Consider the following 112765-nt stretch of genomic DNA (forward strand, 5'->3'; position numbering starts at 1 on the left):
CGCCCGGTCGGTTCGAGCATCGCGATCAGGCAGGAGCCGATCAGCCGGTCGGTCGCGTCGCCCGGCGAGAGGCGGAGCTGTTCGGCCATGTGCGCGCGCAAGGACCGGCGCTCCACCGCGTGGTCCTCGATGCCGCGATCATCGGCCTCGAAATCGCTCCGCCCGCCCGCGCCGATCCGGGCGCCGTCGAGCGGCGTCGTCTCCGCGCCGTCGGCGCTGCCGCCCGGGTCGTAGACATTGCTGAAATCGGCATCGAGCGGCGCCTCGCCGGGGGCGGCGAGGGTGTCGCCGGCATCGTCGAGAGCGGGCGCGGGCGCTTCCGCCTCGCGTTCGACGGGTGCGGGCTCGGGCCCGCCCTCGTCGCGCTCAAGCAGCGGGTTGCGCTCGAGCTCGGCCTCGAGGAAGGCTGCCACCTCAAGGTTGGAGAACTGCAGCAGCTTGATGGCCTGCCGCAGCTGCGGCGTCATCACCAGCGCCTGGCCGAGGCGGAGATCGAGGCGTGGACCGATCGCCATGCTGCGCCCCGAGGCCTAGAGGCTGAAACGGTCGCCGAGATAGACGCGCCGCACGCCCTCGTGCGCGACGATGTCGCGGGGGCTGCCCTCCATCAGCACCTGGCCGTCGTGGAGGATGTAGGCGCGATCGATGATCTCGAGCGTCTCGCGCACGTTGTGGTCGGTGATCAGGACGCCGATGCCGCGGTCCTTCAGGTGCGCGACGAGGTCGCGGATCTCGCCGACCGCGATCGGGTCGATCCCGGCGAGCGGCTCGTCGAGCAGGATGAAGCTCGGCTGTGTGGCAAGCGCGCGGGCGATCTCGACGCGGCGTCGCTCCCCGCCCGACAGCGCGAGCGCCGGCGTGCGGCGGAGATGGCTGATCGAGAACTCGGCGAGCAGGGCGTCGAGAGCGCACTCGCGCGCATCCCGATCCGGCTCGGCCACCTCGAGGGTGGCGCGGATGTTCTGCTCGACGGTCAGCCCGCGGAAGATCGACGCCTCCTGCGGCAGGTAGCCGAGGCCGAGCCGGGCGCGGCGATACATCGGCAGGGTCGTGATGTCGGCGCCATCCAGCGTGATCGTTCCGGTGTCGGGCGCAACCAGCCCGACGATCAGGTAGAAGCAGGTGGTCTTGCCCGCACCGTTCGGGCCGAGCAGCCCGACCGCCTCGCCACGCTGCACCGAAAGCGAAACGTTCCGCACCACGGGTCGCTTTCGGTAGCGCTTGCCGAGGCCGCGGGCGACCAGCCCGCCCCCGCCCGAGAGCACCTCGAGCGGCGGGCGGGAGGGCGCCGCTGCGGCGCGCGCGCTGTCGCCCCCGCTCACGGTACGAGGCTCCGTGCCGGGCGTGGTGCGGGGTCGGGCGCCGGCGCGAGCGCCGGTTGCTCGGGCCGGTTGCGCTCCTCCGGAACGAGCAGGCCGGCCACGCGTCCGCCGGGGGCGGGGATGAGGCGCGACACGCCGGTTCGGAGGTTCACCTCCGCCACCGCCCCGGAGAGATGGTTCCGCCCCCGTGTGATCCCGACATTGCCGGCAACCTGGGCGATGCCCGTCTCTGGCGTGTAGATGCCGCGATCGCCGCGCACGCTCTCCGTGGGGGTTCGGATCAGGACATTGCCGAAGGCCTCGACACGGTCGAGCCGCCCGGTGCCAGGGGCGAGCAGGATGGAGGGGGCGGCGTCGCGCGCCGCGCCCTGTTCCCGCAACGCTGGGGTTGCCGACGCCTGCCGGCCTCTCCCCTCCGCAGCGTCGCGGAAGAAGGCGACGAGGGTGTCGGCGTCGAGCTGTCGGTCGGCCGAGGTGACGGTGGCGGCACCGCGCGCCACCGCCATGCGGCGATCGACCCAGTATTCGACGGCATCGCGCGCGGTCACGACGTCGCGCCCGTTGGTGAGGCGGAGCGCGCGCCCCGTGAGCACCAGAACCCGCCGGTCGAGATCATAGACAGCGCGATCGGCCTCGGCCCGGTTTTCGCCCGAGACGATCCGCACCCGCCCATCCGCCTCGAGCCGCCAGATCTCGGCGCTACCCGAGCCGAAGGCCGCCTCGGCCGAGCCGCCGCCCTGGCGTTCCGGCGCCGCGCCCTCCGCGCCGCTCCGGGGTCGGTAGCGGGCGATCAGCCGATCGGCGAACACGGTCGTGCCGGCGCGGATCGCCCGAGCGTTTCCGGAGGCGATCACCACCTGTTCGGTGCGCCGCCACTCGATCGCCCCATCGGCGAGAACCTCGATCGGCCCCTCGCCGGAGAGCGCGAGCTCCTGCGCCGTTGCCTGCTGGCCGGCGAGCAGGAGCGCGGCGGCGAGAGCGCGCCAGTGCCTCATCGGTCGGCGGGCTCTGCCGCAGGCCGCGCGGAAGGCGTGAGCACGAGCCGTGCCGGGCCACCGAACACGATCACGTCTCCGCGGTCGATGATCTCGAAGCCGAGCGACTCGAGGGTGCCTGCAGGTCCCTGAGCGGAGACGGGACGGTCGCCACGCGCCGTGCCGGAGCCGAGGTCGATCTCGGCCGCGTCCGTTCTCACCTCGAAGCCGCTGTCGTGGAACAGCGCCACGTCGCCCGTGAGGGTGAGCAGGCGGCTCGCCCGACGGAAACTGCCAGAGGCCGACTCGAGCAGCACCCAGGCCCCGTGATCGAGCATGATGTCGCCGCGCGGCTTCGCGAGGTGGATCACGTCGCTGCCCGGCGGCTGAACCGCACTCTCGGCCGAGAGGGTGTAGGGGCGTCCGCGCTCGTCGGTTCCCCGGAAGCGGGGCTCGAGAACGCTCGCGGCGCCAGCGGGAACATCGAGCAGCGGCTTGCGGTAGGCGACGCGCACGCCCTCCTCGAAGCCGGCGATCTGCGGCCAGAGGGCGACCAGGGCGAGGGCGGCGAAGGCGGCGAGTGGCAGCAGCCGCTTCGCGAGCTGAACCGCGCGCCGGCGGCGGGCGAGACGGGCCGGGTCGGGCGTCTCGCGCGTTGGGCGGGCAAGGCCGAGGCGCGCGCGCCCCTCGCGCTGGCCCGCGGCCAGAGGCAGGCGTATCGGCTGCGTCTCCGCCATGCTCAGGCCACCCCGGCGCGAAGCAGGTCGTGCACGTGGATGATGCCGACGGGGCGCCCCGCCTCGGTCACGAACAGAGCCGTGATCCGGCGCTGGTTCATCTCCCGCAGCGCCTCAGCCGCCAGAGCCTCGGCGCCGATGGTGCGGGGAGAGGCGGTCATGACCTCGGCGGCGGTCCGCGACAAAAGGTCGGGCGACATGGCGCGTCGGAGGTCCCCGTCGGTGATGATGCCGACCAGCAGGCCCGCGCCATCGACGAGGCCGAGGCAGCCGAAGCGCCCGGCGGTCATGGCGATGATCGCGCGATCCATCGGTGTCCCGGCCGGGGCGAGCGGCACCTCGGCGCCGGTGTGCATCAGGTCGCGCACGCGCAGGAGCTTCCGGCCGAGCCGGCCGCCCGGGTGGAACAGTCGGAAATCGGCCGCCGTGAAGCCCTTCCGCGCGAGCAGAGCGACCGCGAGCGCATCGCCGAGAGCGAGCATCTGCGTCGTCGAGGTGGTCGGCGCGAGGCCCATCGGGCAGGCCTCAGGGGCTTCGGCGAGCAGGAGTGCCACATCCGCCTCGCGGGCGAGCGTGCTCTCCGCCCGACCGGTGATGGCGACGAGCGGGATCGCGAAGCGCCGCGTGTAGTCGACGAGGTCGGCAAGCTCCGGCGTCTCGCCGCTGTTGGAGAGCGCGAGCACGGCATCGGACGCGGTGATCATGCCGAGATCGCCGTGGCTCGCCTCGGCCGGATGGACGAACAGGGCGGGCGTGCCGGTGGAGGCGAAGGTGGCGGCGATCTTGCGGGCGACGTGCCCCGACTTGCCCATGCCGGTGACCACCACGCGCCCCGAGGCGCTGCCGATCAAGTCGAGAGCGGTCACGAAGCGACCGTCGAGCCGCTCGGCGAGAGCAGCAAGCGCCGCGGCCTCGGTCGCAAGCACGGCGCGCGCCGCAGCGAGATCGGCCGCGCCGGCGGGTGCGCCAGCGGCGGTCTCGGTCTTTATATCGCCAGCCTCTCCGGCGGCTCCGGCGGCGGGTGGGGGTGTCATGCGGTCTGCATCCGGTTCCGGACCACGCATGTAGGGCGTGGCCAGGAGCCGGGTCAACGGAACGTCGCGCTTGATACGCAAAAGATATGCCATGGCCCGCGAAGGTGTAGGCGCAGGCCTTGCGAAAGCGTCAACGCGCTCGCGGCGGTCAGTGGGCGAAGATGTCGGGGTCGTCGAAGCCGAGAAGGTCGAGCGCGGCCCGGGCCGGCAGGAAGGCAAAGCAGGCCTCGGCAAGCGCGGTGCGCCCCTCGCGTGCGAGTAGCCCCTCGAGCCGCGCCTTGAGCGCGTGCAGGTGAAGCACGTCCGCTGCGGCGTAGGCGAGTTGATCGGGGCTGAGGTCTGGAGCGCCCCAATCGCTCGACTGCTGCTGTTTCGAGACCTCGATGCCCAGCAGGTCCCTGCAGAGGTCCTTGAGCCCGTGGCGGTCGGTGAAGGTGCGGGTGAGCTTCGAGGCGATCTTCGTGCACCAGACGGGCCGCGTCTCGACGCCGAGGACGTGGCGCAACACGGCGATGTCAAACCTCGCGAAATGGAACAGCTTGAGAGTGGCCGGATCTGCCAGCAGGGCCTTGAGGTTTGGGCAGTCCTGACCCCGCCCGCCGAGCGAGGGCGGGGCGATCTGGACGAGGTGGGCGATGCCATCGCCAGAGGAAAGCTGGACAAGGCAGAGCCTGTCGCGACGCGGATCGAGTCCCATCGTCTCGGTGTCGACCGCGACGACCGGCCCGAGCGACAGCCCATCGGGCAGATCGTTGCGGTGGAGATGAATGGTGGCGCCGTGGGCGAAGAGGGTGGTCATCGCGGACTGGCTTGTAGCCGGGACGTCGGCCCCCGCCAACGCCCCTCGCTCCGGTACGTGCGATCCTGCCTCGGGCCGCTCGGGGCGGGGGCGGAAGCGAGCGTCGGCACGGGCATACGGCAGCGGCGAAGGGGAGCCGGGCGGCGTCGCCCCTCACCCACGAGGGCGGCTCCATCGGAGCAGAGGCGAGGACCGGACGACGCGTTCCAGCAGGTTTGCGGTTGGCGCAGGGGGGAGGTGCAAGACTCGCGGATGTACCGTCCGCCCCGGCTCTGAGAACGCGACCCTCACCATGCCATCGTATTTCGATCCATCTTCGCGGATACCAGCGCGGACGTGGCTGCACCTCATCCGTGCCGTCCTGCAAATGTCGCGTGCTTGACGAGGAGGCCTCGATTCGCCAACGAGATGGTGCGCGCGATGGCAGCCGTTTCGTGACGTGTCGGGTGTCGTCTCGCCTACAGTAACGTTCGGTTTTGGCAAGGATGCGGAGGATGACTGACGGAATGTGGAGAGGAAACGGCCAGGGGAGCGGCGCTGCCGTTTGAACCGCGCCGCGGCCGCAGGTGGCGCGCCGTTTTGGTCGGTCATGGCTGCGCGCCTCGGGGGCGGCAGTAGCGATGGCTGTGTGTGCGGCTCAGCCCGGCGCGACGGCCTGGGCGGCGCCGATCATCTCGCCGTTCGCGGCCGACCTGCCGTCGTCCAGCTACAGCGCGAGCGCCCAGATCGTTCACCCAACTCTCGGGCCAACTTCGGCCCAGAACGCGTTCAACGGCGGCTACTCGAACGCCGGCGGCCAGGGGCCGCATTGGATCCAGGCCGACATGGGCACGACGCAAACCCTCTCCCGCGTGAAGGTCCAGTGCGCCGGCTCGGCGCCGACCCCGATCAGCGGGCCGAGCGTCTACATCCGGGTCTATCTGTCGAACTCGCCGATCGGCAACGCCTGGACGAGCCTCACCCCCGTCGTCTCCGCTCCGACCCCGATCGTCCCCGGGCCGCTGCAGCTCGACTTCAGCCCCACCTCGGGGCGGTGTCTGCAGGTGGTGGTGAACGACGGGGGGTCTCCTGGGTCGCCCTGGGGAACGCTCAGGGACGGCAGAACTGGGTCGATCCGATCAGCGCCCAGGGAGGCGATCAGGGTGGCGGTCCGGGAGGCGGCCAGGGTGGTAATCCGGTCGTCTCGGTTCCGGAACCGGGGACCGGGGCGTTGATGCTTGCCGGTCTCGGTCTTCTCGGCCTCGCCCGCCGCCGTTCCGAGGGCGATCGCTAGGTTCCGCCCGGAGCGCGGGGACACGAGCGGCTCCTCGCGCGCCGGCGCCGGCCTTATGGAGCGGGGCCGAGGGTGGCGGCGGACGTCGGGAGCCGCCTCTCCTGGGGCGACCGGGTTTTGCCGGAAGAGCCACGAGCGCCTCCCGACGCTCGTGGCTCCGCTGCTCGAGAGGACGCGCCGCCACAGCCGGCGTGCGACCGTCGCCGCCAGAGCGCCTGTTACGAGTCCGTTCGCTCTCCGAGTAGGGTGTGCTGTCTCTGCCGCGCCACGGGGACAACGCGGCGCCGCCCCTCGGCATCCTCGTGGTCGTGGAAAGACACGTTGCCTGCCGAGCGCCGCACCCGCTGGCCGGCCGTGCTCGTGGTGCCCAGGAGAAGACTCGAACTTCCACGGCCTCGCGGCCACAGGTACCTGAAACCTGCGCGTCTACCAGTTCCGCCACCTGGGCACAGGCGGGCGAGGCAGGAGGAGTAGCGCCGGGCCTCGGGCGCGTCAACGCCGCCTGCGGTGGGGCGTTGGCCCTCGCTTGAGCCGCAGCGACGCACCGCCACATCCTCGACGTCGCAAGAGGAGAGGGGGATGGCCATGGCGACGGCGGCGGGCAGTGTCGCGACGGTGTTCGGGGGCTCGGGCTTCATCGGCCGCTACATCGTCAAGCGCCTCGCAGCGCACGGCCATACCGTCCGCATCGCAGGGCGTGACCCCGAGCGCGCGCTCTCGCTCAAGCCGATGGGTTTTCCGGGACAGATCGTTCCCGTGCGCGCCGCCGTGACCGATCCGCGCGCTGTCGCCGCCGCCGTCTCCGGGGCGGCGATCGTGGTCAACTGCGTCGGCATCCTGTTCGAGACGCGACGGTCCAGCTTCGCGGCGTTGCAGGGAGAGGCGCCCGGGATCATCGGCCGCGCCGCCGCCGAGGCGGGAGCGGGGCGGGTCGTCCACCTCTCGGCGATCGGCGCCGATGCCTCGAGCCCGTCGGTCTATGCCCGCACCAAGGCGCAAGGAGAGGCCGCGATCCGATCCGCCTTCCCGGCGGCGACGATCCTCCGGCCATCGATCGTGTTCGGCCCGGAGGACGGGTTCTTCAACCGCTTCGGCGCGCTCGCGCGCCTGTTGCCCGCCCTGCCCGTCTATGGCGGCGGCAGGACGCGCTTCCAGCCCGTCTATGTCGGCGATGTGGCGGATGCCGCGATCGCGGCCATCGAGCGGCCGGACGCCGCCGGGCGCACCTACGAGCTCGGCGGTCCGCGGATCTACACCTTCCGCGAGCTCATCGAGTACATCCTCGCCGAGACTGGCCGACGCCGCCTCGTGATCGACCTGCCGTTCTCGGTCGGCGAGCTTCAGGCGCGCCTTTTCGAACTCCTCCCCTCGCCGCCGCTGACCCGTGACCAGCTCCTGCTCCTGCGGCGCGACAATGTCGTGTCCGAGGGGGCGCTGACGCTTGCCGATCTCGGGATCACGCCGAAGGCGATCGAAGCGATCGTCCCGTCCTATCTCGCTCGCTTCCGTCCCTGGAGCCGTCGCGCCGCCTAGAACGGTCCGAACCGGACGTTTGGGGCCTGGTTTCTCCCCTTCTCGGCGGCGGATTAGCCTGTATCGCCGGCGAACATGGTCCGGACCAGCGGACAGAAAGGTCCGACTCGGACATGATTGTACGATTCCGTCTCGTCAGAGGCGTTGACCTACTGTAAAGCGTCGCCCTGCCCGCGGGGGGAAGAGATCCATGCCGGGCGCGAGAGACGGTCGGCCGCACGGCAGCGAGCCCCCGTCTCCTTGAGGGAACGGACCGGGGTCACATGGCCGAGCGGATGTTGAAGTTCGTCGCCACGCCGCAGCGCGCGCCCGAGAAGCGCTCGGCCGCCGAGCGGGCGCGTGACTGGGGCGAGATCTACCGCGAATTCTCCGCCGAGCGCGCCGCCGAGCAGGCGAGCCGCTGCTCGCAGTGCGGCGTGCCGTTCTGCCAGGTTCACTGCCCGCTCGGGAACAACATCCCCGATTGGCTCAAGCTCACCGCCGAGGGAAGGCTCGAGGAGGCCTATGAGGTCGCCTCCGCCACCAACACCTTTCCCGAGATCTGCGGCCGAATCTGCCCGCAGGACCGCCTCTGCGAAGGCAATTGCGTGATCGAGAAGGGGTTCGAGAGCGTCACCATCGGCGCCGTCGAGAAATACATCACCGACACCGCCTTCGAGCGCGGCTGGGTGCGCCCGCCCCTGCCGGTGCGCGAGCGGCCCGAGAGCGTGGGCATCATCGGCGCCGGCCCTGCCGGGCTCGCCGCCGCCGAGCGCCTGCGCCGGCAGGGCTATGCCGTCGATGTCTATGACCGGCATGACCGCCCGGGTGGTCTGATGATCTATGGCATCCCGAACTTCAAGCTCGAGAAGCCGGTGGTGCTGCGCCGCTGGGACCTGTTCCGCGCGGCGGGCATACGCTTCCATCTCGGCTGCGCGGTCGGGCGGGACGTGTCGCTCGCCGAACTCCGAAGCCGCCATCACGCCGTCCTGATCTGCACCGGTGTCTACAAGGCGCGGGAGCTCGGCGGCCCGGGCTCGGGGCTCGAGGGCATCGTGCCGGCGCTCGACTATCTCACCGCCTCGAACCGCAAGGGCCTCGGCGACCACGTTCGCGCCTTCGACGACGGCACGCTGAACGCGGCCGGGCGGCGTGTCGTCGTCATCGGCGGCGGCGACACGGCGATGGACTGTGTCCGCACCGCGATCCGCCAGGGAGCGCTCAGCGTCACATGCCTCTATCGTCGCGACCGGGCAAACATGCCGGGCTCGATGCGTGAGGTGAAGCACGCCGAGGAGGAGGGCGTGCGGTTCGAGTGGCTCGCCGCGCCGGAGGCCTTCCTGGGCGATGGTCGGGTCACGGCCGTGCGTGCGGTGCGGATGCATCTCGGCCTGCCCGACGCGACGGGGCGCCAGCAGGTCGAGCCAATCCCGGGCTCCTCGTTTACCCTCGAGGCCGATCTCGTCATCAAGGCGCTCGGCTTCGACCCGGAGGACATGGCGGCGATGTTCGGCGAGCCGGGGCTTGCGGTCACGCGCTGGGGCACGCTGAAGGTCGATCACCGCACGATGATGACCTCTCTGCCGGGCGTGTTCGCGGCCGGCGACATCGTGCGCGGCGCCTCGCTCGTCGTCTGGGCGATCCGCGACGGGCGCGACGCGGCGGCGGCGATGCACCGCTACATCCAGTCGAGGGCACAGGAGAGGGCAGCGGCGCTCGCCGTTGCGGCGGAGTGACGCGCATGGACGGGATGATCCACGAGACCGGGGCCGAGTTCGTCGCGGCGCATGCCGCGAATGCTGAGGTGCTGCGCGGAGCCGGCATCGATCTCACCGAGCATGACTCCTGCGGTGTCGGTGTCGTTGTCGCACTCGACGGCAAGCCCTCCCGGCGCGTGGTGCAGGCGGCGATCGACGCGCTCAAGAGCGTGTGGCACCGCGGCGCGGTGGACGCCGACGGCAAGACCGGCGACGGCGCCGGCATCCATGTCGAGATCCCGCGCGACTTCTTCGCCGAAGCGGTGACTCGCGGCGGCGACACGGTTCGCCCAGGGCGGATCATCGTCGGCCAGATCTTCCTGCCGAAGACCGATCTCGGCGCGCAGGAGCGCTGCCGCCAGATCGTCGAGACCGAGGTGCTCGCCTTCGGCTACGGAATCTATGGCTGGCGCCAAGTGCCGATCGACGTCACGGTGATCGGCGAGAAGGCGAACGCCACCCGGCCCGAGATCGAGCAGATCCTGCTCTACGACCAGGAGCTGCGCGACGAGGCGACGGTCGAGCGCGACCTCTATGTGATCCGCAGGCGTATCGAGAAGGCGGCGATCGCGGCTCAGGTGGCCGATCTCTACATCTGCTCGCTCTCCTGCCGCTCGATCATCTACAAGGGGATGTTCCTCGCCGAGGCGCTGACCCAGTTCTACCCAGACCTGCTCGACGAGCGCTTCGCCTCGCGGTTCGCGATCTACCACCAGCGCTACTCGACCAACACCTTCCCCACCTGGAGGCTCGCGCAGCCGTTCCGGATGATCGCCCACAACGGCGAGATCAACACGCTTACCGGAAACGTGAACTGGATGAAGAGCCACGAGACGCGGCTCGCCTCGCCGCTGCTCGACCCCTACATGGACGACATCAAGCCGGTGATCCAGTCGGGCGGCTCCGACACCGCCATCCTCGACAACGTGTTCGAGCTTCTCGTGCGTGCGGGCCGCGACGCGCCGATGGTCAAGGCGCTGATGATCCCCGAAAGCATCGGCAGCAATGCCACCATGCCCGAGGCGCACCGCGCCCTGTTCCTCTACTGCAACGCCGTGATGGAGCCGTGGGACGGTCCGGCCGCGATCTGCGGCACCGACGGCCGCTGGGTGATCGCGGGCATGGACCGCAACGGGCTCAGACCGATGCGCTACACGATCACGAGCGACGGGCTGCTCGTCGTCGGCTCCGAGACCGGTATGGTGAAGCTGCGCGAGGACGAGATCGTCGCCAAGGGCCGCGTCGGCCCGGGCCAGTGCATCGCCGTCGATCTCGACGCGCCCCGCTTCTATACCGACGGCGAGCTCAAGGACCTGCTCGCGAGCCGCGAGGACTTCAGCGCCTGGACCAAGCGGACGCTGCATCTCGACGCCCTGATCCGCACCGACAGCGCCGAGGTCTCGCGGCTCTCGGGCGAGGCGCTGCGGCGCCGCCAGCTCGCCGCGGGCTTCACCCTCGAGGAGCTCGAGATGATCCTCCACCCGATGGTGGAGGAGGCGAACGAGGCCGTCGGGTCGATGGGCGACGACACGCCGCTTGCGGTGCTCTCCGACAAGTATCGGCCGCTGTCGCACTATTTCCGCCAGGCCTTCAGCCAGGTGACGAATCCGCCGATCGACAGCTTGCGCGAGACGCGCGTCATGACGCTCAAAACGCGGCTCGGCAATCTCGGCAACGTGCTCGACCAGGAGCCGGGCCAGTGCGACCTGCTCCAGCTCGAGAGCCCGGTCCTGACCACCGCTGAGTTCGAGGCGATGCGGGCGCACATGGGCGCCTCCGCCGTCGAGATCGACTGCACCTTTCCCGCGGCCGAGGGCGAGGCGGGGCTGCGGCGCGCGATCGACCGGATCCGGCGCGAGGCCGAGGAGGGCGTGCGCGCCGGGGCGGCCCATGTGATCCTCTCCGACGAGCGTATCTCGGCGGAGCGCTGCGCCATCCCGATGATCCTCGCCACGGGTGGCGTGCACACGCATCTCGTCAAGCAGTCACTCCGCACCTTCACCTCGCTCAACGTGCGCTGCGCCGAGGCGCTCGACGTTCATTACGTCGCCGTTCTCATCGGTGTGGGCGCGACCACGGTCAATCCCTGGCTCGCCCAGGAATGCATCGCCGACCGTCAGCGTCGCGGCCTGTTCGGCGACATGACCCTGACGACGGCCGTGCAGCGCTACCGCAAGGCGCTGGACAAGGGCCTGCTCAAGATCATGTCGAAGATGGGCATCAGCGTTCTCTCGTCCTATCGCGGCGGGCTCAACTTCGAGGCGATCGGCCTGTCGCGCTCGCTGGTGGCCGAGTTCTTCCCCGGCATGCAGAGCCGAATCTCCGGAATCGGCCTGTCGGGCATCGCGCGCAAGGTGCTCGCGCTGCACGCGCGCGCCTGGGACCCGGACGTCGTGACGCTGCCCGTCGGCGGCCTCTACAAGCTCCGACGCGAGGGCGAGGTGCATGCCTTCGCCGGGCCCTTGATCCACCTCCTGCAGACCGCGGTGGCGACCGACAGCTACCAGACCTACAAGAAGTATTCCGAGGCGGTGCGGAAGCTTCCGCCGATCGCGCTGCGCGACCTGCTCGACTTCAAGACCGAGGGGCGCAAGCCCGTGCCGGTCGAGGAGGTCGAGAGTGTCACCGAGATCCGCAAGCGCCTCGTCTCGCCGGGGATCAGTTTCGGTGCCCTTTCGCCCGAGGCGCACGAGACGCTCTCGATCGCGATGAACCGGATCGGCGCGAAATCCGACAGCGGCGAGGGTGGCGAGGACCCCGCTCGGGCGCGGCCTCGCCCGAACGGCGACAACGCCAACTCAGCGATCAAGCAGGTCGCCTCCGGCCGGTTCGGCGTCACCGCCGAGTACCTAAACAACTGCCGCGAGATCGAGATCAAGATGGCGCAGGGCGCGAAGCCCGGCGAGGGCGGCCAGCTGCCCGGGTTCAAGGTGTCCGAGATCATCGCGAAGCTCAGGCACTCCACACCCGGAATCGCGCTCATCTCCCCCCCACCCCACCATGACATCTACTCGATCGAGGACCTCGCGCAGCTGATCTACGACCTCAAGCAGATCAACCCCGATGCGACGGTGTGCGTGAAGCTCGTTGCGCGTTCCGGCATCGGCACGATCGCCGCCGGCGTGGCCAAGGCCAAGGCAGACGTGATCCTGATCTCCGGTCATGCCGGCGGTACCGGCGCGTCGCCGCAGACCTCGATCAAGTATGCCGGCCTGCCGTGGGAGATGGGCCTCTCGGAGGCGCACCAGGTGCTGATGCTGAACCGGCTGAGACACCGCGTTCGGCTTCGCACCGACGGCGGCATCAAGACCGGGCGCGACGTGGTGATGGCCGCGATGCTGGGCGCGGAGGAGTTCGGCATCGGCACGGCGAGCCTCGTCGCCATGGGCTGCATCATGGTGCGGCAGTGCCACTCCAACACCTGCCCGGTCGGCGTCTGCACCCAGGACGAGGCGCTGCGGGCGAAGTTCGACGGCACGCCCGAGAAGGTGATCAACCTCTTCAGCTTCATCGCCGAGGAGGTGCGCGAGATCCTGGCAAGCCTCGGCTTCCGCAGGCTCGAGGACGTGATCGGGCGGACTGACCTGTTGCAGCAAATCAGCCGCGGCGGCGAGCATCTCGACGACCTCGACCTCAACCCGATCCTCGCCCAGGCCGACCCGGGCCCCTATGCGCGGTTCTGCACGCTCGAGGGGCGGAACGAGGTTCCCGAGACGCTCGATGCGCAGATGATCGCCGACGCCGCTCCGCTCTTCCGCGACGGCGAGAAGATGCAGCTGCAGTACAATATTCGGTCCACCTACCGCACGATCGGCACCAAGCTCTCCTCGCGGATCGTTCGCCAGTTCGGCATGAAGGGGCTCGCGCCCGGGCATGTGACGGTTCGCCTGCGCGGCTCTGCCGGGCAGAGCCTCGGCGCCTTTGCCGTGCAGGGGCTGAAGCTCGAAGTGTTCGGCGATGCCAACGACTATGTCGGTAAGGGGCTCTCGGGGGGCACGATCGTGGTGCGCCAGGCGCCGTCCTCGACGCTCCGGTCGAACGAGAACACGATCATCGGCAATACCGTGCTCTATGGCGCGACCTCTGGCTATCTCTTCGCTGCCGGCCAGGCGGGCGAGCGCTTCGCGGTGCGCAACTCCGGCGCGATCGCCGTGGTCGAGGGCTGCGGCTCGAACGGCTGCGAGTACATGACGGGCGGGATCGCGGTGATCCTCGGCCCCGTCGGCGACAACTTCGCCGCCGGAATGACGGGCGGCCAAGCCTTCGTCTATGACCGGGAGGGGCTGCTGCCGGTGCGGATCAACCCCGAGCACGTTCTATGGCAGCGTCTTGCCCACCCGCACTGGGAGAACGTGCTGCGCGATCTCGTGATGCGCCATGTCGCGGAGACGAACAGCCGTTTCGCCGCGATGCTTCTCAACGACTGGTCGCGCGAGCGGGTGCATTTCTGGCAGGTCGTGCCGAGGGATTTCGTCCGCTACCTTCCTGTGCCGCTCGCGGCCGGCGAGGCGAAGGCTCTGGCGGGGGACTGACGCCGCGGGCGAGGGTGGCAGGCGCGCCGCGCTCGTGCCATAAGCACGCCCGCGCATGCGCCTGCTCTTCCACCTCCCGCTCTCGCCCTATTCGCGAAAGGTCCGGCTCGCGCTGGCTGAGAAGGGCCTGCCCTTCGAGCTGAAGCTCGAGAAGGTGTGGGAACGTCGGCCCGAGTTTCTCGCCCTGAACCCGGCCGCGCAGGTTCCCGTGCTCCTCGAGGAGAACGGGCTTGCCATCCCCGACAGCTACGCGATCTGCGAGTATCTCGAGGAGGCCTACCCGGACACGCCGACCTTGATCGGCCGCACGCTTGCCGAACGCGCGGAGTGCCGTCGTCTGGTCGCGTGGTTCGACGGCAAGTTCGCCCGCGAAGTGGACGACAACCTTCTGTTCGAGAAGGTGATGCGCCCGCTGCTCGGGCGCGGCGAGCCGGAGGCGGCGGCGATCCGTGCCGGGTTCGCCAATCTCCGCCACCATCTCGTCTATCTCGGCTGGCTTGCCGAACAGCGCCGGTGGCTTGCGGGCGATGTGCTCACGCTTGCCGATCTTGCCGCCGCCGCGCACCTCTCCGCGCTCGACTTCCTCGGCGACGTCGACTGGTCGGTGAGCCCCGCTGCCAAGGCGTGGTATGCGCGGGTGAAGTCACGCCCCTCCTTCCGCGCACTTCTGAACGATCGTGTCGGCGGGCTGACGCCGCCGCCCCACTACGCCGATCTCGACTTCTGATCGCGGCGCGTTGACCCTGAAGCCCGCCCCTTTCGGCTTGCCCGGCCGTGGTGGACCCTTCCGCGTTCTGGGAGTGCCAGTCCGCCTCCTGCGGCTTGGTGGCGTGTGTCTTTGCCGACGCACCCGTCGGGTCGTCTTTGCTCCCTGCGATCGGCCTGTGTCTTGCCCTCCGCGCGGTCGAGCAGGCCGTCATCGGCGCGGCGCCTCCCCGGGTGCCGGCGGAGCTGGCGCTGTTGGCGCCGCTCCCGCCGGCGATCCCGGGCCCTCCGAAGGCTGAGACGCGGCGCGCGGCGCCTCCGCGGGCGAGCCGAGGCGCGAGATGTTCTCGGCCGCGAGCGCCGCCGTGGTCGTCTCCGGCGCGATCCTGATCGCCTGCTCCCAGTCCTGCCGCGCGCCGCGCGCGTCCCCGCCGGCACGGCGGAGATTGCCGCTCTCGAGCCAGGCTTCCTGGTTCACCGGGTTCCGGGCGAGCGCACGCGCGATGTCGTCGCGCGCAAGCGCCGGCTGGCCGAGCTGGCGCCAGGCCGTGGCGCGCAGGACATAGGGCTCGGCGAGGAAGGGGCGGAGGTCGATCACCCGCGTCAGATCGTCGATCGCCTCCTGGAACCGGCCGGCTGAGGCGGCGATCACCGCCCGGTCGGTCAGCAGCTCGGGGTCGTCAGGGCGAAGGGCGAGCGCGAGCGTCACCGCAGCGTAGGCGCGGGTGAGGTCCCCCACCTCGAGCCAGATCTGCGCGGCCTGCGCGAACAGGGCGGCGCGCACGTCGGCAGGCGCCAGGGCATCCCGCCCGAGCTCCTCGAGCAGGCCGGCGGCGCCGCTGCCGTCGCCCGAGCGCAACCGTGCCATCGCCTCGCAGTGCCTCGCCGCATCGCCCCCGCCCGCGGCGCGCCAGGCGCGCGCCTCCCGCACGGCGCTTTCCGGGTTTGCGATCGCGAGCGCCATGCAGCGGTCATAGGCCTCGTCGCGCTCGGCAGAGGCGGAGGCAGGCGGAGCCGAAGGCACTGGAGGATCGGGAGCGATGAGCGGGGAGCCCGCCTCCGCCGGGCCGGTGGGGCTTGGTGCCATCTCGGCCACCTCCCCCGGCGCTGGCGTCGCGTCGTCCTCGGCGGTCAGCCAAAGCCCGAAGCCGGCCACGACGAGGGCCAGCAGCACGCCCAGCACGGTGGCGGACCTCGACACGCCTCCTCCTCCCATTGATCCTGCCCGTCAGTCTAGCCGACAAGGTTGGCCGGAAAGAGGGCAGGGATGACGCGGCACCTCCTCGTGTTCGGGCTCGGCTACACCGGCGCGGCGATCGCACGCGAGGCGGCTCTGCGCGGCCTTTCGGTCACGGTCGTGACGCGACACCCCTCGGCTGCCCCGCCCTCTCTCGAACAGGCCGGGATCGGCGTCGCGCCGTTCGCGTCGCCGCCGCTTGCCTCCGCCACCCATCTCGTCGCCACCGCTCCACCCGGAGAGGACGGCGACCCGGTTCTCGCGGCGCATGCGGCGGCCATCGTCGCCGCGCGCCCGGCATGGATCGGCTATCTCTCGACGACGGGGGTCTACGGCGATCGCGGCGGCGCCTGGGTGGACGAGGCGGCGGTCCCGGCTCCGTCGCAGCCGCGCAGCCTCCGGCGCCTCGCTGCCGAGGAGGCGTGGCGTCGTGTCGCGGCGTCGGCCGGCGCGCGGCTCGACCTCATCCGCCTCGCCGGCATCTACGGCCCAGGTCGGAGCGCGTTCGACGAGCTCCGCGCCGGAACGGCACGGCGCGTGGTCAAGCCCGGCCACGCCTTCTCGCGGATCCATGTCGCCGACATCGCCGCTCTCGTGCTTGCCGCGATCGAGCACCCGCCTCAGGACCACGTGCGGGTTTTGCACGGCGCCGATGACGAACCCGCGCCATCGGCCGAGGTGGTGGCCGAAGCGGCGCGTCTTGCGGGGCTCGCCCCGCCGCCCGAGCTGCCCTTCGAGGCGGCAAAAGGCTCGATGTCGCCGATGGCGCTCAGCTTCTGGAGCGAGAACCGGAAGGTGGCGAACGCCGCCACCAAGGCGGCGACCGGCTGGGCGCCGCGCTACCCGACCTATCGCGAGGGGCTCGCCGCCATTCTTGCGGCCGAACGCTCAGGCGCCGAGGCCTGAAATCGTCTCGGCGAGCAGGGCGAGGTCGGGCTCGCGCGAGAGCCGATGATCTCCGTCCTTGATCAGCGTCACCCGGACATCCTCGGAGGCGAGGCGTTCGGCGAGCCGGAGCGCCGTCCGCCACGGCACCTCGGCGTCGCGCTGCCCGTGCAGGAGCCGCACCGGAGCCGTGATCGGAATCGGGCCCGGCAGCCTCAGACGGGTGCGTCCCTCCTCGATCAGCGCGCGGCCGATCCGGTAGCCGGCGGGGTCGTACGGGTTCGGAAGTGTCACCACGCCGTCGCGCAGCAAGGCCTCTCGCTGCGCCTCCGTGAATGACTCCCACATCAGCTCTTCGGTGAAGTCGGGGGCGGCGGCAATCCCGACGAGTGCTGCCATCCGATCGGGGATCGCGAGCGCGACCTCGAGCATGATCCACCCCCCCATCGAGGAGCCGACGAGCACGAGCGGCCCTGCCGTTGCGGCCCCGATCACCGAGAGCGCGTCCGCGGTCCAGGCGCCGATCGTCCCGTCCTCGAAGCGCCCTGCCGAGGCGCCATGGCCCGTGTAGTCGAACCTCAGGAACGCCCGGGCCCTGCGGGCGCACCAGTCGCGCAGGAAGCTCGCCTTGGTGCCGGTCATGTCGCTCTTGAGCCCGCCCAGGAAGACGATGGCCGGCCCCGAGCCCGGCAAGGCCTCGTAGGCGATCGCCCCGTTGGGGCCCTGATGCATCAGCGGTGTCATCCGTCGCACGCTCCCACCCGTCGCGAGGCAGTGCTATAGCGCGCCGCCCATGCCCGCCCCAGGCCCCGCCGTTCTGCAGGTTCTTCCCGCGCTCGACACGGGCGGGGTGGAGCGGGGCACGGTCGAGGTTGCCGCCGCACTGGTCGCGGCCGGGTTCCGCGCCGTCGTCGCCTCCGCGGGCGGGCGCATGGTGCCGGACCTCGTGCGCAGCGGCGCGGTCCATGTCACGCTGCCGCTCGCGTCGAAGGACCCTCTCGTCATCTGGCGCAACGCGTCGCGGCTGGCCGCTCTCATACGCGCGCACGGCATCGCGATCGTGCACGCGAGGAGCCGCGGGCCGGCGTGGAGCGCGCGCCTCGCCGCACGGCGAACGGGCGCCGCGTTCGTCACCACCTATCATGGCACCTACACCGAGGGCCTGCCGTTCAAGCGCGCCTACAACGCGGTGATGGCCTCGGGCGACCGGGTGATCGCGATCAGCCGCTTCATCGCCGAGCATCTGATGCAACGCCACGGCACGGACGCCGTGCGCGTGCGCGTGATCCCGCGCGGTGTGGACCCTGTCCGCTTCGATCCCAGTGCCGTCGGCGGTGATCGGATGCGCCGCCTCGCCGAGGCGTGGCGCCTGCCCGATGGCGCGCCGGTTGTGCTGCTTCCGGGCCGGCTGACGCGCTGGAAGGGGCAGGCGGTGCTGATCGAGGCGCTTGCCCGCCTTGCGCGTCGTGACGCGGTCGCGGTACTCGCGGGCGACGACCAGGGTCGCGCTGGCTACCGCGAAGAGCTCGAGGCGCTCGCCCGGGCGCGTGGCGTGGCCGCGCGGCTGCGCCTGCCGGGCGAGGTCGGCGACATGCCGGCGGCCCTGATGCTCGCCGATGCCGTCGTCTCCGCCTCGATCGAGCCGGAGGCCTTCGGCCGCGTCGTGGTCGAGGGCCTCGCCATGGGCCGCCCGGTGGTGGCGACGGCGCATGGCGGTGCGGCCGAGACGGTTGCGCACGGTGTGACCGGCTGGCTCGTTCCGCCCGGCGATCCGGCGGCGCTCGCCGAGCGGCTCGATGCCGTGCTCGCGCTCTCGCCTGCGGAGCGGGCGGCGCTGGCCGAACGGGCGCGGTCAGCGGTGCTCTCCCGCTACACCACGGCGCGGATGTGCGACGCCACGCTTGACGTCTATCGCGAGCTCCTCAAGGAGCGCGGCGCGTGAGCCGGATCCTCGTCATCAAGCACGGCGCTCTCGGCGACCTCGTCCAGGCCTTCGGGCCCTTCGCCGCGATCCGCGCGCATCATCCGAGCGCGACGATCACGCTTCTGACCACCCCGCCTTTCGCCCCCTTGATGGCGAAGGCACCCTGGTTCGACCGCATCGAGGTGGACCATCGCCCGCCGTCGTGGAACCTGTTCGCCTGGCGCCGGCTCGGCCGACGCCTCGCCGCGGCAGGCTACCGGCGGGTCTACGACCTCCAGACCTCCGACCGCTCGGCCCGGATCTTCCTCGCGATGCGTCTCTACGGGGCGCGGCCCGAATGGAGCGGCATTGCCCCGGCGGCCTCGCACCCGCATGACAACCCGAACCGCACTGCCATGCACACGCTCGACCGTCAGCGCGAGCAGCTCGAGATGGCGGGGATCACCGACTTCCCGCCGCCCGAGCTCGGCTGGCTCGTGGGCGATGCCGGCCGGTTCGGCCTGCCGCGGCCGTTCGCTCTTCTCGTCCCTGGCGCGTCGCCGCACCGTCCGGGAAAGCGCTGGCCGGCGGACGGCTACGGCGCTTTGGCCGCTCACCTCGTTCGCGTCGGACTGACGCCGGTAATCCTCGGCACGGCCGCCGAGGCAGAGATCGCGGCGTCGATCCGCCGCCTCTGCCGGCACGCGATCGACCTCACCGGCAGGACCGGGCTCGACGACATCGCCGCTCTCGCTGCCGCCGCGACGCTTGCCGTCGGCAACGATACCGGCCCGATGCACCTGATCGCGGTGATGGGTACGCCCTCGCTCGTTCTGTTCTCCGCCGACAGCGACCCTGCCCTCTGCGCCCCGCGCGGGCCGCGCGACACCGTGCGCATCCTGCGGGTCCCTGACCTGCGCACGCTCGCCCCCGAAACCGTCATCGCCTCCCTGCCCGCGCCTTGACGCCGGGCGGCGCTGGGCCGCATAGGCTCCGCTTCCGCTCCTCCCCAGAGGACGTGCCGGAGGTCTCCCAATGCCCGCGCTCACCCTGCCTGACGGTTCGGTCCGCTCCTTCGAGGGCCCCGTCACGGGCGCGACACTCGCGGCGTCGATCGGGCCGGGCCTCGCCAAGGCCGCGATCGCCATCATGGTCGATGGCGAGCTGTGGGACCTCTCCCGCCCGATCGAGCACGACGCCACCGTCCGGCTGATCACCCGGAAGGACCCCGAGGCGCTCGAGCTGATCCGGCATGACTGCGCCCACGTTCTCGCCGAAGCCGTGCAGGCCCTGTTCCCCGGCACGCAGGTGACGATCGGCCCGCCGATCGAGAACGGCTTCTACTATGACTTCGCGCGCGACACGCCGTTCACGCCCGAGGACTTCCCCGCGATCGAGGCGAAGATGGCCGAGATCATCGCCCGCGGCGCCCCGTTCGAGCGGATCGTCACCACCCGCCACGAGGCGATCGCCCTCTTCGCCGCCAAAGGCGAGAAGTACAAGGTCGAGCTGATCCAGGACCTGCCGCGCGGCGAGACCATCACGCTTTACCGCCAAGGCGAGTGGATCGACCTCTGCCGCGGCCCGCACATGCCGACGGTGGGCCATGTGGGCGATGCGTTCAAGCTGATGAAGGTCGCCGGCGCCTACTGGCGTGGCGACCATCGCAACGCGATGCTGACGCGGATCTACGGCACGGCCTGGCGCGACCGGGGCGAACTCGAGGCATACTTGCGCCAGCTCGAGGAGGCGGAGCGGCGTGACCATCGGCGCATCGGCCGCGCGATGGGCCTGTTCCATCTCCAGGAGGAGGCGGTCGGGTCGGTGTTCTGGCACCCGAAGGGCTGGCGGCTCTGGCGCACGGCTGAGGCCTATCTGCGCCGCCGGCTCGAGGCCGCCGGCTACCAGGAGGTGCGGACACCGCAGCTCGTCGACCGGGCGCTGTGGGAGGCCTCGGGACACTGGGAGAAGTATCGTGAGCACATGTTCGTCGCCGAGGTGGAGGACGAGCGGGAGAAGGGCCGCGTTCTCGCACTGAAGCCGATGAACTGCCCCTGCCACGTGCAGATCTTCAACACCACCGTCCGCTCCTACCGCGATCTGCCGCTCAGGCTTGCCGAGTTTGGCGCCTGCCACCGCTACGAACCCTCGGGCGCTCTGCACGGCATCATGCGCGTTCGCGCCTTCACGCAGGACGATGCGCACATCTTCTGCGAGGAGAGCCAGATCGCCGAGGAGACGGTTCGGTTCGTCGAGCTGCTTGCAACCGTCTACCGCGACTTCGGTTTCCCGAGCTTCCGCGTGAAGTTCGCCGACCGCCCCGCCGTTCGTGCCGGAAGCGACGCGACCTGGGACCGTGCCGAAGCGGCGCTGAAGGAAGCCTGCCGGATCGCCGGGGTCGGCTACGAGCTCAATCCGGGCGAGGGGGCGTTTTACGGGCCGAAGCTCGAGTTCGTGCTGCGCGATGCGATCGGTCGCGACTGGCAGTGCGGCACGCTTCAGGTCGATTTCGTTCTGCCCGAGCGGCTCGATGCCGTCTATGTCGCGCCCGACGGCTCGCGCCGGCGGCCGGTGATGCTGCACCGGGCGATCCTCGGCAGTTTCGAGCGTTTCCTCGGGATCCTGATCGAGCAGTATGCGGGGCGTTTCCCGCTCTGGCTCGCGCCGCTTCAGGTCGTGGTCGCGCCCATCACCTCGGAGTTCGACGGCTATGCAAAGGAGGTCGCGGCCGCCTTCGCCGCCGCCGGGCTTGCGGTCGAGACCGACCTCTCGACGACGAAGATCACCGCCAAGATCCGCGAGCATTCAGTGGCGCATGTGCCGGTGATCGCGGTGGTCGGGAGGAGGGAGGCGGAGTCGCGCTCCGTGGCGCTGAGGCGGCTCGGCGGCGAGGCGCAGACGGTGCTTCCCCTGGCGGAGGCGGTCTCGACGCTCGCCGCGGAGGCGACGCCGCCCGACCTGCGGGCACCGATGCCGGTTGAAGCCGCCGCCTGATGTGCCCATTCTCAACGTCGTGTGACAACGGCAAGGAGGCCTGAGCCATCGCCCGTCCGACCATGGTGGCGCCGCCGACCCGCGAGGGCCCGCGCGTCAACGAGGAGATCCGAATCCCCCTGGTGCGCCTGATCGGCAGCAACGGGGAGATGATCGGCATCATGCCCACCCGCGAGGCGCTTCATCGCGCAATGCAGGAGGGGCTCGATCTCGTCGAGATCTCCCCCGGGGCCGACCCGCCCGTGTGCAAGATCCTCGATTTTGGCAAGTTCAAATACGAGCAGCAGAAAAAGAAGAGCGAGGCCCGGAAGAAGCAGAAGATCGTCGAGATCAAGGAGATCAAGGTCCGCCCCAACATCGACGATCACGACTATGACGTGAAGCTTCGGCAGATGAAGAACTTCATCGCCGAGGGCGACAAGGTGAAGGTGACGCTCCGGTTCCGCGGCCGCGAGATGGCGCATCTCGACCTCGGCATGAAGGTGCTCGAGCGCGTGAAGGCCGAGCTCGAGCCGGTGGCGAAGGTCGAGCAGATGCCGCGGATGGAGAACCGGCAGATGGTGATGGTGCTGACGCCGCGCTGACCGCGGGGTCGGGCCTCGCCCCCGGCGGCGGCGCCGCGATGTATCCGTGAGGTCTTCCGGCGTAGGGTGCCGCTCGCGAGGTGTGGCGGGCGAACGCACGGTCGCTGGGGTGTCGGTCTCTTTTCCAGGGTCCTGGAAACAGCGGAGCCGGGCACGGGCCTTGTGGCCCGTCACTTGCGCCCTGATCATTCCGCCGCATCCAGGCGCGGGCGAGGCTCATTCCGGTCGGTTCCGAAACAGGTAGCTGGCGCTGACAGCACTAGAGCGGTTTCCAGATGAGTGGAAACCGCTCTGGCCTTGTCTTGCGAGCATCTTCACGCATACGGCTGTTTCCAGCCGTATGCGATCTGCTCTAGGCGCGAGCAGGGGACACCCTGCCCGCTAGCGTGGCAGGCGGCGAAGCCAGGCGATGTCACGATCCTGCTCGCCCTTGTGCGATAGCAGCGCTTCCCAGCCGCCGCCTGCAAGCGCGCGCGCATAGAGACGACCGGCATCATCTTCGCCTGTGCTGACGTGCCGCTCCCACCACCCCTCGGTGCCGCGGAGCTTCGTCCAGGACGGAGGAGGGCGAGCCGCGCTCTCCGCAAGCTCGCGCAGCGCGCGATAGAAGCTCGCGCGGTCGCGGAACTCGCCGCTCGCCACCACGATGCTGTCGCGGAGCAGCCGGACCCGAGGCAGTAGGCTCTCAAGCACGGTCGCGATCTCTTCCTGCAATCGGCGGGCGAGGCGGGGCGAAGCCGGGGCCGGGGCCGGTGCCGATGCATCGTCTGGGGCGCGCGGAAGCGATCCGTGCCCTTGCCGTGTCAGTTCCTCTCGCGCTCGGGCAAGGTCCGCCTCCAGTCCGGCGAGTCGTTCCGCCAAGTTGGCGGCCGTGCTCGCGTCCTCCTTGAGCCGGGCGACCTCTTCCCGAAGTGCCGCCGCTTCCGCTCGCGCCCGATCGAGTTCCGCTCGCACCAGGCGAGCGCGCAGGTCCTCTCGCGCCTCGTCAGAAGGACCGGCTGCCGAGGGATGCGCCCCAAGGCTTCCCTCGACCAGTGCGGCAAGGGGGCGTCCGGTTGGCGGACGGACGACGCGCACGAACCAGTCGGCGTCGAGCCCATCGACAGGTTCGCCGAGCCAGGGGCCGCTGCGCAGCACCTCGAGACCGGCCCTCCGCAGACGCGTCTCGGCGGCGTCCCGGTCGGCGACCGAGCCGGCGATCAGCACCCAAGCCTCTTCGACACCCTCGATGATCGCCCACCGGCGCGCAGGTCCTGCCGGCGCGAGCGAGCCGTCGGCCGGGAGGCACTCGGATGGCGCCACGCCGGGGGCGCTGACATCGATCGTGTCGCCTGGTCCGACCGGAAAGGCGAGCCCGCGCCAGACAGCAGCCGGGCGGCCATCGCGCAAGCGCACCATCCTGCACCTGCGTTCCTCCAGAGCCTCGCCTCCGGCAAAAACGCGGATCAGTCGTGCTGGCAGGAGGTGTCGTGCACGAGCGTTCGGTTCTTCACCTTTAACACTATGTTGCAATATGACCTCCATCACGTAGAACCCATGCAGACGTTAGCGAGCATTATCACCAAGCCGTGGGTTATTGCCTCCCTCATCGGCATCCTGGTGATGTGGGCGGGGGGGTCGGCAGCGAAACTTTATCTCGGCACGCGGAGGCTGTCGCGGGAGCTGACGGACGCACGACGGCAGATCGAGGCGGCCGGGGACATCTTGGGCTTCGCCGCCAACTTCGAGCAACTTTCGGCGGAGCTCGAAAACAAGCCCTTCCTCGGCCCGCGCTGGCGCGAGTATCGCGAAGCGCTCCTTGTCCCGGCGCAGGTGAATCGACCGGTCCGCTCGACCGCGCAGGCCAGTCTCTGGTTCGACAGCGCCCAGCTCCTCCGCGCGGCAGGCGTTGATTCGCGCTACCACGCCGCGCTGCCGAACCTCCTCGTCGGTACTGGGCTTCTCTTCACCTTCCTCGGGCTCGCAGCGGCGCTCAGCACCGCAAGCGGCATCGTCGAGGCGGGCGCCTCGCAGGAACAGCGCAACGCCGCGCTCGAGCAGCTGCTCGCGACCGCCTCGTTCAAGTTCATCACCTCGCTCGTGGGACTGGGGCTCTCCATCGCCTACGCACTCCTGCGCAAGAACCGCCTGAAGCGGATCGACATCGAACTCGACCGGTTCCTCGCCGCGCTGGAGAAGCGGCTGCCCCTGATCACCCCGGCGCAGCTGCAGGAGGAGGCCAACCGGCTGCTTGAGAAGCAGAACGACCGGCTCGAGACCTTCTCGACCGAGCTTGCCGTCAACATCGGCACGGCTTTCGACAAGGCGTTCGACCAGCGCCTCGGCGAGCATATCGGCCCCCTTACCGAGGCGATGCAGAAGCTCGCGGGCAATGTGTCCGAGCGCAGCGAGAGCGCGATCGAGACGATGCTGACTGCCTTCCTCGAACGCCTGCAGGGCGGCACGGGCGATCGGATGCAGCAAGTCGCCGAGAACCTCGGCGCTCTGGGGGCGCGTCTCGAGGGCCTGCAGGCGGGTCTCGGCGAGGCTGCGGTCCGCATGGCCCAGTCGGCCGACGCGATGGCGGCACGGATGGGCGAGGGGGCGGAGCAGGCCCTAAGCCGCATCACCGACCAGATGGGCGGTCTTGCCGAGGTGCTTCGCTCTATCGCGGAGCAGACGAAAGGTGCTGCGGCCGACGCCGGGGCCAATTTGTCGGCGCGCATCGAAAGCGCTGCGGAAGAGTTCCAAAGGTCAGCCCGTGAGGTTGCTGACACCATGGCCCAGGCGATGGACGCGATGCGGCGCCGGATGGGCGACGAGGCGGAGGCCGCCACGGCGCGCCTGTCGAAACAGCTCGAGGCGATGGTCGGCGAGCTACGGTCGCTTGCGGAAGCGAGCCGCTCGGCAGGGGCGGAGGCGTTCGAAGCGCTCGCGAACCGGATCGCCGCCGCCGCCTCGGGGTTCGAAGCGACCGCCGCGAACGTCGCGAGGGTGATGGAGCAGGCTGGGGAGGCATCCGGTGGTGCCCTCGGGCGAGGGGCGGAGGACGCGGTCAGGCGCATCGCCGAGGCGACGGAAGGCATGCGCGCGGAGCTTCGGGCCATGCTCGAGGAGCTGCGCCAGAGTGTGAGCGCTGCCGGGGAGACCGTCCGCACGAGCGCTGCCGCCGGGGGCGAGGTCCTGCGCGGGTCCCTGGCGGAGGCTGCAGCGACGCTCGCGCGGGCAGCTGAGCAGGTCGAAGCGTCCGGGATCGCAGCCGGCAGGGCGGTGCGGGAGGGCGGCGAGGCAGCGGCTGGCCGGTTCGAGCAGGCATCGATTGCCCTCGCCGGACGGATCGAGGGGCTCGGCGCCGAGGCAAGGCGTCTCGGCGAGACGGTCCATCGCGTGGCGGACAAGGTCGCGGAGCTTGAACGTGCTGCCCAGGCCGCCGCTTCGCCGTTGGTTGCGACGGCGAGCGACCTCAAGTCGGCCGGAGCCTCCGTCGCGGAGGCGCTGCAGCCGCTGCGTACGGTCGCGCAGGGCTTACGCGACCTGACCGAGCAGGTTGCCGGCGCCGTGTCGCGGCTTGAAGCAACCCAGACAGCGGGCGCGCGCCTGATGGAAGCCATGACACAAGCCGCCGCGCGCTTCGATGGCGTGGACCGCGACCTTGCGCGCACGCTCGACCGGCTTCAGACCGGCCTCCGAGGCTTCACCCAGGAGGTCGGGAATTTCGTCGAGAAGACCGACACCAACCTCGCGAAGGCCGCGACTCATCTCAGCAGTTCGGTGAAGGCGCTCGAGGATACGCTCGCCGATTTCCTTAGTGAGATGAGGACGCCTCGATGACGCCGCGCACCACATCCGAGCCTAACGAGGAGGGAGGAGAAGGCTATTTCGCCTCCGTCAGCGATCTGATGGTCGGGGTCCTGTTCGTCTTTCTCCTTATGCTGACCGTCTTTGCCCTGAATTTCCGGGCTGCGGAGCAGGAACAGATGGTTGCGCTCGAGCGCTACCAGCGGCTTCGCGTCGAGGCCGACGAGATGCGGCGCCGCGCCGAGGAACAGGAGGCCGAGGCACGCCGGCTTGCTGACGTCGTTCGGCTCGCGCTCGCGGACGCCGAGCGCGCGCGTGACGAGGCGGAGCGGCAGGCGGCTCTGGCGCGACTTGCGGAGGCGGAAGCACGACGGCAGGAGGAGCTCGCGCGCGAGCGTTCTGCCGAGGCGGAGGCCCTGCGTGCGCGGAACGAGCGCCTGCGGCTTGCGCTCGATGCGGCGATCGCGAGGCTGCAGCGCGAGATCCGCGAACGGGAGGAGGCGCGCAGCGAGCTCCTCGTTCGCCTTGCGGAGTCGCTCGCCGCGGAGGGGGTGAGCTTCCGGATCGATCAGCAATCGGGGGTGCTGCGCCTGTCGGAGGACGTGCCCTTCGCTGTCGGTCGGTCTGATCTCACCGACCGTGCGCGTCGTACCGTCCGCGTCCTCGCCGAGGTCCTCGCCCGCATCCTGCCCTGCTTTGCCGCTGGAGCAGAACGTTTCGGATGCGGCCCGCGCGACGCACCGATCCTCGAGACGGTCCTCATCGAGGGCCACACAGATCAGCAGGGCTTCGCCACCCTCACCGCGCAGCAATCCGTTCTCGAGAACGATCGCCTCTCCGCCGCACGCGCGCTCAGCGTCTTCGCCGAGCTTCGGCGTCTGCAACCTTCCCTGGACGATCTGCGCAACAGCGAGGGCATTCCGCTGCTCGGCCTCTCCGGCTATGGCGAGCGCCGCCCTGTCGCGCCGGGCCTGACGGAGGAAGCCTTCGCCCAGAACCGGCGGATCGATCTGCGGTTCGTTCTCTCCTCACGGACCTCGGAGGATGTGCGGCGCCTGATCGAGGAGATCGACGCCGTGCGCCGCGTTGCGCCATGAGCCACACTCGCGAGGCGCTCAGGCGGCTCGACGCCAGCCTGGCGCGACTGACGCGCGTTTCAGCGTTTCAGATCAAGGCGGAGAGCGCGCGCCTCGTCGAGAAGCTGCAGGCCACCGACCTCGACCGCAAGGCGCCGACGGAACAGGCCCTCGAGGCGCTGCGTCGTCGCCTCGCAGCGTTCTATGCCGGAGAGGACCCTCACCCGCCGGCACGGTGGGAGCTGCGGCAGGCGGTATGGCTGCTGTGGAATGGCTCGCCGCAGGGCGCGGAGATCGAGGGCTTGATGCAGGCCGTCGCCGCCGCCGCGAATGGTTCCGCGAGGCTGGCGCTCTCGCTCATTGAGGCGTGGCTGCGCGACTTCGTTGCCGCGAGCAGGACGGTCGCTGCCGGCGGCGTTGCGATCAAAGAGCTGCTTGCCGCCGCGGGGGACCCCCGTCTGCAGGCTTGGCGCGACGGGCAGCACCGGTTTGCGCTGTTCGACGCGGCCGAGGGCCCGGGGCGGGTCGCGCGGGCGCTGCTGTCAGGGCCGCAGTCCGTGGCCGAGGTGCTTAACGCTGCCGGGCTCGATCATCCGTTCCGTGAATCCGGCGGCTACATGCGCGCGGTGCTTCGGGAGCTTCTCGTCAAACTACCCTCTGGCCTGCGCAGCGCGGCGGCGGAAGCGACGCTCGTTCGCGCTCTCGAGGTTCTGGCGCCCGGCGGCACTCTCCGCTTCGGCTCCGAGCTGCGCGGCGAGATCGCACGCAGCCTGCTCGCCGCGTGGCTTGACGGCGGGCCTGAGCCTGCCCCGGCCATGCGCGACCGCGTGCGTGACTTCCTCCTCCGCCATCTCGGCGACCCGCGGACGCGCGAACCCGACTGGATGCCGGTCGGCGAGGCGGCAACCGCGCTGATGCGACGATGGCTCGCCCGGCTCTCGCTCGATGCCTTCTTCGACCTGATCGCCGAGCATGCGCTCGACCGTCAGTGGCGGTATCGCCGCGCGTTCTGGTCGGCCTGCCTCAAGCGCGGTGCGATCGCGGATGCCTGGATCGCACTCGGGCCGGCTTTGGTGTCTTCCGCACGCAGCATGCGTGATCTTGCGGGGAGCTACGGGCGGCTCGTCGGCGCCAACGTTGACCGAAACCACGCCGTCCTCCTGATGCGCATCGGCCCGCTCGTGCTGTGCGAGTGGAGCCATAACGGCAAGCTCCGGGCCTGGCCGGCGGAGTGGAGGAACGCACCCGCTTTGCACAAGGCGGAATATTCCCGCGACGATCTGACCGGGCTGGGGCTTCCCTTCCCGTCCAATCCGGCGACGGGATCGGGCGGATCCACTGACGGCTCGGGGCTTGTCCATAGCGGGTCCGAGCGCGGCATCTGGCAGGGGAGCGTGGCAGAACTGCTCGCCCGCAGGGCGCGTTTCACGATCACCCCGGCGGAGTGGACGCCATGACCTCGCTGGCCTTCACCCATGTCGTTTCTCCGGCCTGGACGGAGGTGCGGCTGGAGCGTCGGGGCACGCCTGTGCCATTCGAGGCTTGGGCGACGGAGGCGCCGCGCAACCTGCTGCCGGGGGTCGACCTCGCGCATCGGCTCATCGCCGCCGAAAGCGCGATCGCGGACGCTGAGGTCCTGCTCATCGAGCACCGCGCGATCGCCGGGCTGACGGCGCGCGAGGCGGCCGCGCTCGGCCTGCCGCCGGCGACCGACCTGCGCGCCGTGATTGAGGGAGACGGAAACATCGCCCTCCCGGGTTTCCGGCTGTCCCTGACCTGGCAGCGCGTGACCGGGCAGCCCGTGCTCGGAGCCGGGCGTGTTGGTGCTTGGCTTCGCGTTGGCGGAGCGTGGCGGCGTCTGCCGTCGACCTTGTTCGAGGTCGCCGAAGCCGTTGACCGCCTTGCCGCCGTGCCAGCAGACGACATGGCTGGCCGGTATGCGGCGATCGCCGCTCTGCGCGAGGTCCTGCCCGAGGCCGAGCGTGGCGGCGAGGCCTCGGCGCGGGGACTGCTTGGGCGCATCACGATCGTCCAGGCGGACGCGTTTTCCCTCGATCTCAAGGGGGAGGGCGAGTCGCTCACGCTCGTTCCGATTCTCCATCGAAGCGGGGGTCCGGCGGGGGAACCACTTCTGCCCCCCGACAAGCAGCATGCCTTCGGCGAGGACCAGTTCCAGCGCTTCAGTACGGCCCGTTCTGTCTACACCCTAGGGGACGGCTGGTTCGTCGTGCTCGCGCCGCCGCTACGACGCGCTCTGTCCGAGCTGCGCCGCGTCGCGTCCGCGCCCGCCGCCACGCGACGCGCCTTCGCTGCCGCGCCGCGTGCATTCCTGCGCGAAGCCCTCGGCGACGAAACGGACGCGACGGTGGTCGAGCAGGTCTTCCAGGAAACCGAGGCGTGGTCTGACCGAGTGATCGGGCTCGGGCTCTGGACCAAGCGCGTCGTGCCGTGGGTTCCGCTCGCGCCGACCGATTGGTTCGGCCCCGAAACCGGCGCCGCAGGCACGCCAACGCGACCAGCTTCCCCCGGTGTCGGGATCGAGGTCGACGGGCGGCCGATCCCGCTCGGACAAGACGAGATCCTGGAGCTTCAGTCTCGGATCGAGGCGGCGATCGGAGCGGGGGAGGAGAGCGTCTCTTTCTGCCGAGATGGCGAACGAATCGCCATTCCCGCCACCCACGAAACGCTCGCCGCACTGACCAGGGCGGAAGCCGCTCTGGTTCGATCGCGGGCCGACCGGGCGGTTGCCGCGACCGCGCCCGAGGCACTGATCATCAAGCCGAACGAACAGGAGGTCGAGCTCGAAGAGGAGGTCGCGCCACCCCGCCCCGCGCCGGCTCCCGGCCCCCCCGCGACGCTCGTCACGATGCCGAAGCCGCATCAGGCCGAAGGCATCGCCTGGCTGCAGCGAGCCTGGTCCAGGGGCTTGCCCGGCGTCCTGCTCGCCGACGACATGGGGCTGGGCAAGACGCTGCAGGGCCTCGCCTTCCTCGCCTGGCTGCGGGACGGAATGCGAGCAGGGATCGTCCCGCGCGCCCCGGTGATGATCGTCGCCCCGACCGGCCTGCTCGAGAACTGGCGCGCCGAACATGACCGTCATCTGGCAACACCCGGCCTGGGCCGCTGCCTCGCTGCCTACGGCCAGGGCCTTGCAGCGATCCGGCACCGCGAGGGCGACGGGCGGCCGGCGCTCGATGTGCACACGCTGAGCGAGGCGGACTGGGTTCTGACCACCTACGAGACGCTGCGGGACTATGACCGCGACTTCGGCCGCGTGCGCTTCGCCGCTCTGCTCTTCGACGAGGCTCAGAAGATCAAGAGCCCCGGTGTGAGGCTGACGGACGCCGCTAAGGCAATGCAGGCTGAGTTCCGCGTCGCGCTGACCGGAACCCCGGTGGAAAACCGGCTTGCCGACCTCTGGTGCATTGTCGACACCGTTCACCCGGGCTGCCTTGGCGACCTCAAGTCGTTCAGCGCCCGCTATGAGCGCGTGACGGACACCGAGGCGCTGCGGTGCCTGCGCCGCAGCCTCGACAGCGACATCGCGGGGCTGCCGCCTCTGATGCTGCGCCGGATCAAGGAGGATCGCCTTCCCGAGTTGCCGCCGCGGGAAGAGCGCATCCGCGCCGAGCCGATGCAGGGCGCCCAGCTTGCGAAATACGAAGACGCGCTCAAGGAGGCGCGCGCGTCGGCGAGGCGTGGCGGGGCGCTCGAGGCGCTGCAGCGGCTTCGGACCATCTGCCTGCATCCGGAGCCGGACGCGTCGGTCGACGACGAGGCATTCATCTCCGCTTCCGCCCGGCTTCGCATGGCGATCGCTGCGCTCGACGAGATCGCCGCGAAAGGCGAGCGTGCGCTCCTCTTCCTCGACGATCTCGACCTTCAGGCGCGGCTCGTTGGCCTGTTGCAACGGCGCTACCGACTCCCGTCGCCACCGATGGTGATCAACGGCTCGGTCGACGGGGCGAGCCGCCAGGCGCGGGTTGACCGCTTCCAGGCCGCCGATCGCGGCTTCGACGTGATGCTGCTCTCACCGCGCGCCGGAGGTGTTGGGCTGACGCTCACGCGTGCGAACCACGTGATCCATCTCTCGCGCTGGTGGAACCCCGCGGTCGAGGACCAATGCACAGGGCGTGTGCTCAGAATCGGCCAAACCCGCCCCGTCACCATCCACATCCCGATGGCGGTTCTGCCGGACGGCAGGCGATCGTTCGACGAGAACCTGCATGCGCTGCTGGAACGAAAGCGGCGCCTGATGCGGGAGGCTCTGTTGCCCCCGGCCGCGACCGAGGCGGAGCGGGCGGAACTCCTCGAGCAGACGCTCAGCGGGTCGACAGGCTAAGTCGTCGAGGCTGGGGAAACATCCGGCTGCCCTGCGTCCAGGCTACGGCACCTCGAGATCGAGCAGCGGAGCGTATTGCTGGCTGCCGAACACGTCCCGCTCGCCCGGCGATCCGGAGGGGCGCTCGCGGCGGATCGTGAACTTGATCGCGTTCGCCGGTTCGAACACGACGAAGTCGGTGAGCCGGTCCGGCGTGACGCGCAACAGCCGGCACACCACCTCGGGCGTGATCACCTTCGCGTCGCGCACGCGCTCGAAGCTTTCGCGCTCCCGGAAGATGATGTCGAAGGTGATATGGTCCACGCCCGCATTCTTGCTTCGGACGGTGGAGGCGAAGTCGCGCAGGGTGGCGATGTTGCGCATAGTCAGGCGGCCTTCCGGGTGGTGCCGTCGATGGTGAGCAAGCGCGTCCGGAACAGCTCCGTGGCGCTCGCCACCGGAATGACGTGATTGAGGGTCCATTCGTAGCCCGGCTTGCCGGCCAAAACCTCGTCGCCCATCAGGGCGGCGGCACCTGCCGTGCCCTTCACCTCTGGCAGACGGGCGTAGAACAGGTTGCGGGCGGCGAGTGCGCAGATCTCCTCGGCGCGCTTGGCGTCGCTGCAAAGGGCCTCGACGACGATGCCGAGCTCGTGCGGGTTCGCGGGCGGGGAGGGGTCCATCGGGCCCATCACGCCGTCACGCCCGTAGAGATGGTAGAACACCTGCCAGCCGCCTTCCTCCGGCGTGCCAAAGCGTTCGGCGAGCCGCGCGCGCGCCCAGGCGATCGCCTTGTCGATGTTGGCGATCATGTAGGGATCGCGCATGCCGACGATGGCAAGCCGACGCTCGCCGACCTTGCCCGCGCCTTCGAGCTTCGCCATCGGCTGCGCTGCCGGTACCCAGCGCGCGCCGCTTGCGCGCGTGGTCTTCGCGTCGAGCTGCTCGTAACGACACTGTGACATGTCGACGTAGCCGGAGAGGACATGCTCGCGGAACGGATCACGACGCTCGTACATCGCGTGGCTCGCGAGCGAAGCCGGGGTGCAGCGCTGGCCGGGGTGAAGCGCGGTGATGCGGATGTCGTCCTCGGCGACCCGGCCGAAGATGCTCTCCTTGCCCATGAAGGGCTCGCAGCAGAAGGAGGCGCACTCCATCAGCTTGCCGGCGTAATAGGCGGTCGCTTCGGAGATGCCGGCGTTCAGGATCGGGGCGGCGAAGAGCGCGCAATCCGAGGCGCGCCCGGCAATTACCACCTCCGCACCGGCGCGCAGGGCGGCGGCGATCGGCTGCGCATCCATCACCGCAACGATCCGGTCGGTGCGCTCGATGAGCGCGCGATCCGCGTCAGCCCGGCCATCGAGGCCTCTCACCCTCGCCCCCGCGGCCATGCGCGACAGAACCTCCTCGCGCGACAGCTCCGAATAGATCGCCGCGAGGCTGAACGGCGCGAGCCCGTGCTGTGCCGCGATGTCGCGGATCAGCCGGACATACTGCTCGACGCCCCGGTCCGTGCCTGTGTCGGAGGCTGAGCCCACGATCATCGGCACGCCGAGGCGACGCGCGGCCAGGAGCATGATCTCGAGATCGTGCCGCTGCCAGGCCTCAGGGCTTGCCTGGCTGTCGGCGCCGAGCGGATAGGGGCCGATGTCGCAGGAGCCCGAGTCGGCGACGATCACGTCGGGCTTGAGCTCGACGCCGGCGAGGAAGCTCGCCTTCTCGAGGGGCGTGAAGCCCAGGTGCCCGGTCGGGCAGAGGATGGTGATCTCGGCCATGAGTGGGGTTGACCCTTCCGATCGCTGTGCTGGCGCGGGCGCCGTTGCATGCTTTGTGCCAGCAAGCGCTCGGGCGGGCGCGGCCCACCCCGTCAGGCAGCGGGGACCATGCCGAGCTTCTGCATCTGGTGGCGAAGGGCGTGGCGCGAGAGGCCGAGGCGCGCCGCCGCCCGGCCGTGCCGGAAGCCGGTCTCCTTCAGCGCCGCTTCGATCAGGGCGCGCTGGAACGCCTCTGTCGCCTTGTGGAAGCCCTGCTGCGGCAGCCGAGCGTTCTCGACCGAGGAGACAGCCGGCGGAGAGCGCCCCTCCACCTCGCGCAGGATCCGGTCGGGCAGGTGGCGCACGCGCACCCAGGGGTCGGTCTCGAGGATGGCGATCCGCTCGATCAGGTTCTCGAGCTCGCGCACATTTCCTGGCCAGGAATAGCGGCGGAAGATGTCGGCGACCGCCGGCTCGAGCCCCTTGATAGCGCGGCCGCAGCGCGCGCCGTGTTGCTCGAGGAAGGCCGAGGCGAGGAGCAGCACATCGTCGCCGCGCTCGCGCAAGGGCGGGATGTTCACCGGCACCACCTGCAGCCGCCAGTAGAGGTCGTCGCGGAAGCGCCCGGCCCTGACCTCCGACAGCAGCACCTTGTTTGTCGAGGCGACGAAGCGCACATCCACGCTCGTTTGCCGCACCGCGCCGAGCCGGCGGAAGGCGCGTGTGTCCATCAGCGTCAGCAGTTTGGCCTGAAGCTGCAGGTCCATCTCGCGGATCTCGTCGAGGAACAGCGTGCCGCCGTCGGCCGCCTCGATCAGCCCCTGCTTCGCTCGGGCGGCACCGGTGAAGGCACCGCGCTCATGGCCGAACAGCTCCGATTCCATCAGGCTCGCCGGGATCGCGGCGCAGTTGACGTCCACGAACGGCTTCTGCGCGCGTGGCGAGAGGCGGTGGATCATCCGCGCCACCAGCCCCTTGCCCGTCCCGGTCTCGCCGTAGAGCAGAACCGTCCGCGCGGGGCTTGTCGCGATCCGCGCGATCAGGTCGCGCAGCGCACGGATGCTCTCGTGCTCACCGAGCAGCTCGGCATAGGCCATCGCCAGGCACCTCCCGGCGTGGAGATTACGCCGAGGCGTGCACTTCGCGCCATCCTCGGCCGTCAGCGACGCAACGTGCCCAGCGGGTGGAGCAGGGTGGGCCGTCGGCGATCCAGGCGGAGCGGTCGCGGCAGTTCCACACCGCGCCGGCAAGGGTCGGCGAGGGGTCGGGGGCGTGGCGGCACAGCGGCTGTGTGGCGAGCAGGGCGCGCGGATCGCACGCAGGGTCGGCGGCCAGAGCGGCCTCAAGCACGGCAAGCCGTGCGGTCGAATGGGAGGGGGGAGGGAGCGGATCGGGAGCCGCGGTGAAGTGGTTGGTCTGCGCCACCCAGGCGCCGCGCCGGATGTCGACGCGCCGATGCCGTAGCTCCACCGCCGCCGCAGCGCCAGAGGCATCGCCTAGGACCAGCGCCCCGCCACCCGCATGCGGCAGGGCGGCGATCTCGGCGAGCGCCTGCTCGACGGAGGTGCAGCGCGCGAGCAGCCGGGACATCAGGAAGTAGCGGAGGATGCCCGGTCCATGGTCGGCGGTCGCGATCTGCGTGTCGGCCACGGCGAGACCGTCGCTGTTGATCCCCGAGGAGAAGGCGCCAGGAGCGCCCAGCGAGCCGAGGCAGAGCACGGCGCCCCCTCCCCAGGCCGGGTCACGATGCAGGAACAGGCGCTGCAACGCCCTGTGCTCGGGCCGGAAGTCGCGGTTCTTCGCCACCACCCCGAGCGAGGAGAAGGCAGAGCAGCCATCCCGATCGGCGGGCGTTCGGGCGAGATCGGCGAGGCAGCCGAGATGCAGGAACGCGAACACCTCCTCCGGGTCGAGGCCGAACCCGTCGGCGATGCCTTCGATCTCGGCCAGCGCCTCGGGGGCGAGCCGCGACGTCGCCTCGCGCTGCGCGTCGAGGAAGCGCCGTGCTCGCGCGTCCGGCGCCAGCCCCTCCGCGAGCCGCCCGCGGATCGCCTCGCGCACGGCCCCTGCCATGTCGGGGCAGGCCTCCGCCTGGCCGCGGCCGCGGGCATAGGCGTCGCCGCTGAGGGGTACGAGAAGCGCGCTCACCCGACACCGCCAGCGTGCACGTGGCAGGCGGCGCGGTGGCCGTCACCGAGGTCGGCGAGCGCGGGCGCCTCGATCAGGCAGCGCGGCCCGGCGAGCGGGCAGCGCGGGTGGAAGGCGCAGCCGGGGGGCGGGGCGAGCGGCGAGGGCAGTTCCCCGGCAAGGGCGCGCTGCCTCGCCTCGCTCGGGGCCGTCATACGCGGCACGGCGGCGAGCAGGGCGCGGGTGTAGGGATGAGCGGGGCGGGAAATCACCGCATCGCGCGGCCCCTCCTCGACCACGCCGCCGAGATACATCACCGCGATCCGCCGCGCGAGATGCGCCACCACAGCAAGATCGTGGCTGATGAAGAGCAGCGTCAGCCCGAGCTCGTCCCGAAGCTCCCGCAAGAGCGCGAGCACCTGCGCCTGAACCGAGACGTCGAGCGCCGAGACGGGTTCGTCGCACACCACGAACTCGGGCTTGAGGATGAGCGCGCGGGCGATGCCGATGCGCTGCCGCTGCCCGCCCGAGAACTGGTGCGGATAGCGGTCAAGATGCGCGCGCGCGAGCCCGACACGGTCGAGCATCGCGAGGATCCGCGCCTCCGCCGCCGCCCCTGTCCCGCCGCCATGCAGCGCGAGCGGCAGGGAGAGGATCTCGCGCACCGTCCGCCGCGGGTTCAGCGAAGCGTAGGGGTCCTGGAAGATGATCTGCATCCGCCGCCGCAGCGGCCGAAGCGCGTGCTCAGGCAGGCTGCCGATCTCCTCGCCCGCGAAACGGATCGAGCCGGCCGAGAGCGGCTGAAGCCGGATCAGCACGCGCCCGAGGGTGGATTTGCCGCAGCCCGACTCGCCGATCAGCCCGAGCGTTTCGCCGCGCGCGATCGAGAGATCAACCCCGGCGACCGCGCGCAGGGTTCGGCCGGGGCGGCCGCGCAGCCGCTCGAGGAGCGGGGCGGGAAGGTGGAAGCGGCGTTCGACGCCGCGTGCCTCGACGAGCGGCGCGTTCATGCGAGCTCCGCGGCGCGGATACAGCGCGCGAGCCGCCCTGGGGCGGCCGGGGCGAGCGGAACCGGTCGCGCGCAGTCGGGGGTCGCGAGCGCGCAGCGGTTGCGGAAGCGGCAGCCCGTGTCGACGCGCGCGAGGTCCGGCACCTGGCCAGTGATCGGGTGCAGCGGCCGGTCAGGGTCCTCAAGCCTCGGCAGGCTCTCGAGCAGGCCGCGCGTATAAGGGTGCCGCGGTGCGGCGATCACCTCGCGCGTCGGCCCGGTCTCAACCACCTGGCCCGCGTACATCACCATCACGCGCGCGCAACGCTCCGCCACAAGCGCGAGATCATGGGTGATCAGCGCCATCGCAAGCCCGCCCTCGCGACGCAGATCGTCGAGCAGGTCGAGCACCTGCGCGCGCAGCGTCACGTCGAGCGCCGTGGTCGGCTCGTCCGCCACGAGCAGGCGCGGCCTGCCGGCGAGAGCGATCGCGATCATCGCCCGCTGCCGCATCCCGCCGGAGAACTGGTGCGGATAGTCGTCGAGCCGCTCTGCCGCCGCCGGAATGCCGACCTTCTCGAGCAGCGCCACGGCTTGCGTTCGAGCGGCGCGCTCGCTCCGCGCAAGCCCGTGCGCGACCAGGGTCTCGCAGAGCTGCTGGCCGATGGTAAAGGCGGGGTTGAGGGCAGAGAGCGCGTCCTGCATCGCAAGCGCCATCTCCCGCCCGCGCAGGGCCCGCAGCTCGGCATGAGAGAGGCGACGGAGGTCGCGCCCGTCGAACCGGATCTCGCCCTCGACGACTCTCCCGGGCGGCCGGATCAGGCCGAGGATGGAGAGGAAGGTCACGCTCTTGCCCGACCCGCTCTCGCCGACGACGCCGAGCGCCTCGCCTGCGTCGATCGAGAGATCGACCCCGTCGGCGGCCGCGACCGGACCGCGTCGTGTCGGAAACACGGTGCGCAAGCCCCGCACCTCGAGCAGCACGCTCATGCCTGGTGCAGCCTCGGGTCGAAGGCGTCGCGCAGGCCCTGGCTTGCGAGGTTGATGGCAAGAACGAGGGTAAGGATCGCAAGCCCGGGCAGCGTCGAGACCCACCACGCATCGACCAGGAAATCGCGCCCATCCGCGACCATGTTGCCCCAGGACGGCGTGGGCGGCTGGACGCCAAGGCCAAGGAACGAGAGCGACGCCTCGAGGATGATCACGTAGGCCATCCGGAAGGTCGCGACGACGAGCACGGGCGAGAGCACGTTCGGAAGGATCTCGCGCAGCATGATGTGGGCGGAGCCGCAGCCGAGCGCCCGCGCCGCCTCCACATAGTCCTGCTCACGCGCGGCGAGCGTCTCGCCGCGCACAACGCGGCAGGCGAACACCCATTCCTTGTAGACGAGCACGAGGACGATGTTGTGGAAGCCGGGGCCCATCATCGCCATCAGCCCGATCGCGAAGATCAGGTAGGGAAAGCCGAGCAGCGTATCGACGAGCCGCGAGATCACGACATCGGCCCAGCCGCGCAGATAGCCGGCGGCGAGGCCGAGCAGTGTTCCCAGCACTGCGGCGATGCCGATCACCAGGGCCGCCACCGTGAGCGAGACGCGGGCGCCGTAGAGGAGCCGAGACAGGATGTCCCGGCCGAGACTGTCGCAGCCGAGCGGAAAGGCCCACTCCCCCCCCTCCTGCCAGACGGGTGGCTGCAGCCGGCGGAACAGGTCGGCGTCAGCGGGATCGTGCGGAGCGATCAGAGGCGCAAGCAGAGCCACAAGAACGAACAGCACGATCACGACCGCCGCAGCGAGCGCCGTGCCGTTGCGCGCGAAGCGCTCGAGCCCGAGCGCGAGCGGCGAGAGGGGCCGCTCCTCCGCCACCGCCACCGTCACAGCCGAACCTTCGGGTTGAGCGCCGTATAGGCGAGATCGGCGAGGAAGTTCAGAAGCACATAGGTGACGGCGTAGAGCAGCACCGCCGCCTGAACGAGCGGGTAGTTGCGCGCGAAGATGCTCTCGACGACGAGCCGCCCGAGCCCCGGCCAGCCGAACACCGTCTCGACGATCATGTTGCCGCCCAAGAGCGATCCGGTCTCGATCGCCGCCACCGTCACCACCGGGATGAGCGCGTTCTTGAGCGCGTGCCGCCACAGCACGCGGCGGCGGGAGATGCCCTTCGCCTCGGCGAACATGATGTAGTCGCTCGTCAGGACCTCTGCCATCGAGCTGCGCACCACGCGGGCGAGCAGGGCCGCCGTCGGCAGGCCGAGCGTGACCGCTGGCAGGACGAGATGCCGCAGCGCCGCGGCGAAGGCATCGGGCCTGCCGGCGAGCAGCGTGTCGACGAGCAGGAAGCCGCTGACGCGCGGGACCTCGAGGTCGAACGGCGTCCGCCCGCCCACGGGGAACAGCCCCAGAGTGACGGAGAAGAGCAGGATCAGGAGGATGCCGAACCAGAAGCCGGGCAGCGACACGCCGAACAGCGAGGCCGCCGACAAGGCGCGGTCGAGCCAGGTGTCCCGCTTCACCGCCGCCGCGACCCCGAGCGGGATCGCGATTGCGATCGCAAGCAGCATCGCCGCAAGCGTCAGTTCGATCGTCGCCGGCAGGCGTTCGAGGATCACCTCGATGACCGGCCGGCGGTGGAAGAACGAGATGCCGAAATCGCCGACGAGCGCATTGCCGAGAAAGACGAGGAACCGCTCCGGCAAAGGCCGATCGAGGCCGAGGTCGCGTCGGAGCTGGTCTGCCTGTTCCGGTGTCGCGCGCGAATCGGCGAGCATGATCTCGACCGGGTCGCCCGGCGTCAGCGTGATCATCAGGAACACGATCACGCTGATGCCGAACAGAACGGGAAGCGTCTGCAGCAGACGCTCGACGACGCGCGACGCCGTCATCGCACGCTGTTCAGCCGACGATTCGCACCCGGTGCAGGTTGATGCGGGAGTCGGCCTGGGGCCGCCAGTTGGCGATCCGGCGGGAGACGCCGTAGATGTCCTGCGGCAGCCACAGGAAGATCCACGGCGCCTGCTCGCTCACGATCCGCTGCGCCTCGCGGTACATCCGCGCGCGCTCGGCGCTGTCGGTCTCGGTTTCGGCCGCATCGAGCAGCCGGTCAACCTCCGGATTGGAGAAGCCCGCCGAATTGCCGCGCCCGCCGGTGCGCAGCGTCGGCACCATGATGTCGGAGGGGTCGAGCGCGCCGTTGCCCCAGGAGGTGAGGAACATGTCGCGCTCGCGTCGTCGCTCCGGGTTCTGCCACATCGGCGTCAACACCGCGCCTTCCCAGACCTGGGCGCGCACCCTGAGCCCGGTGCGGGAAAGGAGAGCGGCGATCGCTTCGGCGATCTCGCGCAGCGCCGCCACCGTGTCGATCACCATCTCCGTACCCTCCGCCACACCGGCTTCCGCGAGCAGGGCGCGGGCGCGCGCGAGGTCATGCTTGTATTCGGGCAGATCGGGGTTGAAGGCGAAGGCGTCGGGGCTCATCACGCCGCGAAGCGGTGTCGCGGTGTTGCTGAGGATGCGGCTGATGATCGCGTCCTTGTCGAGGGCGTGGTTGAGCGCCCGGCGCACCCGAACGTCGGTGAAGGGCGGCTTGGCGTTGTTCATCGCCACGAAGAAGGTGCGCGTGCCGTTCACCTTCATCACCTGGGCGTTGCGGGAGGCGTCGACCTGTCGCATGGCCGAGGCCGGGAGTTCGGCGATGATGTCCACCTCCCCCGCGAGCAGGGCGGCGACGCGCGCCGCGTTCTCCGGGATCACGCGGAAGATCGCCCGGTCGACCTGCGCCGGGCCGGCGGGCGGGATCTCGGGGCTGCCGCCATAGTAGTCAGCGAAGCGTTCGAGGATCACCGCCTCGCCCCGCCGCCATTCCGCAAGCCGGAACGGGCCGCAGCCGTCGGGGCGGCTCTGCATCCCCTCCTGGCCCACCCGCTCGACATGGCGCCGGTTCACCACCTCCTGGAAGGGCAGCATGGCGGGCAGGATCGGCCAGGGCGCGCGCAGGATCATCCGCACGGTGTGTTCGTCCACCACAACCGTGTCCTCGAGCGGGCCGAGCAGCCCCTGGCGCGGGCTCGTCTGCCCGCCCATCGCGTTCGGCTTCGACAGCCGGTCGAAGGTGAACTTGACGTCCTCGGCCGTGAGCGGATCGCCCGAGTGGAAGCGGATCCCCTGTCGGATCCGGAACTCGTAGGTGCGCGCATCCACCTGCCGCCACGACTCGGCGATCTCGTTGCGGATCCGCATCTCCGCGTCGCGCGTCAGAAGCCCGTCGTGGATGTTGCGGATCACGTTCTGCGTTTCGCGGTTGCGGTGGTTGGCGGGGTCGAGCGTGAGCACATCCGTCGCCACCCCGACGCGCACTTCGCGCGGGCGAGGTTGGGCGAACGCGGCGGGCGAGGTTCCGGCTGCTGCTGCGGCGGCCCCGATCCCTGACAGAAGTGCGGTGCGTCGTGTGATCATCTTCATCCTCTCCCTTCCGGCCCTAATCGGGCCGCCAGTGCTGCCCGGGCGCATGGCGCGGCGGCCGCGCAGCGGGATTGCCACCCTTCGACCACGCCAGCGCACGCAAGCATTGTGCCATGCCTTGAACCGTCTGCCGCAGGGGCGGTTTGCGCCCCTGCCGCGACGGCCGAGCGCCCGGCCGGTGCGATTCGGCGTGAGAATGGCGCGGGCAGCGTGGAACCCACGCAGGCGCGACGCAGCGGGCTTAAGCCGGGACGGGCGGCCCCGCACGCGGTCGGGACGCGAAGCGGCCTGGAACCGGGAGAGCGCTGCCTCCGGCCGATGGACGGAGACGTGCTTGCGTCGGTGCGGGATGCGTGGCCTCGAGAGGGGAGCCCATGGCGGGCTCGCGCACGACGACGGCCGATGCGCCTGCCGCCTCAGGCCGGGCGCTGCCGCACCACCTCCGCCGCGACCCGGGCGCTGCCCCCGGCCCTGATGGGAGCGCTTGCACTGCCGTCCCGAGCTATGCTTCGCTTCCATTCGAAACATAGCACGCAGGCCGCCACTGACGTGCCGGGAGGAGGGTCACACATTATGATTCGCCTTCCCTTGGCGTGTGTTGCTCTGGCCGCGGCGGTCATCGTGGCGAGGGCGGATGCGGCACAGCCTGCGCAGCTCGTGCCCTATCGGGTGGTGGACGGCGCGATCCCCGAACCGCTGACGGAGACGCCAGGAGACCCGGAGCGTGGCCTCGCCCTCGTTCTGAACCGCTCCAAGGGCAACTGTGTCACCTGCCACAAAATGCCCGTCAAAGCCGATTTCCAGGGTGACCTGGGGCCGCCGCTCGAGGGTGTGGCGTCGCGGTGGAGCCCGGGCGAACTTCGGCTCAGGATTGTGGACAGCAAGCAGATCAACCCCGACAGCAACATGCCGTCCTATTCCGGTCTCGAAGGGCTCAACGCGGTGCGGCGTGACTGGGTCGGCAAGACCATGCTCACCGCGCAGGAGGTGGAGGATGTCCTCGCCTTCCTGCTCACCCTGAAGTGACTGACGGGATGAACAACTGACGGAGACTTCGATGCTTCACACTGGACACCCAACACGGCGCGGCGTGCTCGGGCTCGCGGCGGCAGGGGCGGCGATCGTGCTCGCTCCGGTTCCTGCCTCCGCCACCCTCTCCGCCGCAGCCCAGGCGGCTGTTGATCGGGTGCGGAACAACCGCACGCCTCAGGAGGGGCGGATCGTCCTGCGCGCGCCGCCGATCGCCGAGAACGGCAACACCGTGCCGATCACGATCTCGGTCGAGAGCCCGATGACGGCGGCCGACCATGTGACGCGGATCCACGTCTTCGCGGACAAGAACCCGACCCCTGATGTCGCGACCTTCCACCTCACCCCGGCCTGCGGCCGCGCGCAGGTGGACACGCGAATTCGGCTCAGCCAGACGCAGGACGTGATCGTTCTTGCCGAGATGAGCGACGGGTCGCTCTACATGACGCGCGCCGAGGTGAAGGTCACCATCGGCGGCTGCGGCGGCTGAAGCGAGACTCGAGCGAGAAGGAGGATACATCATGGCCGCACCGATCGGGCAGCCGCGGGTTCGTCTTCCGGCCCAGATCAGGGCCGGCGAGGTCATCGAGATCCGGACGCTGGTCTCGCACGTGATGGAGACAGGTCAGCGCCGCGACCAATCCGGCGCGGTGATCCCGCGCGACATCATCCGCCGCTTCGAGGCGAAGTTCGAGGGCCAGACCGTGTTCGCGATGGACCTTGCCCCGGCGATCTCCGCCAATCCCTACATCGCGTTCCAGTTCAAAGCAGAACGGCCGGGGCGGTTCGAGTTCACCTGGACCAACGACGCGGGCGAGTCGCGCAGCGTGACGCAGGAGCTGAAGCTCGCGTGAGGAGGGCTGCGTGATGCGTTCGGTGGCGCTGGTCGGTCTCGGGGTCGTGGCGGTCACTGCCGCAGTGGCTCTCGCCCAGGCGGAACCGCCGCCACCGCAACGCGCGATCCCCAATCCCGTGTCAGGCCGGGAATTCGCCACCCCCGAGACGCTTGCGATCCAGGACGACGACTTCCTCAACCCGGCCTTCCTCTGGGTCGAGGAGGGAGAGCAGGCCTGGAACAGCGTCGAAGGTACAGCGGGCAAGTCCTGCGCCTCCTGCCACAATGACGCCCGCGAGACGATGCGCGGCGTGCGCGCCCGCATGCCCGCCTATCACCCGCGCCTTGGGCGAGTCGTGACCCTCGAGCAGCAGGTGAACATCTGCCGCACCGAGCGGATGGGCGCTCCGGCCCTGCCGATTGACAGCCGGCCCTTAAACGCGATCACCACCTTCATCGCGCTGCAGTCGCGCGGCATGCCAGTGAACGTGGACATCTCCGGCCCGGCCCGACCGTTCTTCGACAAGGGCGAGGCGTTCTACAACACGCGGCGCGGCCAGCTCGACATGCGCTGCGGCTCCTGCCACGAGGACAACTACGGCCGCTACCTTCGCGCCGATCTCCTCAGCCAGGGCATGTCCAACGGCTTCCCGACCTACCGCCTCAAGGAGCAGCGTGTGATCAGCCCGCAGTTTCGGCTGAAGGGCTGCGTCAATGACGTGCGCGGCGAGGCCCCGCCGATGGGAGGCGAGGAGTTCACAACCTCGAATTCTACCTGGCATGGCGCGCCCAAGGCCTGCCGGTGGAAAGCCCCTCGGTTCGCCGCTGACGCGGCACAGGAGGGCAGCATGATCACCCGACGCGACCTGCTGGCCGCGACAGCGGCGCTCGCTGCTCTTCCCGCTCGCGCGCAACAGGCGCCGACCCAGGCCGATCTGTTGCGCTTCGAGCCGCTCGGGCAGGTGACGCTCCTGCACGTCGCCGATCTGCATGCGCAGCTCGCGCCGATGTTTTTCCGCGAGCCGGAGACGAATCTCGGCGTCGGTGACGCCCGTGGCGTGCTGCCGCATCTCACGGGGGACGCCTTCCTCCGCGCGTTCGACGTGCCGGCCGGGTCGGCGCTCGCGCATGCGCTCGTGCACACGGACTTCGCGGCGCTTGCCCGTCGCTTCGGCCCGATGGGCGGGGTGGACCGGATCGCGACGGTTGTGAAGGCGATCCGCGCAGAACGTCCCGGGCGCACGCTTCTGCTCGACGGCGGCGACACCTGGCAGGGCTCCTGGACCAGCCTGCAGACTCGCGGCGCCGACATGGTGGAGGTGCAAAAAGCGCTCGGCGTCGACGCCATGGTCGGGCATTGGGAGTTCACCCATGGCGCCGAGCGGGTGAAGGAGCTGGTCGACACCCTCGGCGTTCCGTTCCTTGGCAGCAACATCCAGGACACGGAGTGGAACGAAGACGTCTTCCCCCACACCGCGACCTTCGAGCGCGGGGGGGTGAAGATCGCCGTGATCGGCCAAGCCTTCCCCTACACGCCGATCGCCAATCCGCGCTGGATGTTCCCTGAGTGGTCCTTCGGCATCAAGGAGGAGAAGGTCGCCGAGCGCGTCGAGGCGGCGCGCGCGGCGGGGGCCGAGCTCGTCGTGCTGCTCTCCCACAACGGCTTTGATGTCGACCGCAAGCTCGCCGGCCGGGTGCCAGGGATCGACGTGATCCTGACGGCGCACACGCACGACGCGATGCCACGGCCGCTCAAGGTCGGCGACACGCTTCTCGTCGCCACCGGCGCCTGCGGGAAGTTCGTCTCCCGCCTCGATCTCGAGATCAGCGGCGGCCGGGTCGCGGGCTTCCGCTACGCCCTTATTCCCGTCTTCAGCAACGCGATCTCGCCCGACCCGGAGGTGGCGGCCCTGGTTGGGCGCCTGCGCGCTCCTTTCGCGGCCGATCTTGCGCGCGTTGTCGGCCGCACCGAGAGCCTCCTGTTCCGACGCGGCAACACCGCCGGTACCTGGGACGACGTGATCTGCGATGCCCTGCTCGCCGAACGGGATGCCGAGATCGCGCTCTCGCCCGGTTTCCGCTGGGGAACCTCGATCCTTCCCGGCTCGGAGATCACCGCCGAGGACGTCTGGGCGCAGACCGCCATCACCTACCCAAACGCCTACCGCATCACGATGCGCGGCGAGATGATCAAGACGATCCTCGAGGACGTCGCCGACAACCTGTTCAACCCGGACCCCTACTACCAGCAGGGCGGCGACATGGTTCGGACAGGCGGGCTCACCTTCGCGCTCGACGTCTCCGCACCCTCCGGCCGGCGCGTCTCCGACCTGCGGCTGAGACGCACCGGCCAGCCGATCGAGCCTGGGCGCGACTACGTCGTGGCCGGCTGGGCCTCGATCAACGAGGGCACGGAGGGGCCGCCGATCTGGGAGATCGTGTTCCGCCACCTTGCCCGCGGGCCGATCCGGGTGGAACCGCGGAACGACATTCGGCTCGCCGGCCTGTGAGCGGGAGATGGAGGTTGGCTACGCGGCGGCGTTAATCGGCGGCACGTTGTCCTTCCTCTCGCCCTGCGTCCTGCCGCTCATCATTCCCTATCTCGGCTTTCTCGGTGGCGTGACACTTCGCGCCACGCCGGCAGGGGCGGTCGCCGAGGTATCGCACCGCGGCCGGGTGCTGGCGGCGTCGGCCTTCTTCGTCCTCGGCTTCGCGACCGTGTTCACCGCTCTCGGCGCCACGGCCTCGGCGGTGTCGCAGCTCCTGCAGGATCATCTCGAGACGGCGGCGATCATCGCGGGCGCGGTGCTGATCGCCTTCGGGCTGCATGTCGCGGGCGTGCTGCGCCTCTCCTTCCTGCACTACGAGAAGCGGTTCCACACCCGCGAGCGACCCGTCTCGCCCTTCGGCGCTTACCTCGTCGGCCTCGCCTTCGCCTTCGGCTGGACGCCCTGTGTCGGGCCGGTGCTCGCCGGCATTCTGACGATCGCCGCCTCGCGCGGCAGCGCGCTCGAGGGCGGTTCGCTTCTGTTCGTGTACGCGATGGGAATCGGCGTGCCCTTCCTGCTCGCCGCCGCCTTCGTCACACCGTTCCTGCGGTTCGTGCAACGGTTCCGGAGACATTTCCGGGCCGTCGAGATCGCCTCCGGAGCCCTGCTCGTCGCCACCGGTGTGCTCGTGATGACCGGCAGTTTCCAGGCGATCGGCATCTGGATGCTCGAGCGCTGGCCGGAGCTCGGCCGCTTCGGATGAGGCGCCTAGCCGCGAATCCGGCGTTGCCGCCAGGCGCGGAACTCTGTTCCGTCGGCGTAGCCGCGCTCGTGCACGAAGCGGAACAGGTCGAGGAACTCGGGCTTCGGCATCAGCCCGTGCATGCGCGCGACCTCGATCTCGCGGCCGGGGCGGGGCGGCGCCTGTTCCGGGAAGAACACGATCGTCGGGGTGTAGGTGACGCGCCAGCGCCGTGCGAGCGCGCGTTCCTCCATCTTCTGCCCGTCGAAATCCGTCACCTCACGCGACCCGTGCAGGTCGAGCTGGACCATTCGGAAACGGGGGCGGATGAACCCCTCGATCTCCGGCTGGGCGAGGTGGTCGGTGTGCATCTCGCGGCAGTAGGGGCAGCCCCGCTTGTCGAACACGACGGCGAAACGCTGCCCGGCGGCGGTCGCTTCCGCCAGGTCCTCGCGCAGGTCGAGGAAGCCTTCGTGGAACCAGTCCTGCGTGAAGCCGGTCTCGGTCGGCACGGGTGCCGCGGTTGCGGCAGCGGGCGAGAGAGCGAGCGCGGCGAGGAGCGAACGACGCGGCAGGGTCGGCATGTGCGTGGCCTCTGGTTCACTCACGCATCATCTGCGTCTTCCGCAAGGTCGCGTCAATGCGCCTGAGGCCTTTGCTCGATTCCGCCACGATTTTCCTCTCGAGCGCCCTTGGCCTCACGGTCGAGATCATCGCTGGGCGGCTGCTCGCCCCCTATGTGGGCATGTCCGTCTACTCCTGGACGGCAGTGATCGCCGTCGTGCTCGGAGGCTTCTCGATCGGCCATTGGTGGGGCGGGCGGCTCGCGGGGCCTGACTGCGACCGCCGCCGCGGCCATCTCCGCCTCGCCGCCCTGCTCGGCGGGTGTGCAGTGACCGCCCTGCTCGCCGTACCGGTGTTGCGCCTCGTCGCACCTGTCCTGGACGCACCAGGGGTGAGCCCGCTTCTCGCCATGATGGGCTTCGCGGTTGCCGGGTTTCTCGCGCCCTCGCTCTTCGTCGGCGCGGTCTCGCCGATCGTGACCAAGCTCGCGGTGGAGGAGGCTGCGCCGGGGCAGATGGGGCGCGTTCTCGGCCGCCTCTTCGCGCTCTCGGCGCTCGGTGCCATCGGCGGCACGCTCGCCGCCGGGTTCCTGCTGCTTGCCTGGATCGGCTCTTCGAGCGCGATGCTCGCCTGTGCGGGGCTCTACGGGCTGCTTGCCGCCGCCAATCTCGCCCCGGCCTCGGGCGTGCGGCCTGCCGCGGCGGCAGCCGCGCTCGCCCTCGTCGCCTCGGCGGCTGCGTCGCTCCTGCCCGTCCATGCACGCGCCTGCGATGCCGAGAGCGCCTATGCCTGCCTGCGCGTGGTCGATGTGTCGACGCTCGTTGGGCAGCCGGCGCGGCTGCTCGTGCTCGATCACCTTGCCCATGGGGTGAATGTGCGCGACGACCCGCTCCTGCTCGTGCAGCCTTATCTGCATCTCGCCGATGAGCTGATGCGCCGGCGCGGCCTTGGCGCGGCGCCGCGTGCCTTCTTCGCCGGCGGCGGAGCCTTCACCCTGCCGCGCGCCTGGGCGGCCGAGTTTCCCGAGGCGCAGCTTGTGGTCGCCGAGATCGACCCGACCGTTGTCGAGTTGGCCCGCGAGGCGTTCTGGCTTGTCGAGAGCCGGGCGCTCACGGTGCTGGCGCGTGATGCGCGCCCGGCCCTGCAGGCTCTGCCGTCGGAACCCTCGTTCGACCTCATCTTCGCCGATGCCTTCCAGGACCTGGCGATGCCCGTCCATCTCGCGACGCGGGAATGGCACCAGGCGGTGCGCGCACGCCTCGCGCCCAGCGGGGCCTATCTCGTGAACGTGATGGAGGACCGGCGCGACCCACGCTTCCTGCTCGCGCTCGTGCGCACCCTCGCGCTCGACTTCCCGCATGTGGAGGTGTGGGTTGAGGCGGCGGAACAGCCACCCGGGCGGCGCATCACCTATCTCGTTCTTGCCTCGGATCGGCCGACGGAGGTTGCGCGGATCACTGCCACACGCGGGCCGGAGCGCGTCTGGGCGAGGCTGCCCTCCGGCTTTGTGATGGCGCGCGCCGAAGCCGCGCGCGTGCCGGTTCTGACCGACGACTTTGCGCCGGTGGACCGATTGATGTCACACCTCATCCTCTCCCCAGAGGCAAGCGGACGATGACGAGACGCGATGCCCTGCTTATGGCGCTCCTGCTTCCCACCAAAGCCGTGGCGCAGCGGCGCGAGACGCCGCTCGCCGAACCGACGCCGATGCTGGACCGCCCGAGGCGGATCATCATCTCCCTGGCCGAGGGCGACCCTGCCCGGGCGAACGCGGTGTTCAGCAACATCATCAACATCCAGGCCTTCTACGGCCAGGATTTCGTCGAGATCATGCTGGTCGCCTACGGCCCCGGCGTGCGGCATCTCATCGCTGCCGAGAGCCAAGTGGCGGAGCGCGTGGAATCGTTGCAGGCCTACGACATTGCCTTCGTCGCCTGCGGTGCCACGCTTGACTCGCTCGGGCTCGGACCGGAGGCGCTCCTCCCCGGTGTCGCGGTGGTTCAGAACGGCCTGCCGGAGATCGTCGAGCGGACGCTGATGGGCTGGGTCCATCTGCGTCCCTGAGGCCCTCACATCGAGAGCCGGTCCTCGACGGCGGCGATGCCTGCGCGGGCGCAGGCGTCGTCCTCGGTGCCCCCCGGCGCGCCCGAGACGCCGACCCCGCCAACGATCAGCCCGCCAGCCTCCACAGGCACCCCGCCGCCCAGGAACACGAACCCCAAGAGGTGGCGTATGCCGCTGCTCGGCTGCCCCGGCTGCGTCAGCGCGGCGAGCTCTTCGGTCGCGGTGCGGAAGGACACGGCGGCACGCACCTTGCCGATCGCGCTCTCCGGCGTGTGCGGGCCGGCGAGCGAATCGCGAAGCAGCACCTGCGGCACGCCGAAGCGATCCACCACCGCCACTGCCACCTGGAAGCCACGCGCGCGACAGGCCTCGAGCGCCGAACGCGCGAGATCGAGCGCGAGCGCGGGAGACATGATCCGCAGCGGGATGAAATCCTCAGCACGCGGCGCCCCGGGCGCGAGCGTGGTGGCGACGAGCGCGGCGATCGCGATCCGTGCAGTGTTCATGGCCCTCCCTTCGTGCGTTCCTCCGGCAGCCTAGCGAGTAGCGCCTCCGCCTGCTGCCAGAATGACCAGTCGCCCTGATACCCGATGATGCGGCCGATCTCGCGCCCCCCGTCCACCAGCACGAAGGTCGGCGTGAAGCGCCAGTTCTTGAGGAAGGCGAGATCGTCCGGAAGCCCCTGCGCGATGTCGACGCGTCGGAGCGGCGCCCGCCGGCCGAGATCGGAGCGGTTCCACGATGCCTCCCCGACCTCGCGCAGCCAGCGGCGGCACCAGGGGCAGTCATGCCGCTCGAGCAGCACGAGCCGCGCGTCGGCGGCGCTCGCCTTTCCAGGCAGAGCGAGGATCGCGGCGGCAAGAGCGAGAACCTTGCGCCGTGCGGGCGAGGTTCGGCTCCATCGCTGACGCTGCGGTCGACTCACCGCGTTTCGCCCGCCTGAGAGACCCCTTTACGCAGTCTTCCGCAGCCTACTACTCTTCGGTTCGTCGAAGGGAGGCACTGCGGAAATCGCGGGCTAAAGGGGAGGAAAGATGCGTTCTTGCACCATCGCGATGGTTTTGTTGCTGGCCGGGAGTCCAGCGATCGCAGAGACGGCCGATGGCGCGCTGCTTGCCGGCGCGTGCCAGGGCTGCCACGGCGTGAGCGGCGAGGGGGGACACGGGATCCCGAGCATCCGTCAGATGCATGACCGGCAGCAGTTTGTGGCGTTGATGCGCGCGTTCCGGGCGAACGAGCGGCCGAACACCGTGATGGGCCGGATCTCCCGCGGCTACACCGACGCCGAGATCGCAGCGCTCGCGGCGCATTTCGCAAAGCCCCAGTGAGAGGAGGAAGGGAGATGCCCATCTCGCGTCGCCGCCTCATCGCCGCCGCTCCGCTCGCCGCCGGGCTGGCCGTCGCGCCGTCCGTCGTGCGCGCCCAGGCTCCCGGCCGCGTCGTCATCATCGGCGGCGGCTTCGGCGGGGCTTCGGCCGCACGTTTCGCGCGCGACCGCTTCCCGCACCTCGACGTGACGCTGATCGAACAAAGCCGAAGCTTCACCACCTGCCCCTACGGCAACCTGGTGCTCGCCGGGCGGCGGGACATCGGCAGCATCACCTTCGGCTACGAGCGCCTCGCCGCGCGCGGCGTCCGCCTCGTTCACCAGCGCGCCGTGGCGATCGATCCGCAGCGCAAGCAGGTTCGCCTCGCCGATGGCGTGGACGTTCCCTATGACCGGCTGGTGGTCTCCCCCGGAATCGACCTGCGCTGGGGCGCGATCGAGGGCTACGACGAGGCGGCCTCGGCGCGCATGCCGCATTGCTGGGTGCCCGGGCTACAGCCGGTGACCGCTCTGGCGGAGCAGCTCCGTGCCATGCCCCAGGGCGGCACCTTCGTGATGGCGATCCCCGACAACCCGTTCCGGTGCCCGCCCGGGCCCTATGAGCGGATCAGTATGGTCGCCGAGTATCTCAAGCGGCACAACCCGCGCGCCAAGATCATCGCGCTCGACGCCAAGAACGGCTTCTCCAAGCAGCCTTTGTTCCAGGACGCCTGGGCGGAGCTCTACCCCGGCATGATCGAGTGGCGCGGCGCTTCCAATGACGGGCGCGTCATGGCGGTCAATCCGGCGACGATGGAATGCGTCACCGAGTTCGGCGACCGCGTGAAGGGCGACGTGGTGAACGTCATCCCGCCGCAGATGGCTGCGCGGATCGCCCGCGATGCCGGGCTTGCGGCCCAGTCCGGCTGGTGCCCAATCAAGCCCGCGACCTTCGAGAGCGCGCAAGTGCCGGACATTTGGGTGCTCGGGGATGCCTCGATCGCCGCGCCGATGCCGAAATCAGGCTTCGCCGCGAACACCCAAGCGAAGCACGCCATCGCCTGCATCGCTGCGTCGCTCGCCGGTCAGGCACCGCCGCCGGCGGTGTATTTCAACACCTGCTACAGCCATGTCGGCGAGGACTACGGCATCTCCATCGTCGGCGTGTACCGCGGCGGCACGCAGCTGACCGAGGTCGAGGGCTCGGGCGGGATCAGCCCGCGCAACAGCGCGCTTGAGGGCGAGCGCCGCGCCGAGCACCGTCGGCTCGAGGCGCTCTACGCCGACGGCTGGTATGACGCCATCACCGGCGAAATGTTCGGCTGACCGAGGGGTGACCATGACGAACACACCCACCATCGGGTCGACATCTCGGCGAGGGCTTTTGCGTGCCGTGGCCGGGGCAGGCGCGGCCGCAGGGCTTCCGGGCGCCGCCGCGCATGCATCGGGAAATGCCGAGAACCAGCCGCCGAACCTGCCGGAATGGAGCCGCACACTCGGCCCCGGCGTGATCGAGGAACCCTATGGCAGCCGTTCCCGACACGAAACGGCGGTGCGCCGCTACGTTCCCTGGCTCACGCCCGATCGAATCTCGTCGGTGTCCTTCACACCACTTGCCGAGATGCACGGCATCATCACGCCTTCGGGGCTGCATTTTGAGCGGCATCATGGCGGCGTGCCGGACATCGACCCCGCGGACTACCGTTTGATGATCCACGGCATGGTCGAGCGCCCGCTGATCTTCACGCTTGAGGATCTGCGACGCCTGCCCTCCGTGTCGCGGATCCATTTCATCGAATGCCCGGCCAACGGCGGCATGGAGTGGCGCGGAGCGCAGATGTCGGGCGTTCAGTACACCCACGGCATGCTCTCCTGCTCGGAATGGACCGGCGTGCTGCTGCGCGTTCTGCTCGCACAAACGGGCCTTCGCCCTGGCGCCTCATGGCTTCTCTGCGAAGGGTCGGATGCGTCGCATCTCGCCCGCTCGGTTCCGCTCGCCAAGGCGCTCGACGACGCGATCGTCGCCTACGGACAGAACGGCGAGGCGGTGCGGCCGCAGCAGGGCTACCCGGTTCGGCTCGTCCTGCCCGGCTACGAAGGGAACATGTGGGTGAAGTGGCTTCGCCGCATTGAGGTGGGTGACCGGCCCTGGTTCACGCGCTGGGAGACCCGCACCTACACCGACCTGATGCCGAACGGCCTCTCGCGGCAGTTCACCTTCGTGAACGAGGTCAACAGCGTCATCACCTACCCTTGCCCGGAGAAGCCCCTGCGCGGCAAGCCCGGCTTCGTCGAGATCAGCGGGCTCGCCTGGTCTGGCGCTGGCCGGATCGTGCGTGTGGACGTCTCCGTCGACGGCGGCGACACCTGGCGGACCGCCGAGCTGCAGGAGCCGGTGCTAACGAAGGCGCTCACGCGCTTCCGAATCCCTTGGGAATGGCGCGAGGGGCAGGTGGCGTATTTGCAATCGCGCGCGATCGACGAGACGGGGCGCGTGCAGCCCACCATTGCCGCGCTTCGGAAGGTGCGCGGCGTCGAGAGCATCTATCACAAGAACAGCATCCACACCTGGCTGGTCGAACGCGACGGGACGGTGGTGAATGTCCAGATCGATGCGTAAGGGTGCGCTGGCGGGTCTGCCGCTGCTCGCGCTTGCTGGCTTTGCGGTCGCCCAGCAGGCGCCGGCGCCGCGTGACGTGAGCGCCCTCTATCGCCCGTTCGAGGCGCCGCCGGGCGAGCGCACGCGCGGCGACGTGCCCTGGCCTGCGCCGGGCAACGTCTCGCTTCCGGAACCGATTCCGGGCATCGGCCGCCCCGCCACCAGCGCGGAGATCGCCGGCTGGGACATCGCGATCCGCCCTGATGGGGCCAACCTGCCTTCCGGCCGCGGCACGGTGCAGGAAGGCGAGGAGCTCTACCTCCAGCACTGCGCCTCCTGCCACGGCGACTTCGGCGAAGGGATCGACCGCTGGCCCGCACTGATGGGCGGACGCGGCAGCCTCACGACCGATACCCCGCGTCGCACCGTCGGATCGTTCTGGCAGCACGCGCCGATGGTGTTCGACTACATCCGACGCGCGATGCCCTATACGGCACCGCAGAGCCTCACGAACGACGAGTACTACGCGCTTACGGCCTATGTTCTGTACCTGAACGAGCTGATCGCCGAGGATGCGGTGATGGACCGTGAAAGCCTGCCGCGCGTCGAGATGCCGAATCGTGACGGGTTCGTGCTCGAGGAGCGGCCGGACACGGAGAATGTCGCCTGCATGCAGAACTGCCGGCAGGGTCGTCCAGTGACCGTGACCATGGACAGCCGCCAGTTCGTCCAGCCCGGCTCGGGGAGTGGCACGTCGGAACCGTAATGGCATTTGGCGCAGCCAGTACCGGGCAGAAGGGGGGAGAAGGAAACGATAAGGAAACGGGTTGGACGGAGGGGCATGACGGTCGCCGCGGCCGCAGCGGTCGCCGTTCCCGCAGGAGCGAGCGGTCAAGGGGCGCCGACGGCGAAGATCGTCTACCAACCTGAACCGGCCGGGTGGAGAGGAGTTCTCCCACTATCGGCAGATGCTGACCAACGTCTCGAACCATCTCACCGTTCTCACGCCAGGACGGTTCGACCTGCGCATCGTGATGCATGGGCCTGGGGTGAACCTGCTTCGCTTCGGCGCGCGAAACGATCCGCAGATCGCCGCCACGATCGACGAGCTGAAGCTCGCTGGCGTGCGCTTCGAGATCTGCCGAATCACGCTGACGCGCGGCAACATTCCGCTCTCGCAGCTCTATGACGCAAGCGAGGAGGATATCGTCCCAAGCGGCGTTGGGCGGCTCGGCGAGCTGCAGATGCAGGGATACGCCTACATAAAGATCTAGGGCGAAGGAGGCCGACCGGAGGCGAGCGCCGCATGCTGGCAAATCGACGCGGCGGGCTCCAAGCATTTTCCTGCCGCGGACCCCGCCAGACTGGGTAGGCTACGATCCCGATCGGGCGTCTGAACCGCGAGATCAAGCGTCGTACCGAGGTCGTCGGTATCTCTCCCAACGAGGCCACCTTCGTGCGGCCCGTTGGTGGCAAGCTTCTCGAGCAGTGCGACGCGTGGGCCACCAAGCGCTCACGCGACATAACCCCTGAGGCCATCAGCACCGTGAGTGAAGCTGCCGCCGCCAGGCTTCTCAGCCGTGCCGGGCTGGGCTGGCGGCCCAGCTCCCCGACGATCATCGCGCCCTGAACCACAAGATCGGGCACGACCAAGGCGTTCTACGCCCGGGCCGCTTGGACAGAGACCGCGCGCAGGACGGGGACGCACACGCCGCCGCCGCCGAACGGCAAACCGTCTGGGGTTCCCAAGTCATGGGGCTGCAGGACGAGGCAGACTGCGGATCAGCCCGCGGTTCGCCGCCTAAGCGCCCGGCCCTTGCCTCCGACCCGTTGGCCCGCGGTCAGGAGGGTGCAGCGGCGCGGGCACCGAAGCGACAGCGGCTGTCTGGAGGAGCGGGGGACGCCTCCTCTCGCGCCATCAGCACCCGTCGCGCAGCGCGCGCCCCCTCCGTCGCGTTGCCTCGCCGCGGCGTCATGCTCCCTCTCGGGCTTCAGAGTGGCGAAGCGGGCCTCGACACGCGGCGGATGACGGTGCAGAGAGGTCACTGTGTTCGCATGGGATCTCGACAGCCGCACAGAGAGGAATGCCGCGCGCGACGCGCTTGCCGTCGGCCTTCGCGGTGGCCTCGCCTGGATGGTGGAGCGCACGATCGCCGAAGGCAGGGCAGGCTTCGGCATGCGTGCATCAAGCCGCGCTTGCGAATTGACGGTCACCTTCGCCCGCGATGAGCCGCGAAGGGCCACGGAGGACGACAGGAGAGGGAGAGAACAGGATGACCATCCACTTCGTCGTGCATGACGAGCACGACTCGGTCGGGGTCGTGGTGGTGGAAGGGGTGAAGGCCGGCCAGGAACTGACCGGCTGGATCATGGATCAGGACCGGATGATCACCTTCTCCGCCAAGAACGACATCCCGATCGGCCACAAGCTCGCCATCCGCGACATCGCCGCCGGAGACACCATCATCAAGTACGGCGTCGACATCGGCCGCGCCATCGCGCCCATCGCCGCCGGCGAGCATCTGCACGTCCACAACGTCAAGACCAAGCGCTGGTGAGGAGGGCGCGACGATGGGCATGGACCTCGGCAATCTGACCTTCGAGGGGTATCGGCGCGAGAACGGGCGGATGGGGGTGCGAAACCACGTCATCATCCTCCCGGTCGACGACCTCTCCAACGCCGCCTGCGAGGCGGTGGCGCGCAACATCCAGGGGGCGATGGCGATCCCCCATGCCTATGGCCGGCTCCAGTTCGGGGCCGATCTCGATCTTCACTTCCGCACGCTTATCGGGGTCGGCTCGAACCCGAATGTCGCGGGCGTGGTTGTGATCGGCATCGAGCCCGGCTGGACAGGGCGGGTCGTCGACGGCATCGCGAAGTCCGGCAAGCCGGTCGAGGGCTTCTGGATCGAACAGCACGGCGACATCGCGACCATCGCCAACGCCTCCCGTGCCGCCTATCGCCTGGTCAAGCACGCCTCGACGCTTCGGCGCACGACGGCGCCCTTGCGCGAGCTCTGGGTCTCGACCAAGTGCGGCGAGAGCGACACGACCTCGGGCCTCGCCTCCTGCCCGACCGTCGGCAACGCCTTCGACAAGCTCTGGGAAAACGGCAATACGCTCGTGTTCGGCGAGACCTCGGAGCTGACGGGGGGCGAACATCTCGTCAAGGCGCGCTGCCGCACGCCCGAGATCGCCGCCCGGTTCCAGGCGATGTTCGACCGCTACCAGGCCGTGATCGAAGCGCACAAGACCTCGGACCTGTCCGAGAGCCAGCCGACCAAGGGCAACATCGAGGGCGGGCTCACCACCATCGAGGAGAAGGCGCTCGGCAACATCCAGAAGATCGGCAGGAAGTGCCTCGTCGACGGCGTGCTCGACAAGGCCGAGACGCCTTCCCACCCGGGCCTGTGGTTCATGGACAGCTCCTCGGCTGCCGCCGAGATGGTCACGCTCTGCGCCGCCGCGGGCTATGCCGTGCACACCTTCCCCACCGGCCAGGGGAACGTGATCGGCAACCCGATCCTGCCCGTGATCAAGATCACGGCCAATCCGCGCACGATGCGCACGATGCCGGAACATATCGATCTCGATGTCACCGGCATCCTGCAGAAGCAGATGACGATCGACGAGGCAGGCGAGAAGCTGCTCGACTGCATCCTCCGCACCGCCAATGGCGAGCTGACGGCGGCCGAGATCCTCGGCCACCGCGAGTTCTCGCTCACAAGGCTCTACGAGAGCGCGTGAAGGCCCCGGGGGCGTGGCTCCGGGGTCGCGCCGCGCCCCCTCGCTCGCGGACAGCGCGCCTCTCGCTGATGCCTTCGACGTTCGGCAAGGATCTTGTTGCACGGTTTGCGGCTGCGCGGCCGCTCTTCCCCGGCCTCGCCTTCAGCGCCGTCATCGCCATGGCGGCTGCCTTCGTCGCCGCGGCGCATGGCGGCCCCGTCATGCTGTTCGCGCTTCTGTTAGGCATGGCGTTCAACCACCTCGCCGCGGAGCGCGGGCTCGCGCTAGGCCTCGCCTTCGCCTCCCGCTCCGTGCTCAGGCTCGGTGTCGCCCTTCTCGGCGCCAGGATCACGGCGTCGCAGATCGTCGCGCTCGGTCCGGGCACGCTCGCGGGCGTCGCTGCCGCTGTTCTGCTCACCATCGGGTTCGGCATCCTCGTCGCCCGCGTCTTCGGCCTCGGGGCGCGATTCGGCACGCTGACTGCAGGAGCGGTCGCGATCTGCGGCGCCTCGGCGGCGGCGGCAATCGCCGCGGTTCTTCCCCGACGCCCAGGGCATGAGCGCGACACGGCCTTCACCATCCTCGGCGTCACCACGCTCTCGACCGTGGCGATGGTCGCCTATCCGCTGCTCGCGCGGGGCCTCGGGCTCGACGACACGGAAGCGGGCGTGTTCCTCGGCGCGACGATCCATGACGTCGCCCAGGTCGTCGGCGCCGGCTTCAGCATCTCCGCGGAAGCCGGCAAGGCAGCGACCATCGTCAAGCTCCTGCGCGTCGCGATGCTCGTGCCGGTCGTTCTCGCGATTGCGCTCGTGGTGCGGCGGAGTGCACCCGGAGATGCGAGCGAGGGCCAGGCACGCCCGCCCCTTCTGCCAGGGTTCCTGGTCGGCTTCCTCGCCATTGTCGGGCTCAACAGCCTCGGCCTCGTTCCCCCCCCGGTCCAGGACGCACTCGGCGACGCGTCGCGATGGTGCATCGTCACCTCGATCGCGGCGCTCGGGGTGAAGACGTCGCTGAAGTCGCTCGCCGAGGTTGGCCGACGCGCCGTGCTCCTGATGGTCGCCGAGACAGGCTTCATCGGCGCGGCCGGCCTCCTGCTCGTGCACGTGTCCTGAAACGGCACGCCCGGTTCGCGCACGGCAGGCAGGCCGCGCCGCGCCGCCGCCGTCAGCGCAGCGGTTCGAGCACCGAGACGTAGTTCGCGACCGCCACCCCGCCCATGTTGAACACGGCCCCGAGCGACGCCCCCGGCACCTGCATCGCCCCCGCCATCCCGGTGAGCTGCATGGCGGCAAGCGCGTGCATCGACACGCCCGTCGCCCCGATCGGGTGTCCCTTGGCCTTGAGCCCTCCGGAGGGGTTCACCGGCAGCCGGCCGTCCATGCGCGTCCAGCCCTCAAGCGCCGCGACCGCCCCTTTGCCCTCGGGCGTCAGCCCCATCGCCTCGTATTCGAGCAGCTCGGCGATCGTGAAGCAGTCATGCGTCTCGACGAAGTCTAGGTCCTCGAGCGTGATGCCGGCCGAGGCATAGGCTTCCGACCAAGCCCGCGCGGCGCCCTCGAACACGATCGGGTTGCGACGGGAAAGTGGCAGGAACTCGTTGACATGCACCGCAGCGCGGAAGCGCACGGCCTTCGCGAGCGTCCGCGCCACGTCCTCGGCGGCGAGAACCACCGCCGCCGCACCGTCGGAGACGAGCGAGCAGTCTGTGCGTCGCAAGGGCGGCGCGACATAGGGGTTCTTCTCGTGCACGCTGCGGCAGAACTCGAAGCCGAGGTCCTTGCGGATCTGGGCGTAGGGGTTGTTGACGCCGTGCGCGTGGTTCTTCGCCGCGATCATCGCGAGCGCGTCCGACTGGTCACCGTGGCGCTGGAAATAGGCCTGCGCGATCTTCGCGAACACGCCGGCGAAGCCGCCCGCGACGCAGCCCTCTTCGGCGCGGTAGCTCGCCGCGAGCAGCGCCTCGCCGATCTTCTCGGGCGGTGTGGCGGTCATCTTCTCGACGCCGACCACGAGCACGATGCGCGCACGCCCCGCGGCGATCATGTCGCGGCCGGCATGGATTGCGGCAGAGCCGGTCGCGCACGCGTTCTCGACTCGCACTGCCGGGCGGAACCGCCACTCGGGAACGGCGTTGAAGGCGAGCGAGGCCGGGAAGTCCTGCGCCGAGAACCCGTTGTTAAAGAGGCCGATCGCGAGCGCATCGACCTCCTCGACCGCAAGCCCTGCGTCCTCGACGGCCGCGCGCGCCACCCGGGCGATCAGGCTCTCGATGTCGGGGTCCTCGAGCTTGCCGAAGGGGGTATGCGCCCAGCCGACGATGCAGGCGGCCATCGTCACCTCCTCAGACGGGTCTGTCGCCTTTCTCCACCTTCAGGGTGCGATTGTCCACGCCGGGAAGCATCCGCGCCGGGTCGCGCGTGACGATCACGTCGAGAACCGTCGGCGTGTCGGTGTTGGCGAGGCCCTCGCGCAGCGCCGCCTCGATCGTGTCTGGGTCCTCGACGCGAATGCCATGGCAGCCCATCGCCCGCGCGACCGCGGCATAGTCCAGTTCGACCAGCTCGCTTGATTGGTAGTTGCCCGGGCCGTAGACGGCGTGCTGCAGCGCCTTCACGTATCCGGAGGCGGCGTTGTTGAAGACGCAGAGGACGATCGGCGTGCCGAGGCGTCGCGCGGTCTCGAGGTCGCCGATCGTCATGTTGAACCCGCCATCGCCCGTGAGCCCGACGACGCGCCGCCCCGGTGCGCCGAGCTGGGCGCCGATGCTGCCCGATGCGCCATAGCCGATCGAGGCGAAGCCGCGGTCGGCGACGAAGTGGCGGCCCGGGCGCATCGTGTCGAACAGAAGCGCGCCCCAATGTGCGGCGAAGCCGCCATCGGCGACCAGGATCGCGTCCTCCGGCATCACTGCGTTGAGCGCGTCCATCAGCCGCCCGACATTGATCGGCCGCTCGCGGCTCTTGAGCCGATCCGCAGCACCGTCGCGCCAGGAGGCCATCCTCGGCGCGACTGACGACCACCATGAATGCCGCCGCGACCGGCGATCAGTCCCTGGGCCGAGAGCGGCAGAGAGATCCTCAAGCGCAAGCCTCGCATCGGCGGCGAGAGCGACCGTCGTGCGCGTCGTCCGGCCGATCTCGTCCGGCACGATGTCGATGTGGATCACCGTCTTGTCGGGCGGGATCAGCGTGAAGCGTCGTGTCGCGATCTCGCCGAGCTTACAGCCGACGACGAGCAGGAGATCGGCCTCCGCGACGAGCTCGTTCGCGATCCGGCTGTAGCGTCCGAACACGCCGGCCGAAAGCGGGTGCGTGCAGGCGATCGCGCCCTTGCCGGACATGGTGTGCGCGACCGGGATGCCCTCGCTTTCGGCAAGCGCCTGCAGCGCCTCGTGCGCGCCGCTGATATGGATGCCTCCCCCCGCGAGGACGAGCGGCCGCTCGGCGCGGGCGAGCAGGGTGGCGGCGCGCGCGAGCTCCGCGCCGTCCGGGCGGAAACGTCGTGCCTGCACCGAAAGTGTTCCGGGGTCGATCCAGAATGCTCCAGCCTCGAACTCGTGCTCCCCGTGGGCCACGTCCTCCGGGACGTCGAGCACAACCGGCCCCGGGCGCCCCGTGGTCGCGACCGTAAAGGCGCGCCGGACATGTTCAGGGATTCGGGCGATGCTCTCGATCCGGATCACCTCCTTCGCCACGGGGCGCAGCACCTCGAGCTGGCGCGCCTCCTGCGTCATGTTCTTCCACGAATGTTCCCGGTTCGTGTCGCCGGTGATGGCAATCAGCGGGATGCCGGCATTGAGGCTCTCGGCAAGCCCGGTCGCGAGATTGGTCGCGCCTGGGCCGAGCGTTCCGTCGCAGAGCCCGGGGCGGTTCGTCACGCGCGCATAGGCGTCGGCGGCGAAGGCGCCGCTGCGCTCGTCGTTGATCAGGCAGTGGCGGAGATTGAGGACGCGGCAGGCCTCGTAGAACGGCAGGAGCTGGAACCCGCCCATGCCGAAGATCGGGCCCGCACCCGCAAGCCTCAGCATTTCCGCAAGCGCCCGGCCGCCCGACATTCGGGTGGCGTTCGTGACTGGTGCCGTCATCCAGAGATCTCCCTTGCACGTGCAGCGACGAGGCGGGCGACGAGCTCCCGCGCCGTTTGGCCGACGGCACCGCCAAGCCGCGCCGCGACAGCGTTCACGGCCGAGACGATCCCGTCGTGATACGTGCTCGCGGCATCGCCGATCTCGGCGCTTGCGGCCGAGACGGTGGCCGCGGCGATGCCGCGCGCGGCGAGCGGCGCAAGCCTGCCCAAGCCTGCCTCGTCAATGCCGATGCCGGCGTCGTTGTAGAGGGCGGCGAACACCGCCACCTTAACCGCCGTCTCCGGCCGCCCGCCGAGCAGCGCGCCATGCGAGCCGGTGACGATCACCTGGCCCAAATCCTCAGGCCGGACGAGGGCGTTGCTGTCGAGCGCGAGCACGCGCACGCCCTTTGTGCCTGCCTCCGCGATCTCGCGCCGTGAGTCCGCAAGCGCGGGCGGGGGAGGCGAGGGCGGAAGCGCGGCAGCGGCAAACCGCGCGAGCGCCTCCGCCACCGCCATGCCGGCATCGATGCCGAGCGCGCGGCCGCGCGCGTTCACGGTGGAGAGCACGCCGCGGCGGAGACAGTCCTTCCCGTCGGCGATCCGTGCGGACCAGACATCGACCGCTGCAGCGGGAACGCCCAAGTCGTCAAGAAGCGCGAGCCCCGCTACGCCCGCTCCGTTGCGGCCTATTCCCGCGTCGGAGAGGATCACGGCAGAGACGCCGCATCGCGCCGCGAGCGCCGCAGCGTAGCGGCCGCCATGCGACGGTGCGAGCACGACGCGCCCGCGTGCCGAGTCGTCGAGTTCCGTCACGCTGTCGCGCACGATCACGCGCTCGGCGTCGCTCACACCCCTCTCTGTTCCCTGCCGTGGCCGACTTGATTCAGGAACCACGCGCGGCCATGGTGCGCAAGTGCGGCCGCCGCCGCGTGAAGGGGGGAAATGCATGACCGCGTCTCGCGGCAATCTTGACCACGCTCTCAGCCTGCTGCGCACCATGCGGCGAATCCGCGCCTTCGAGGAGGCGGCGCTTGCCGGCCACAAGGCGGGGGAGATCCCGGGCCCTTTGCACGTCTCGATCGGCCAGGAGGCCGTCGCGGCCGGCGTCTGCGCGGCACTTCGGCGAGATGACCGGATCACCTCGAACCACCGCGGCCACGGGCATGCGATCGCCAAAGGCGCTGCCCCAGGGCCAATGATGCGCGAGCTCTATGGGCGCGCGGGCGGCTTCTGCGGCGGCAAAGGCGGCTCGATGCACATCGCCGATTTCTCGGTCGGGATGCTGGGGGCGAATGGCGTGGTCGCTGGCGGCATCCCGATCGCCGTCGGTGCTGCGCAGGGCTTGAGGCTGCTGGGGTCGGACGCGATCGTCGCCTGCTTCTTCGGCGATGGCGCGGTCAATCGCGGCCCCTTCCTCGAGGGGCTGAACTGGGCAGCGCTCTGGCGCCTGCCGGTGCTGTTCGTCTGCGAGGACAACGCCGTCGCCGCCTTCACGCGCGCTGACGCCGTGACAGCAGGCGCGGGTGCGGTGGCGCGCGCGGAGGCGATCGGCGTGCCGGCCGCGTCGGTTGACGGCAACGACGCGCTTGCGGTGCTTGACCTTGCCGAGGCGATGGTCGCTTCAATCCGGCGCGGCGAGGGGCCGCGTCTGTTGCATGCGCGAACCTTTCGCCTGCTCGGCCACACCTCGACCGACCCTGCCGCGTGGCGGGATGCGGCGGAGGTGGAAGCGGCGCGCGCGCGTGAGCCGATCGCCCGCCTCGAGGCCTGGCTTGCGGCCAATGGTGTCGACCGCGGCGTGCTCGAGGCGATCGCTGCGGACGCCGAGGCCGAGATGGCGAGGGCGCGCGCCGAGGCGCTCGCCGCGCCCTGGCCGGCGCCCGCTTCGGCATTCGCGGATGTGCAGGACGTCGGCGCGGTTCCGGTCCCCGCATGAGCACGGCGACGATGATCGAAGCGCTCCGCCGCGCGGCGGAGCAGGAGATGCGGCGTGACCCGCGCGTGTGGGTGCTCGGCGAGGACGTCGCCCGCGGCGGGCTATTCGGACAGTATCGCGGCTTCCTCGAGGCGTTCGGGCCCGACCGCGTGGTCTCGACCCCGATTTCGGAAAGCACGATCATGGGTGCGGGGCTCGGCGCCGCACTCGTCGGCACGCGGCCGATCATCGAGATGCGCATCTTCGACTTCGTGATGTGCGCGATGGACGAGCTCGTGAACCAGATCGCCAAGGTGCGCTACATGTTCGGCGGCCAGGGGCGCGCCTCCGTGGTCGTGCGCATGCCGCACGGCATATGGCGCAACTCGGCCGCCCAGCACAGCCAGATGCTCGAGGCATGGTTTGCGCACCTGCCGGGCGTTGTCGTCGTCGCGCCCTCGACGCCCGCGGATGCCGCCGGGCTGCTTGTCGCCTCGATCCGAAGCGACGATCCGGTCCTGTTCTTCGACCCGAAGGACCTGTTCGGCGAGACCGGCGAGGTACCTGACGAGATCGAGCCGCTTCCCTTCGCCATGGCGCGGCGCGTGCGTTCGGGCGATGCGGCGACGGTGGTGACGTGGTCGGCCGCCGCGCGCGACGTGGCGCGCGCGACAGAGTCGCTCGCACGAGAGGGGATCGAGACGGATGTGCTCGATCTCCGCAGCATCTGGCCCTGGGACGAGGAGGCGGTCGTCGCTTCCGTTGCGAGAACAAGACGTCTTGTCGTCGTGCACGAGGCGGTCGAGCCGGCCGGGTTCGGGGCCGAAGTGGTCGCCCGCGTGGTCGAGCGGCTCGGCCCCGGCGGGCTGCGTGCCGTGCGCCGGCTTGGGGCGCCGCGCGTTCCCGTGCCCTTCTCCCCGCCGCTCGAGACGGCGATCCGGGTGACGGAGCAGAAGATCGTCGCCGCGATCCGCGACGTCGTGGCAGCCTGACGCGGGCGGCCCATACGGGCGCGTGGGCCCCGCCCATCGCGGCCGTCAAGCAGATCCGGTGACGATCCCCCCCCGGCGTCCTTTGCTGTCGCGAGGCCGGAGAAGGAGGGAAGGGCGCCTTGCATCGCCGCTTCGGTGCTTATATGAGTTTCAGGAAGTTCTGAAATGCCAGAAGGGTCGGAACACCGTGAACCTCCCGCCGCTGATCCAGGCCTTCGTGCTGCATTTCGGCGAGATGGGCAGCCGCTGGGGCATCAACCGCACGGTGGGGCAGATCTATGCCCTGCTCTTCGTCTCTCCCGAACCGTTGAACGCCGACCAGATCGTCGAGGCGCTCGGGATCTCGCGCTCTAACGTCTCGATGGGCCTGCGCGAGCTCCAGGCCTGGAACCTCGTTCTGCTCAGGCATGTCCCGGGCGACCGGCGGGATCACTTCACGACGCCGGACGACGTCTGGCAGATCCTCCGCGTTCTCGCCGAGGAGCGGAAGAAACGGGAGGTCGACCCGACCCTCTCGGTGCTGCGCGAGCTTCTGATGCAGAAGCCGTCGACGGCGGCGGAGCGTCACGCCCAGGCGCGCATGGCCGAGATGCACCAGCTGATCGAGCAGCTCACCACCTGGTACGAGGATGTGCGCCGGCTCGAGACCGAGCGCCTCGCCCAGCTTCTCGCCCTCGGCTCTCGGGTGGTGAAGTTCCTCGAGGCGAAGGACAAGGTTGTGGCGCTCGCGCGGCCGCGCCGCGCGGCGCAGAAGGAGGATGCCTGATGGACGCGACCCTGCTTGCGCGGATCCAGTTCGCCGCCAACGTCTCGTTCCACATCCTGTTCCCGACGATCACCATCGCGCTGGGCTGGGTGCTTCTGTTCTTCAAGCTCCGGTTCAACGCCACCGGAGACGAGAAGTGGATGGGCGCCTACCGGTTCTGGGTGAAGGTGTTCGCCCTCTCCTTCGCGCTCGGCGTCGTCTCCGGTATCACCATGAGCTTCCAGTTCGGCACCAACTGGCCGGGCTTCATGGAGCGCGTGGGCAACATCGCGGGGCCCTTGCTCGCCTACGAAGTGCTGACGGCGTTCTTCCTTGAGGCGACCTTCCTCGGCATCATGTTGTTCGGGTTCCGTCGCGTGCCCGGCTGGCTTCACACCGGGGCAACCGTCTTCGTCGCCGTCGGCACGACGCTCAGCGCGTTCTGGATCCTCGTGCTGAACTCCTGGATGCACACGCCCGCAGGCTTTGAGCTGCGCGATGGTGTCGCGCATGCGACCGACTGGTGGGCGATCATCTTCTCGCCGTCGATGCCCTATCGGCTTGCCCACATGCTGATTGCTTCGGCGCTGACCGTCGCCTTCCTGATGGCAGGCCTCTCCGCTTGGCGCTGGCTCCGCGGCGATCGCGGCGCCGATGTCGCGGCCGCACTGCGCACGGCCGTGGTGATGGCAGCGGTATTTGCTCCGACTCAGCTCCTTGTGGGAGACCTGCATGGGCTCAACACGCTCGAGCACCAGCCCGCGAAGGTGGCGGCGATGGAGGGCAACTGGACCACCGGCTCGCACGTGCCGCTGCTCCTCTTCGCGATCCCCGACGAGGCCGCCCGGACCAACCATTTCGAGATCGGCATCCCCTCCGGCGCCTCTCTGATCCTCACGCATAGGATCGACGGCGTGGTACCGGGGCTTGATGACTTCATCGGCAAGCACCCTCCTGTCGCGCCGGTGTTCTACGCCTTCCGCGTCATGGTCGGCATCGGGCTTCTGATGATCGCGATGGGGCTTGCGGGCGCCTGGCATCTCTGGCGGCGCGGGTCGCTGCCGCGGCCGCTCCTGATCGGGTTCGTGGCCATGACGTTTTCCGGCTGGGTGGCGACTCTCGCCGGTTGGTACGTCACCGAGATCGGCCGCCAGCCCTGGCTCGTCACGGGCGTGCTGACCACGGCGGAGGCGGTCGGCCCGATCGCTGCAGGAACGGTGCTCTCCACACTTCTGATGTATCTCGCCCTCTATGTCGTGCTGCTCGCGGCCTATGTCGCGACGCTGTTCCGGCTCGCGCGCAAGGCTGGCGCGCCGCCCGCGGCGCAGGGTGGCGGGGAAGCGCTTGCGCTCGCCCGCGCCGTGCCCGCCGCCAAAGCGTGAGGCTGCGATGACCCCGTTCCTTCCGCCCGATCTCCTGCCGGTCGTGTTCGCCGCGCTGATGGCGGCGTCCGTCCTCGCCTATGTGGTGCTTGACGGGTTCGACCTCGGCGTCGGCGTGCTCCTTCCCCAGGCGGCGAACGAAGCCGAGCGTGACCGGATGGTGGCCTCGATCGGACCGTTCTGGGATGCGAACGAGACCTGGCTCGTGCTCGGCGTTGGCCTCCTCCTCGTCGCCTTCCCGATCGCGCATGGCCAGATCCTCACCGCCCTTTACCTACCTGTGGCGCTGATGCTGCTCGGGCTCACGCTGCGCGGCGTGGCGTTCGAGTTCCGCGCCAAGGCGGCCACTGCCGAGCACAAGCGGCGGTGGGACCATGCCTTCTTCGGCGGCTCTCTGCTTGCGGCCCTCACCCAGGGCTGGATGCTCGGCCGCTACGTGCTCGGCTTCGACGAGGGCGCCGTCGCTCTCGCCTTCGCCGCCCTCTCTGCCATTGGCGTGGCGGTTGCTTACAGCTTCATCGGCGCCGCGTGGCTGATCTGGCGCTGCGAGGGGGCGCTGCAGCGTCGCGCCGTGGCCTGGGCGCGGCGGTCGCTCTGGGGTGTGGCGCTCGGGATCGTCGCGGTCTCGGTCGCAACGCCGGTTGCGAGCGAGCGGATCTTCCACCGCTGGTTCGATTTCCCGAACATCCTCCTGCTCGCGCCGTTGCCGGCTGCGACGCTCGCTCTTGTGGCCGGCCTCGCGGCGCTCCTGCGTCACATGCCGCTGCCAGGGGATGCGCTTCGGCGCCTGCCATTCTGGGGCGCGGTGGGGCTGTTCTGCCTTGCCTTCGCGGGCCTCGCCTGGAGCTTTTTCCCGTATGTGGTGCCCGAACGGCTCACGCTCTGGCAAGCCGCAGCCGCGCCGGAGAGCCTCTCGATCATTCTCGCCGGCGCGCTCGTGGTGATGCCGATCATCGCCGCCTATACCGTGCTCGCGTGGCGCGTCTTCGGCGGCAAGGCGATGGACCTGCGCTACGACTGAGTGAGCAGTGCCTCGGCTGCGTCGGCGAGCACGGCGCAGCCGCGGACGATGTCCTCCTCCTTCGTGTCCTCGGTCCAGTGGTGGCTGATGCCCCCGATCGAGGGAACGAACAGCATCCCCGCCGGCATGCGCAGGGCGAGCACCTGGGCGTCATGCCCGGCCCCAGACGGCATGCGCTGCCACCGCCCCGGCGCATGCGCCTCCGCTGCCCGCGCAAGAGCGTCCTGGAAGCGCGCGTCCATCACCTTCGGGATGGTCTTCGAGGCGACTTCGATGGTCACGCGGCAGGGTCCCGCGGCATCCGCCTCGGCGACGAGGCGGCGGAGATGCGCCTCGAGCCGGTCGAGCACAGCCGGGTCGGCGTCGCGGAACTGAACGTTCATCTCCGCCGCACCGGGGATTATCGAGGGGGCGTTCGGGTCGAGCGACATGCGCCCGATGGTCCAGACGGAGCGCTCGGCGATGACGTCGGGGAACGTGTCGTCGATCCGGTTCGCGAGACGGGTCATCGCCACCCGCGCGTCCTTGCGGATGGCCATTCGTGTGGTGCCCGCGTGGTTCTGCTCGCCGATGAAACGGATCCGGAAGTTCCAGATCGCGACGATGGAGGTGACGACGCCGAGAACGAGCCCCTTCGCCTCGAGCTCGTCACCCTGCTCGATGTGCGCCTCAAGATAGCCGAGGTAGCGAGAGGGATCGTCGAGTGTCACGCGCGGAACGCCCGAGAGGCCGGCGCGTTCGAGGCCTGAGCGCATGCTCTCTCCGGTGGTGCGGTTTATGGCGCGGTCGATCTCCTCCTCCGTCACCTCTCCGATGAAGGAGCGTGAGCCCAGGAAGCTGCCGTAGTGACCCTCCTCGTCCACCCAGGCGGCGACGTCGATCGGGAGTTGCGGCAGGGCGCGGGCCACCTCGAGGCCGAAGATCACGCCCATGGCGCCGTCAAGCCAGCCCGCCTCGTTCTGGCTCTCGAGGTGGCTGCCGATGAGGAGCCGTCGCCCCGGGTTGCGGGTGAAGCCGAACACCGAGGCGATGCCGTCGATCCGCGGCTCGAGCCCGGCCTCGGCAAGCCGGCCGGCGAGCCAGCGGCGGCTTGCGATGTCCTCGGGCGAAAGTGTCGGGCGATGCACGCCGGTGCGGAAGCGGCCGAAGCCGCGCAGCGTGTGAAGGTCCTCGAGAAGCCGACCTGCGTCGATCCGTGCCATTCATCTCTCCCTGCCGATCCGGCGGCGATGCTGCACCGAGAGAGGCGAAGAGGCGAGGGGGCTCAGGCGGCGGCGGTTCGCGGGCCGGCGACGGGCTCGTAGACGCCGCGCTCTCCGGCAACGGCTGCGAACCGGTCGGTGATGCCGAGCACGGTCTCCGCACCGCCAAGATAGAGCACGCCGTCGGGGGGCATCTGCGCGGCGATCGCCGCAAGCACCCTGGCCTTGGTCGGCTGGTCGAAATAGATCAGAACGTTGCGGCAGAACACGATGTCGAACCGCCCGAGCGGTCGGAGATCGCCGAGCAGGTTGAACTCGCGCCAGGTGACCATCGCGCGGATTGCCTCGCACAGGCGCCAGGACGCGCCCTCCTGCCGGAAGTACTTGACGAGCATCTGGATCGGCAGGCCGCGCTGCACCTCGAACTGCGAGTAGAGACCCTCGCGCGCACGGGCCAGCACGTCGCGCGAGAGGTCGGTGCCGATGATTTCGACGCGCCGGTCGCCGAGCCAGGGCCTCGCCTCGTCGACGATCATCGCGAGCGAATAGGCCTCCTGGCCGGTCGAGCAGGCGGCCGACCAGATCCGGATCGGCTGGCCCGGGGGCCGTGCCGCGTGTAGCCGCTTCAGCGCCGTCGTCTTGACGTGGTCGAAGGGCTTTCCGTCCCGGAAGAAGAAGGTTTCGTTGGTGGTCATCAGCTCGACCACCTCGCGCGCCAGCGCCTCTCCGGTTGGGGAGGAGATCCTGGCGACGAGGGCGCCGAGATCGGCGATCTTCTCCCGCTTCATCAGGGCGCCAAGCCGCGTCTCGACGAGGTAGAGCTTGTCGGGGCCGAGCACGAGCCCGGAGCGCGCGTGCAGAAAGGCGGCGAGGGCGGAGAAGGCGGCCTGGCTCATGCGTGCGCTCCGGACCCGAAGGACGAGGTGACGGCAGAAGCGATCGAGGCGAGCGGCAGAACGGCGGAGGCGAGGCCCGCGCGGGTGACCGCCCCGGGCATGCCCCAGACGACCGAGGTGGCCTCGTCCTGGGCGATCACCCGTCCGCCTGCTGCGACGACGGCTTCCGCCCCCTTCATCCCGTCCTGGCCCATGCCGGTCAGCATCACGACGAGAACGCGCCCGGCGTAGGCCGCCGCCGCACTCCGCAGCATCGGGTCGACCGCGGGGCGGCAGAAATTCTCGGGCGGCGCCTTGGAGAGGCGGATCCGCACGACGCCCCCGTCCTGCACCACGGTCAGGTGCGTGTCGCCGGGGGCGAGATAGGCCCGGCCGGGCAGGGGTGTTTCGCCGTCTTTGGCTTCGGCGCAGGGCGGGCCGCCGAGGCGGTCGAGATGGTCGGCGAGCACGGCGGTGAAGGTGGCGGGCATGTGCTGGGTCACGAGCAGCGGCACGGGAACGGACCGGCCGAGCCCGGAGAACAGGGTGAACAGGGCCTGCGGGCCGCCGGTCGAGGCGCCGATCGCCACCACCGCCGGGCGGAACACGCCACTCTGGGGGCGGAGCGTCGGGGGCGGCGGCGCCGGCCGCGGGGCGATCCGACGCAGGCGTCGCCGCTGCTGCCCCAACCCCTTGACCTTGGCGACGATCTCGTCGCGGAACGAGGCCTCGGAGGCGATCACCGCGGTCGTGGTCGGCTTCGGCACATAGTCGGCCGCGCCGAGGCGCAAGGCGCGCAGGGCGATGTCGGCGCCGCGCGTCGTGAGCGTGCTCGCCATCACGACCTTGAGCTCCGGGTCGACCCGGAGCAGCTCGGGAAGGGCGGCGAGCCCGTCCATCACCGGCATCTCGATGTCGAGCACGCAGACATCGGGCCGAGTCGCGCGCACGGCCGCGATCGCGTCGCGACCATTGGCGGCGCGCGCGACCACGGCGATTTCCGAGTCGCTCTCGAGCATGCGCGTGATGAGGCCGCGGATCACGGCGCTGTCGTCGCACACGAGCACGCGGACGCGCGGGTCGTCGGCGGCAGCCTCGGCCGCCGCCGGGGCCGGGGCCTGGACGGGCGTCACAATAGGCCCGCCTGGGCGAACTTCGAGGCGATGATCTCGGCGTCGAAGGGCTTCATGATGTATTCCCTCGCGCCGGCCTCGATCGCCTCGAGAATGAAGCTCATCTCGGTTTCGGTGGTGCAGAACACCACCGTCGCGGCCGTGTCGCCGAACTCGGCCTTTAGCGCGCGCAGAAACTCGATGCCGTTCATCACCGGCATGTTCCAGTCAAGCAGGATGGCCTTCGGCATGCGGCGCCGGCATGCGGCGAGCGCCTCGGCCCCGTCCTGCGCCTCCTCCACGGCGAAGCCCTGCGCCTCGAGGATGCCGCGGGCGATCCGACGAACGAGACGGCTGTCGTCAACCACGAGGCAGACGCCGCGCCCGCCTTCGGCGACCGCGCCGGACCCTACGCCGGCGCCAAGGCTTGCCCCAGCTTGCTCAGACATCGCGGCTGCTCCATCCAGGTCGTGCCGAGCGAGCATGCACGGGCGATTGCGTATCCTTGGTTAAGGCTGCAGAACTCGGTCATGCAGCAGGGGCAACTCACGCCGGAGGCGTTCCTCGCCTGGCTCGAGGGCGTTGGCATACGCCACGAGACCATCCGCCACCCCCCTGTTTTCACCGTTGCCGAGAGCAAGCGTGAGCGGATCCACGAGCGCCTCCCCGGGGCACATGTGAAGAACCTGTTTCTCAAGGATCGCGACGGGCGGTTCTGGCTCGCCACCCTGCTCGAGCACCGCCGCGTGCCGATCGGGGCGCTCGCACGGTCGCTCGGCCTGCCGCGGATGAGCTTTGGCTCGCCCGAGGAGCTCGGGGCCCTCCTCGGCGTCACGCCCGGGGCGGTGACGCCGTTCGCCCTGGTGAACGACCGCGGCCATCGTGTGGGGTTCATCCTCGACCGGGAGCTCTGGGAGGCGCAGGGGCGGATCACCGCTCACCCGCTCACGAACACCGCGACGACGTCGGTGTCGGCCGAGGATTTCCGCCGGTTCCTCGCGCTCACGGGGCACCAGCCACGCATCGCCGACGTTGCCGCACTGAAGGCCGACGCGGGCTGAGAGCGGTGCCGTTCGGGGCGGGGCGGCCGCCGCGGGCTTGTTCGCGCCCCGCGCATGCGCATGTTATGGGCAGGTCTGGCACGCCCAGTGCGCTGGGCGGCTGGCACATGAGAGAAGGCAGATGGACATCATCTTCGACCCGCCGAAACCGACAGGCGGCACCAGCAAGGCCGAGGCAAACGGCACGCCAGCGGCAGGGCAGGCCGACCCGGTCAAGGACGTCACGGAGGCGAGCTTCCTCGCCGACGTGATCCAGGCGAGCCAGCAGGTTCCGGTGATCGTCGACTTCTGGGCGACATGGTGCGGGCCCTGCAAGCAGCTCACCCCCATTCTCGAGAGGGTGGTTCGGTCCGCGGGGGGGCGGGTGCGTCTCGCCAAGATCGACATCGACAAGAACCCGCGCCTGATCGCGATGCTCGCCCAGCAGGGGCTTCGCGTGCAGTCGGTGCCGACGGTTGTGGCCGTGATCCAGGGGCAGCTCGTGCCGCTGTTCCAGGGCGCTCTGCCGGAGAGCCAGGTGCGCCAGGTGATCGAGCAGGTGGTGCAGATGGCGGGGGGGACCATGCCGTCGGAGGACCTGCTCGCAGCGGCGAAGGCGGCCGCCGGGGAGGGGCAGCACGAGGAGGCGATCGAACTGTTGCGCGCCCTGCTCGCCGAGGAACCAGACAATGCCGAAGCGATCGGGCTGATGGGCCGCTCGCTCATCGCTCTGGGGCGGGAGAGCGAGGCGGGGGCGCTGGTCGCGAACCTTCCCGCCAATGTCGAGAGCCACGCCGAGATCCAGGGGGTGAAGGCCGCCCTCGAGGTGGCCGCGAGAGGGCGCGAGGCCCAGGCGAAGCTTGCCGAACTCCAGGCGCGGCTTGCCGCCAACGCCGACGATCATGCCGCGCGGTTCGACTATGCGGTGGCCCTGAACGCGCTCGGGCGGCGCGAGGAGGCGGCAGAGCAACTCTTGCAGATCATCCGCAAGCAGCGCGGCTGGAACGACGATGCCGCGCGGCTTCAGCTTCTCAAGTTCTTCGAGGCCTGGGGCCTGAACGACGAGGTGACGGTGGCGGCACGCCGCCGGCTGTCGGCGCTCCTGTTCAGCTGACGGCACGCGCGATGAAAGCCCGGCCATGAGCGGCAACGCCTGGGCCCCGAAACCGGCGGACCTTCCGGCCGAGATCGCCGTCTTTCCGCTCACCGGCGCCCTGCTTCTGCCGCTCGGCCGCCTGCCACTCAACATCTTCGAGCCGCGCTACCTCGCGATGACGGAGGACAGTCTCTGCCAGGGGCGGATGTTCGGTATGATTCAGCCGAACGCCGGCGAGCCGGGCGGGGCGCATGGCCCGAGCCTCTACCGCGTCGGTTGCCTCGGGCGGATCTCCTCCTTCAGCGAGACCGATGACGGGCGCCTCCTGATCACGCTTACCGGCGTGGCGCGCTTTTCGGTCGCCGAGGAGCTGCCGATGCGGCGCGGCTATCGCCGCGTGCGCGCAGACTACGCCGCCTATCTCGGAGATCTCGAGGCAACCCCGAGGCTCGTTCTCGACCGGGCCCGCCTCGAGGAGTCGTTGCGCGCCTACTTCCGCGCCAACCGGATCGAGGCCAATTGGGACGCAGTTCGGGAGACGCCGGATGCGATGCTCGTGACGACGCTTGCCATGGTCTGCCCGTTCGAGCCGCGCGAGAAGCAGGCCCTGCTCGAGGCGCCGACGCTTCAGGACCGTGCCGACATGCTGCTCGCGCTCGTCGAGATCGGCGCCCATGGCGCGCCGGAGCCGGAGGGAGGGACGCGATTGTCATGACCGCCGAGATACCCGAGCCGCCGCCGGTCGACCCGAGGCTGCTCGAGATCCTTGTCTGCCCGGTCACCAAGGGGCCGCTCCGGTACGATCGTGCCCGCGGCGAACTGATCAGCGACCAGGCCGGTCTCGCCTACCCGATCCGCGACGGGATCCCGATCATGCTCGCCGATGAGGCGCGGCGGCTGGACGATCCCGCGCCGACGCGCTGAAGGAAAAGCCGATGCCCGTGCCGACCGAGCTGCGCCTCAAGCGCGCCGAGAAGGTGCTCGTGGTCACCTTCGACGACGGGGTGAGCTACACGCTTCCGGCCGAGTATCTGCGGGTTGAGAGCCCCTCGGCAGAGGTCCAGGGTCATGCACCCGACCAGAAGGTTCTCGTCTGGGGAAGGCGCCATGTCGGCATCCTCAGCGTCGAGCCGGTCGGGAACTACGCGGTGCGGATCGTCTTCGACGACCTGCATGACACGGGCATCTATTCGTGGGACTACCTCCGCACGCTCGGCGCGGAGTACGAGACGCGCTGGGCGCGCTATCTCGACGAGCTCGCCGCGCGCAGCCTCTCCCGCGAGCCGCGTGCGCCGCCCTCGGGCCGAAGCGGCTGAAACGCCGACGGGCAGGGGAGGCACCATGGTCCTTCTCCGCTCGCTTCTGTTCAACCTCTGCTTCTTCGCTTTCACGGCAGCGGGTGGGGTGCTGCTCTCGCCCGCTCTTGTCCTCCGCCGTGAGGTCTCGCTCGCTCTCGTCCGCTGGTGGGCGCGACAGGTGCTGCGTCTGCTCCGCGTCCTCGCCGGGATCGAGGTCCGGGTGACTGGGGCCGAGCACCTTCCGGCCGAGGGGCCGGCCCTGATCGCGGCGAAGCACCAGTCCGCCTTCGACACGATCATCTGGCTCGCGCTTCTGCCGCGGCCGGCCTATGTGTTGAAGAGGGAGCTGCTCGCCATTCCCTTCTACGGCTGGTTCACCGCCCGGTCCGGGCAGATCGGGGTCGATCGCGGCGCCGGGGCGGCGGCGATCCGCACGCTCCTGCGCGGTGCCGAGGCGGCTTGGGCTGACCGTCGGCAGGTGGTGATCTTCCCGCAAGGAACGCGCGTGGCGGCACGTCCCGGCACGGCGGAGACCCACCCGTATCAGCCGGGCGTCGTGGCCCTCTACATGCGCGGGAAGCTGCCCGTGATCCCGGTCGCGACAGACTCGGGGCGCTTCTGGCCGCGGCGCTCGTTCCTGAAATATCCAGGCACGATCACCATCGCCGTGCTCGAGCCCATTCCGCCGGGCCTCCCGCGCCCTCTGTTCGAGGCCACGCTCACGGGGGTGATCGAGGCGGCGAGTGATGCGCTGCTCTCCACCCCTGTGGATAAACCTGTGGGAAGCGGCGCTGCCCGAGCTCCACCATCACACGAACATGCTCGCTGAAGTGGTTCTGGAGCCGCGTTTCTTGCGGGGAAATCCGCCAGTGTCCGTGCCCTTTCAACGCTGCCCGTGGACGATGGGGGCCGCGCGGGCAGGCTGTGGATGATCTCTCGATGCTGCGTCGCCTTGCCCTGATCGTCGGCGGAGTTGCCCTCGGTGCGGCCGCGGTCCATGCCGCGATCTGGTGGGCTGCGACCGGGCGGCTCATCGACGAGGCGGAGGCGGTGATCGCGGCGGAGCGATCCGCCGGACATTCGGTGAGCCACGCGCCGCTGCGGCGCAGCGGCTACCCGCTCGCCGCACGCGTGACCATGCCGGATTTGCGCTACGCAGGCCGCCTCCTGCTGCCCGGGGGGGCGGCTCTGCCCGTCGTGTGGCGGGCACGGGAGGCGACACTCGTTCTCATGCCTCAAGCGCCCCGAAGCCTCGGCATAGACATTGCCTGCCCCTGCGAGGGGGGTGCGGGCGGCGCGCCGCCGCTGCCGATCGATGCCGTGGCGTTGCGCGCCGAGGTCCCGCTCACTCGCGACGACGCTGGCCCCACGCTGCTTGGCCGCGGCATCGTGCTCTACACTCCGGAGGGGACCTTCACGGTCGAAGAGTTCCGGGCCCGTGTGCCCGGCCGCGGTGTGGCATCGGTGTCCGCCGAGGCGCTCGGGATCGAGCTGCCGCCGCCTGATCGGCAGTGGCCGCTCGGCCAGCGCGTCGCTCAGGCCGCTGTCCAGGTCACGCTCAGGGGAGTCCTGCCTGCCGGACCGACGCCCGCGCGTGCTCTCGCCACCTGGCGCGACCAGGGCGGCGCGCTGGCGTTCGAACATGTCTCGCTCGCCTGGGGGCCGCTCTCCGTGCGCGGTGCGGCGACGCTCCGGCTCGACGAGGCGCTTCAGCCGGGCGGAACCGCCACGGCGACCATTTCCGGGTTCGGGCCGGCGCTCGACCAGCTGGTCGCGTCGGGCGCGATCGCGCGTGGGCCGGCGGCCTTGGCACGGCTTGCGCTCACCGCTGCGTCCCGGCCGGGCGCTGGGGGGGATCGTGTGGTTGACCTCGCGCTTGCGATCGAGGACCGGACGCTCTCGGTGGCGCGGATTCCGCTCGCTCGTCTGCCGCCGATCGCTTGGCCTGACTGAAGGCGCCGGCACAGCGGGGCCGCTCGCGCAGCCTCTCGTTCCCTCTCGACCGGCCGCGCCGCGCTCGCGGATCAGCGGCTCGGCTGAGCCCGGAGGGTGCGCTCAAGCAGCGTTCCCCATGCCTGGTCGAACGGGTGCAGGGCAGGAAGGGCTGGCCGCCTCGCCTCGGCGTACCAGCGGAACAATCCGCCCAAGAGGTTGGCTACGCTGACCGGGCCCAAGGCCGAGAGGGCCGGGCCCACGCGCTCGGCAAGGCGTGCGCTGCGCAAGCCCACGGAACAGGCGAAGACGATGACCCGTCCGGCACAGCCCGCGCCATGGAGGGCGACGAACCGCTCAGTCTTGATCGCGGGATCAAGCCGTATGGCACCCGGAAGATGACCGACACGGAACTCCGCTTCGGTGCGGACGTCGAACAGAACTGTGCCGGCCGAGGCAAGCAGCGCCTCGAGCTCCTGAGGCGTCACGTGCGGCACCGGGTGGAGGCGGCGGATCGCCTGCTCGACATGGGCGAGCGTCACCGCGGGATCGCGCGGGTCGGGCAGCCCGGCACAGTGCTCAGGCAGGAAGCGCATCGGCGACTTCCCCGTCACGCTCCGCGCGGCGAACGGCGCCGCCGGCGAGAAGGTGCAGCACCACTCCGCCCGCCGAGGCAGCATCGTCCGGGTCGTGCGTGACCATCAGCACCGGCAGGCCGAGGCGTCCGGCGCGTTCGAACACGAAGCGGCGCATGCGCTCGCGAAGTGCGACGTCGAGCCGGCCGAACGGCTCATCGAGAAGCAGAGCGCGGGGCTCGGCGAGCAGGGTGCGCATGAGCGCGACGCGCGCCCTCTGACCGCCCGAGAGTGTGGCCGGGTCGCGCTCGGCATAGCCCTCGAGCTCGGCGTCCGCGAGTGCGGCGGAAATCCGCGCCCGTCTCTCTTCGCCACGCACCGAGGGTGGCAGGCCGAAGGCGAGGTTGCCGGCAACGGAGAGGTGCGGGAAGAGGAGATCGTCCTGGAACAAGATCCCGATACGCCGCCTGTGTGCCGGGAGGGGCGTGACGTCGATGCCATCGACACGCACGGTGCCTTCGGCGTGAAAGGCAGCGTCGAGCGTTCCCGAGACCCAGGCAAGCAGGCTCGACTTTCCCGAGCCGGAAGGACCCATCAGCGTCACGATCTCGCCTCTGGGCACGGCGAGGTCGAGCGGGCCGACGAGCACCCGCTCGCCGAGCACGATCCGCGCCCCGGTGATCTCGAGCCCGCTCATGCCACCGCGAGCCCGCGCCGGTTGCGCCAGACGAGCGGCGGAGCGGCGGTCGCCGCCGCATAGGCGACGAGCGGCAGGAGCGCCTGCATCAGGGCATAGGCGCCGACGATCCGCCTGTCCGACCCGCCGGCGAGGGTCACCGCTTCGGTGGTGAGGGTCGTGATCCGGCCGGCTCCGGCGAAGAGGGTGGGCAGATACTGGCCGATGCTAACGGCGAAGCCGATCGCCGCGGCGGTGAGGATGGGGCGGAGCATCAGCGGCAGTTTCACGCCGAGGAAGACCCGCCACGGCCCGGCGCCGAGGGCCGCGGCGGTGCGCGCAAGCCGCGGGTCCATCGCCCGCCAGGGATCGGCAAGCGCGAGGAACACGTAAGGAAGGACGAACAGGAGGTGCGCCCACACCACGGCGCCGAGCGTGCCGTCGATCCCGGCACGCACGAACAGAACCTGCAGGCCGAACAGGAAGGCGAGCTGCGGCAACAGAAGCGGCGTGTAGAGGAGCCACAGGGCGCGCGCCCCGGGCGAAAGCCCGAACCGCGCCTCTGCCTCGAGGCAGAGAAGCGCGAGCGCCACCGCGGCGAGGGTCGCAAGCGCCGCGATCGCGACGGTCGCCCGAAGCGGGGCGGCGAGCGCGTCTGCCTGGGCCCGCCAGGTCTCGAGCGTGAGGCCGCCCGGCAGTGCATCGGGGAAACGCCAAGGGCCGGCGAGGGACCAGAGCGCGAGCACGCCGAGCGAGGCAAGCGACAGCGCGATGACGACGCCGAGCGCGCCGGTTGCGAGGAATGAGGCTGATCGTCCGGCACCCCCGCGCCTGCCTGACTCGACCCAGCGCCTGCCGATCCGCCCCACGAAGAGCTCCGCCGCGTGCCAGACGGCGATCGAGGCGACGACCACACAGCCGAGGAGAAGAGCCGCGGCTGAGGCCGGAAACCAGAGCGAGAGGTCTCGGTCGGAGAACCAGCGGATGGCGAGCACGGCAAGTGTCGGCGGCGTGCCGGGCCCGAGCACCATCGCGACGTCGACGACCGACAGGCTGAAGGCGAGCACCGCATAGACCGGCAGCCTGATCTGCGCATAGACGAGCGGGAACACGACCTTCAGCCAGCCGGTGACCGGCCCGTAGCCGAGCGTGCGTGCAGCCCGCATCAGGGCCTGAGCGCGCACCTGGTTCAGCGCCGCAAGGGCAGCGAGCAGGAGATAGGGCACCTCCTTGAGAACGAGCCCGGCGATGAGCGCGATGCCGGAGCGGTCATTCACCGTCGCGATGTCCGGTGGCCTCGTCCAGCCGGTCGCCCAGGGAGAGAGAAGGCGCGCGAGCAGCCCCGATGGTGCTACGAGGAAGGCGAAGCCGATCGCGACCGCCGCATGCGGTGTCGCGAGCATCGGTGCAATCACGCTCTGGGCGCGTCGGAACAGCGGCCGATCGTGGCAGGCGGCGCAGAACGCCACGACGAGCCCGAGCGAGAGCAGTGTGGCCGCGAAGCCGGTCGTGACCGTGAGCCGAAGCGATGTGGCGAAGCCCGGCGCGTCGAGGAGCGTACGCCAGGGCGCGAGCGAGAGCTGCTCTCCGCCGAGGGCGGGAAGAAGGCCGAAGGCGGGAAGCGCCGTGCCCGCAAGTCCTGCGAGGATCGGGCCGAGGAACAGGGCGAGCGTGACGAGCGGCGCGGCGCGAAGCGGGCCGCCCCGCTGCCGTGCTCCCCGCGTCACCGCGCGACGCGCCGTTCCCACTCCGCGACGATCCGGGTCATCCACGAGGGGTGCGGCTCCGGCAGCGGGCGGCCGAGTTCGGAATCAGCGAGGGTCGCGATCCCGCGCGGGAGGAGCTCAAACCGTGCCCGCTCCTCCGGGGGCAGACGGTGGATCGCAAGCACCGAGACGCTACCGAGCACGCGCGGGTCCTGCGCATGCGCCTGCGCCTCCGCGCTCAGGAGGAAGTTGGCGACCACCATCGCGCCCTCCTTGTGGGCGGCGTTGAAGGGGATCGCGACGAAGCTCGCATTGCCGATGGTGCCGCGCTCGAGCACGAAGGTGCGCACGGAAGGGGGGAGTTGCCCGTTGGCGATCGCGGTCGAGGCCTCGGACGGGTTGAAGGAGATCATGATGTCGATCTCGCCGTCGTTCATCAGCGCGCGCTGCGCCGGCCCGTTGTCGGGGAACTGCCGTCCGCTGCGCCACAGATGCGGGCGGAGCGCGTCGTACCACGCCCAGAGCGGCGCAGTTGCCGCGGCGAAGGCCGTGTCGGTGGCAGGTGCGAGCAGCACGGAGGGATCGGGCGCGAGCTCATAGAGAGCCTGTTTGAGGAAGGTGGCGCCGAGGAAGTTTCGCGCGGTCGGGTGCGTGAGCCGGCCCGGATTGGCGCGTGCCCAGGCGAGCATCGCCGGGATCGAGCGCGGCGGGTCGCGCACCGTCGCGCTGTTGTAGACGAAGACGATCTGCGCCATGCGCCACGGCGCGGCGAGGCCTTCGACCGGCACGGTGAAGTCGGTCACCGTTGCGGGCTTGCCCTCGGTGTCGATGAAGCGCGCGTTGGGCAGACGGTGGACGAAGGGGCCGAACAGCAGCCCCGCTTCCTTCATCGCGAGGAAGTTCGGCCCGTTGATCCAGACGAGATCGACCGAGCCGCCCTGCTCGCGGCCGGCCGACTTCTCCGCGACCACGCGCGCCACCGCCTCGGCCGTGTCGCGCAGGCGCACATGCTGGATCCGCACCCCGTATCGTTCTGAGACACGATCGTTCGCCCAGGCGATGAACCCGTTCGTCCGGTCATCCCCGCCCCAGGCGTTCCAGAACACGGTCTGCCCACGCGCGGCGGCGACGACGTCGGGCCACGGGGTGGCAAGCAGCGGGTGCCCGGGTGTCTGCGCGACCGCCGCGGCGGGTGCGGCGAGCGTGGCCGAGAGAAACGCGCGCCTGCCGAGCCGCTTCATGCCACCGCTACCCTCCGCTCGCGCCGACGCACAGCGGCGGCGGCCTCGATCCGAGGCTTCAGAACCTCCTCGTGGAAACGGTCGCAGCCGATGCAGAGATTGGCATAAGGGCGTCCCTTCGGATCGGTGGTGCGCGATTTCTCGAGGAAGGTCTCGACCGACCAGCCGTAGCTGAGCCCCATGCGCTGCGGCTGCCCGGCATTCAGCGCCTCGTAGACCGGGTCGCCCGCAAGGCTGTCGAGGATCTCGATCAGCCCTTCCTCGGTAAGGTTGCCGATGGGAAGCTTCGTCTTGAGGCAGCAGGGATAGACCGACCCGTCGGGCTCGATGCTCACCTCCGAGCCGGAATAGCCGTGGTTGAGGAAATTCATCGCGCCTGACCAGCGGGCGCAGAAATTGTCGGCGAGCGTGGCGGTGGAGAGGCCGTTCTGCCAGCCGCGGCCGCGCGGCCAGATCTTGCCGATCCACGCGTCGGGCGAGGCGCCGAAGAACGAATAGAGGGGCCCGGGTTCATCGAGCCAGTTCCGGTGCGTGGTCGCGACCCCGCTGCGGCGCAGGCCCGCCGCCTCGAACAGCGCGCTGAGCGAGGCGATGAACGCCTGCTGCTTCGCCTCGCCTTCGAGGCCGACGTGGTAGTCGTCGATCGAGGCGACCGAGATCATCCACACGCCGCGGCGGAGGAGGTCATCGATCATGGCGGGGGTGAGGAGATCGCCGGTGGTCTGGACGATGATCTTCACCCCGCCCCGGTCACGATACTTCGCCGCGAGCTCCTCGATCACGGGATAGGTGACGCGCTCGCGCACCGGGTCCATCAGGCACTCGCCGCCCGAGAGGATGATCCGACCCGTCTTCCGCGGCAGCGTGCCGTCAGGCCTTGGGTCGTTGAGGTCGAGATAGGTCATCTCCGGGGGGAGATTGGCGATGACCTTCGGCGCGTTTCGCTCGGCTTCCGCGACCACCGCCTCGAGAGCGCCGCGCACATAGGGCCGGAAACGATCCTCGTAGCAATGACGGCATTTCCGATGGCAGGCCCAGGCCAAGACCCAGTAGATCGACTCCACGTTACCTCCATACGGCATCGCGGGGCGTTGAGTCGCACGAGTTGGCCCGGCGGTTCCAGCACTTTTGCCCCATGTCCGGCCGGCCTGCCTCGGCGCAATGGACACACCCGCGACCGCAGCGGCCGAACGCGCCTCCCTCGCCGCCGTGCCGGCGCGGCGCGTGCCGTGTGACCGCGAGGCGGTGAGTCGCCCGAGTGACGGGCGGAGCGAACAGCGCGTGCTGGCTTCCTCAGGAGGATGTTGTGTGCCTCGGGCGCCGAGACGCGCGAATCGCGGCGCGGTCCAGGCGGCCCGGAGTGCACGCCGAGGCCGCGCCTCGCGCCGCTCGCCCCGCCCGTAGGACCGGCGAGGGGGGCCAGACCTCTGCCGCTGATGGTGGCGTGCGCCGCGGCTGCCGCGAGCCCTTCCGCAGAGCCTATCGCACCCCCGCATAAGCGCGATCGAGCCGCGGCAGAAACGCGGTCGCAAGCCCGAGCAGCGGCAGAAAGGAGACGAGGCGATAGACGGTGCCGATGCTCGTCGCGTCCGCGAGCACGCCGAGAGCGGCGGCGGCGATGCCGCCAAGACCGAAGGAGAAGCCGAAGAACATGCCTGAGACGAAGCCGACGCGGCCGGGCAGCAGGTCCTGTGCATAGACGAGGATGGCGGAGAAGGCCGACGAAGTGATGATGCCGATCACCACCGCGAGCACGCCGGTCCAGAACAGGGTGGCGTAGGGAAGCGCGAGCGTGAAGGGAAGCGCGCCGAGGATGGAGAACCAGATCACCGGGGCCCGGCCGACCCGGTCCCCGACCCAGCCGCCGAGCACCAGCCCGGCCGCGAGCCCTGCCATGTGCGCGAACAGGAAAAGCTGCGCCGTCTGCACCGACACGCCGAAGGTCTCGATCAGGTAGAAGGTGAAGTAGCTCGTCAGCGCCGCCGAATAGAAATTCTTCGAGAAGATCAGCACCACGAGCACGGCGAGGCCGACCAGCACCGTGCGACGGCCGGCGCGCGCGGGCAGCGCGGCCCCTGCTCGGCCAGGCGCGCGCCACGCCTGCGCATACCAGCTGCCGACACCGGCGAGGATGAGTGCGGCGAAGAGCGCGAGCAGCGAGAACCAGATCACCCCACGCTGCCCGACCGGCACGACGACGAAGGCGGCGAGCAGCGGCCCGAGCGCCTGCCCCGTATTGCCCCCCATCTGAAACACCGACTGTGCGAGCCCGTAGCGTCCACCGGCCGCCGCGCGCGCCACGCGCGATGCTTCCGGGTGGAACACCGCCGACCCGCAGCCGACCAGCATCGCCGCGAACACGAGAAGCGGGTAGGCATCTGCCGTCGAGAGAAGGACGAGGCCCGCAAGCGTGGCGACCATGCCCCCTGTCATCGAGTAGGGGAGCGGCGTGCGGTCCGTGTAGAGGCCAACGGCGGGTTGCAGGAGCGAGGCCGTGCACTGGAAGGCGAGGGTGAGCAGCCCGATCTCGGCGAAGTCGAGCGCATAGGCGTCCTTGAGGATCGGGTAGAGCGCCGGCAGCAGCGACTGCATCGTGTCGTTCAGGAGGTGGCAGAAGCTGAGCGACAGGATGATCGGCAGGCTCGCGGCAGGCTTCGGGGGCGGTGCCGCGGCGGCAGGCGTAGAGGAGGACACGTCCATCAGGCTAGAGCAGACCGCGCACGCCGGGAACCGGCCGTGCGGGCAGAGCTGCCCCCATGGCGAAGGCGGACACGGGGGGAGCGTGGCGCGATGCGCGCGCGATCTCTGGTCGGGCGTGCTGAAGGCGAACCGCCTTCCGTTGCTCGCGACGCGTCGAGCGGTCGGACCGGCCGCGCCGCGCGCTCGTATGGCGTGCCTGCGCCCTGCCGACGCCTCGCGAAACGCGAAGGGCCGCCCCTTGCCGGGGCGGCCCTCGTCAGCAGACCAGGGAACGGCTCAAGCCGAGCGGAGGTTTGTCGCAGCCGGCTTGCCGCGCTCCATCGAGACCTCGAAGCTGACCCTCTGGCCCTCGTTCAGGCCCGAGAGACCGGCGGCCTGAACGGCGGTGATGTGCACGAACACATCCTTGCCGCCCTGGTCGGGCACGATGAAACCGTAGCCCTTGGTCGGGTTGAACCACTTGACGATTCCGGTGGCCATCTCTGGCGCTCCTTCGCTTGACGTGACGCCGCGCGACCGCCGCACGGCGGGAGACAACCGGGTGTTCGGGGAGTGAGCCTCAGGCGCCCGGTAGCCTCGTGGTCCGGAGAGCCGATCGGTCAGTCGAGCCAAACGCGATTGCGCCACCAACACGCGCAGGGTTTCGCCCGCCGGTCAACCACAATCGCACGGCATCGCGGCCGCCAAGCGGCGGGCGGGGGCGTGACGATGAGCACGGCGGGGCGGCAGAAACGAAAAGGGGGCCATCCGCGGATGGCCCCCGATCGGTTCCGCCACGGCCGCGTGGCCGGGGCGCTGCCGGTCAGATGGCGCGCAGCATCGCGGCCGCTGCCTTGCCGCGCTCCATCGAGACCTCGAAGCCCACCTTCTGGCCCTCGCTGAGGCCCGGGAGGCCTGCCGCCTGGACGGCGGTGATGTGCACGAACACATCCCTCCCGCCCTGGTCGGGGACGATGAAGCCGAAGCCCTTCTGGGCGTTGAACCATTTCACGGTGCCTGTGGCCATGTGGCCCTCCTTTGGAACAGCACGTCACGTCGGGCGAACATCGCCTGACGTCGGAACAACCGGGATTTTCGGAAGCGAAGGTCGAGGAGCCCGGTGTGAGCCGGAGTTCCGCCAAGGCCGAACGCGCGAAACGCACGATTGCATTGCCATGTGCGCAGGTCGCAGCGGACGGGTCAAGCACAATCGGCCGCTTGCCGACCAGCCATGCGAAAAGGGGGCGCCCCATCGGAGCGCCCCCTCGACCTGATCCGGCAGGCGATGGCCCGGTCGCCCGGGCCATCCTGGGGCGATCAGAAGTCCATGTCGCCCATGCCGGCGCCAGCGCCACCGGCCGGCGGGGTCTTCTTCTCCGGACGCTCGGCGACCATCGCCTCGGTGGTGATGAGCAGCGAGGCGACCGACGCGGCATCCTGAAGTGCCGTGCGCACGACCTTGGTCGGGTCGATGATGCCGGCCTTCACGAGGTCCTTGAACTCGCCGGTCTGGGCGTCGAAGCCGAAGTTGTAGTCGTCGTTGTCGAGCACCTTGCCGAGGATGACCGCACCGTCCTCACCAGCATTGGCGCTGATCTGGCGCAGCGGCGCCGTGATCGCCTTGCGGACGATCTCGATGCCGTAGCGCTGGTCATCGTTGTCGACCTTGACCTTGGACAGGATCTGGCTCGCGCGGGCAAGCGCGGTGCCACCACCCGGAACGATGCCCTCCTCGACCGCCGCACGGGTCGCATGCAGGGCGTCGTCCACCCGGTCCTTGCGCTCCTTCACCTCAACCTCGGTCGAGCCGCCCACACGGATCACGGCCACGCCGCCCGCGAGCTTGGCAAGCCGCTCCTGCAGCTTCTCGCGGTCGTAGTCGGAGGTGGTCTCCTCGATCTGCGCCTTGATCTGGTTGCAGCGGCCCTGGATGTCGGCCTTCTTGCCGGCACCCTCGACGATCAGCGTGCTCTCCTTCTCGATCACGACCTTCTTGGCCTTGCCGAGCATGTTGAGCGTGACGTTCTCGAGCTTGATGCCAAGATCCTCGCTGATCACCTGGCCGCCGGTGAGGATCGCGATGTCCTCGAGCATGGCCTTGCGGCGGTCACCGAAGCCAGGCGCCTTCACGGCCGCGACCTTGAGCCCGCCGCGCAGCTTGTTCACCACGAGGGTGGCGAGCGCCTCGCCCTCGACATCCTCGGCAATGATCAGGAGCGGCTTGCCGCTCTGCACCACCGCCTCGAGCAGCGGCAGCATCGGCTGCAGGCCCGAGAGCTTCTTCTCGTGGATGAGGATGTAGGGGTTCTCGAGCTCGGCGATCATCTTCTCCGCGTTCGTGACGAAATACGGAGAGACGTAGCCGCGATCGAACTCCATGCCCTCGACAACGTCGAGCTCAGTCTGGATGCCCTTCGCCTCCTCGACCGTGATCACGCCCTCGTTGCCGACCTTCTGCATCGCCTTGGCGATCATCTCGCCGATTTCGCGCTCACCGTTGGCCGAAATCGTGCCGACAGCGGCGACTTCGTCAGAGGTCGAGATCTTCTTCGAGCGCTTCTTGAGGTCCTCGACGACCACGGCCACGGCCTTGTCGATGCCGCGCTTGAGGTCCATCGGGTTCATGCCGGCAGCGACCGCCTTCGCGCCCTCGCGCACGATCGCCTGGGCGAGAACGGTGGCCGTCGTCGTGCCGTCACCGGCGACGTCGTTGGTCTTCGAGGCCACCTCGCGCACCATCTGCGCGCCCATGTTCTCGAACTTGTCGGCGAGCTCGATCTCCTTCGCGACCGTCACGCCGTCCTTCGTGATACGGGGCGCGCCGAAGCTCTTGTCGAGCACAACGTTGCGGCCCTTGGGCCCCAGCGTCACCTTCACAGCGTCAGCGAGGATGTCGACGCCGCGGAGCATCCGCGTGCGCGCATCCGCGCCGAACTTCACGTCTTTTGCGGGCATGTCTTCTCGTCCTTGTTCCTGATTGGGGTTTCGACGTCAGAGGAGCATCCGGCGAGAGATCAGGCGGCCTTCTTCTTCGCGGCCGAGACCTCGATGACCCCCATGATGTCGCTCTCCTTCATGATCAACAGCTCTTCGCCGTCGATCTTCACCTCGGTGCCGGACCACTTACCGAACAGAACGCGGTCACCCACCTTCACGTCGAGGGCCACGATCTCGCCCTTCTCGTTGCGGGCGCCGGGGCCCACCGCCACCACCTCGCCCTCCATGGGCTTCTCCTTGGCGGTGTCGGGGATGATGATGCCGCCTGCCGTCTTCTCCTCGGCGGTCACGCGGCGCACCACCACACGGTCGTGCAGGGGACGAAACTTCATCGGGAGCTCTCCTGGCGTTTGATCAAGGACATCCCCGTGCGCGCGCACCGGCAACTGACCGTTGCTAGCACTCGCGCCCGAGGAGTGCTAACGATCTAGGCCTAGCCCCGCGCCAAGTCAAGGGTGGCAGCACTCCGGGCGATCTGCTGCCAAGACCCTGATAACGCGACGTTTTTTCTTTCCGTGCCACGCTTCTTGCTGGCATCCTTCCCGATCCAGGGAATGGGGCGCCAGCACACAAAGGTATGGAGGAACAACCTGATATGACCGTCTCGCTCTCTCGCCAGCTCCAGGGATACAGGCTGACGACCGCGAAGATCCTCTACCACCTTCCCGACCATCCGAGCCTTCTGCAGACCTTCGTCTGGCAGAACTTCGACCTCGCCCCCCGGTTCCCGGAACTGAACCGCTTTCTGGCCTTCTGGCAGCGCGAGATCGAGGGAAAGCTGCACTCGGTGAGCGTCGCCTCCGCCGAGCTGATCAGCCCGGTGGAGCTCCGCTTCGCCCAAGGCGTGTTCTCGCTGCACTGACCGCGCGCTAGGGCGCGTCGTTGAGACCGGCCGCCGCCGCCGCCTCGCGCGCCTGCCGTCCGCGTCGGAGGAGCCAGAGCCCGAGCGCGGCGGAGCCTGCGAACAGGGCGAGCCCGAGCGCGAGCTGGACCGCGCCATCCACACGCACGCCCTTGCCGAGCAGCGCGAACACCACTGTCTGCGGGACGTAGCCGATCGCCGACCCAAAGAGAAACGGGCCGAGCGGCACCCCCGACAGCCCGGCGAGGAGGTTGAGGGCAAGGTTGTTGCCCACCGGCAGGAGCCTCAGCGTGAGCGTGGCGGTGAACGGGTTCGCGGCGATGAAGCGGTCGAGCCTCGCGAGACGCCCCGAAAAGGCCCGCTCGATTCGCCGCCTGGCCCACTCCCGCCCGACGGCGCGCGCCCACAGGAAGGAGCCAGCACACCCGATCACCATGGCCGCAAGCCCGAGCAGCGACCCCATCAGAGCGCCGAAGGCCGTCCCGCCCGCGAAGGCGACCGCCTGACGCGGCACCCCGACCATGCAGGCCGCCGCGCCGAGGACCACGAAGACGAGCTCGCCGGGGATGCCGAGTCGGGCCGTCGCTCGGCCGAGGAAGCCCGGGTCGAGCACGCCCCACTCGCGCAACGCGCGCAACAGCACGCCGGCTGCGATCAAGCCGCCGAGCAGCAGGATCGGCTTGCCAAGCCGGGCGAGGCGCACCCGTCAGGCCCCTTCGTCGCGGCCGGGAAGGCGGATCGCAACCGGCCGCTTCCAGCGCCGCTGCAGCCACATGACGCCGAAGAGGTCGGCCACGCCGACGGCGAGCCGGTCGAGCGTGCCGTAGTTAGAGCGACCTCGAAGCCTCGGGCGGTGGTTCACCGGCACGCTCACCACCCTCCCGCCGGCGCGCAGGAACAGCGCCGGCAGATAGCGGTGCATGTGGTCGAAACGCGGCAGCTCGAGGAAGTCCTCACGTCGGAACAGTTTCAGCCCGCAGCCGGTGTCGGGGGTCGCGTCGCCGAGCAGCGCCGCTCGGACCCGGTTCGCGATCCGGCTTGTCAGCCGCTTCACCGCTCCGTCCATGCGGTGGACGCGATGGCCGGCCACGAGCACGGGGCCTTCTGCGGCCTCCGCCTCGGCGAGCGCGCGGCGGAACAGGGCGGGGATGTCCGCCGGGTCGTTCTGCCCGTCACCGTCGAGTGTGGCGATCCACGTTCCCCGCGCGGCCTTCACGCCGGAGATGATCGCCGCGCTCTGGCCGAAGGAGCGCGGGTGGCGAATCCGCACGAGCCCGCCCATGCGCGCGGCCTCGGCGAGCCGGTCGGCCGTGTCATCGGTCGAGCCGTCGTCGACATAGACGATCTCGACCCCGCCGAGCGGAGCCGTGGCGGCGCGGATCTCCGCGATCAGGGGGAGGATGTTGGGCCCCTCGTTCCGCACCGGCACCACCACGGAGAGAAGCGGCCGCGCGGTGTCTTCCGGCGCGGGTGCCGGCGCCTCGGTCTCGGGCGCGTGGCTCTTCATGCTGGCGTGCTGTGCGGCTCCGGAGCGTGTCGCTCGGTCGGGGCTGACCGGATGCGGGGACTGCTTGATTTCGCCCCCTCGCGCGCCATACCAGAGGGGCAGGGGGGCGGCAAGCGAGGCGCCGCCCCGAAGCTCGCAAGCGCGAGGACCGATCCCGACAATGCCCTTCGACACCACCTGGCCGCCGCTTGACGCCGACACTGCCGAGCGGGAGCGGGCCGGTGATGCCGCCGTCGCCGCATGGCTCCTCGTCGTCGCCGGCATGATCGTGGTGATGGTCGCGCTTGGAGGCGCGACGCGGCTGACCGGCTCTGGCCTCTCGATTATGGAATGGCGGCCGCTCACGGGGTGGCTGCCGCCGCTGTCGGAGGCGGAGTGGAACCGCCTGTTCGCTCTCTACCGCACGATTCCGCAATATCTCGAGGTCAATCGCGGGATGGACCTCGCCGGCTTCAAGGAGATCTTCTGGCTCGAGTATCTGCATCGGCTGTGGGGCAAGCTGATCGGCGTCGTCTTCGCCGGCGGCGCACTCGCGCTCGCGCTTGCGGGGCGGCTTCGCCGGAGCCTCTGGCCTCGGCTCGCGCTCCTGTTCGGCCTCGGCGCGCTGCAGGGCCTGCTCGGCTGGTTCATGGTCGCCTCCGGCTTCTTTCCCCATCGCACTGCGGTCAGCCCCTACCGGCTGACGATGCATCTCGGCCTCGCCTTCCTCATCTTCGCCGCCGTGCTTTGGACGGCGCTCGACCTGTTGCCGAGCCAGCGATCCGGCCGCGTGGCGCCACGGCCCCTGCGGGCGAGTGTTCATGTCGCCGGGGCGCTCGCGGTGGTGACGATGATTGCCGGCGGGTTCGTGGCCGGCACGCGGGCAGGGTTCACCTACAACACCTTCCCCCTGATGGACGGGGCCCTGGTGCCGGCGGGCTATGGCGATCTGAGCCCCTGGATCCTCAACTGGTTCGAGAACCTCGCCGCCGTCCAGTTCAACCATCGCCTGCTCGCGACGGCGACGCTTGCCGCCGCCCTTGCGGCCGCAGCGTTCGCTTGGCGCGCCGGGCCGCCGTGGTGCGCGCCCGTGCTTGTCTTCTCGGGTTTGGTCGTCGCGCAGTACCTGCTCGGTATCGCCACCCTCCTGCTCGTCGTGCCGGTCACGCTCGGCACGCTGCATCAGACGGTCGCGGTGCTGCTCGTCGGGGCGTTCGTCGTCTGCGCCCACCGCTTGCGCCCGGCTGTAGCATGATCACCGCGTGATGGAAGGCGGCGAGGGAGATACAACCGCCTCCTTGCAGGCCGAGGTCGAGGTCCTCAGGATCGCCTGCGCGATGCTTGAAGATCGCGAGCGGCGACTGCGCGACTTCGCCTATGCATCGGGCGACTGGTTCTGGGAACAGGACGCGTCGCTGCGCTTCACCTGGCTCTCGCAGCGTGACGTTCCTCCTGGGGGAGATGTGCTCGCGCCGAGGCTCGATGACCCGATGCTCGGCCGAACGCGCGAGGAGAACGCCATCCGCGAGCCCGGTGACGAGGCGATGTGGGCACGCCATGCGGAAGACCTCGCCGCGCGCCGGCCGTTCCGTGACCTCACCTACCGCTCCAGGCGCGGCGCCAACAAACCCCTCTGGGTGCGGATCAGCGGCGTGCCGGTGTTCGGACCGGATGGCACGTTCCAGGGCTATCGCGGTATCGGCCGCGACGTCACTGCCGAAATGGAGGCGACGCTTGCGGCGCGGCGACAGACCGCTCTGCTTCGCGATACGCTCGACCGTCTTCCCGTCGGCATCGTCCTCTATGACGCCGAGCGCAGGTTGATCTGGGCGAACGCCACCTATGGACGCATGGCTGGCGTCAACCCTCAGATCCTCCGGCCCGGGCGGACGCTCGAGGAGATCGTGCGCGACTTCGCCAAAGCCGGCGCCTACGGCCCAGGTGACCCGGAGGCCGAGGTCGCGGCCGTGCTCGCGATCGACCGGACGCGCCCGTTCCGGCGCACGCGCCGGATGCCCGACGGGCGGAGCATCGACGTGCGCTACGAGCCGATGCCGGATGGCGGCCACGTGATCTGTGCCCTCGATGTCACGCCGCTGATCCAGGCGGAGGCGGAGGCACGCGCCCGCGCGCTTGAGCTCGACATGGTGCTCTCCCGGCTGCGCAGCGGCGTGTGCGTCTTTGGGGGAGATCGCAGCGTCCGGCTCTGCAACAGCCGCTACACGGAGCTCCTCGGCCTTCCCGTGGACTCAGTCCGCCCAGGCACGACTTTGGCGGCGGTCCTGCAGCTGCTGCGCGACCGCGGCGAGTTCGCCTCGCTCGACGCCGACCGCTACGTCACCGAAGTGCTCGCGCGCGACCGTTCGCGGCCGAACCACCTACGCCGGGTGAGGCCGAACGGTGCAGTGCTCGACATCGTCTCCGACCCGCTTCCCGACGGCGGGTTTATGATCACCGTGACCGACATCACCGCGCTGGCCCGCGCCGAGGACGAGGCGCGCGCGCGGGCCGCGATGCTCGATGCCATCCTCGACAACCTGCCCCACGGCGTTGCCGTCTATGATCGGTCCCGGTCGGTGACGATGTTCAACCGCGCCTATGCCGAGATCATGCGCGGCGCGCCGATCGCGATCGGCGATACGCTCGAGGCGGTGATCCGACGCCGCGCCGCCGCCGGGGAGTACGGGCCGGGCGACGTCGACGCCGTGATCGCGCGCGAGCTCGGGCGCGACCTCTCGGTGCCGCAGCGCCGCCGGCGGGTTCGCCCGAACGGCACTGCGGTCGATGTCCGCACGGCACCGCTGCCGGACGGCGGCCATGTCTCGGTGGTGACCGACATCACGCCGGTGGTCGAGGCAGAGGCGGAGGCGATGCGCCGGGCGGCGATGCTCGATACCATGCTTGAGCACATCCGCCACGGCATCTGCATGTTCGACCGCGACCGCCGTGTCGTGATCGCGAACCGGATGGCCGCTCAGCTTCTGCAGCACCCGCCTGGCTTCCTCGTTCCGGGCCGGACGCACGAGGAGATGATCGGCGCGCTTTTGGCCCGCGGCGAGCTCGGCGAGGGCGAGGCGGCGGAGCAGCGGGCGCGCGCGTTGCTGACCCAGGATCGCTCCATCGCCTCGATCTATCGGCGCACGCGCAACGACGGCCGGGTCCTCGAGGTCAGGTCCGACCCCACCCCGGACGGCGGCTTTGTCATCACCTACACCGACGTGACCGACCAGACCGCCGCCGAAGAGAGCCTGCGCGCCGCGAAGGAGCAGGCGGAGGCCGCGAGCCGCGCCAAAAGCCAGTTCCTCGCCACGATGAGCCACGAGTTGCGCACGCCGCTCAACGCGATCATCGGCTTCTCCGAAGCGTTGATGCGAGACCCGGGAAGGCATGGGTCTGCGAAGATCGCCGAGTATGCCTCATCCATCAACGAGGCCGGCCGCCACCTGCTCGCGCTCATCAACGACATCCTCGATGTCGCCCGCATTGAGGCGGGCAGGATCGACCTCGCCGAGGACCGCGTCGACATCGGGCGGCTCGCCGAGAGCTGCCGGCGCCTGATGGAGCCGACGGCACGCACCATGGGCGTGACACTCACCCTTGCCGTTCCGCCCGACCTCCCGCCGGTGCGGGGGGATGAGCGTCGGCTTCGCCAGGTGCTGCTGAACCTCGTCTCCAACGCCGTGAAGTTCTCGGGCTCGGCCGGCAGCGTCAGGGTCTCCGCCCGAGTCGAGGAGGATGGCCGGCTCGTCGTGGCGGTCTCCGACAACGGCGTGGGCATCGAACGCTCGGAGCTCGAGCGGGTGTTCCAGCCCTTCACGCAGCTCGACAGCTCGCTGTCGCGCCGTTTCCAGGGAAGCGGGCTCGGCCTCTATCTCTCGCGTGCTCTGGTCACTGCCCATGGCGGCACCCTTCATCTCGAAAGCCCTGGGCGGGGGCAGGGCACGACGGCGGTGATGACGCTTCCCGCAGGCCGCGTCCTCAGGCCCGTTGCCGCACCCTCCCTGACCGCGACCCGTTCACCGAGGAGCAGCCTTCCATGAGCCATCTCGAAACGACCGATAGGCTGTTCTTCGGCCGTGAGGAGAGCCGGATCGACCGCGAGAGTGCGGCGCAAATCACCGCGGATGCTCTCGCCGGCATGGACGACGGCGAGCTCTTCCTCGAATACCGCGAGACCGAGGCGCTCGCGCTTGAGGACGGTCGGATACGCTCGGCGAGCTTCGATTCGGCACTCGGCTTCGGGCTGCGCGCCGTCTCGGGCGAGGCGGTCGGATACGCCCATGCGGGCGAGATCAGCGAGGCGGCGCTCCGCCGGGCGGCGGAGACGGTGCGGGGCGTGCGCACAGGACGCGGCGGGACAATGGACATCGCGCCGCGTAGCACCAATGCCCGACTCTACGTCCCGGACAACCCGGTTGCCGGCGTGGATTTCGCGGCCAAGACGGCTCTGCTCGGCGAGATCGACGCCTATGCCCGGGCCCACGACCCGCGCGTGGCGCAGGTGATCGCGACGCTCGCGGGCGAATGGCAGGCGGTGCAGATCCTGCGCGCCGACGGCGTGCGGGTGGCTGACCTGCGCCCGCTCGTGCGGCTCAACGTGACCGTGGTGGTTGCCTCGGGAGGTCGGCGCGAGAGCGGTACCTACGGCACGGGCGGACGGTATGGCTATGCCCCTCTTCTCGACCCGGCGATTTGGAAGCGTGCGGTGGACGAGGCGCTGCGCCAGGCGCTGGTCAATCTCGAGGCCGTCGCTGCCCCGGCGGGAGAGATGGAGGTGGTGCTCGGCCCGGGCTGGCCGGGGATCCTCCTGCACGAGGCGGTCGGGCATGGGCTCGAGGGGGACTTCAACCGCAAAGGGATCTCCGCCTTCGCGGGCCTCGTCGGCCAAAGGGTGGCAGCGCCCGGTGTGACGGTGGTCGATGACGGCACGCTGCCCGATCGCCGCGGCAGCCTCACCGTCGATGACGAAGGCACGCCTTCCGGCCGAACAGTGATGATCGAGGACGGGATCCTGCGCGCCTTCATCCAGGACCGGCAGAACGCCCGGCTGATGGGTGTTTCGCCGACCGGCAACGGCCGCAGGCAGTCCTTCGCGCATGCGCCGATGCCCCGCATGACCAACACGATTATGCTTGGCGGGGATCATGCTCCGGAGGAGATCATCGCCTCCGTCGGCCGCGGCCTCTACGCCGTCAATTTCGGCGGCGGCCAGGTGGACATCACCTCCGGCAAGTTCGTGTTCTCCGCCGCGGAGGCCTATCTCATCGAGAATGGGCGGATCGGCCCCCCCGTGAAGGGAGCGACACTGATCGGCAACGGGCCTGACGCGCTGACCAAGGTGACGATGATCGGCAATGATCCGGCGCTCGACCCGGGGATCGGCACCTGCGGCAAGAACGGCCAGGGCGTGCCGGTCGGCGTCGGCCAGCCGACGCTGAAGCTGCGCGGCCTGACGGTCGGCGGCACGGCGGTGCGCTGAAGCGGGTCTCGAACGTCGCTCCTGCGGCAGCGATTCGCACTGTCGCGAGGCGCATCAGCGCGCACGTCCAAGGTGGCCATAACTCGCGACGATGGTGCCGCCGTCGTGCCCCGCCCGATGGGCGGCGCGACATGCGATCCGTCACCGGATCGAACCGGAACCGGCCTGGGTCTTGGGCCCGCCGGCCAAACCTTGCGTCGCCGTCGTCGTGCCGAGGCGACCTGCCCGCTCCGCTACAGCGCGCCCTCGACGAAGAGGCGGGAGACGTCACCACTCCAGACGGTCTCGTAGCACTCGAGCCAGCGGTCGGCGAGCGTCCGACCTGTTGAGGCGATCTCCTCGAGCGGCGCGAGATACACCTCCTCGCCCTTGTCGCGCGCGACGAGGCCGCGTCGGGCGATCGCCACCACCTCCTGCGCAAGCCTCTGCACGGTGCCGTCACACCACGGCGCCGCGAGCCCGAGCCGGGGAACCTCGCGGTGCAGCGCCTGGAAGTCGCCGCAAGGATGGTCGGTGATCAGGGCGAGCGCCTCTGCCTGTGCCGCGCGGTCGTAGAGCAGGCCGGTCCAGAGCGCAGGCAAAGCCATGAGCATCTCAGGCGGGCCCGAATCCGCCCCGCGCATCTCGAGATAGCGCTTGAGGCGAACCTCGGTGAAGACGGTGGTGATGTGGTCGGCGAAATCGCCCATCGTCGGCCGCTCGCCCGGAAGGCCCGGCAGCCGCCCGGCGAGGAAGTCGCGGAAGGATTGTCCCGCGACGTCGATGTAGCGGCCGTCGCGCACCACGAAGTACATCGGCACGTCGAGCAGATACTCGACCCATCGCTCGAAGCCGAACCCTGGCTCGAACACGAAGCTCGGGATGCCGCAACGATCCGGATCGGTATCGGTCCAGACATTCGCGCGGAAGCTTCGGAACCCGTTCGGCCGGCCCTCAGCGAAGGGCGAGTTGGCGAAGAGCGCGATTGCGACCGGCTGCAGCGCGAGCGAAATACGGAATTTCTCGACCATGTCCGCCTCGCTCTCGAAGTCGAGGTTCACCTGAACGGTCGATGTGCGCAGCATCATGTCGAGGCCGAGCGCGCCCCGCTTCGGCATGTAGCGCCGCATGATCGCGTAGCGGCTTTTCGGCATCCACGGCATGTCCTCGCGCCGCGCAAGCGGGTGGAAGCCGTGCGGCAGGAAGCCGAGCCCGAGCCGCTCGCCAACCGCGCGCGCCACAGCGAGATGCTCGTCGAGCTCTGCCTTCGTCTCGTGCAAATCAGCCATCGGCGCGCCGGAGAGTTCGAGCTGGCCGCCCGGCTCGAGCGACACGTTGGCGCGCCCGCGCCTGAGCCCGATGACGTTGCCGTTGTCCAGCACCGGCTCCCAGCCCGTCTCGGCGATGCCCTCGAGCAGCGCGCGGATGCCGTCCTCGCCCTCATAGGCAGGGGGCGAAAGGTCGGAGCGCCGGAACGGGATCTTCTCGTGCTCGGTCCCGATCCGCCACGCCGAGCGCGGCTTCGCTCCGCCCGCGATGTGCTCGACCATCTGCCGCAACGAGGTGATGGGTGTGGCGTCGGCTTCGGAAGGTCCCGACATGCTGGTGCTCGTCTTGTCTCGTGTGCGGGCGCAGGAAGGTGGCCTGAACCGGGCCGGGGTTGGCTCAGCGGAGGTGGTGATCGCGCGGCCCGCCCGCCACCCAGTCCCCTGCAAGCGCCTGGAGGATGGCGAGTGTTGCCACGGCGGCCGTCTCTGCCCGGAGGATGCGGGGCCCGAGCGAGGCGACGCGACAGAAGGGGAGATCGCGCACGCCGTCAAGTTCGCGCGGAGCGAACCCGCCCTCGGGGCCGACCAGCACGGCCCACGGCCCGGCCGCGGCGGTGCGCAGAACCGTCCCGACCGGCGGAGCGAGGCCGGATTCGTCCGCGACGAGCAGGAGGCGGTGCGGGTCCCACCCGGCGAGAACGGTGGCGAGACGAGCCGGCTCGGCGATCGCGGGAACGTCGAGGCGCCGGCACTGCTCCGCCGCCTCGGTCGCGATCGCGCGAAGCCGCGGCGCATTGGTGCGTGTGACGGCACTGCGTTCGGCCGTCACCGGGAGGATCCGCGTGACGCCGAGCTCCGTCGCCTTCTCGACCATCCATTCGAGGGTTTCGCGCCGAAGCACAGGCGCAAGCAGCCACAGATCGGGCGCCGGCTCCTGTGGTCGGGTTCTCTCCTCGAGCGCGAGCGTCGCTCCCCTGCCGAGTGTCGTGATGCGCGCGCGCCACTCGCCGTCGCGGCCGTTGAAGACGAACACCAAGTCGCCTGCTGCGCGTCGCATCACGGCGGCGAGATAGTGCGTCTGCTCCGGGGCAAGGCGGATCGTCGCGCCCTCGGCGAGCGGGTCGGGAACGAAGAGGCGGATCGGGCTCACGCGGTTGCGTCCACGAGCGAAGCCGCCAGACTATAGCGGCGATGCCGACCGCACATCCCGCCCCCGAGGCGACCGACCAAGGCGCCGCCGCCTCGGACATCCGTCCGCACGGCCTCGTCGCACTGCTTCCCTCCGCGTGGCGGCCCTACGCTCTGCTCGTTCGGCTTGATCGGCCGATCGGCACGTGGCTCCTGTTCCTGCCCGGGCTTTGGGGGCTCGCTCTCGGCGGCGCGCCGTGGCCCGACCCCTGGCTCGTCGTCCTGTTCGGCGTCGGCGCGGTGGTGATGCGCGGCGCTGGCTGCATCGTCAACGATCTGTGGGACCGTGACATCGACCGGCGCGTGGCGCGCACCGCCGGCCGCCCGCTCGCCGCAGGCGTGCTGTCGGTGCGCGAGGCGCTCGCCTTCCTGTTCGCTCTCCTGTGCCTCGGGCTCGCCATTCTTCTTCAGCTCACGCCGGCGGCGATCCTTCTCGGCGTCGCCTCGCTCGTGCCGATCGCGATCTACCCGGCGATGAAGCGCATCACCTGGTGGCCCCAGGCCGTCCTCGGCCTCACCTTCAACTGGGGGGTGCCGATGGGACATGCGGCGGCGACGGGTGAGGTCTCCGCTGCGGCCCTGGTTCTCTACGCCGCCGCCGTGTTCTGGACGCTCGGCTACGACACGATCTACGCGCATCAGGACCGCGAGGACGACGCTCTGGTCGGCGTGCGTTCGACCGCGCGCCTGTTCGGGGAGGCCACCCGACCTTTCCTCGCCGCCTGCTATGCCGCGACGGTCGCGCTCGCGGCAGTGGCTGGCATGATGGCGGGACTGTCGGCGCCCTACTTCGTGGGGCTTGCTGTCGCAGCCGCGATGCTCGCGTGGCAGGTCGCCCGACTTGCAATCGATGATGCCCCACTCTGCGGCCGGCTGTTCCGGGCCAATCGCAATGTCGGCCTCGTCATCGCCGCTGCCATCATCGCCGGCCGGGTCGCGTGACGGAGGACGAGGCCCGGGCGTTCATCCGCGCGCAGACACGTCCCGCATGCCCACCGCTCGCGCCTGAGCTGACGCTGCACCTTGCGACGGCCGTCACGCCGCTTTGGGAGGCGACAGAGGAGATGCTCGCTCAAGCTCGGCTCGAGCCTCCGTATTGGGCCTTCGCCTGGCCGGGCGGGCAGGCGCTTGCCCGGTACGTCCTCGATCATCCGGAGCTGGTGCGCAAGCGGGCGGTGCTCGACTTCGCCGCTGGGTCAGGCCTTGCCGCGATCGCCGCCGCGCGCGCCGGAGCTCGGCATGTCGTGGCGGCCGAGCTCGACCCGCTGGCCGCGGTGGCGGCTCGGCTCAACGCGGCCCTGAATCACGTCTTCGTCGAAACGGTCACCGGCGATCTTTGCGCAGAGCCGCCGGCGGGCTGGGACGTGATCCTCGCCGGAGATGTCTGTTACGATGCACGGATGACCGCGCGCGTGGTGCCCTGGCTCCGCAGCGCCGCTGCCCGCCCGGGCACGCTCGTGCTGCTGGCCGACCCGGGCCGCGCCTACCTGCCGCGCGAGGGGCTCGAACCGCTTGCCGCCTTCGACGTTCCGGTGACGCGCGAGCTCGAGGACCGCGAGGTGCGCAGGGCGGTCGTCTACCGGCTCATGCCGCCCTGAAGGACGGCATGGCGCCGAGGGTTGGCGTGGCGGCTGTGCGCGAACGAGACCATGGGCTGGTCCTGGCCAGCCTGAGTGCTGGCCGGGATCAGCGGCACATGAGAAGCGTCAGCATCGCATGCTCGAGCACATGCCGCGTCACGCCGCCGAGGATGAGCTGGCGCAGGCGCGAATGGCTGTAGGCGCCCATCACCTGGAGGTCGGCGCCGAACTCGGCAGAGGATGCGAGCAGCCCTGCGCCGACCGAGCCGTTCAGCGGCTTGAATTGGGCGCTTTCCGCCTTGATGCCGTGCCAGGCGAGATACTCGATCAGGCCGGCCGCATCGGGCCCGCGCCGCTGGTATTCGTCGGCGTGGAGCACCCGCACGGCTTCGGCGCGCTCGAGCCACGGCAGGGCGGCGGCGACGGCGGCGGCGCTCTCCGCGGTGCCGTTCCACGCGACCGTGATGCGCGTTCCGAGCGTGGCAGGAGCCGTCTTCGGCGTCACCATCACCGGCCTGCCGCTGTCGAACAGCACGGCATGCAGCGCATCGGACGTCGAGACATCGTCTCCGGCCTCTGGATGGGCGATCACCACTAGGTCGGCGAGGCGGGCCTGCTGGGCGATGACGTCCTCCTCGCGGCCGACCACGGTTCCGAAGCTCGCGGTCATTCGCCCCGCCGAGAAGGCGGCGGCCGGGTCGGAGACCGCGGGAATGCCATGCTCGGCGATGTAGCGCGCGAACATCTCCTGGACGCTTTTGGCGCGTTCGGCGCTCTCGCGCTCGGTCGCGGCCATCATCTCCTCGATCATCGCGCCCGAAAGCCCCTCGCCGGCAAGCGGTGCGACATCACGCGGGTCGATCCGAACATGCAGGCCGTGCACATGCGCCTGCCAGATCCGCGCCGCCATGAAAGCGGTGGCGAGGGCCGCCTCGCCAGCGGCGGTTCCGATCACCGGAACCAGGAGCTTTCGGTATGCCATCAGAGCCCCCTGTTCGTTGCGCTTCGTGTCGGCCGACGAACCTATCACGCCCGAATCGCCGCATTCACCACGGCCTCCGCACGCTCTGCAAGCTCTTGCGAGGCGGCATCGAGCCGCGCCCAGGAGATTGGCCCTGGGTCGCGTGCGGCGAAGGCGCGGACGACGGCCGGGTCGGCGTCGGAGGCGTCGCCCCTGCGTGCGGCAAGCCGCGCCTCGAGCACCTCGAGCGGCGCCTCGAGCCACAGCCCCGCGAAGGGAACGCCGGCATGTCGGGCAACCTGTTCGATCTCGTGTCGTTCCGACTCCTTCAGGAACACGGCATCCAGCACCGCCGCGTGGCCGGCTGCGAGAGCCTCCGACGCGAGCGAGGCAAGCGCGTCATAGACTGCCGCCGCGGCGTCAGTGGTGTAGGCCGAGGCGGGAAGCCGCTCCTCCGGTGCAATGCCGGCAAGCCGCTTGCGATGCTCGTCGCTGCGCAGAACGAGCGCGCCCGGGGCGGGGCCGAGGCCGGGCGCGAGGCTGCGGGCGAGCGTGGTCTTGCCCGTTCCCTGCAGGCCGCCGATAGCGACGAGCACCGCGGGCGATGGCCGCAGATAGGCCAGGGCGGCGCGGAGAAACGCCTCGGCCTCGGCGCGTTCGCCCATCCGTGCGGTGACATGGGCGCGCACCATCGCCCGTGCTGAAAGGTAGAGCGGCAGGCCACCGACCAGGGCTGCGTCGCCGGTGCGCGCGACATAGCGGCCGAGCACGCGGTTCGATGCCGGCCGGCCTGCGCGTCGGTCGAGGTCCATCAGCAGGAAGGCGAGATCGTAGCCCGTGTCGATGGTTGCGAGGGCCTCGTCGAACTCGAGCGCATCGAACGGAACCGGGCGGCCCTGCCAGAGGCAGAGATTGCCGAGGTGCAGGTCGCCATGGCAGCGCCGAACGAAGCCGGACGCTGCGCGCTTCGCAAGATGGCTGCCGAGCCGGGCGAGGGTCGCTCCCGCTTGCCGCTCCCACGACGTGACCGACGCGGGGTCGAGGCCTGCGTCCCGGGCGGCAAGCGCGTTGCCCGCGACCACCCGCGCCATCGCACAGCCGAGATCCCAGTCGGAAACGGGAGGAAGCGAGGCGTGGAAGGCGGCGATCGAGTCGGCCAGGGAGTCGAGCAGGGCAGGGCCGAGCCCGCCGCGAGCCGCCACCCGGTCGAGGAAGTCGTCCTCCGGGATACGCGCCATGCGCACCACCCAGTCGAGCACCTCGCCCTCGCCGCCGAGCGCGAGCGTGCCGTCGGCGCGGCGGACCACCGCCACGACATCGCGGTAGAGGCCGGGTGCCGCAGGAGCGTTGAGCGCGACCTCCCGACGACAGAAGACTTCGCGCGCGGCGAGGGTCGAGAAGTCGAGGAAGGAGAGGCGGACCGGCTTCTTCAGCTTCCAGACCGTGTCTCGCCCGAGGAACACGCGGCTGATGTGCGTCTCGATGGGCGGGCCGCCTGCGAGTGCGGCGAGGAAGGCGACGACCTCCTTCTGGCCATCGCCGTGGCCGCTCACGGATAGAGCATCTCCGTCCGCCATGGCGCGTCCGGTCCTTCGCGCGAGAACAGGAGCCGTTCGTGCAGGCGGAAGGGCATGTCGCGCCAGAACTCGATCCGCACCGGCACGAGCCGGAAGCCGGACCAGAAGGGCGGGCGTGGGATCTCGCCAACCGCGAACTTGAGCCCGAACTCGGCCACGCGCTTCTCGAGCGCGAGCCTGCTCTCGAGAGGGCGTGACTGCTTCGACGCCCAGGCGCCGATCCGAGATCCACGCGGGCGGGACGCGAAATAGGCGTCCGCCTCCTCTGCGGAGACGGGCTGCACCCTGCCCTCGATGCGCACCGAGCGCGTCAGCGTCTTCCAGTGGAAGCAGAGGGCGGCGTAGGGGTTCGCGGAGAGCTCGGCTCCCTTGCGGCTCTCAAGGTTCGTGTAGAAGACGAAGCCGCGCGCATCGACGCCCTTGAGAAGGACCATGCGCGCCGATGGCCGCCCGTCCGGCGTCGCGGTGGCGAGGCACATCGCGTTCGGATCGTTCGGCTCCGAGGCGGCGGCTTCCGCCATCCAGGCCTCGAAGCGGGCGATCGGGTCGTCAGTCGTCACGGTGTCGGGCATCGCCTGTCCTTGGTCCTGTTGCGCCGCACTTTGGCCCGGCGCGCGCCCCTGTCCAGAGCTCATCGGCTCGACCGCTTCGGCGGAAGCCTCTTGCCCGCCGCGCCCGAGGGTGCCACCAAGGCGGCCGCCATGAGACAGGACGTTGAGGCATGAACGAGGTCCGGGCAGCGGAAAGGGCGGCGGTGCCGACCGGCACTCTCATGCGTGGGCGCCGCGGCCTGGTAATGGGGGTTGCGAACGACCGCTCGATCGCCTGGGGGATCGCGTCGGCCTGCGCGGCCCAGGGAGCGACTCTTGCCTTCACCTACCAGGGCGAAGCGCTGCAGAAGCGGGTCGCGCCACTTGCGGCCTCCGTCGGGTCGGATCTCGTCCTGCCGTGCGACGTGACCGACGAGGCCTCGATGGACGCGACCTTCGCCGCGGTCGCCGAGAAATGGGGCAGGCTGGACTTCCTGGTCCATGCCATCGCCTGGTCGGACAAGGACCAGCTGAAGGGACGCTACATCGACACGACGCGGGACAACTTCCTGCGCTCGCTCGACATCTCCTGTTACAGTTTTACGGCATTGGCGCAGCGGGCGGTTCCTCTGATGGGCCCGGGCGGCGCTCTTCTCACCCTGACGTATCTTGGCGCCGAGCGGGTGACGCCGCACTATAACGTCATGGGCGTGGCAAAGGCGGCGCTTGAAGCGTCCGTTCGCTATCTCGCCGCCGACCTCGGCGGCCTTGGGATCCGCGTCAACGCCATCTCCGCCGGCCCGATCAAGACGCTCGCTGCCTCCGGGATCGGCGATTTCCGCTACATCCTGAAGTGGAACCAGTACAACTCGCCGCTGAAGCGCAACGTGACGATCGAGGATGTGGGCGGGGCAGGGGTCTATCTCCTGTCCGACCTCGCCTCGGGCGTCACTGGCGAGGTGCACCATGTCGATTGCGGCTACCACATCGTCGGCATGAAGGCGGTGGACGCGCCTGACATCTCGACGGTGTGAGCGACTTGGCCGGATCATCTTTCGGCACCCTTTTCCGCTTCACGTCCTTCGGCGAGAGCCACGGGCCGGCGATCGGCTGCGTGGTCGATGGGGTTCCGCCCCGCATTCCGCTGACCGAGGCCGACATCCAGCCCTGGCTCGACCGACGCCGCCCGGGCCAATCGCGGTTCACCACCCAACGGCGGGAACCGGACGCGGTGCGGATCCTCTCCGGCACCTTCGAGGGGATGACGACCGGGCACCCGGTGATGCTTCTGATCGAGAACGTCGACCAGCGCTCGAAGGACTATGGCGAGATCAAGGACCGGTTCCGTCCGGGCCACGCCGACCTGACTTACCACCTCAAATACGGCATCCGCGACTGGCGGGGCGGTGGCCGCTCGTCGGCGCGCGAGACGGCCGTCCGCGTTGCCGCGGGCGCGATCGCGCGCAAGATCCTCGGCGACGGAATCCGTATCCGTGGCGCTCTCGTGCAGCTGGGGCCGCACCGGATCGACCGAGCGAGATGGGACTGGGGCGCGGTGGAGGAAAACCCGTTCTTCTGCCCCGACCGGACAGCCGCGGCGCTCTGGGAGGAGTTTCTCGCCGAGGTGCGCAAGCGCGGCTCCTCCACCGGCGCCGTCATCGAGGTCGTGGCGGAGGGCGTGCCGCCGGGGCTTGGTGAGCCGGTCTATGCCAAGCTCGACGCCGAGCTCGCCGCGGCGATGATGGGCATCAACGCGGTCAAGGGCGTGGAGATCGGCGAGGGCTTTGCCGCCGCCGCTCTGTCGGGCGAGGAGAATGCCGACGAGATGCGAATCGACCAGGGAGGGCAGGTGCGGTTCCTTGCCAACCACGCGGGCGGAATCCTCGGCGGCATCTCGACCGGGCAGCCCATCGTCGTGCGCTTCGCGGTCAAGCCGACCTCGTCGATCCTCACGCCGTTGCGCAGCGTCGACAGCCACGGCCGCGACGTCGAGGTCGTCACGCGCGGCCGCCATGATCCGTGCGTCGGCATTCGTGCGGTGCCGGTCGGGGAGGCGATGATGGCCTGCGTGCTCGCCGATCATCTCCTGCGCCGACGGGCGCTCACGCCTGACGCCCCCGATCTGCCGATCCTGCCGCGACCTTGACCCGGCTCACGTGGCTTTGATTGTGCGGCGCAGCGTCGCCCTGCACATCATCAGGCTTGGGGAAGTGCTTAGCGCCCGTTTGACGTTGACGCCAAAGGGGTGGAGCTCATGCCCAGTTCAGCCATGAAGAGACGAGAGACAGCGAACGCGGCGGCGCGTCTTGTCGCGCTTGTCGGCAAGCGGCGCTGGAACGCGCGCATCGAGGAGGTGCGTGCTCGCGCTGCGGCGCAGCGGATCGCGGGTCGTGTCGTCGCCGAACGCCACGCTCTCGAGCTCGCCGTCGATCGCCTGGCCGCCGCGACGGCAACGCCGCGGACCCGCGCGGAAGCCGCCATCCTCTCCCTCGCCTCGGCGCTCGTTTCGCTCGCCGAGCGGCTGCCGCCTTCTGGCCAGGAGCGTCTCGCTACGGCGCTGGCTGCCGCCACCGAGGGGGAGGGAACGCTTGTGCCGCTGTTCCACCTCGTCCGTGTCGCCGCGCTCAACCGTGCCCGCGGCTTCACGGTCCGCTTCAGCGGCCTAGAGGAGGGCTCGATGCATGATCTCGTCATCGAGCGTGACGGGGCCGAAGCCGAGATCGTTGCCGCGGTTGTCTCGGCCGATGAGGGACGCTGGGTTCACAAGGGCGACTGGTTCGCGCTTGTCGATCGCCTCAACCCGGATCTCGAGCGTTGGCTCGCGGCCCACCCCGGGCGCTACCTTCTAAAGCTGACCCTTCCCGAAGGTCTCTCCGGCCCCGAAGGGCAGAGCCTCGTGCAGGAGCGGATCAACGCCCTGCTTGCTGAGGATCGGCGGAGCGACCACTCCGAGGCGGCCATCCTCAGGCTCGACCCCCTCCTGCTCGCTCAGAACGAAGCGAACCAGGCGGCTTTGATGCAGCGGCTTAGGGCGCAGTTCGGCCCCGAAGCCCATTTCGCGGTGATGGGGGGGGAGCGGTCGGTCTTCGTCATGGCCGCGCGGGCCGGGCGCGAGAATGAGGTCGCGGCTGTGCTTCGCCGCAGGCTCGCCGAACTTCCTGCGCGGCTCTCCGGGGGGCGCCCGGGCATCCTCGCCGTATTCATCGAGGATACGGATCGGACCGAGTGGCGCGGCTTGCGCGAGCGTCTCGAGATCGAGGGAGCGACGCGGAACTTTCTCACCGCCCCTGAGGCACGCCCCGTAATCGCCGTTACCTGCGCGAGCCGGTTCGAGCTCCTCGACATGCCGGAACCCGATGCGGCGCCGGGAGGCGAGCTCCGCTTCCGCAACCCCGCGCATCCGAAGGCGAAAGACGCCGCGCTTGCTCCGGCGGTGACCAACGCGGCCTAGCAGCCTGTCGGATTCCCGGGGTGCCTGGAATGGGGGCCTCTGCGGTGCATGACGCAGTTCATTCCGTTCAGCCGCGACCAGGCCTTCTTGTTGCCGCCGGATGCCAGGGACTGGCTTCCGGCCGATGATGTGGCGCATTTCGTGGTGGCGGCGGTGGAGCGGGTGCCGCTTGGCGCCTTCGCGGTGCGTCCGATCCCCGGCGGCAAGCCGCAGAGTATCATCCGCGCCTGCTGCTGGCGCTGCTGATCTACGCCTACGCCAACGGCATCTTCTCCTCGTGCCGGATCGAGCGGGCGACCTATCGCGACCTCGGCGTGCGCTACGTGGCGGCGAACCTGCACCCCGACCACGACACCATCGCTGCCTTCCGTCGCGCCAACCGCGCTGCCTTCGAGGCGGCCTTCCTGCAGGTGTTGCTGCTGGCCCGCGAGAGCGGCCTGCTTCGCCTCGGCACGGTGGCGATCGACGGCACCAAGATCGACGCCAACGCCTCCAAGATCCGCTCGGTGCGCTACGACCGGGCGAAGGACCTGCGCGCCAGGCTCGCCGCCGACATCGCCGAGCTGACCGCCCGCGCCGAAGCGGCCGATGCCGAGGATCAGCCCGACCCGCAGGCGCTGCCCGCCGAGATCGCAAGGCGCGAGGCGCTGAAGGCCAAGCTGGATGCCGCCTGCGCCCGGCTGGAGGAGCAGGCCCGCGCCGAGGCCGAGGCGAAGCAGGCCGCCGACGACGCCAAGACCGGCCGGCGCGGCCGTCCGCCCAAGCCGCCAGAGGACGACCCGCCGCTGACGCGGCAATCCAACCTCACCGATCCCGACAGCGCGCTGATGCGCCGCTCCGACGCGCATGAATACCGCCAGGCCTACAACGCCCGAGGCCCAGGTCTGCGCCGAGGGGTCGCAGTTGATCCTCGCCACCAACCTCACTGCCTGCCCCTCCGATGCGCCGAGCTTCGCCGCGACCATCCTCGGCATGAAGGACGGCCTCGGCCTGCCGACGACCGTCATCGCTGATGCCGGCTTCGCCTCCGCCGAGGCTGTTGCCGCCCTGGAGGCAAAGGGGATCGAGCCGCTGGTCGCCATCGGCCGCACCCAGCCGCACCGGCCCTACGACGTCCGCCCCCCGCCCGATCCGAAGCCGCCGCGCCGTATCAGCGAACCCTGGCGTCTGAAGATGCAGGCCAAGCTGGAGACCGAAGATGCCAAAGCCCGCTACGCCCGCCACACGCAGACCGTCGAACCCGTCTTCGGCATCATCAAGGCCGCCATCGGTTTCACCCGCTTCCGCCTCCGCAGCATCGCCAACGCCGCCGCCGAGTGGACCCTGATCGCTCTCGCCTACACCTCTGCCGCAGGCTCCATCGCCTGCAGCAGCCATGACCTCCCCACCCGACACACCAAAACATACGCCGCAGACCCAAACCCGACAGGCTGCTAGTGGTTTGATCGAGGTTGATGATTCCTTTGTTGGCCCAGACGTGGGAGTCTGGGCGGATGAGGGAAGGCGTTGAGGTCCGGCTCCGGCCGGGCGACCGGGAGCGGCTTGAAGGCGTGGTCTGCGACCGCAAGAGCCCGCGGCACCACGTCTGGCGGGCTCGGATCGTGCTGATGACCGCGGACGGCGCGGGCACGATGGCGATCCGCGCGGCGACCGGCAAAGGCAAACCCACGATCTGGCGCTGGCAGGCGCGCTCCATGCACGACGGTGCCGAGGGCTTGTTCCGCGACGCCCCGCGAGGCCGCGCCTTCGCTTCCACCTCGCCTGAGCAGATCGCCGCGGTGGTCGAACGCACGCTGCACGGCGACCCGCCAGCGGCGACGCACTGGACGTTGCGCTCGATGGGGAAAAGGCGAGCGGCCTGGCGCCGTCCACCATCCACCGCATCTGGCGCGAGCACGGCCTGAAGCCGCACCGGGTGGAGACCTTCAAGCTCTCCAACGACCCGAAGTTCGTCGAGAAGGTCCGCGGGCTGCAGGCAACGCCCGAAGGGCGGGACATCGTCGGCCTCTACGTCAACCCGCCCGAGCACGCCCTGGTGCTGTCGGTGGACGAGAAGAGCCAGATCCAGGCGCTCGACCGCACCCAGCCGGGACTGCCGATGAAGCGTGGCCGGGGTGCCACCATGACGCACGACTACAAGCGGCACGGCACGACAACGCTGTTCGCCGCGCTCGACGTGACGGCGGGCACGGTGATCAGCCAGCGCATGCTCCGCCACCGCGCGGCCGAGTTCATCCGCTTCCTGCGGCTGATCGACAAGCAGACCCCCGCCGAACTCGACCTGCACCTGATCCTCGACAACTACGCCGCCCACAAGACTGAGGCGGTGAAGCGCTGGTTGGCCCGGCATCCCCGCTTCCACCTCCACTTCACGCCGACCTCGGCCTCCTGGATCAACGCCGTCGAGGGCTTGTTCGCCACGCTGACAAAGCGTCGCCTGAACCGCGGCGTCTTCCGCTCCGTCATCGAGCTGAACCAGGCCATCCACGCCTATCTCAATGCCCACAACGCCGACCCGAAGCCCTTCCGCCGGACCGCGCCCGCCAACACCATCATCGGCACGCACCAGCGCGGGAAACCTTCGCTGGAATCACTCCACTAGCCAGCGCCTCTTCATCAAAGCGACGGAAATCGGTCGCGATCTTCCGATCAGGTTTTGCGACCCTGGCACGGAGCGCTGGCCCATGGACGACCACCCGGACGCCGCTCGTCTCGCGAAAGCCGAAGCCGAGCTCGACCGCCTCCTGAACGACCCGGATGCGGCATTCGACCCGCGCCGGGTCTGGTCGCTCCTCGCCGAGCTCACGGCCCGGGATGCGTCGCCTCACTGCCCGGACGTTATGCCTCCTTCCGCGCCGCGATCAGGAATTCCCGGTTCCCTTCCGGCCCCGTGATCGGGCTTTCCGTCGTGCCGAGCACGGTCCAGCCCGGGCGTTCGGCGAACCACGCCGTGATGCGCGCGACCACGGCACGATGCTGCGCCGGCGACCGCACCACCCCACCCTTGCCGACCGCTCCCGGCCCGACCTCGAACTGAGGCTTGATCAGCGCCACCGCCCACGCACCCGGTGTGCAGAGAGCGAGCGGTGCGGGCAGGATCACGGCAAGGCCGATGAAGGAGGCGTCGCACAGAAGGGCCTCGATCGGGTCGGGCACCTGATCCGCGGTCAGGAAGCGCGCGTTCGTCTTCTCGTGCACCACCACGCGCGGGTCCTGCCGGAGCTTCCAGGCGAGCTGCCCCTGCCCGACATCGACCGCATGAACCTTCGCCGCGCCATGGGCGAGCAAGACGTCGGTGAAGCCGCCTGTGCTCGCGCCGATGTCGAGGCAGACGCGCCCCTTCGGCGACAGGCCGAAATGCGCGAGCGCATGCGCGAGCTTGATCCCGCCGCGGCTGACCCACGGGTGTGCCTCGCCGCGGATCTCGAGGGCGATGTCCTCCGGTAGCAGCGTTCCGGGCTTGTCGAGACGCCGCTCGCCCGAGAACACCTTGCCCGCGAGCACAAGAGCCTGCGCCTTGGCGCGGCTCTCGGCGAGGCCACGGTCGAGCAGCAGTTGATCGAGGCGACGCTTCACGCACCCGCCCGCATGCGTTGGTCCGGCTCCGGCCGCGTGGCCAAGCCCAACCTGCCGAGGCTCGCGCCGGCATTCGATGGAGCAAGGGACGGTCGCACCAGCGCCCGGCCCCGGCCCGGTGCGGCCTCTCTTATCCCTGGCTCAGCACGAGGTGCACCGCCATCGCGGCAGAATCCCTCGCTCTGCGGGACGGCCGCCGACAGCCACAGCATTAGGGCCTCAGGCGCGATGCGGCACGAAGTGCTGCCCCTGGGCACGGGCAGGCGCTCAGGCGCGCGAGGGCAGGGCCTCGTTCGCCGCGTCCACCCCGAGGGCGCCGAGCGCGGCCGCGACGATGTGCCTCGCCGTCAGCCCGGCCTGGTCATACTGCTTCTCGGGCTTATCGTGGTCGATGAAGCGGTCGGGCAGAACCATCGGGCGCACCTTCACTCCGCCGTCGAGCAGGCCGGCATGGGCGAGGTCGTGCAGGACGAAGCTGCCGAAGCCGCCGATCGAGCCTTCCTCGATCGTGATCAGCACGGCGTGGTTGCGCGCGAGATTGCGTACGAGGTCGGTATCGAGCGGCTTGGCGAAGCGTGCATCGGCAACCGTGGTGGAAAGCCCGCGCGCGGCCAAAGCCTCCGCAGCGCGCAAAGCCTCGCCAAGCCGCGTGCCGTAGGAGAGGATCGCGACCGTCGAGCCCTCGCGCAGCACGCGTCCGCGGCCGATCGGCAGCACCTCGCCGCGCTCGGGCCTGGCGATGCCCGTGCCTTCGCCGCGTGGATAGCGGAACGCGATCGGCCCCGAGTCGTACGCCGCCGCGGTCGCGACCATGTGGGCGAGCTCCGCCTCGTCGGCCGCCGCCATCAGCACCATGTTCGGCAGGCAGCCGAGATAGGCGATGTCGAAGCTGCCCGCGTGCGTCGCCCCGTCCGCGCCGACGAGCCCGGCGCGGTCCATCGCGAAGCGGACCGGCAGGTTCTGGATGGCGACATCGTGCACCACCTGGTCGTACGCGCGCTGGAGGAAGGTGGAATAGATCGCGACGAAGGGTTTGTAGCCCTCGGTGGCCATGCCGGCGGCGAAGGTGACGGCATGTTGTTCGGCGATGCCGACATCGAAGCAACGCTCAGGGAAGCGCTTCTTGAAGAGATCAAGCCCCGTGCCTGAGGGCATGGCGGCGGTGATCGCGACAATCTTTGGGTCGCGCTCGGCTTCCGCGATCAGGCTCTCGGCGAAAACCTTCGTGTAAGTAGGCGGCCCGGGGGGCGCCTTCGCCTGTTCGCCGGTGATGACGTTGAACTTCGTCACGCCGTGATACTTGTCCGCGGAGGCCTCGGCCGGAGCGTACCCCTTGCCCTTCTTGGTCACGACATGCAGAAGCCACGGCGCCTCGCGTTCGGAATCCCGAAGGTGGCGCAGCACCGGCAGGAGATGGTCGAGATTGTGGCCGTCGATCGGGCCAACATAGTAGAAGCCAAGCTCCTCGAACAGCGTGCCGCCGGTGAGAAGGCCGCGTGCGTATTCCTCGGCAAGCCGCGCGGCGCGCTCCATCGGCGCCGGCAGGCGCTTGGCCACCTGGGCCGCCATCTGCCTCAGGTTCACATAGGGGCGAGACGACAGGAGCCGCGAGAGGTAGGCGCTCATCGCCCCGACCGGAGGGGCGATCGACATGTCGTTGTCGTTGAGGATGACGATCAGCTTCGACTTCATCGCGCCGGCATTGTTCATGGCCTCATAGGCCATGCCGGCGCTCATCGCGCCGTCGCCGATCACGCAGATCACGTGGTTCCGCCGCCCCTCGAGGTCGCGCGCCACCGCCATGCCGAGGCCGGCCGAGATCGAGGTCGAGGAGTGGGCGGCACCGAAGGGGTCGTAGATGCTTTCCGACCGCCGTGTGAAGCCCGAGAGCCCACCCCCCTGGCGCAGGGTGCGGATCCTGTCGCGCCGGCCGGTCAGGATCTTGTGCGGATAGGCCTGATGGCCGACGTCCCAGATCAGCCGGTCCTCCGGCGTGTCGAACACGGCATGAAGGGCAACTGTGAGCTCGACCACACCGAGCGAGGCGCCGAGATGCCCCCCCGTGATCGAGACGGCCTCGATCGTCTCCTGGCGCAGCTCGTCGGCGAGCTGGGCGAGCTGGGCGGAGGAGAAGTTGCGCAGATCGGCCGGGGTGCGGACGCGGTCCAGGAGCGGCTTCGGGGCAGACTGGTATGTCATGGCAGCCTGACGCTCATCTGTCATGTTTGGTTTACAGTGCCCCAACTACGTCCGCCTTGTCACGACAAACCCGACGAGGTCCCTCAGCGTATCGGCTGGGGGACCGAACGGGTCGAGATGGCCGACGGCCTGCTCGGCCAGCATCCGCGCTTGCGCCCGAGCCCGTTCGAGGCCGAGCAGGGAAACAAGGGTCGCCTTGCCGGCCGCGGCGTCCTTCTTCGGTGTCTTGCCGATCTCCTCGAGCGTTCCGAGCTCATCCAAGATGTCGTCGGCGATTTGGAAGGCAAGGCCAAGGTCACGGCCGTAGCCCGCGAGCGCGTGCCGCAACGGCGCCGGCGCCTTGCCGAGGATCGCTCCTGCCTCGCAGCACCAGGTCATCAGCCGGGCCGTCTTGAGCATCTGCAGCCGCGTCACCTCGGCTTCGGTCAGCTTGTGCGCCTCGGCGAGCAGATCGATCATCTGGCCCCCCGCCATGCCGCGCGCCCCTGCCGCCTGGCCGAGCGAGGCGACGAGCTCGCAGCGCACCGCCGGGTCGGGGTGGGTATCCGGTTCGGCCAGGACTTCGAAGGCACGTGCCTGGAGCGCGTCGCCGGCCAGGATCGCGGTGGCCTCGTCGAAGGCCTTGTGGCAGGAGGGCTTGCCGCGGCGAAGGTCATCATTGTCCATCGCCGGCAGGTCATCATGCACGAGGCTGTAGGCGTGCAGCATCTCGACCGACGCGGCGACGCGGTCGGCCGCGCGCGGGGCGACATGGAAGAGCGCCGCCGACTGTATCACCAGGAAGGCGCGAAGCCGCTTGCCCCCGCCGAGGCAGGCATAGCGCATCGCCTCGTAAAGACGGCTCTGCGCATCGTCTCCGCTCGGCAGGAGCCGGTCGAGCGCCGCCTCCGCCCGCTCGGCGGCGGCGGCGAGCGCCGGGCCGAGCCGGCCGTCCACCACCATCAGCGCCATCAGCCCTCACCCGTGTCGAACGGGGTGGTGCCCAGCGCGTCGCCGCCGCGAGCGACGATCGCCTGCACCTTCGCCTCGGCCTCGGCGAGCTTGTCCTCACAGTGCTTGCGCAGGGCCGCCCCGCGCTCGTAGGCCGCGATCGCGTCCTCGAGCCTGCCCTGGCCGCCCTCGAGCTGCTTGACGATGCTCTCGAGTTCGGCGAGGGCCTCCTCGAACGACAGCTTCGCCACGTCTGACGCCTCTTCCCTGGGAGAACGGGAACGCCGTGCCTCGGCCATGCGGAAACTCCTGCACCGAAAGTGCGCACTCTAGGGAAAGGGGAGGTGCGCGCCAATGCTGCACGCTTGCAGGGGCGGGGCCGGGCGCGCGATCCTCCGCCTGGAACACCTGAGAGGACGCTGCAATTCCCCGAACGGCTCCCGTCGCACTCGCCGCTGTCTGCATCGCCCTTCCCGCGGCTCTCCTCGCACAGGCCCCGCCCTACACGCCTGGGGCCCACAACATCGCATTTCCTGCCGAGTTCGAGCGCGACTTCATCCGCTATGCTGTGGTCGACAAGCCGGAGCGGAGGATCGTGCGGTTCCTCTACGTCAACGCGGAGGCGTTGGCGGCGGCACGCCCCGGCGAGCCGCTTCCCTACGGCACTGTGCTCGTGATGGCGGACCGACGTGCGCGGCTCGACGCCGACGGCAACCCTCTGCTCGATCGCGACGGGCGCATGATCGCCGAGCCGGAGGTGATCGCCATATCGGTGCAGCGCAAGGAACGCGGCTGGGGCGAGGGCTATCCGCCTGCGCGGCGGAACGGCGAGTGGGAATACGCCTCCTTCGCGGCCGATGGGAAACGGAGGGAGGTGCGCCTCGACGGCTGCTTTTCATGCCACCTCCAGGCCCGGTCGGCACAGGACTACACCTTCGTGCTCTGGGACTACGTGCAGGCACGGGGCCAGTAGAACCGGCCACCGCCGACACCATTTCCTCGCCTGACCGAGAGGAGGAGCGATGACCACCTACGCGGTGCAGGAGAGACGTGCGCTGTTCATTCCCCGGAAGCGCGCACCGGTCGCGGAGCGCGCCAATTTCCGGCTCGCCTCGGAGTTCGAGCCGTCCGGAGATCAGCCGGCGGCGATCGCCGCCCTCGTGGAGGGCATCGAGGCGGGCGAACGCGACCAGGTACTGCTCGGTGTGACCGGGTCGGGCAAGACGTTCACTATGGCGCATGTGATCGCGAGGACCGGGCGGCCCGCGCTGATCCTGGCGCCGAACAAGACGCTCGCTGCCCAGCTCTACGGCGAGATGAAGAGCTTCTTCCCGGACAACGCCGTCGAATACTTCGTCTCCTACTACGACTACTACCAGCCGGAAGCCTACGTCCCTCGGACCGACACCTACATTGAGAAGGACGCGCAGATCAACGAGCAGATCGACCGGATGCGCCACGCCGCGACGCGCGCCCTGCTCGAGCGTCCGGACGTGATCATTGTCGCCTCGGTCTCCTGCATCTACGGCATCGGCTCGGTAGAGACCTATTCGCAGATGGTCGTGAAGCTCTCAGTCGGTGACACGGTCGATCGGGAGAGGCTTCTCAAGGCGCTCGTCGAGTTGCAGTACCGCCGCAGCGACCTCGCGTTCACGCGCGGCAGCTTTCGCGTTCGCGGCGACGGTGTCGAGATCTTCCCCGCCCACTACGAGGACCGTGCGTGGCGTATCTCGCTGTTCGGCGACGAGGTGGAGAACATCGTCGAGTTCGACCCGCTGACGGGCGAGCGGTGCGCCGCCCTCGAAAGCATCACCGTCTACGCCAACAGCCACTACGTAACGCCGCGCCCAACGCTGCAGCAGGCGCTCGCCGGCATCCGCGCCGAGCTCAAGGAGCGTCTTGCGGAGCTTCGCTCCCAGGGGAAGCTGCTCGAGGCGGAGCGGCTCGAGCAGCGAACACAGTTTGACCTCGAAATGATGGAGACGACAGGCTCGTGCCGCGGCATCGAGAACTATAGCCGCTACCTCTCCGGCCGCAACCCGGGCGAGCCGCCCCCCACCTTGTTCGAATACCTCCCCTCGAACGCGATCCTGTTCGTCGACGAGAGCCATGTCACGGTGCCGCAGGTCGGCGGGATGTTCCGCGGGGACTTCAACCGAAAGCAGATCCTCGCGGAATTCGGCTTCCGCCTTCCTTCCTGCACCGACAACCGGCCGCTCAAGTTCGAGGAGTGGGACGCGATGCGTCCGCAGACCGTGTTCGTCTCCGCCACGCCTGGGCCGTGGGAGCTCGAGCGCACGGGGGGGGTGTTCGTTGAGCAGGTGATCCGCCCCACCGGCCTTGTCGATCCCGTCACCATCGTCCGCCCGGTCGAAAGCCAAGTGGACGATCTTCTCGCCGAGATTCGCGAGGTCACCGCGCGGGGGATGCGCACCCTTGTCACGGTGCTGACCAAGAAGATGGCGGAGCACCTCGCCGAGTACCTCGGGGATGCCGGCATCCGCGTACGCTATCTCCATTCTGATATCGACACGCTCGAGCGGATCGAGATCATCCGTGATCTGCGCCTCGGCACTTTCGACGTGCTTGTCGGCATCAACCTCCTACGCGAGGGGCTCGACATTCCCGAATGCGGTCTCGTCGCCATCCTCGATGCCGACCGCGAGGGCTTCCTTCGCTCGACCACCGCGCTCATCCAGACGATCGGGCGGGCAGCGCGGAACGTCGATGGCCGCGTGATCCTCTACGCCGATGTCATGACCGACAGCCTCAAGCGTGCGCTCGAGGAGACGGAGCGCCGACGCGCCAAGCAGATCGCTTGGAACGAGGCGCACGGGATCACCCCTGCCTCGGTGAAGAAGCAGATCGCCGACATCGTCTCCTCTGTGTTCGAGCAGGATTATGTGACGGTCGCGCCCGTCGAAGGCGCCGGCCCAGCGGAACTCGTCGGCAAGGACCTGCGCAAGACGATCGCCACTCTCGAGAAGGAGATGCGCGAGGCAGCGGCGAACCTCGAGTTCGAGACGGCTGCGCGCCTTCGCG

102 protein-coding genes, 1 tRNA gene and 3 pseudogenes (2 of these 106 running past the window's edge) are annotated in these 112765 nt (G+C 69.8%); 56 read left to right on the forward strand and 50 right to left on the reverse strand.

Going from position 1 to position 112765, the window contains the following annotated elements; translation table 11 throughout:
- The 6 genes from rpoN to KO353_RS14220 form a co-directional block, all read right to left on the reverse strand.
- Positions 1-515, reverse strand: partial view of an RNA polymerase factor sigma-54 gene (gene rpoN, locus KO353_RS14195; RefSeq protein WP_218285435.1) — the 5' portion only. The gene continues 973 nt to the left of window position 1, outside the view; 515 of the gene's 1488 nt are visible here — the first part of the coding sequence; its start codon is at positions 513-515; the stop codon falls past the left edge of the window.
- A gap of 15 nt (positions 516-530) precedes the next feature.
- On the reverse strand, positions 531-1265 hold the full coding sequence (gene lptB, locus KO353_RS14200) for an LPS export ABC transporter ATP-binding protein (protein ID WP_235692131.1): 735 nt from the start codon (positions 1263-1265) through the stop codon (positions 531-533).
- A 53-nt stretch (positions 1266-1318) separates the two neighbouring features.
- Positions 1319-2317 carry an LptA/OstA family protein gene (locus KO353_RS14205; protein ID WP_218285437.1) on the reverse strand — a complete coding sequence of 333 codons (999 nt, stop codon included), beginning with the start codon at positions 2315-2317 and terminating at the stop codon, positions 1319-1321.
- Complete coding sequence (gene lptC, locus KO353_RS14210; protein ID WP_218285438.1) at positions 2314-3033, reverse strand: LPS export ABC transporter periplasmic protein LptC; 720 nt, start codon at positions 3031-3033, stop codon at positions 2314-2316. Before lptC ends, KO353_RS14205 begins: the two co-directional genes overlap by 4 nt.
- A 2-nt stretch (positions 3034-3035) precedes the next feature.
- The gene (locus KO353_RS14215; protein WP_218285439.1) at positions 3036-4067 is read right to left on the reverse strand and encodes a KpsF/GutQ family sugar-phosphate isomerase; all 1032 of its coding nucleotides are present in this window, start codon (positions 4065-4067) and stop codon (positions 3036-3038) included.
- A gap of 148 nt (positions 4068-4215) precedes the next feature.
- On the reverse strand, positions 4216-4866 hold the full coding sequence (locus tag KO353_RS14220; protein ID WP_218285440.1) for a ribonuclease D: 651 nt from the start codon (positions 4864-4866) through the stop codon (positions 4216-4218).
- Positions 4867-5486: 620 nt separating this feature from the next.
- Between KO353_RS14220 and KO353_RS16550 the strand changes: the two genes are divergently transcribed.
- Positions 5487-6080 (forward strand): discoidin domain-containing protein, encoded by a 594-nt coding sequence (locus KO353_RS16550; RefSeq protein WP_235691893.1) that lies wholly within the window; start codon positions 5487-5489, stop codon positions 6078-6080.
- A complete protein-coding gene (locus KO353_RS17100; protein ID WP_407928226.1) occupies positions 6080-6139 on the forward strand; it encodes a hypothetical protein in 60 nt (19 codons plus the stop codon). Before KO353_RS16550 ends, KO353_RS17100 begins: the two co-directional genes overlap by 1 nt.
- Positions 6140-6500: 361 nt before the next feature.
- Here KO353_RS17100 and KO353_RS14230 read toward each other — a convergent pair.
- A tRNA-Leu gene (locus KO353_RS14230) sits at positions 6501-6587 on the reverse strand.
- A gap of 131 nt (positions 6588-6718) precedes the next feature.
- On the opposite strand from KO353_RS14230, the gene KO353_RS14235 reads away from it, so the two are divergent.
- From KO353_RS14235 to KO353_RS14250, 4 genes are all read left to right on the forward strand, one after another.
- On the forward strand, positions 6719-7672 hold the full coding sequence (locus KO353_RS14235) for a complex I NDUFA9 subunit family protein (RefSeq protein WP_235691895.1): 954 nt from the start codon (positions 6719-6721) through the stop codon (positions 7670-7672).
- Positions 7673-7935: 263 nt separating this feature from the next.
- Positions 7936-9387, forward strand: a complete 1452-nt coding sequence (locus KO353_RS14240; RefSeq protein WP_218285442.1) for an NAD(P)-dependent oxidoreductase — start codon at positions 7936-7938, stop codon at positions 9385-9387.
- A gap of 14 nt (positions 9388-9401) precedes the next feature.
- Positions 9402-13940, forward strand: a complete 4539-nt coding sequence (gene gltB / locus KO353_RS14245; protein WP_218287412.1) for a glutamate synthase large subunit — start codon at positions 9402-9404, stop codon at positions 13938-13940.
- Positions 13941-13995: 55 nt separating this feature from the next.
- The gene (locus KO353_RS14250; RefSeq protein WP_218285443.1) at positions 13996-14667 is read left to right on the forward strand and encodes a glutathione S-transferase family protein; all 672 of its coding nucleotides are present in this window, start codon (positions 13996-13998) and stop codon (positions 14665-14667) included.
- 189 nt (positions 14668-14856) lie between these two features.
- Here the strand turns inward: KO353_RS14250 and KO353_RS14255 are convergent, their stop codons facing one another.
- Positions 14857-15846 carry a tetratricopeptide repeat protein gene (locus KO353_RS14255; RefSeq protein WP_218285444.1) on the reverse strand — a complete coding sequence of 330 codons (990 nt, stop codon included), beginning with the start codon at positions 15844-15846 and terminating at the stop codon, positions 14857-14859.
- A gap of 66 nt (positions 15847-15912) precedes the next feature.
- Here KO353_RS14255 and KO353_RS14260 point away from each other — a divergent pair, with 66 nt between their 5' ends.
- Positions 15913-16788, forward strand: a complete 876-nt coding sequence (locus KO353_RS14260; protein WP_218285445.1) for an NAD-dependent epimerase/dehydratase family protein — start codon at positions 15913-15915, stop codon at positions 16786-16788.
- Here KO353_RS14260 and KO353_RS14265 read toward each other — a convergent pair.
- Positions 16771-17499, reverse strand: coding sequence for an alpha/beta hydrolase (locus KO353_RS14265; RefSeq protein ID WP_235691897.1), 729 nt, complete (start codon positions 17497-17499; stop codon positions 16771-16773). The two genes, KO353_RS14260 and KO353_RS14265, sit on opposite strands and share 18 nt — an antisense overlap.
- 61 nt (positions 17500-17560) lie before the next feature.
- On the opposite strand from KO353_RS14265, the gene KO353_RS14270 reads away from it, so the two are divergent.
- The 4 genes from KO353_RS14270 (at position 17561) to infC (ending at position 22248) form a co-directional block, all read left to right on the forward strand.
- Positions 17561-18709, forward strand: coding sequence for a glycosyltransferase family 4 protein (locus tag KO353_RS14270; protein ID WP_218285447.1), 1149 nt, complete (start codon positions 17561-17563; stop codon positions 18707-18709).
- Positions 18706-19635, forward strand: coding sequence for a glycosyltransferase family 9 protein (locus KO353_RS14275; RefSeq protein ID WP_218285448.1), 930 nt, complete (start codon positions 18706-18708; stop codon positions 19633-19635). The genes KO353_RS14270 and KO353_RS14275 overlap by 4 nt, the downstream gene beginning before the upstream one ends.
- Before the next feature lie 70 nt (positions 19636-19705).
- Positions 19706-21664 carry a threonine--tRNA ligase gene (gene thrS, locus KO353_RS14280; RefSeq protein WP_218285449.1) on the forward strand — a complete coding sequence of 653 codons (1959 nt, stop codon included), beginning with the start codon at positions 19706-19708 and terminating at the stop codon, positions 21662-21664.
- A gap of 62 nt (positions 21665-21726) precedes the next feature.
- Complete coding sequence (infC, locus tag KO353_RS14285; RefSeq protein WP_218285450.1) at positions 21727-22248, forward strand: translation initiation factor IF-3; 522 nt, start codon at positions 21727-21729, stop codon at positions 22246-22248.
- A gap of 381 nt (positions 22249-22629) precedes the next feature.
- On the opposite strand, the gene KO353_RS14290 is transcribed toward infC, so the two are convergent.
- A complete protein-coding gene (locus KO353_RS14290; protein ID WP_218285451.1) occupies positions 22630-23637 on the reverse strand; it encodes a hypothetical protein in 1008 nt (335 codons plus the stop codon).
- Between the two features lie 147 nt (positions 23638-23784).
- Here KO353_RS14290 and KO353_RS14295 point away from each other — a divergent pair, with 147 nt between their 5' ends.
- Genes KO353_RS14295 through KO353_RS14310 form a run of 4 tightly spaced genes read left to right on the forward strand, consistent with a single transcriptional unit; the run spans position 23785 to position 31443 of the window.
- A complete protein-coding gene (locus KO353_RS14295) occupies positions 23785-26058 on the forward strand; it encodes a hypothetical protein (RefSeq protein WP_218285452.1) in 2274 nt (757 codons plus the stop codon).
- Positions 26055-27122, forward strand: coding sequence for an OmpA/MotB family protein (locus KO353_RS14300; RefSeq protein WP_218285453.1), 1068 nt, complete (start codon positions 26055-26057; stop codon positions 27120-27122). The genes KO353_RS14295 and KO353_RS14300 overlap by 4 nt, the downstream gene beginning before the upstream one ends.
- Positions 27119-28558, forward strand: a complete 1440-nt coding sequence (locus KO353_RS14305; RefSeq protein ID WP_218285454.1) for an EH signature domain-containing protein — start codon at positions 27119-27121, stop codon at positions 28556-28558. The genes KO353_RS14300 and KO353_RS14305 overlap by 4 nt, the downstream gene beginning before the upstream one ends.
- Positions 28555-31443, forward strand: a complete 2889-nt coding sequence (locus tag KO353_RS14310) for a DEAD/DEAH box helicase (protein ID WP_218285455.1) — start codon at positions 28555-28557, stop codon at positions 31441-31443. Before KO353_RS14305 ends, KO353_RS14310 begins: the two co-directional genes overlap by 4 nt.
- 42 nt (positions 31444-31485) lie before the next feature.
- Here the strand turns inward: KO353_RS14310 and KO353_RS14315 are convergent, their stop codons facing one another.
- From KO353_RS14315 to KO353_RS14355, 9 genes are all read right to left on the reverse strand, one after another.
- Positions 31486-31806 (reverse strand): DUF4387 domain-containing protein, encoded by a 321-nt coding sequence (locus tag KO353_RS14315; protein ID WP_218285456.1) that lies wholly within the window; start codon positions 31804-31806, stop codon positions 31486-31488.
- Positions 31807-31808: 2 nt separating this feature from the next.
- Complete coding sequence (locus tag KO353_RS14320; protein WP_218285457.1) at positions 31809-33197, reverse strand: acyclic terpene utilization AtuA family protein; 1389 nt, start codon at positions 33195-33197, stop codon at positions 31809-31811.
- A 92-nt stretch (positions 33198-33289) separates the two neighbouring features.
- The gene (locus tag KO353_RS14325) at positions 33290-34273 is read right to left on the reverse strand and encodes a sigma-54 interaction domain-containing protein (protein WP_218285458.1); all 984 of its coding nucleotides are present in this window, start codon (positions 34271-34273) and stop codon (positions 33290-33292) included.
- A gap of 25 nt (positions 34274-34298) precedes the next feature.
- Positions 34299-35324 carry a C45 family peptidase gene (locus tag KO353_RS14330; RefSeq protein ID WP_218285459.1) on the reverse strand — a complete coding sequence of 342 codons (1026 nt, stop codon included), beginning with the start codon at positions 35322-35324 and terminating at the stop codon, positions 34299-34301.
- Positions 35321-36313, reverse strand: coding sequence for an ABC transporter ATP-binding protein (locus KO353_RS14335; RefSeq protein ID WP_218285460.1), 993 nt, complete (start codon positions 36311-36313; stop codon positions 35321-35323). Before KO353_RS14335 ends, KO353_RS14330 begins: the two co-directional genes overlap by 4 nt.
- The gene (locus tag KO353_RS14340) at positions 36310-37281 is read right to left on the reverse strand and encodes an ABC transporter ATP-binding protein (RefSeq protein ID WP_218285461.1); all 972 of its coding nucleotides are present in this window, start codon (positions 37279-37281) and stop codon (positions 36310-36312) included. Before KO353_RS14340 ends, KO353_RS14335 begins: the two co-directional genes overlap by 4 nt.
- Positions 37278-38168, reverse strand: coding sequence for an ABC transporter permease (locus tag KO353_RS14345; protein ID WP_218285462.1), 891 nt, complete (start codon positions 38166-38168; stop codon positions 37278-37280). Before KO353_RS14345 ends, KO353_RS14340 begins: the two co-directional genes overlap by 4 nt.
- Positions 38165-39172 (reverse strand): ABC transporter permease, encoded by a 1008-nt coding sequence (locus KO353_RS14350; RefSeq protein WP_218285463.1) that lies wholly within the window; start codon positions 39170-39172, stop codon positions 38165-38167. Before KO353_RS14350 ends, KO353_RS14345 begins: the two co-directional genes overlap by 4 nt.
- 10 nt (positions 39173-39182) lie before the next feature.
- Positions 39183-40742 carry an ABC transporter substrate-binding protein gene (locus tag KO353_RS14355; protein ID WP_218285464.1) on the reverse strand — a complete coding sequence of 520 codons (1560 nt, stop codon included), beginning with the start codon at positions 40740-40742 and terminating at the stop codon, positions 39183-39185.
- 627 nt (positions 40743-41369) lie between these two features.
- On the opposite strand from KO353_RS14355, the gene soxX reads away from it, so the two are divergent.
- Genes soxX through KO353_RS14380 form a run of 5 tightly spaced genes read left to right on the forward strand, consistent with a single transcriptional unit; the run spans position 41370 to position 45864 of the window.
- Positions 41370-41774, forward strand: a complete 405-nt coding sequence (gene soxX / locus KO353_RS14360) for a sulfur oxidation c-type cytochrome SoxX (RefSeq protein ID WP_218285465.1) — start codon at positions 41370-41372, stop codon at positions 41772-41774.
- A gap of 31 nt (positions 41775-41805) precedes the next feature.
- Positions 41806-42267, forward strand: a complete 462-nt coding sequence (soxY, locus tag KO353_RS14365; RefSeq protein WP_218285466.1) for a thiosulfate oxidation carrier protein SoxY — start codon at positions 41806-41808, stop codon at positions 42265-42267.
- Positions 42268-42298: 31 nt separating this feature from the next.
- Entirely contained in the window at positions 42299-42631 is a 333-nt protein-coding gene (soxZ, locus tag KO353_RS14370) for a thiosulfate oxidation carrier complex protein SoxZ (protein ID WP_218285467.1), read from the forward strand.
- 13 nt (positions 42632-42644) lie between these two features.
- Positions 42645-45122, forward strand: a complete 2478-nt coding sequence (gene soxB / locus KO353_RS14375) for a thiosulfohydrolase SoxB (RefSeq protein WP_218285468.1) — start codon at positions 42645-42647, stop codon at positions 45120-45122.
- Positions 45123-45129: 7 nt separating this feature from the next.
- A complete protein-coding gene (locus KO353_RS14380; protein ID WP_218285469.1) occupies positions 45130-45864 on the forward strand; it encodes a cytochrome c biogenesis CcdA family protein in 735 nt (244 codons plus the stop codon).
- 5 nt (positions 45865-45869) lie between these two features.
- Here KO353_RS14380 and KO353_RS14385 read toward each other — a convergent pair whose 3' ends face one another.
- Positions 45870-46451 carry a thioredoxin family protein gene (locus KO353_RS14385; protein ID WP_218285470.1) on the reverse strand — a complete coding sequence of 194 codons (582 nt, stop codon included), beginning with the start codon at positions 46449-46451 and terminating at the stop codon, positions 45870-45872.
- Positions 46452-46483: 32 nt separating this feature from the next.
- On the opposite strand from KO353_RS14385, the gene KO353_RS14390 reads away from it, so the two are divergent.
- Positions 46484-48025 (forward strand): fused MFS/spermidine synthase, encoded by a 1542-nt coding sequence (locus KO353_RS14390; protein ID WP_218285471.1) that lies wholly within the window; start codon positions 46484-46486, stop codon positions 48023-48025.
- Positions 48022-48471, forward strand: coding sequence for a DsrE family protein (locus KO353_RS14395; protein WP_218285472.1), 450 nt, complete (start codon positions 48022-48024; stop codon positions 48469-48471). Before KO353_RS14390 ends, KO353_RS14395 begins: the two co-directional genes overlap by 4 nt.
- 5 nt (positions 48472-48476) lie before the next feature.
- Here the strand turns inward: KO353_RS14395 and KO353_RS14400 are convergent, their stop codons facing one another.
- Positions 48477-48977 carry a GlcG/HbpS family heme-binding protein gene (locus KO353_RS14400; protein ID WP_218285473.1) on the reverse strand — a complete coding sequence of 167 codons (501 nt, stop codon included), beginning with the start codon at positions 48975-48977 and terminating at the stop codon, positions 48477-48479.
- Positions 48974-49396, reverse strand: coding sequence for a thioredoxin domain-containing protein (locus tag KO353_RS14405; RefSeq protein ID WP_235691899.1), 423 nt, complete (start codon positions 49394-49396; stop codon positions 48974-48976). Before KO353_RS14405 ends, KO353_RS14400 begins: the two co-directional genes overlap by 4 nt.
- Positions 49397-49526: 130 nt before the next feature.
- Here KO353_RS14405 and KO353_RS16915 point away from each other — a divergent pair, with 130 nt between their 5' ends.
- The 9 genes and pseudogenes from KO353_RS16915 to KO353_RS14450 all read left to right on the forward strand — a co-directional run bounded on the left by KO353_RS16915 (position 49527) and on the right by KO353_RS14450 (position 57217).
- Positions 49527-49799, forward strand: coding sequence for a c-type cytochrome (locus KO353_RS16915; protein WP_328774532.1), 273 nt, complete (start codon positions 49527-49529; stop codon positions 49797-49799).
- A gap of 14 nt (positions 49800-49813) precedes the next feature.
- Complete coding sequence (locus KO353_RS14415) at positions 49814-51103, forward strand: NAD(P)/FAD-dependent oxidoreductase (RefSeq protein ID WP_218285475.1); 1290 nt, start codon at positions 49814-49816, stop codon at positions 51101-51103.
- 13 nt (positions 51104-51116) lie between these two features.
- Positions 51117-52397, forward strand: coding sequence for a sulfite dehydrogenase (gene soxC, locus KO353_RS14420; protein ID WP_218285476.1), 1281 nt, complete (start codon positions 51117-51119; stop codon positions 52395-52397).
- Positions 52390-53142, forward strand: a complete 753-nt coding sequence (locus tag KO353_RS14425) for a c-type cytochrome (RefSeq protein ID WP_218285477.1) — start codon at positions 52390-52392, stop codon at positions 53140-53142. The genes soxC and KO353_RS14425 overlap by 8 nt, the downstream gene beginning before the upstream one ends.
- 202 nt (positions 53143-53344) lie before the next feature.
- Complete coding sequence (locus KO353_RS14430; RefSeq protein WP_218285478.1) at positions 53345-53650, forward strand: DsrE family protein; 306 nt, start codon at positions 53345-53347, stop codon at positions 53648-53650.
- Positions 53651-53757: 107 nt separating this feature from the next.
- A pseudogene (locus KO353_RS16555) lies at positions 53758-53889 on the forward strand (transposase); the annotation flags it as partial.
- 760 nt (positions 53890-54649) lie between these two features.
- Positions 54650-54934: a UxaA family hydrolase gene (locus tag KO353_RS14440; protein WP_218285479.1), complete on the forward strand. Its 285-nt coding sequence runs from the start codon at positions 54650-54652 to the stop codon at positions 54932-54934.
- Between the two features lie 13 nt (positions 54935-54947).
- On the forward strand, positions 54948-56123 hold the full coding sequence (locus KO353_RS14445; RefSeq protein WP_328774478.1) for a UxaA family hydrolase: 1176 nt from the start codon (positions 54948-54950) through the stop codon (positions 56121-56123).
- 68 nt (positions 56124-56191) lie between these two features.
- Positions 56192-57217 (forward strand): YeiH family protein, encoded by a 1026-nt coding sequence (locus tag KO353_RS14450; protein ID WP_218285480.1) that lies wholly within the window; start codon positions 56192-56194, stop codon positions 57215-57217.
- A gap of 52 nt (positions 57218-57269) precedes the next feature.
- On the opposite strand, the gene KO353_RS14455 is transcribed toward KO353_RS14450, so the two are convergent.
- Genes KO353_RS14455 through KO353_RS14465 form a run of 3 tightly spaced genes read right to left on the reverse strand, consistent with a single transcriptional unit; the run spans position 57270 to position 61022 of the window.
- Complete coding sequence (locus KO353_RS14455) at positions 57270-58436, reverse strand: acetyl-CoA acetyltransferase (protein WP_218285481.1); 1167 nt, start codon at positions 58434-58436, stop codon at positions 57270-57272.
- 10 nt (positions 58437-58446) lie between these two features.
- Positions 58447-60189: a thiamine pyrophosphate-binding protein gene (locus KO353_RS14460; RefSeq protein ID WP_218285482.1), complete on the reverse strand. Its 1743-nt coding sequence runs from the start codon at positions 60187-60189 to the stop codon at positions 58447-58449.
- The gene (locus tag KO353_RS14465) at positions 60186-61022 is read right to left on the reverse strand and encodes a hypothetical protein (protein ID WP_218285483.1); all 837 of its coding nucleotides are present in this window, start codon (positions 61020-61022) and stop codon (positions 60186-60188) included. Before KO353_RS14465 ends, KO353_RS14460 begins: the two co-directional genes overlap by 4 nt.
- Positions 61023-61119: 97 nt before the next feature.
- On the opposite strand from KO353_RS14465, the gene KO353_RS14470 reads away from it, so the two are divergent.
- The 5 genes from KO353_RS14470 (at position 61120) to KO353_RS14490 (ending at position 66228) form a co-directional block, all read left to right on the forward strand.
- Complete coding sequence (locus tag KO353_RS14470; protein ID WP_218285484.1) at positions 61120-62109, forward strand: thiamine pyrophosphate-dependent dehydrogenase E1 component subunit alpha; 990 nt, start codon at positions 61120-61122, stop codon at positions 62107-62109.
- A gap of 11 nt (positions 62110-62120) precedes the next feature.
- Positions 62121-63080 (forward strand): alpha-ketoacid dehydrogenase subunit beta, encoded by a 960-nt coding sequence (locus tag KO353_RS14475; protein WP_235691901.1) that lies wholly within the window; start codon positions 62121-62123, stop codon positions 63078-63080.
- A gap of 187 nt (positions 63081-63267) precedes the next feature.
- On the forward strand, positions 63268-63846 hold the full coding sequence (locus KO353_RS14480; RefSeq protein ID WP_218285486.1) for a GbsR/MarR family transcriptional regulator: 579 nt from the start codon (positions 63268-63270) through the stop codon (positions 63844-63846).
- Positions 63846-65207, forward strand: a complete 1362-nt coding sequence (locus tag KO353_RS14485; RefSeq protein WP_218285487.1) for a cytochrome ubiquinol oxidase subunit I — start codon at positions 63846-63848, stop codon at positions 65205-65207. The genes KO353_RS14480 and KO353_RS14485 overlap by 1 nt, the downstream gene beginning before the upstream one ends.
- Before the next feature lie 7 nt (positions 65208-65214).
- The gene (locus KO353_RS14490; protein WP_218285488.1) at positions 65215-66228 is read left to right on the forward strand and encodes a cytochrome d ubiquinol oxidase subunit II; all 1014 of its coding nucleotides are present in this window, start codon (positions 65215-65217) and stop codon (positions 66226-66228) included.
- Here KO353_RS14490 and KO353_RS14495 read toward each other — a convergent pair.
- From KO353_RS14495 to KO353_RS14510, 4 genes are all read right to left on the reverse strand, one after another.
- Positions 66219-67430, reverse strand: a complete 1212-nt coding sequence (locus KO353_RS14495; protein ID WP_218285489.1) for a Zn-dependent hydrolase — start codon at positions 67428-67430, stop codon at positions 66219-66221. The two genes, KO353_RS14490 and KO353_RS14495, sit on opposite strands and share 10 nt — an antisense overlap.
- A gap of 62 nt (positions 67431-67492) precedes the next feature.
- The gene (locus tag KO353_RS14500; RefSeq protein WP_218285490.1) at positions 67493-68326 is read right to left on the reverse strand and encodes a CheR family methyltransferase; all 834 of its coding nucleotides are present in this window, start codon (positions 68324-68326) and stop codon (positions 67493-67495) included.
- Positions 68323-69438 carry a protein-glutamate methylesterase/protein-glutamine glutaminase gene (locus KO353_RS14505; RefSeq protein ID WP_218285491.1) on the reverse strand — a complete coding sequence of 372 codons (1116 nt, stop codon included), beginning with the start codon at positions 69436-69438 and terminating at the stop codon, positions 68323-68325. The genes KO353_RS14500 and KO353_RS14505 overlap by 4 nt, the downstream gene beginning before the upstream one ends.
- On the reverse strand, positions 69435-69866 hold the full coding sequence (locus KO353_RS14510) for a response regulator (RefSeq protein ID WP_218285492.1): 432 nt from the start codon (positions 69864-69866) through the stop codon (positions 69435-69437). Before KO353_RS14510 ends, KO353_RS14505 begins: the two co-directional genes overlap by 4 nt.
- An 81-nt stretch (positions 69867-69947) precedes the next feature.
- Between KO353_RS14510 and KO353_RS14515 the strand changes: the two genes are divergently transcribed.
- The 7 genes from KO353_RS14515 (at position 69948) to KO353_RS14545 (ending at position 74804) form a co-directional block, all read left to right on the forward strand.
- Positions 69948-70478, forward strand: a complete 531-nt coding sequence (locus tag KO353_RS14515) for a prolyl-tRNA synthetase associated domain-containing protein (protein ID WP_218285493.1) — start codon at positions 69948-69950, stop codon at positions 70476-70478.
- Positions 70479-70599: 121 nt separating this feature from the next.
- Positions 70600-71571 (forward strand): thioredoxin family protein, encoded by a 972-nt coding sequence (locus KO353_RS14520; protein WP_218285494.1) that lies wholly within the window; start codon positions 70600-70602, stop codon positions 71569-71571.
- Between the two features lie 25 nt (positions 71572-71596).
- The gene (locus tag KO353_RS14525) at positions 71597-72268 is read left to right on the forward strand and encodes an LON peptidase substrate-binding domain-containing protein (RefSeq protein ID WP_218285495.1); all 672 of its coding nucleotides are present in this window, start codon (positions 71597-71599) and stop codon (positions 72266-72268) included.
- Positions 72265-72477 carry a Trm112 family protein gene (locus tag KO353_RS14530; protein ID WP_218285496.1) on the forward strand — a complete coding sequence of 71 codons (213 nt, stop codon included), beginning with the start codon at positions 72265-72267 and terminating at the stop codon, positions 72475-72477. The genes KO353_RS14525 and KO353_RS14530 overlap by 4 nt, the downstream gene beginning before the upstream one ends.
- Before the next feature lie 11 nt (positions 72478-72488).
- The gene (locus tag KO353_RS14535) at positions 72489-72869 is read left to right on the forward strand and encodes a gamma-butyrobetaine hydroxylase-like domain-containing protein (protein WP_218285497.1); all 381 of its coding nucleotides are present in this window, start codon (positions 72489-72491) and stop codon (positions 72867-72869) included.
- Between the two features lie 25 nt (positions 72870-72894).
- Positions 72895-73680: a lysophospholipid acyltransferase family protein gene (locus KO353_RS14540; RefSeq protein WP_218285498.1), complete on the forward strand. Its 786-nt coding sequence runs from the start codon at positions 72895-72897 to the stop codon at positions 73678-73680.
- 110 nt (positions 73681-73790) lie between these two features.
- Positions 73791-74804, forward strand: a complete 1014-nt coding sequence (locus KO353_RS14545) for a DUF2125 domain-containing protein (RefSeq protein ID WP_218285499.1) — start codon at positions 73791-73793, stop codon at positions 74802-74804.
- 71 nt (positions 74805-74875) lie between these two features.
- Here KO353_RS14545 and KO353_RS14550 read toward each other — a convergent pair whose 3' ends face one another.
- The 10 genes from KO353_RS14550 to groES all read right to left on the reverse strand — a co-directional run bounded on the left by KO353_RS14550 (position 74876) and on the right by groES (position 84989).
- Entirely contained in the window at positions 74876-75379 is a 504-nt protein-coding gene (locus KO353_RS14550; protein WP_218285500.1) for a rhodanese-like domain-containing protein, read from the reverse strand.
- Complete coding sequence (locus KO353_RS14555) at positions 75363-76055, reverse strand: ATP-binding cassette domain-containing protein (protein ID WP_218285501.1); 693 nt, start codon at positions 76053-76055, stop codon at positions 75363-75365. The genes KO353_RS14550 and KO353_RS14555 overlap by 17 nt, the downstream gene beginning before the upstream one ends.
- Positions 76052-77761, reverse strand: coding sequence for an ABC transporter permease (locus tag KO353_RS14560; RefSeq protein ID WP_218285502.1), 1710 nt, complete (start codon positions 77759-77761; stop codon positions 76052-76054). The genes KO353_RS14555 and KO353_RS14560 overlap by 4 nt, the downstream gene beginning before the upstream one ends.
- Complete coding sequence (locus tag KO353_RS14565; RefSeq protein ID WP_218285503.1) at positions 77758-78981, reverse strand: ABC transporter substrate-binding protein; 1224 nt, start codon at positions 78979-78981, stop codon at positions 77758-77760. Before KO353_RS14565 ends, KO353_RS14560 begins: the two co-directional genes overlap by 4 nt.
- Positions 78978-80045, reverse strand: coding sequence for a radical SAM/SPASM domain-containing protein (locus KO353_RS14570; RefSeq protein ID WP_218285504.1), 1068 nt, complete (start codon positions 80043-80045; stop codon positions 78978-78980). The genes KO353_RS14565 and KO353_RS14570 overlap by 4 nt, the downstream gene beginning before the upstream one ends.
- Positions 80046-80460: 415 nt before the next feature.
- Positions 80461-81681 (reverse strand): MFS transporter, encoded by a 1221-nt coding sequence (locus tag KO353_RS14575; RefSeq protein WP_218285505.1) that lies wholly within the window; start codon positions 81679-81681, stop codon positions 80461-80463.
- 276 nt (positions 81682-81957) lie between these two features.
- The gene (locus tag KO353_RS14580) at positions 81958-82161 is read right to left on the reverse strand and encodes a cold-shock protein (protein WP_218285506.1); all 204 of its coding nucleotides are present in this window, start codon (positions 82159-82161) and stop codon (positions 81958-81960) included.
- Positions 82162-82483: 322 nt separating this feature from the next.
- Entirely contained in the window at positions 82484-82687 is a 204-nt protein-coding gene (locus KO353_RS14585) for a cold-shock protein (RefSeq protein ID WP_218285507.1), read from the reverse strand.
- Positions 82688-82977: 290 nt separating this feature from the next.
- Positions 82978-84615 (reverse strand): chaperonin GroEL, encoded by a 1638-nt coding sequence (gene groL, locus KO353_RS14590; protein WP_218285508.1) that lies wholly within the window; start codon positions 84613-84615, stop codon positions 82978-82980.
- Between the two features lie 59 nt (positions 84616-84674).
- Positions 84675-84989, reverse strand: coding sequence for a co-chaperone GroES (groES, locus tag KO353_RS14595; RefSeq protein WP_218285509.1), 315 nt, complete (start codon positions 84987-84989; stop codon positions 84675-84677).
- Between the two features lie 263 nt (positions 84990-85252).
- Here groES and KO353_RS14600 point away from each other — a divergent pair, with 263 nt between their 5' ends.
- Positions 85253-85519, forward strand: coding sequence for an usg protein (locus KO353_RS14600; protein WP_218285510.1), 267 nt, complete (start codon positions 85253-85255; stop codon positions 85517-85519).
- Positions 85520-85526: 7 nt separating this feature from the next.
- Here KO353_RS14600 and KO353_RS14605 read toward each other — a convergent pair whose 3' ends face one another.
- Together KO353_RS14605 and KO353_RS14610 are read right to left on the reverse strand one after the other, a co-directional pair.
- A complete protein-coding gene (locus tag KO353_RS14605) occupies positions 85527-86222 on the reverse strand; it encodes a TVP38/TMEM64 family protein (protein WP_218285511.1) in 696 nt (231 codons plus the stop codon).
- A gap of 3 nt (positions 86223-86225) precedes the next feature.
- Entirely contained in the window at positions 86226-87026 is an 801-nt protein-coding gene (locus KO353_RS14610) for a glycosyltransferase family 2 protein (RefSeq protein WP_218285512.1), read from the reverse strand.
- A 160-nt stretch (positions 87027-87186) separates the two neighbouring features.
- Between KO353_RS14610 and KO353_RS14615 the strand changes: the two genes are divergently transcribed.
- The 3 genes from KO353_RS14615 to tldD are packed head-to-tail and all read left to right on the forward strand — an operon-like array spanning position 87187 to position 92484.
- Positions 87187-88260 carry a COX15/CtaA family protein gene (locus tag KO353_RS14615; RefSeq protein WP_218285513.1) on the forward strand — a complete coding sequence of 358 codons (1074 nt, stop codon included), beginning with the start codon at positions 87187-87189 and terminating at the stop codon, positions 88258-88260.
- A 10-nt stretch (positions 88261-88270) separates the two neighbouring features.
- On the forward strand, positions 88271-91045 hold the full coding sequence (locus tag KO353_RS14620) for a PAS-domain containing protein (protein WP_218285514.1): 2775 nt from the start codon (positions 88271-88273) through the stop codon (positions 91043-91045).
- Entirely contained in the window at positions 91042-92484 is a 1443-nt protein-coding gene (gene tldD / locus KO353_RS14625) for a metalloprotease TldD (RefSeq protein WP_218285515.1), read from the forward strand. The genes KO353_RS14620 and tldD overlap by 4 nt, the downstream gene beginning before the upstream one ends.
- Before the next feature lie 233 nt (positions 92485-92717).
- Here the strand turns inward: tldD and KO353_RS14630 are convergent, their stop codons facing one another.
- Both KO353_RS14630 and KO353_RS14635 read right to left on the reverse strand, forming a co-directional pair.
- Positions 92718-94064, reverse strand: coding sequence for a glutamate--cysteine ligase (locus KO353_RS14630; protein ID WP_218285516.1), 1347 nt, complete (start codon positions 94062-94064; stop codon positions 92718-92720).
- Between the two features lie 64 nt (positions 94065-94128).
- Positions 94129-94881, reverse strand: coding sequence for a 16S rRNA (uracil(1498)-N(3))-methyltransferase (locus KO353_RS14635; RefSeq protein WP_218285517.1), 753 nt, complete (start codon positions 94879-94881; stop codon positions 94129-94131).
- 41 nt (positions 94882-94922) lie between these two features.
- Between KO353_RS14635 and ubiA the strand changes: the two genes are divergently transcribed.
- Positions 94923-95861 carry a 4-hydroxybenzoate octaprenyltransferase gene (gene ubiA, locus KO353_RS14640; protein WP_218285518.1) on the forward strand — a complete coding sequence of 313 codons (939 nt, stop codon included), beginning with the start codon at positions 94923-94925 and terminating at the stop codon, positions 95859-95861.
- Positions 95858-96517 (forward strand): class I SAM-dependent methyltransferase, encoded by a 660-nt coding sequence (locus tag KO353_RS14645; protein WP_218285519.1) that lies wholly within the window; start codon positions 95858-95860, stop codon positions 96515-96517. The genes ubiA and KO353_RS14645 overlap by 4 nt, the downstream gene beginning before the upstream one ends.
- 88 nt (positions 96518-96605) lie before the next feature.
- On the opposite strand, the gene KO353_RS14650 is transcribed toward KO353_RS14645, so the two are convergent.
- The 3 genes from KO353_RS14650 to pdxH are packed head-to-tail and all read right to left on the reverse strand — an operon-like array spanning position 96606 to position 99609.
- A complete protein-coding gene (locus KO353_RS14650; RefSeq protein WP_218285520.1) occupies positions 96606-97481 on the reverse strand; it encodes a universal stress protein in 876 nt (291 codons plus the stop codon).
- Positions 97482-97525: 44 nt separating this feature from the next.
- On the reverse strand, positions 97526-99013 hold the full coding sequence (locus KO353_RS14655; RefSeq protein WP_235691902.1) for a bifunctional aminoglycoside phosphotransferase/ATP-binding protein: 1488 nt from the start codon (positions 99011-99013) through the stop codon (positions 97526-97528).
- Positions 99010-99609 carry a pyridoxamine 5'-phosphate oxidase gene (gene pdxH, locus KO353_RS14660; RefSeq protein ID WP_218285522.1) on the reverse strand — a complete coding sequence of 200 codons (600 nt, stop codon included), beginning with the start codon at positions 99607-99609 and terminating at the stop codon, positions 99010-99012. Before pdxH ends, KO353_RS14655 begins: the two co-directional genes overlap by 4 nt.
- Positions 99610-99758: 149 nt before the next feature.
- On the opposite strand from pdxH, the gene fabI reads away from it, so the two are divergent.
- The 5 genes and pseudogenes from fabI to KO353_RS14685 all read left to right on the forward strand — a co-directional run bounded on the left by fabI (position 99759) and on the right by KO353_RS14685 (position 105620).
- A complete protein-coding gene (fabI, locus tag KO353_RS14665; protein WP_218285523.1) occupies positions 99759-100601 on the forward strand; it encodes an enoyl-ACP reductase FabI in 843 nt (280 codons plus the stop codon).
- Positions 100602-100606: 5 nt separating this feature from the next.
- Complete coding sequence (gene aroC, locus KO353_RS14670) at positions 100607-101713, forward strand: chorismate synthase (RefSeq protein WP_218285524.1); 1107 nt, start codon at positions 100607-100609, stop codon at positions 101711-101713.
- 123 nt (positions 101714-101836) lie between these two features.
- Positions 101837-103018, forward strand: a complete 1182-nt coding sequence (locus KO353_RS14675) for a hypothetical protein (RefSeq protein ID WP_218285525.1) — start codon at positions 101837-101839, stop codon at positions 103016-103018.
- A gap of 48 nt (positions 103019-103066) precedes the next feature.
- Positions 103067-104397, forward strand: a pseudogene (locus KO353_RS14680) (transposase).
- Positions 104398-104511: 114 nt separating this feature from the next.
- A pseudogene (locus KO353_RS14685) lies at positions 104512-105620 on the forward strand (IS630 family transposase).
- 236 nt (positions 105621-105856) lie between these two features.
- Here KO353_RS14685 and KO353_RS14690 read toward each other — a convergent pair.
- The 4 genes from KO353_RS14690 to KO353_RS14705 all read right to left on the reverse strand — a co-directional run bounded on the left by KO353_RS14690 (position 105857) and on the right by KO353_RS14705 (position 110022).
- Positions 105857-106594 carry a TlyA family RNA methyltransferase gene (locus KO353_RS14690; protein WP_218285526.1) on the reverse strand — a complete coding sequence of 246 codons (738 nt, stop codon included), beginning with the start codon at positions 106592-106594 and terminating at the stop codon, positions 105857-105859.
- 267 nt (positions 106595-106861) lie between these two features.
- A complete protein-coding gene (gene dxs / locus KO353_RS14695) occupies positions 106862-108793 on the reverse strand; it encodes a 1-deoxy-D-xylulose-5-phosphate synthase (RefSeq protein ID WP_218285527.1) in 1932 nt (643 codons plus the stop codon).
- 45 nt (positions 108794-108838) lie between these two features.
- Entirely contained in the window at positions 108839-109744 is a 906-nt protein-coding gene (locus KO353_RS14700) for a polyprenyl synthetase family protein (RefSeq protein ID WP_218285528.1), read from the reverse strand.
- On the reverse strand, positions 109744-110022 hold the full coding sequence (locus tag KO353_RS14705; protein ID WP_218285529.1) for an exodeoxyribonuclease VII small subunit: 279 nt from the start codon (positions 110020-110022) through the stop codon (positions 109744-109746). The genes KO353_RS14700 and KO353_RS14705 overlap by 1 nt, the downstream gene beginning before the upstream one ends.
- Before the next feature lie 224 nt (positions 110023-110246).
- Here KO353_RS14705 and KO353_RS14710 point away from each other — a divergent pair, with 224 nt between their 5' ends.
- Both KO353_RS14710 and uvrB read left to right on the forward strand, forming a co-directional pair.
- Positions 110247-110696 carry a cytochrome P460 family protein gene (locus KO353_RS14710; RefSeq protein ID WP_268906238.1) on the forward strand — a complete coding sequence of 150 codons (450 nt, stop codon included), beginning with the start codon at positions 110247-110249 and terminating at the stop codon, positions 110694-110696.
- A 49-nt stretch (positions 110697-110745) separates the two neighbouring features.
- Positions 110746-112765: the 5' portion of an excinuclease ABC subunit UvrB gene (uvrB, locus tag KO353_RS14715; RefSeq protein ID WP_218285531.1), read on the forward strand. It continues 152 nt past the right edge of the window; the window shows 2020 of its 2172 coding nt (coding positions 1-2020); it begins with the start codon at positions 110746-110748; its stop codon lies off the right edge, out of view.

Origin of the sequence: Elioraea tepida (genome assembly GCF_019203965.1) — a bacterium.
Taxonomy (GTDB): domain Bacteria; phylum Pseudomonadota; class Alphaproteobacteria; order Acetobacterales; family Acetobacteraceae; genus Elioraea_A; species Elioraea_A tepida.

Excerpts from the sequence above, each read along its gene's own strand:
- KO353_RS14205 (WP_218285437.1), bottom strand. The coding sequence starts at position 2,317 with ATGAGGCACTGGCGCGCTCTCGCCGCCGCGCTCCTGCTCGCCGGCCAG.
- lptC (WP_218285438.1), bottom strand. The coding sequence starts at position 3,033 with ATGGCGGAGACGCAGCCGATACGCCTGCCTCTGGCCGCGGGCCAGCGC.
- KO353_RS14215 (WP_218285439.1), bottom strand. The coding sequence starts at position 4,067 with ATGACACCCCCACCCGCCGCCGGAGCCGCCGGAGAGGCTGGCGATATA.
- KO353_RS14220 (WP_218285440.1), bottom strand. The coding sequence starts at position 4,866 with ATGACCACCCTCTTCGCCCACGGCGCCACCATTCATCTCCACCGCAAC.
- KO353_RS16550 (WP_235691893.1), top strand. The coding sequence starts at position 5,487 with ATGGCTGTGTGTGCGGCTCAGCCCGGCGCGACGGCCTGGGCGGCGCCG.
- KO353_RS14235 (WP_235691895.1), top strand. The coding sequence starts at position 6,719 with ATGGCCATGGCGACGGCGGCGGGCAGTGTCGCGACGGTGTTCGGGGGC.
- KO353_RS14240 (WP_218285442.1), top strand. The coding sequence starts at position 7,936 with ATGGCCGAGCGGATGTTGAAGTTCGTCGCCACGCCGCAGCGCGCGCCC.
- gltB (WP_218287412.1), top strand. The coding sequence starts at position 9,402 with ATGATCCACGAGACCGGGGCCGAGTTCGTCGCGGCGCATGCCGCGAAT.
- KO353_RS14250 (WP_218285443.1), top strand. The coding sequence starts at position 13,996 with ATGCGCCTGCTCTTCCACCTCCCGCTCTCGCCCTATTCGCGAAAGGTC.
- KO353_RS14260 (WP_218285445.1), top strand. The coding sequence starts at position 15,913 with ATGACGCGGCACCTCCTCGTGTTCGGGCTCGGCTACACCGGCGCGGCG.
- KO353_RS14265 (WP_235691897.1), bottom strand. The coding sequence starts at position 17,499 with ATGCATCAGGGCCCCAACGGGGCGATCGCCTACGAGGCCTTGCCGGGC.
- KO353_RS14270 (WP_218285447.1), top strand. The coding sequence starts at position 17,561 with ATGCCCGCCCCAGGCCCCGCCGTTCTGCAGGTTCTTCCCGCGCTCGAC.
- thrS (WP_218285449.1), top strand. The coding sequence starts at position 19,706 with ATGCCCGCGCTCACCCTGCCTGACGGTTCGGTCCGCTCCTTCGAGGGC.
- infC (WP_218285450.1), top strand. The coding sequence starts at position 21,727 with ATGGTGGCGCCGCCGACCCGCGAGGGCCCGCGCGTCAACGAGGAGATC.
- KO353_RS14295 (WP_218285452.1), top strand. The coding sequence starts at position 23,785 with ATGCAGACGTTAGCGAGCATTATCACCAAGCCGTGGGTTATTGCCTCC.
- KO353_RS14300 (WP_218285453.1), top strand. The coding sequence starts at position 26,055 with ATGACGCCGCGCACCACATCCGAGCCTAACGAGGAGGGAGGAGAAGGC.
- KO353_RS14305 (WP_218285454.1), top strand. The coding sequence starts at position 27,119 with ATGAGCCACACTCGCGAGGCGCTCAGGCGGCTCGACGCCAGCCTGGCG.
- KO353_RS14310 (WP_218285455.1), top strand. The coding sequence starts at position 28,555 with ATGACCTCGCTGGCCTTCACCCATGTCGTTTCTCCGGCCTGGACGGAG.
- KO353_RS14315 (WP_218285456.1), bottom strand. The coding sequence starts at position 31,806 with ATGCGCAACATCGCCACCCTGCGCGACTTCGCCTCCACCGTCCGAAGC.
- KO353_RS14320 (WP_218285457.1), bottom strand. The coding sequence starts at position 33,197 with ATGGCCGAGATCACCATCCTCTGCCCGACCGGGCACCTGGGCTTCACG.
- KO353_RS14325 (WP_218285458.1), bottom strand. The coding sequence starts at position 34,273 with ATGGCCTATGCCGAGCTGCTCGGTGAGCACGAGAGCATCCGTGCGCTG.
- KO353_RS14335 (WP_218285460.1), bottom strand. The coding sequence starts at position 36,313 with ATGAACGCGCCGCTCGTCGAGGCACGCGGCGTCGAACGCCGCTTCCAC.
- KO353_RS14340 (WP_218285461.1), bottom strand. The coding sequence starts at position 37,281 with ATGAGCGTGCTGCTCGAGGTGCGGGGCTTGCGCACCGTGTTTCCGACA.
- KO353_RS14350 (WP_218285463.1), bottom strand. The coding sequence starts at position 39,172 with ATGACGGCGTCGCGCGTCGTCGAGCGTCTGCTGCAGACGCTTCCCGTT.
- KO353_RS14355 (WP_218285464.1), bottom strand. The coding sequence starts at position 40,742 with ATGATCACACGACGCACCGCACTTCTGTCAGGGATCGGGGCCGCCGCA.
- soxY (WP_218285466.1), top strand. The coding sequence starts at position 41,806 with ATGCTTCACACTGGACACCCAACACGGCGCGGCGTGCTCGGGCTCGCG.
- soxZ (WP_218285467.1), top strand. The coding sequence starts at position 42,299 with ATGGCCGCACCGATCGGGCAGCCGCGGGTTCGTCTTCCGGCCCAGATC.
- soxB (WP_218285468.1), top strand. The coding sequence starts at position 42,645 with ATGCGTTCGGTGGCGCTGGTCGGTCTCGGGGTCGTGGCGGTCACTGCC.
- KO353_RS14380 (WP_218285469.1), top strand. The coding sequence starts at position 45,130 with ATGGAGGTTGGCTACGCGGCGGCGTTAATCGGCGGCACGTTGTCCTTC.
- KO353_RS14390 (WP_218285471.1), top strand. The coding sequence starts at position 46,484 with ATGCGCCTGAGGCCTTTGCTCGATTCCGCCACGATTTTCCTCTCGAGC.
- KO353_RS14395 (WP_218285472.1), top strand. The coding sequence starts at position 48,022 with ATGACGAGACGCGATGCCCTGCTTATGGCGCTCCTGCTTCCCACCAAA.
- KO353_RS14400 (WP_218285473.1), bottom strand. The coding sequence starts at position 48,977 with ATGAACACTGCACGGATCGCGATCGCCGCGCTCGTCGCCACCACGCTC.
- KO353_RS16915 (WP_328774532.1), top strand. The coding sequence starts at position 49,527 with ATGGTTTTGTTGCTGGCCGGGAGTCCAGCGATCGCAGAGACGGCCGAT.
- KO353_RS14415 (WP_218285475.1), top strand. The coding sequence starts at position 49,814 with ATGCCCATCTCGCGTCGCCGCCTCATCGCCGCCGCTCCGCTCGCCGCC.
- soxC (WP_218285476.1), top strand. The coding sequence starts at position 51,117 with ATGACGAACACACCCACCATCGGGTCGACATCTCGGCGAGGGCTTTTG.
- KO353_RS14425 (WP_218285477.1), top strand. The coding sequence starts at position 52,390 with ATGCGTAAGGGTGCGCTGGCGGGTCTGCCGCTGCTCGCGCTTGCTGGC.
- KO353_RS14430 (WP_218285478.1), top strand. The coding sequence starts at position 53,345 with ATGCTGACCAACGTCTCGAACCATCTCACCGTTCTCACGCCAGGACGG.
- KO353_RS14440 (WP_218285479.1), top strand. The coding sequence starts at position 54,650 with ATGACCATCCACTTCGTCGTGCATGACGAGCACGACTCGGTCGGGGTC.
- KO353_RS14445 (WP_328774478.1), top strand. The coding sequence starts at position 54,948 with ATGGGCATGGACCTCGGCAATCTGACCTTCGAGGGGTATCGGCGCGAG.
- KO353_RS14450 (WP_218285480.1), top strand. The coding sequence starts at position 56,192 with ATGCCTTCGACGTTCGGCAAGGATCTTGTTGCACGGTTTGCGGCTGCG.
- KO353_RS14455 (WP_218285481.1), bottom strand. The coding sequence starts at position 58,436 with ATGGCCGCCTGCATCGTCGGCTGGGCGCATACCCCCTTCGGCAAGCTC.
- KO353_RS14460 (WP_218285482.1), bottom strand. The coding sequence starts at position 60,189 with ATGACGGCACCAGTCACGAACGCCACCCGAATGTCGGGCGGCCGGGCG.
- KO353_RS14470 (WP_218285484.1), top strand. The coding sequence starts at position 61,120 with ATGACCGCGTCTCGCGGCAATCTTGACCACGCTCTCAGCCTGCTGCGC.
- KO353_RS14475 (WP_235691901.1), top strand. The coding sequence starts at position 62,121 with ATGATCGAAGCGCTCCGCCGCGCGGCGGAGCAGGAGATGCGGCGTGAC.
- KO353_RS14485 (WP_218285487.1), top strand. The coding sequence starts at position 63,846 with ATGGACGCGACCCTGCTTGCGCGGATCCAGTTCGCCGCCAACGTCTCG.
- KO353_RS14490 (WP_218285488.1), top strand. The coding sequence starts at position 65,215 with ATGACCCCGTTCCTTCCGCCCGATCTCCTGCCGGTCGTGTTCGCCGCG.
- KO353_RS14495 (WP_218285489.1), bottom strand. The coding sequence starts at position 67,430 with ATGGCACGGATCGACGCAGGTCGGCTTCTCGAGGACCTTCACACGCTG.
- KO353_RS14500 (WP_218285490.1), bottom strand. The coding sequence starts at position 68,326 with ATGAGCCAGGCCGCCTTCTCCGCCCTCGCCGCCTTTCTGCACGCGCGC.
- KO353_RS14510 (WP_218285492.1), bottom strand. The coding sequence starts at position 69,866 with ATGTCTGAGCAAGCTGGGGCAAGCCTTGGCGCCGGCGTAGGGTCCGGC.
- KO353_RS14515 (WP_218285493.1), top strand. The coding sequence starts at position 69,948 with ATGCAGCAGGGGCAACTCACGCCGGAGGCGTTCCTCGCCTGGCTCGAG.
- KO353_RS14520 (WP_218285494.1), top strand. The coding sequence starts at position 70,600 with ATGGACATCATCTTCGACCCGCCGAAACCGACAGGCGGCACCAGCAAG.
- KO353_RS14525 (WP_218285495.1), top strand. The coding sequence starts at position 71,597 with ATGAGCGGCAACGCCTGGGCCCCGAAACCGGCGGACCTTCCGGCCGAG.
- KO353_RS14530 (WP_218285496.1), top strand. The coding sequence starts at position 72,265 with ATGACCGCCGAGATACCCGAGCCGCCGCCGGTCGACCCGAGGCTGCTC.
- KO353_RS14535 (WP_218285497.1), top strand. The coding sequence starts at position 72,489 with ATGCCCGTGCCGACCGAGCTGCGCCTCAAGCGCGCCGAGAAGGTGCTC.
- KO353_RS14540 (WP_218285498.1), top strand. The coding sequence starts at position 72,895 with ATGGTCCTTCTCCGCTCGCTTCTGTTCAACCTCTGCTTCTTCGCTTTC.
- KO353_RS14545 (WP_218285499.1), top strand. The coding sequence starts at position 73,791 with ATGCTGCGTCGCCTTGCCCTGATCGTCGGCGGAGTTGCCCTCGGTGCG.
- KO353_RS14550 (WP_218285500.1), bottom strand. The coding sequence starts at position 75,379 with ATGCGCTTCCTGCCTGAGCACTGTGCCGGGCTGCCCGACCCGCGCGAT.
- KO353_RS14555 (WP_218285501.1), bottom strand. The coding sequence starts at position 76,055 with ATGAGCGGGCTCGAGATCACCGGGGCGCGGATCGTGCTCGGCGAGCGG.
- KO353_RS14565 (WP_218285503.1), bottom strand. The coding sequence starts at position 78,981 with ATGAAGCGGCTCGGCAGGCGCGCGTTTCTCTCGGCCACGCTCGCCGCA.
- KO353_RS14575 (WP_218285505.1), bottom strand. The coding sequence starts at position 81,681 with ATGGACGTGTCCTCCTCTACGCCTGCCGCCGCGGCACCGCCCCCGAAG.
- KO353_RS14580 (WP_218285506.1), bottom strand. The coding sequence starts at position 82,161 with ATGGCCACCGGAATCGTCAAGTGGTTCAACCCGACCAAGGGCTACGGT.
- KO353_RS14585 (WP_218285507.1), bottom strand. The coding sequence starts at position 82,687 with ATGGCCACAGGCACCGTGAAATGGTTCAACGCCCAGAAGGGCTTCGGC.
- groL (WP_218285508.1), bottom strand. The coding sequence starts at position 84,615 with ATGCCCGCAAAAGACGTGAAGTTCGGCGCGGATGCGCGCACGCGGATG.
- groES (WP_218285509.1), bottom strand. The coding sequence starts at position 84,989 with ATGAAGTTTCGTCCCCTGCACGACCGTGTGGTGGTGCGCCGCGTGACC.
- KO353_RS14600 (WP_218285510.1), top strand. The coding sequence starts at position 85,253 with ATGACCGTCTCGCTCTCTCGCCAGCTCCAGGGATACAGGCTGACGACC.
- KO353_RS14610 (WP_218285512.1), bottom strand. The coding sequence starts at position 87,026 with ATGAAGAGCCACGCGCCCGAGACCGAGGCGCCGGCACCCGCGCCGGAA.
- KO353_RS14615 (WP_218285513.1), top strand. The coding sequence starts at position 87,187 with ATGCCCTTCGACACCACCTGGCCGCCGCTTGACGCCGACACTGCCGAG.
- KO353_RS14620 (WP_218285514.1), top strand. The coding sequence starts at position 88,271 with ATGGAAGGCGGCGAGGGAGATACAACCGCCTCCTTGCAGGCCGAGGTC.
- tldD (WP_218285515.1), top strand. The coding sequence starts at position 91,042 with ATGAGCCATCTCGAAACGACCGATAGGCTGTTCTTCGGCCGTGAGGAG.
- KO353_RS14630 (WP_218285516.1), bottom strand. The coding sequence starts at position 94,064 with ATGTCGGGACCTTCCGAAGCCGACGCCACACCCATCACCTCGTTGCGG.
- ubiA (WP_218285518.1), top strand. The coding sequence starts at position 94,923 with ATGCCGACCGCACATCCCGCCCCCGAGGCGACCGACCAAGGCGCCGCC.
- KO353_RS14650 (WP_218285520.1), bottom strand. The coding sequence starts at position 97,481 with ATGGCATACCGAAAGCTCCTGGTTCCGGTGATCGGAACCGCCGCTGGC.
- pdxH (WP_218285522.1), bottom strand. The coding sequence starts at position 99,609 with ATGCCCGACACCGTGACGACTGACGACCCGATCGCCCGCTTCGAGGCC.
- fabI (WP_218285523.1), top strand. The coding sequence starts at position 99,759 with ATGAACGAGGTCCGGGCAGCGGAAAGGGCGGCGGTGCCGACCGGCACT.
- KO353_RS14675 (WP_218285525.1), top strand. The coding sequence starts at position 101,837 with ATGAAGAGACGAGAGACAGCGAACGCGGCGGCGCGTCTTGTCGCGCTT.
- dxs (WP_218285527.1), bottom strand. The coding sequence starts at position 108,793 with ATGACATACCAGTCTGCCCCGAAGCCGCTCCTGGACCGCGTCCGCACC.
- KO353_RS14700 (WP_218285528.1), bottom strand. The coding sequence starts at position 109,744 with ATGGCGCTGATGGTGGTGGACGGCCGGCTCGGCCCGGCGCTCGCCGCC.
- KO353_RS14705 (WP_218285529.1), bottom strand. The coding sequence starts at position 110,022 with ATGGCCGAGGCACGGCGTTCCCGTTCTCCCAGGGAAGAGGCGTCAGAC.